Source organism: Caulobacter sp. ALps2 (assembly GCF_058681635.1).
This window is the reverse complement of sequence record NZ_CM178743.1, coordinates 4146816-4259506: the sequence shown is the minus strand read 5'-3', so window position 1 is coordinate 4259506 and position 112691 is coordinate 4146816. Positions and strand designations below refer to the sequence as shown.

Below are 112691 nucleotides of genomic sequence, written 5' to 3'. Positions count from 1 at the left end.
GCGCCGGTGCAGTCCAAGCCGCTGGCGGAGGAGGAGATCGTCCTGGCCGTGGCTCGCGACGCTCCGGCGCCGGAAGACCTGGACGCCTTGGCGACCACGCCTTTCGTCACCTACGACGAATACGAGTTCGTCTTCGGCCACTGGTTCGAGACGGTGTTTGGTCGCCAGCCCGACAGCTTGCGCCGCCTGGACCACACCGGCGAGATCGAAGAGGCGATGGAGAGCTGCGCCGCCGGGCGCGGGGCGATCATCGCGCCGCTGGACCTGGTGGAGGCCCCGGCCTGGCGGGATCGGGTGCGGGTCGTGCGGCCGGCTGGCTTGCCGGTTTGCGTCAACACCCTGCATCTTCTGGGACTGGGCGCGGCGCTCGTCTCGGCTGATGCTGACACCATCCGGTCCGCCTTGGCGGTAGGAGCATGACCATGACCCAGATCATCCGACGCGACGCGCTGGCCGGCGGCCTCGCCGTCGCCGCGCTCGCTACCACCGCCAACGCCCAGGAGAAGACGCCCATGTACGGACTGATCGGACAGATGCTGGCCGCGCCGGGCAAGCGCGACGAGCTTCTGGCTATCCTGGGCGCGAGCACCGGGGACATGCCCGGCTGCCTCAGCTATGTGATCGCCAAGGATCCGGCCAATGCCGACGCCCTGTGGATCACGGAGGTCTGGACCGACAAGGAGGCTCACGCCGCATCGCTGAAGCTGCCGGCCGTGCAGGCGGCGATCGCCAAGGCCCGGCCGATCATCGCCGGCTTCCCGCAGCACTTCGAGACCATACCGGTCAGCGGCCACGGCCTGAAGTAGCTATCGCCAAAAGAAAAGGCCGCGGATCTTTCCGCGGCCTTTCCAGTCTCAAGACCCGAAGGTCCTAGAAGCGAGCGTCGACCGAGACGCCGATCACGCGCGGTTCGTTGACGAACGCGGTGAGGTTGTTGAAGTCGATCGCGCCTTTGATGTTGCTCTCGTTGGTGATGTTGCGGGCGAACGCCGCCACTTCCCAACCGCCGACCTTGTTGGCGTAGCCGAGCTTCAGGCCGCCCTCGAAGTCACCCTTCGAGTAGAACTCCTTCGACTGGTACAGGAACAGGTTGGTGTAGCCCTGGACCTTCCAGTCGGTGAAGGCGAACAGCTCGCCCGAGGCGACCGGAACCGAATAGCGGGCCGTGACGTCGAAGGTGTACTTCGGCGCGTTGGGGAACGGGTTGCCGTTCACCAGGGCCAGACCGGCGGCAGTCAGCTGATCGGTGACGGTGCAGGCGGCGCACGGGGCGACGGCGAGGGTGCTGTCCTTGATCTTGGTGTGGGCGTAGCTGTAGCCGGCCGTGACGACGAAGTTCGGGGTGACCACGAACTCGCTGTCCAGTTCCAGGCCGTAGGCCTCGCCCTTCTTGGCGTTGATAAGGCGGTTGGAGTTCGAACCACCGCCGACGGCGCTGAACTGCGGGTCGTCGATCGTGTAGGCGAAGACCGCGCCGTTCAGGCGCACGCGGCGCTCGAACAGTTCGCTCTTCAGACCCAGCTCGTAGGACATGATCGTTTCGGACTTGGCGGCCGAGGCCGGCGAGCCGAAGGCGATGTCGCGGCCCTGGATCGACGGACCGCGGAAGCCCGAGGCGACCTTGGCGTAGACGCTGACGTCCTCGTCGATCTTATAGAAGGCCGACAGATCCCAGGTGACCTTCGAGTCGGACACGGCGACCGACGGCGCCGGGTTCGGGCCGGAGACGACGTTCATGTCCTTGTCGTCGTCGGTGTAGCGCAGGCCGCCCGTCAGGGTCAGTTGGTCGTTGACCTTGTACGAAGCCTGACCGAACGCCGCCCAGGCCTTGTTCTTCTGGCGCAGCGTGGTGGCCGGCATGAAGAACGGGTCGGTGCGGATGTCGTACTTGGTGTCGAAGTAGAAGCCGCCGACCTGCCAGCTCAGCGGGCCGTCGGTGTCGCTGGCCAGGCGGACTTCTTGCGTCCACTGGAACAGGTTCTTGATGCCGTCCTGGGTGTCCGACTGGAACGGGATGAAGCCCGGACCGCCCGGATTGCCGCCGTCGATGTCGCCAAGGCTGTAGCCGTGGGTGTTCTCATAGGCGGTGATCGAGGTCAGCTTGGCGCCGTCGAAGTCGTACTCGATCTTGGCCGAAGCGCCGGCGCCCTTGTAGGTCTGCGGGTTATTGGCCGGGTTGTTATAGGCGACCTCGTCGCGTTCATAGTTGCTGTTGAGCTTGTTCGAGCCCTTGGTCAGCACGTTGGCGCGGAATACGGCGGCGGTGCCGTCCAGATCGCGCATGTGGACGTTGAACAGGGCCGACAGTTTCTCGGTCGGGGTGAACAGCAGCTGCAGGCGGGCAGCCTTTTCGTTGAAGCCGCCTAGCGTGTTGGGCTTCTTGGTGAAGGTGTTGTCGATCCAGTCGTCGCGGCGCTGGAACAGCACCGAGGCGCGGGCCGCGACCTTGCCGGGGACGACGGCCCAGCCGAGGCCGCCGTCGAAGGTGAAGGTGTTGAAGCTGCCGTACGAGGCCGTGGCGCGGCCCTTGGTTTCTTCCGACGGCTTGATGGTGTCGAACTTGACGATGCCGGCCGTGGTGTTGCGGCCAAACAGCGTGCCTTGCGGGCCGCGCAGGACTTCGACGTGGTCGAGGTCGTAGAGCGGCGAGCTCTTCAGGACGACATTCTCGAGGACGACGTCGTCCTGGATGATCGACACCGGCTGCGAGGCGGCCAGGTCGAAGTCGGCGTTGCCCAGGCCGCGGATATAGAAGCGCGGCGCGACGCGGCCGTTCGAGGACTCGGCGTACAGGCCCGGGGCCTTGCCCGACAGGGTCAGGATGTCGTCGCCGGCGGCGAAGACCGCCTGCAGGCGCTCACCGCCGATGGCGGCGACCGAGACCGGGACGTCCTGCAGGTTTTCACTGCGCTTCTGGGCGGTGACGACGACTTCGCCGACCGTCACGTCCTGGGCGAAGGCGGCCGAGCCGGCGGCCAGGGAAGCGACGAGGGCGGTCAGGCCGCAAGACACCGTCAGGGTGCGGCGAAGAGAACGATTGGGGCGCATGGAGACATCCTGTGCTGATGAGGCCGTCCGCCGACTCTGACCGGGGCGTTAACGGCGCTGCTATTGCGCTGCGATAAGCGAAACAGCGGCGCTTCGGATATCGCGCTTTGTTCGAAAACGGCCGTTTGGGCCCGATTACGTCGGTTCTGTTGCGAAGTTGCGACAATTTTGTTCAGGCGGCGCCCAGTAAGTAATAAATTATTCTACTTTCTGGTCGTGTTGACCTTGCGGCGCGCACGAAAAAGGGCCGGAGATCGCTCTCCGGCCCTCGTCTAGTCCTATTCGCTTACGCGATTAGCACTTGTAGTACATCTCGAATTCGACCGGGTGCGGGTGCAGTTGCAGGCGCATCACTTCTTCCATCTTCAGCTCGATGTAGCTGTCGATGAAGTCGTCATCCATGACGCCGCCGGCCTTCAGGAAGGCGCGATCCTTGTCCAGGCTTTCCAGGGCTTCGCGCAGGGAGCCGCAGACTTCCGGGATCTTCTTCTGCTCGCGGGGCGGCAGGTCGTAGAGGTTCTTGTCGGCCGGAGCGCCCGGATCGATCTTGTTGATGATGCCGTCCAGGCCGGCCATCAGCAAGGCGACGAAGGTCAGGTACGGGTTGCCCATCGGGTCGGGGAAGCGGGCTTCCAGGCGCTTGGCCTTCGGCGAGTCGACGTGCGGGATGCGGATCGAGGCCGAACGGTTGCGCGAGCTGTAGGCCAGCTTCACGGGGGCCTCGTAGCCGGGCACCAGGCGCTTGTAAGAGTTCGTCGTCGAGTTCGAGAACGCGTTGATGGCCTTGGCGTGCTTGATGATGCCGCCGATGTACCACAGGCATTCCTGCGACAGGCCGGCGTACTTGTCACCGGCGAACAGCGGCTTGCCATTTTCCCAGATCGACTGGTGAACGTGCATGCCCGAGCCGTTGTCGGCGAACATCGGCTTGGCCATGAAGGTGGCCGTCTTGCCGTAGGCGGCGGCGACGTTGTGGATGACGTACTTGTAGAGCTGCATCCGGTCGGCCATGACGACCATGGTGTCGAACTTCAGGCCCAGTTCGTGCTGGGCCGGGGCCACCTCGTGGTGGTGCTTTTCCGGCTTCATGCCCAGCTCGCCCATGACGGCGAGCATTTCGCCGCGCAGGTCCTGGCAGCTGTCGACCGGGTTCACCGGGAAGTAGCCGCCCTTCGGGCCCGGGCGATGGCCCATGTTGCCTTCCGGATATTCCTTGGCCGAGTTCACCGGCAGTTCGCTCGAGTCGTACGAGTAGCCGGTGTTGTTCGGCGCGGTCGACCAGCGCACGTCGTCGAAGATGAAGAACTCGGCTTCCGGACCGAAATAGACGGTGTCGCCGATGCCGGCCGACTTGACGAAGTTTAGCGCGGCCTTGGCGATCGAGCGCGGGTCGCGGTTGTAGGGGGTGCCCGTGTCGGGGTTCACGACGTCGCAGAACAGCGCCAGCGTGGTCTGTTGATAGAACGGGTCGATGATCGCGCTATCCAGGTCGGGGCGCAGCTTCATGTCCGACTCGTTGATGGCCTTCCAGCCGGCGATCGACGAACCGTCGAACATCGTGCCGTCGTTCAGGAAGTCATCGTCGACCAGGTCGATGTCGAACGTGACATGCTGCAGCTTGCCGCGCACGTCGGTAAAGCGGACGTCGACGTACTTGACGTCCTTTTCCTTGATCAGGTTCAGGATATCCTTGGCGGTGGTCATTCCGTATCCCCTTTGTAGAGTCTTTAAGCGTTAGACGATCCGGCCTCTAGACGGCGGCCGGGCCGCTTTCTCCGGTTCGGATGCGGATGACTTCCGCGATCTCCGAGACGAAAATCTTGCCGTCGCCGATGCGGCCCGTGCGGGCGGCGCGGGTGATGGCTTCCAGCGCGGGTTCCAGCTGGCTGTCCTCGACGACCACCTCCACCTTGATCTTGGGGAGAAAGTCCACGACGTACTCGGCGCCGCGATAGAGTTCCGTATGGCCCTTCTGACGGCCATAGCCCTTGGCTTCGAGCACGGTCATGCCCTGGACGCCCATGTCCTGCAGGGCCTCCTTCACCTCATCCAGCTTGAACGGCTTGATGACGGCTTCGATCTTCTTCATCGGTTCCACTCGGTCCCGTCGGCGGCGAACCGCCTTCACTGAGCGCGCAACCATCACGCCACCCGGAGCGTCGCAAGCGAGGGGCCGCGACAAACCTGACCGAACGGTTGACTTCCAGGCATGTGATTAATTCGCGGGCGCCTGGCGCCGTGGAAATATGCATTTTCGGAATGGCCGCCAAATGCCCTTGCGACATGCGGTTTCGCGCCTACGATCCCGCCCAACGATCGTTTGAATGGGGGTGAACGTGCGCGACGACACACCGGTTTTGATTGGCGCGGGCCAATTCACGTATCGAGGCAAGGCCGAAAATTCACCATCTCCGCTGGAATTGCTGAAAACTGCGGCGGAAAAGGCGGTGCTCGACGCCGGACTGGAAGGGTCGGTTATTGCCGATCTCGACGCTTTGGCGGTCGTTGCGTTCAGCATCGATGCGCCCGGAGGGTTGTCGAAGCTGCCGTTGCCGCGTCTGGCGGACCCGCCGGCCTCGCTGGCTAGAGCGTTCGGGGCCGCGCCGGCGTGGAGCGTCTATACCGAGACCGGCGGCAACAGTCCTCAGCAAGTGGTCAACATCATCTGTGAGCGGATTGCCCAAGGAGAGTCGGATCTGGCCTTGGTCGCTGGGGCCGAGTTCCTGGGTTCGCTGATGAAGCGGATGAAGGGCGGCCTAGGCTTCGAGGGCTGGGGCGACGACATCACCAGCACGCCCCAGCGCGTCGGCGATCCGCGTCCAGGTGTCACCAATCACGAGGGCGCGCACGGCCTGGGCTATCCGGTGAACACCTATCCGCTATTCGAAAACGCGCTGCGGGCGCGGGACGGGCGCTCGCTGGCGGAGCACCAGAAGCAGCTGGGCGAGTTCTTCGCGCCCTTCACCAAGGTGGCGGCGGCCAATCCCCATGCCTGGTTTCCGATCGAACGCTCCGCCGAGGAGCTGGTGACGGTGACCGACCGCAACCGGATGGTCGGCTATCCGTACCCGAAGTACCTCAACGCCATCATGGAGGTGGACCAGTCGGCCGCCGTCCTGATCGCCAGCGTCCGCAAGGCGCGCGAGCTGGGCGTGCCGAAGGATCGCTGGGTGTTCCTGCACGGCTGCGCCGACGCCTCGGATCTCTGGTATCCGCTGGAGCGGCAGAATTATCACTCTAGTCCGGCCATGCGCCTGACCGGCGAGCGGGCGCTGGAGATGGCCGGCATCGGGCTCGAGGACCTCGACCTCATCGACCTTTATTCGTGCTTCCCGTCGGCGGTGCGCGTCGGGGCCGAGGAGATCGGTCTGGCGCTGGACGACCCACGCGGCCTGACGATCACCGGCGGCCTGCCATACTTCGGCGGACCGGGGAACAACTACGCCCTGCACGCCATCGCCGAGATGGTGACGCGGCTGCGTGAGCGGCCCGGCGCCTATGGCCTATCGACCGCCAACGGCTGGTTCCTGACAAAGCAGTCGGTCGGCGTCTATTCGACCAGGCCCGTCGAAGGGAAGTGGCGGCGTCAGTCGCCGTCGGTGATCCAGGCCAAGATCGACCTCCTGCCGCATCCGAAGATCATCGAGAAGCCGCAAGGACCGGCGACCATCGAGACCTACACCATCGTCCATGGCCGCGAGGGCGCGCGCATGGGCATCATCATCGGTCGCGACGCGGAAGGCCGCCGCTTTGTCGCCCAGACGCCGGACGATCCCGCGGTTCTGCGCGACTTGGAGAGCCGCGAAGGCGTTGGCCGGACCGGCGTGGTCGGCCCGCATCCTGACGGCGTCCGCAACCTCTTCGTCCCGGATTGAACGCCATGAATAGAGTGCATGTCATCCGCCACGGCCGCCCGGCCGCGACCTGGGGCGGCGAAGACGGGGACCCTGGCCTCGACGGCACGGGCCTGCTGCAGGCCCTGGCCATCGCCAAGGAGGTGCTGGCCTTGCCGCGAGGCCAGCGACCGACGAGGGTGGTGGCCTCGCCCTTGCGCCGCTGTCGCGAGACGGCCGAGCCGCTGGCCGATGCTCTTGGCGTGGAGATCGTCATTGACCCGCGCGTCGGCGAAATTCCAACCCCGGCGGGGCTGAGCCACGAAGAGCGGCCAGCTTGGCTGCGACAGGCGTTCGGCGGGCGCTGGGACGAAATCTTGGGCGACCTTGACTATGTCGCGTGGACGCAGAGTGTCGCGGCGGCCCTGCGCGAACACGCGGGCGCGGCGGTGTTCAGTCACTTCGTGGCCCTGAACGCGGCGGTCGGGGTGGCCACGGGCCAGGCCCAGGTCATGGCGTTCCGGCCGGACCACTGCTCCCGCACGGTGTTCGACGTCGACGGCGACCGCTTGATCCTGGTCGAGAAAGGGCGCGAAGCTCAGAGTCAGGTGCTTTGAAGGAGTCGGTGTGGCGCGAGAGATTCTGTCCGTCGCCGAGATGGCCGCGGTCGACCGCGCCGCCGTCGAGCGCGGCACGCCGACGCCGGTCTTGATGGAGCGGGCCGGGGAGGCGGTGGCCCAGGCTGTCCGCGCCCGCTACGCCCGTCGTCCCGTGGTGATCTGGTGCGGCCCGGGCGATAACGGTGGTGACGGTTATGTCGCCGCCCGCCACCTGCGCCGGCGCGGCTGGCAGGTCTTGGTCGAAGCCGCCTATCCGCCGTCCACCGACGCCTGCCGTTGGGCCGCCTTACGCTGGAAGGGCGAGACGCGGCCGCTGTCGACCGAGCTCTCCCCGGGAACGCTCTATATAGACGCGCTGTTCGGCGCCGGCCTGTCGCGGCCGCTGGAGGGCGAGGTCGCCAAGCTGGCGCGGGCGTCCACCGAGCAGCCTTTGACCCTCGTCGCGGTCGACACGCCGTCGGGTCTGCATGGCGACACCGGCCGGCCGCTGGGCGAGACGGCCTTCCGCGCCGACCTGACCGTGACTTTCCACCGCCGCAAGCGCGCCCATGTACTGGTCGAGGGCCGCGAGGCCTGCGGCGAGATCGTCGTCGCCGACATCGACCTGTGGCCCGGCGCTGCGTCGGACCTGTTCGAGAATGAGCCGGACCTGTGGGGCAAGCGCTTCCCGTGGCCCTCACTGGACGCTCACAAGCACACGCGCGGCCGACTCAAGGTGGTCAGCGGCGAGATGTGGAGTACGGGCGCGGCGCGGCTGTCAGCGCGTGGGGCCCTGCGGATCGGCGCCGGCGCGGTGACCGTGCTGTCGCCGCCGGGCGCCCTGGCGGTCAATGCCGCCCATCTTGAGGCGGTCATGCTGGCGCCGTTCGGAGCGGAGGCTGATCTGGCCGTCGCCGCCGAGGAAGCCGACGTGGTGATCATCGGCCCGGCGGCCGGGGTGGGAGAGGCGACCGCCCGCAACCTGCAGGCCCTAGCCAGCACCGGCGCCGCCCTGGTGGTCGACGCCGACGCCCTGACCAGCTTCCGGCATGACCCCAGCGAGCTTTTCGCCTGCCTGGACCGCGACGACGTCCTGACCCCGCATCCTGGCGAGTTCGAGCGGATCTTCCCCGGCCTTCTGGCCCGGTCGCCCGAGCGCATCGCCGCGACCCGCGAGGCGGCCAAGCGGGCAGGGGCCGTCGTGCTGCTCAAGGGGGCCGACACTGTCGTCGCCGCGCCAGACGGCCGCGCGGCTGTCTCGCTCAACGGAACGCCGTGGCTGGCCACGGCCGGTTCGGGCGACGTTCTGGCTGGCTTCATCGGCGGCCTGATCGCCCAGGGCATGGAAAGTTTCGAGGCCGCCTGCGCCGGCGCCTGGATCCACGCTGAGTGCGGCGCCCGTCATGGCCCCGGCCTGATCGCCGAGGACCTGCCGGGCCTGGCGCCCGCCGTGCTGACCGAGCTTTACGCGCGGCGCTGAGCGGGGCTTGCGCGGCGGGGTTTAAGTCCGTAATCCCCGTCACGCGCGGATGTGGCGAAACTGGTAGACGCACTAGATTTAGGTTCTAGCGCCGAGAGGCGTGGAGGTTCGAGTCCTCTCATCCGCACCACACGCCTCGTGACAGCTGGCCCAAAGACGGGGCGGTCTGTCACGAGTTTTACTTATCGCGCTCTTGGATGCTCACGCACGTCGTGACATAAGGGCGCTCTTTCGCCGCCCCGGCCTCGCGGGCGGCGTCGATCTTTTGGACCCCAGGGCGGAGCTCGGGCGCTCGGCGCCTCGGACCCGAGAATTAAAGAATGTCGATGCAGATCGTTGAAAAGTCGGGCGAAGGCCTCAGCCGCGTTTTTGGCGTCACGGTGCCCGCGAGTGAACTGGCCACGCGCCTGGAAGCGCGGATCGCCGAAGTCGCGCCGCAGATGAACGTGAAGGGTTTCCGTCCTGGCAAGGTGCCGACGGCCCACGTTCGCCGTCTGTACGGCAAGGGCCTGATGGGCGAAGTCGTCGAACAAGCTCTGAACGAGACGACCAGCAAGGTCCTGGAAGAGAACAAGCTGCGTCCGGCCGGCCAGCCCGAGCTGAATCCGACCTCGGACATGGACAAGGTCATCGCCGGCGGTGAAGACTTGGTCTTCGATCTGGCCGTCGAAGTGATGCCGGAATTCGAACCGATCGACCCGGCGTCTATCGAGCTGACCAAGCCAGTCTACAAGGTCGGCGACGAGGAAGTTCAAGAAGCTCTCGACGAGCTGGCCAAGCAGGCTCGCACCTATGAGCCGCGCACCGGCAAAAGCCTAAAGGCCAAGGACGGCGACCAACTGCTGATCGACTTCGTCGGCACGATCGACGGCGTCGAGTTCGCCGGCGGCAAGGCCGAAGGCGCCGAGCTGGTCCTGGGTTCGGGCCAGTTCATCCCGGGCTTCGAAGAGCAACTGACCGGCGCCAAGCCGGGCGACGACGTCGTCGTGAAGGTGAAGTTCCCGGAAGACTATCAAGCCGCCGATCTGGCCGGTAAGGACGCCGAGTTCGCCACCAAGGTCCACGAAGTCCGCGCGCCGGTCGACGGCAAGGCCGACGACGAGCTGGCCAAGCGCCTGGGTCTGTCGGACCTGGCCGCCCTGACCGACCTGCTGCGCTCGAACCTGGGCAGCCGCTACGAGAACAGCTCGCGCTTCAAGCTGAAGCGCGCCCTGCTGGACGTCCTGGACACCAAGCACGACTTCGCCCTGCCGCCGCGCATGGTCGACGCCGAGTTCGCCGGCATCTGGCAACAGGTCGAGGCCGACAAGGCCCGTGGCGGCCTGCCGCCGGAAGACGCCGAGAAGTCGGAAGACACCCTGAAGGACGAGTACCGCAAGATCGCCGAGCGCCGCGTGCGCCTGGGTCTGGTGCTGGCCGAGATCGGTCGCAAGAACGACGTCGTCGTCACCGACCAGGAACTGACCGATGCGATCATGCGCGAAGCCCGCCAGTACGGCGCTCAGGCTCAGCAAGTGTTCGACATGTACCGCCAGCGCGCCGACCTGCAGGCGGCCCTGCGCGCCCCGATCTACGAAGACAAGGTCGTCGACCTGATCTTCGGCAAGGCCAAGATCGAGGAAAAGGAAGTCTCCAAGGACGAGCTCCTGGAAGAAGACGACCTGCCGGAAGGCTACGGCGGCTAAGGCTCGCCGAGGCTGAAACAAACGAGGCGCGGCTCGCGAGGGCCGCGCCTTTTTCGTACCGCCCTGAAACCGCCGGCTCCTTGCAACCTGTTAAGCGCCACGCGATATGCGATAGCGACGGCGCGCGGGGGCTGATTCGTTTTCGCACCGCCCAGACACATAAAGAGGGTGATCCCCATGATGTACGATCCGATGGCGACGGCCATGAACCTGGTTCCGATGGTGGTCGAGCAGACCAGCCGCGGCGAGCGCGCCTTCGACATCTTCTCGCGCCTGCTGAAGGAGCGGATCATCTTCCTGACCGGTCCGGTCGAGGACGGCATGGCCAGCCTGATCTGCGCGCAGCTTCTCTTCCTGGAGTCCGAGAACCCCAAGAAAGAGATCGCCATGTACATCAACTCGCCGGGTGGCGTGGTGACGTCGGGCCTCGCGATTTACGACACCATGCAATACATCAAGAGCCCGGTCTCGACGGTGTGCATGGGCATGGCCGCTTCGATGGGTTCGCTGCTGCTGCAAGCCGGCGCGCCGGGCCAGCGCATCGCGCTGCCGAACGCCCGCATCATGGTGCACCAACCGTCGGGCGGTTTCCGCGGCCAGGCCTCGGACATCGAGCGCCACGCCGAGGACATCATCAAGACCAAGCGTCGCCTGAACGAAATCTACGTCAAGCACTGCGGCCGCACCTATGAGGAAGTCGAAAAGACCCTCGATCGCGACCACTTCATGAGCGCGGACGAGGCCAAGGCCTGGGGCCTGGTCGACCACGTCTACGACACCCGCGACGCGGCCGAGGCCGGCGCCGAATAGGCGCGAAGCTTCCCAAGAAACTTAGCTGAAACGAGAAAGCCGCTGACCTTCGGGTCGGCGGCTTTTTCTTTGTCTGGTCGGCTGCGGCAAATCCGCTCAGGTCGCGGGCCTACCCCGGAAGACGCGGTAGCCCTTTTCGTCGGCGATCGCGAGCATCTCGGTATCGCCCGAGGTGTCCCCATAGGCCGCCGTGAGGTGCACGTCGGGCCCGAAGACCTCACGCAGGCGCAACACCTTTTCCTTGGCCCGGCAGTTGTTCCCGTCCAGCCCGCCCAGGATGCGGCCGTCCTCGTTGATCATCAGCCGCGTACCGATCAGCATGTCCGCGCCCAGGCCTCGCGCGAACGGCGCGACCGTGATTTCGGGGGAGGCGGTGACAATGACCATCTTCGCCCCCTTGGCCCGCCAGGACCGCCACACGGCCAGGGCGTCGGGGCGTAGAAGGGACGCAGCGTGGGTCTCGGCGAAGGCTCGCGCATCGTTCTCGATCTGGGTGACCGTCGCGCCCTTCATGAACTCCCGAACCGCGGCGGCCTTGAGTTTCGCGCGGTTCCTGTCGAACACGTAGGCGATCAGGGATGGGGTCAGGCGGATGACGCCACGCGTCCATTTACGGCCCGCGCGCCACTTCAGGAAGGCGTTGAAGCTGTCCTTCACGGTCAGGGTGCCGTCGAAGTCGAAAGCCACCAGGGCGGGCTCATCGCCCATATCGCCGGTCATCGGGCGCGACGCGCTCAACCCCTTGGCCATCAACGAACGCTTCGCCATAGACCTTCCATCGCCAGCGCGCCCACCGCGCGCCGTTCCATACGATTCCAGTGTGCGTCATACGGTCTTCCGCGGCTCGCGGTAAGGCCCAAGACGACCAACGCTTGCGCCCGAGCGCCAATCGCCCAATTTAGATGACTGGGTCATGACACGATCCGGCGGGTTCGAGCGTTTCAGGCGGAAAGCCCGCCGCCAAGGCTTGTGAACCGAGCCCGGATCGGGGATTGTCAAGGATTAGACAACTCCCGGCGTATATCCTGCTTGCTTCGGTGGCGGCGAATACGCTCGGAGGGGCGTCGCGGCGTAAGCCGTAAGTCGCCATAGTGTGAGAAGCGATCATGACGAAAGCCGCGAGCGGCGACACCAAGAGCACTCTGTATTGTTCTTTCTGCGGAAAGAGCCAGCACGAGGTGCGCAAGCTCATCGCGGGTCCGACAGTGTTCATTTGTGATGAATGCGTCGAGCTCTGCATGGATATCATTCGCGAAGAGCACAAGATCGCTTTCGTGAAGTCTAAGGACGGCGTCCCGACGCCGCGCGAAATCTGCGAAGTTCTGGACGACTACGTGATCGGACAAGGTCACGCCAAGAAGGTCCTCGCGGTTGCGGTCCACAACCACTACAAGCGCCTGAACCACGCCTCGAAGAACAACGACGTCGAGCTGGCCAAGTCGAACATCCTGCTGGTCGGTCCGACCGGTACGGGTAAGACGCTGCTGGCCCAGACGCTGGCCCGAATCATCGACGTGCCCTTCACGATGGCCGACGCCACGACGCTGACCGAAGCCGGTTACGTCGGCGAAGACGTCGAGAACATCGTGCTGAAACTGCTGCAAGCCGCCGACTACAATGTCGAGCGCGCCCAGCGCGGCATCGTCTACATCGACGAAATCGACAAGATCAGCCGCAAGTCCGACAACCCGTCGATCACCCGCGACGTGTCGGGCGAAGGCGTGCAGCAGGCTCTGCTGAAGATCATGGAAGGCACCGTCGCCTCCGTGCCGCCTCAGGGCGGGCGCAAGCATCCGCAGCAGGAGTTCCTGCAGGTCGACACCACGAACATCCTGTTCATCTGCGGTGGCGCCTTCGCCGGCCTCGAGAAGATCATCTCGGCGCGCGGCGCGGCCAAGTCGATCGGCTTCGGCGCGAAAGTGACCGATCCGGAAGAGCGACGCACGGGCGAGATCCTGCGGAACGTCGAGCCTGACGACCTGCAGCGCTTCGGCCTGATCCCGGAATTCATCGGCCGTCTGCCGGTGGTCGCGACCCTGGAGGATCTCGACGAGACCGCCCTGGTCAAGATCCTGACCGAGCCGAAGAACGCTTTCGTCAAGCAGTACCAGCGCCTGTTCGAGATGGAGAACATCGGCCTGACCTTCACCGATGACGCTCTGCACGGCGTCGCCAAGAAGGCCATTCTGCGCAAGACCGGCGCCCGCGGCCTGCGTTCCATCATGGAAGGCATTCTGCTGGAGACCATGTTCGAGCTGCCCAACTACGAGGGCGTCGAGGAAGTGGTGGTCAATGCCGAGGTCGTCGAAGGCCGCGCTCAGCCGCTGCTGATCTACGCCGAGAAGAAGGGCGGGGCGGCTTCGGCCTAAACTGGAGCTTCGCCGCGAATATCAGGGCGCGTCTTCCACAGGGAGGCGCGCCTTTTTCGTGGATAAAGCCGCTTCGTAAACCTGTTGGACGACCACTGAGGCTTTCTCGTCACGGTCAGCTGGAGCGAGCGAAAGTCACGTAAATCCCGGGATTTGGGCGAATTTTCCCTCAATGAGCGGGCAGGGGGCATGACCACCCCAGCTTTGCCTGGTCGGCGCGACCTGTCGCCGCTGTGAGGCGAGTACGCTTGAACCCTGTTGTAAAACGTCCACATAAATAACGACCATTCGCCCAGTCACGGGCGGACGGGCCGTTCGACTCAGGCGCATCGTCTGATGTTACGGCGGCCCGCAGGGCCAAGGCGTCTAGGGGCGCTGAAGGCCGGGAGTATTGAGCACATGTCCGAACTACGTACGCTTCCTGTCTTGCCGCTGCGGGATATCGTTGTGTTCCCGCACATGGTCGTGCCGCTCTTCGTGGGCCGCGACAAATCCGTGCGCGCCCTCGAGGAAGTGATGCGCGGCGACAAGCAGATCCTGCTCGTCACCCAGAAAAACTCGGCGGATGATGATCCGTCGCCGGGCGACATCTTCGACGTCGGCGTTCTGGCCACCGTCCTGCAGCTGCTGAAGCTGCCCGACGGCACCGTGAAGGTGCTGGTCGAAGGCAAGGGCCGCGCGGCCGTCGTGAAGTTCACCGACCAGGAGTCCTTCTACGAGGCCCAGATCGGCGAAGTCAGCGAGGACGAAGGCGCCGGCCCCGAGGCCGAGGCCCTGTCGCGCGCGGTCGTCGAGCAATTCGAAAACTACGTCAAACTGAACAAGAAGGTGCCGCCGGAGGCCCTGGCGTCGATCCCGCAGATCGCCGAACCGGGCAAGCTGGCCGACAGCATCGCCGCCCACCTGTCGGTGAAGATCGGCGACAAGCAACACCTGCTTGAAATCTTCGACGTCGTGAAACGCCTGGAGAAGGTCTTCGCCCTCATGGAGGGCGAGATCTCGGTGCTGCAGGTCGAGAAGAAGATCCGCTCGCGCGTGAAGCGCCAGATGGAGAAGACCCAGCGCGAGTACTATCTGAACGAACAGATGAAGGCGATCCAGCGCGAGCTGGGCGACCCGGACGATTCGCGCGACGAGCTGATCGATCTCGAGAAACGCATCAAGAAGACCAAGCTTTCCAAGGAAGCCCGCACCAAGGCCGAGAGCGAGCTTAAGAAGCTGCGCAACATGAGCCCGATGTCGGCCGAGAGCACCGTCGTCCGCAACTATCTGGACTGGCTGCTGTCGATCCCGTGGGGCAAGGCCAAGACCAAGAAGATTGACCTGCCCGAAGCCGAAGGCATCCTCGACGAGGACCACTACGGCCTGGAGAAGGTCAAGGAACGGATCCTCGAGTACCTGGCCGTCCAGGCCCGGACCAACTCGCTGAAGGGCCCGATCCTGTGCCTCGTCGGTCCTCCCGGTGTCGGTAAGACCTCGCTGGGCAAGTCGCTGGCCAAGGCCACGGGCCGCGAGTTCGTGCGCATGAGCCTCGGCGGCGTGCGGGACGAGGCCGAGATCCGCGGTCACCGTCGCACCTACATCGGCTCGATGCCCGGCAAGGTCGTCCAGTCGATGAAGAAGGCCAAGACCACGAACGCCTTCGTCCTGTTGGACGAGATCGACAAGATGGGCAGCGACTATCGCGGGGATCCCGCCTCGGCGCTGCTGGAAGTGCTCGATCCGTCACAGAACTCGACCTTCGGCGACCACTATCTGGAGGTCGACTACGACCTGAGCCAGGTGATGTTCGTCACGACGGCCAACAGCCTGAACATGCCCCAGCCGCTGCTGGACCGCATGGAGATCATCCGCATCCCCGGCTACACCGAGGATGAGAAGCTGGAAATCGCCAAGCGCCACATCCTGCCGAAGCTGAGCAAGGACCACGGCCTGAAGCCGGCCGAGTTCATCGTTCCGGACAAGGCGATCCGCGACCTGATCCGCTACTACACCCGGGAAGCCGGCGTGCGGTCGCTGGAGCGGGAACTGGGCGCCCTGGCGCGCAAGACCGTGCGTGATCTGGCCCGCGAAAAGCTGACCACGATCACCATCGACGATGAGCGCCTGGCCAAGTATGCGGGCGTCAAGAAGTACCGCTACGGCGAGACCGACGAGGTCGACCAGGTCGGCATCGTCACCGGTCTGGCCTGGACGGAGTTCGGCGGCGACATCCTGACCATCGAAGCCGTGAAGATGCCGGGCAAGGGTCGCATGCAGATCACCGGCAACCTCAAGGACGTGATGAAGGAGTCGATCTCGGCGGCCAACAGCTACGTCCGCTCGCGGGCGACGCAGTTCGGCATCAAGCCGCCGATCTTCGAAAAGACCGACGTGCACATCCACGTGCCGGACGGGGCCACGCCCAAGGACGGCCCGTCCGCCGGCGCCGCCATGGGTCTGGCCATCGTCTCGGTGCTGACCGGCATCCCGATCCGCAAGGACATCGCCATGACCGGCGAGATCACCTTGCGTGGCCGGGTCACCGCCATCGGCGGCCTGAAGGAAAAGCTGCTGGCGGCTCTGCGCTCTGGCGTGAAGACCGTGCTGATCCCGCAGGAGAACGAGAAGGACCTCGTGGACGTGCCCCAGAGCGTCAAGGATGGTCTGGAAATCATTCCGGTCTCGACCATGGACGAGGTGCTTAAGCACGGCCTTACGGGCCCGCTGACGCCGGTCGAATGGAACGAGGCGGATGAGCCGATTGCTGCGGGTGCGAAGAAGGATGACCCCGACGGGGACGCCGTTCTGACCCACTAAAACAAAGTAATCGTTGATAACTTAGGCGGCGCGGGAGTTTCCCGCGCCGCTCGCGTTTGACGGGGCATTTTATGCCGCCATAATCCCCTGCTGAGCCAAGCGCCGTAAGGAATAAGCGGCGCCGCTCAGGCTGGGAGAAAAACATGACCACAAAAGCCGAACTCGTTACGGCGATCGCCGAGAAGGCGGGCATCAACAAGAACCAGGCCAAGGACGCGCTGGAAGCCTTTATCGACGCCGTCACCGACTCGCTGAAATCGGGTCAGGACGTTCGCTTGGTCGGTTTCGGCACCTTCAAGGCCGTGAGCCGCGCCGCTGGCACCGCCCGCAACCCGCGCACCGGCGAGACGGTCAACCGTCCCGCGTCCAAGACCGCGCGTTTTCAGGTCGGCGAAGGCTTGAAGTCCTCGCTGAACAGCTAATCCAGTTTCCGCTTAAGAGGGGCGGGACGTCATCCTGGGGGGCTGACGTTCCGCCTTTTCGTTTTCGCGCTATGCGCGGCGGCCGGGTGCGGATAGAAGCGCCGGCCGGAGAGGGCAGTTAGCTCAGCGGTAGAGCGTCTCGTTTACACCGAGAGGGTCGGGGGTTCGATCCCCTCACTGCCCACCATTTCCCTTGCAGCACGGTCCTGGAGAACCTCGCGCGAAGCCGCGCGGAGCGCGGTCCTACGGCGCCGCTTTTTTCTGGATAACGCCGATCAAAGTGATATCACTTTGATCGCACCGCTGGAGGAGCGCCATGTCCGAGACCCACACCATCAATCCGACCGTCGAGCGGCCGCACGGCGGCATGGGCGGCGGCCTGCCGTTGCTGGCGCTGCCGTTCCTGCTGGGCGGCGGGATCTTCGCTTTCTCGCAGGCGATGCCGATCATCGGCGTCGCCCTGGTCCTGCTGTTCCTGCTGGTGGCGTGCGGTTTCTATTCGCTGCAGCCGAACGAGGGCTACGCCATCACCCTGTTCGGCTCCTACGTGGGCACCGATCGCAAGACCGGCCTGCGCTGGATCTTTTTCTGGTACGGTCGCAAGAAGATCAGCCTGCGAGTGCGCAACGTCACGAGCGAGATGCTGAAGGTCAATGACAAGCGCGGCAACCCGATCGAGATCGCCGCCAACATCGTCTGGCGCGTGAAGGATTCGGCCCAGGCGCTTTATGACGTCGACGACTACGTCGCCTTCGTGAACATCCAGATCGAGACCGGCCTGCGCGAGGTGGCCTCGCACTATGCCTATGACCACGCGGAGGAGGGCGAGCCGACGCTGCGCGCCCATGCCGAGGAAGTTGGCGATCGCTTGCGGAAAGACCTGCAGTTGCGCACCGCCGTGGCGGGCGTCGCCATTGACGAGGCGCACCTGATGCACCTGGCCTACGCGCCCGAGATCGCCGGCTCGATGCTGAAGCGCCAGCAGGCGGAAGCCGTGCTGGCGGCCCGTCGCACCATCGTGGCTGGGGCCGTCGACATGGTCGAGAGCGCGCTGAGCCAACTGGCCGAGCGGGGCGTCGTTCAGTTAGACGACGAGCGCCGCGCGGCGATGGTCTCCAACCTGCTGGTGGTGCTGTGCGCCGACCGCGAGGCTCAGCCCGTGGTCAACACTGGCACCCTGTACGGCTGACGTGGCCGGCGATCCGAATGAGACCAAAGGCGGGCGGCGCGCATTCCTGATGCGCGTCCGTCCCGAGGTGCTGGCCGCCGTCGAACGGCTAGCCGATGCGGAGTTGCGCAGCGTGAATGCTCAGGTAGAGATGTTACTGCGCGAGGCCCTCGGACGGCGCGGCGTCGCTCTAAAATCGTCCGGGAACGGCGAGGAACCGTGAATGTCGCAAAAGCTTTATCGATCCAGGGCCGTATGGGGGGCCTGGAGTAACGATGAGGAATCGGCGTGACGGATACGAGATCGACCCGGTCGCCCGGCCTGCGCGGTTTTTCCTCCGATATCGCTCCGTCAGCTGACGGATCCGTACGACTCGTCGACACCACCATGCTCTATGCGCCGCGCAGTGGCGGCGTGCGCCGTTATCTGGCGTCCAAGCGCGCGTGGCTGGCGGGCAACCGTCCGGAGGTCCGCCATACCCTGGTGGTGCCGGGCGCGCGCGATTCCTACGATGGCCAAGGACGGGTCTCGATCTATGCCGCGCCTTTGCCGTTCGGGGCCGGCTATCGCTGGCCCGTGGTCAAGGCCGCCTGGATGGAGCGCCTGATCCGTCAGCGGCCCGACATCATCGAGGCCGGCGATCCCTACACCCCGGGCCTGGCGGCGTTGAGAGCAGGGGACGCCTTGGGCATCCCGGTCGTCGGCTTCTGCCACACTGATCTGGGCAAGCTGGCGGCGCTGCACATCGGCGAATGGGCCGAAAAGCCAGTTCAGAAGCGCTGGGCGGCGATCTATCGTCAGTTCGACCAGGCCGTGGCTCCTAGCCGGTTCATCGCCGGCCGCCTGATCGAGGCCGGCGTGCACAACGCCATCGGCCTGCCGCTGGGCGTCGACACCGATCTTTTCCATCCCGCGCGCGCGGACCGTGACGCCCTGCGCCGCCGCCTTGGCGTCTCGCCCGAAGAGCGCCTGCTGGTCTTCGCCGGCCGTCCGGCCCGGGAAAAGAAGCTGGACGTACTGGTCAGCGCGGTCGAGCGCCTGGGCGCGCCCTACAAGCTGTTGTTCGTTGGCGCTGGCGGCGGGGCCCCGGTCAGCGACCGCGCCCTGTGCCTCGACTATGTCCGCGATCCGGCGACCCTGGCCGGGGTGCTGGCCAGCTGCGACGCCTTCGTCCACGCCAACGATAACGAGCCGTTTGGCCTGATCGTGCTGGAGGCCATGGCCTGCGGCCTGCCCGTTGTGGGCGTCGCCGCCGGCGGCGTGGCCGAGTCGGTCGACGAGGAGGTTGGCCAGCTGGCTTCGATGTCCGAGCCCGCCGCCTTCGCCGAGGCGATCGAGGCCCTGTTCGCGCGCGATGTCGCCGCTATCGGCGCCGCCGCCCGTCTACGCGCGGTCGAGCGGCATGGCTGGGACGCGGTGTTCCGCCAGCTGTGCGGCATCTATGGGGGGCTGACCGGCCGCCGGGCGTTCGGCGACCGGATCCAGCTGCGCGATCACTAGCCCCTGAGCGAGGCCAGGATCTCGTAGCTGTGCTTGCGCGCGGCGTGATCATAGATCTGCGAGGCGAACATCAGTTCGTCGGCCTCGGTCAGCTTCAGCACGTGGTCGATCTTGCGCTTCACGGTCTCGGGCGAGCCGATCGCCGAGTACTGGAAGGTGTGATCCAAGCCCGCCAGCTCGGCTTCCGAGGCGTGCTCACGGATGTCGTCGACCGGCGGCGGCAGCAGGCCCGGGCGCCCGCGTCGCAGGGCCAGGAACTGCTGCTGGGTCGAAGTCGCCAGGCGAGTCGCCTCGGCGTCGGTGTCGGCCGCGCACACGCCGATGCAGACCATGGCGTAGGGCTTGTCCAGCACCTCCGACGGCTTGAAGTGCCGGCGATACAGCAGCAGGGCGTCCAGCAGCGAGTCGGGCGCGAAGTGGGCGGCGAAGGCGAATGGCAGGCCCAAGGCCGCCGCCAACTGCGCGCCCCAGGTCGAGGAGCCCAGCAGCCAGATCGGCACATACTGGCCTTCGCCCGGGACGGCGCGGATGCTCTGGTCGGGATCGGCCGGCTTGAACCAGTGTTGCAGCTCGACGACGTCCTGCGCGAACGAATCGACTGCCCCGGCATAACGACGCAAAGCCCGCATGGTGGCTTGATCAGTGCCTGGCGCACGGCCCAGGCCGAGATCGATACGGCCGGGATAGAGCGCGGCCAGGGTGCCGAACTGTTCGGCGACCATCAGAGGGGCGTGGTTGGGCAGCATGACGCCACCCGAGCCGACCCGAATCGTCTTCGTCCCACCAGCCACGTGGCCGATGACCACGGCCGTCGCGGCCGAAGCGATTCCCGGCATGTTGTGGTGCTCGGCCAGCCAGTAGCGATGGAAGCCGAGGGATTCGGCGTGCTGGGCCAGATCGAGACTGTTGTGGAGAGCCTTGCCGACGGGCGTGCCTTGCGGAACAGGCGCCAGGTCGAGGACGGAGAACGGCGGGTAAGCGGAGGTCATGTCCGCTACATGGCGTGCGCAAACCGCAACTCAAGCCCCAGGAAACAGGGGGCGAAAATCATTCTCGATGTAAGGGGAAAGCCACTGGACGGTGGCGCGAATGACGGGACTCGAACCCGCGACCTCCGGCGTGACAGGCCGGCGCTCTAACCAACTGAGCTACATCCGCATCGTTGCGCCTGAGCGCGACGGTCGTCCGTAAACCGAGGGGAGGGCGCCTTCCGAACCCCTATTCAAAGGGGTGGCGCGAATGACGGGACTCGAACCCGCGACCTCCGGCGTGACAGGCCGGCGCTCTAACCAACTGAGCTACATCCGCATATCCCTTCGCCGAGGCGAAAGTGCGACCCGCCCTGCGGCGAGGGGCGTCTGATATGTCGCTCGAAGACTCGTGTCAACGGGCATATCGAAGAAGCGACAAATCGCTGCTGTCGGCCCCCGGATTTCATATGGACGACATTCCAGAGCACAGCCCAGGGCTGAAGGCGCGAGCCCTTGTTTTTCCCAGACCGGCGTTAGGGAAAGCAGGTCTAGTTGCGATCGTTTCTCAATGTGGTTCGGACGTTTGAAGCGTTGACGACAGTGGGCTACAACCCGCTCGATTCAAGCCAAGGGCTGTCATGACCGCCTTCCTTCTCCAGTACCTGCCGATCGTGATCTTCCTAGGGATCGCGGCGGCCATCGGCATCCTCTTCATCCTCGCGGCCGCCGTGCTCGCGCCGAAGGCGCCCGACCCGGAAAAGCTGTCCGCGTACGAATGCGGCTTCAACGCCTTCGATGACGCGCGCATGAAGTTCGACGTCCGGTTCTATCTGGTGTCGATCCTCTTCATCATCTTCGACCTGGAAGTGGCGTTCCTGTTCCCCTGGGCGGTCACGCTGATGAAGCTGCCGCACGACGTGGCCCAGTTCGCCTTCTGGTCGATGATGACCTTCCTCGGCGTCCTGACCGTCGGCTTTATCTATGAATGGAAGAAGGGCGCCCTCGAATGGGAGTGATCGTTCCCGCCACCACCGTTCCGGCGCTCTCGGGCGGCCGCTCGACGGTCGAGGGTTATGACCCCAAGCTGCACGACCCGTTTTTCGACGGAGTCTCGCAGCAGCTGGCCGACAAGGGCTTTATCACGGCCGCCGCCGACGACCTGATCACGTGGGCCCGTACCGGTTCGCTGATGTGGATGACGTTCGGCCTGGCGTGCTGCGCCGTCGAGATGATGCACTCGGCCATGCCGCGCTATGACCTGGAGCGCTACGGCTTCGCGCCGCGCGCCAGCCCGCGCCAATCGGACGTGATGATCGTCGCCGGCACGCTGACCAACAAGATGGCTCCGGCCCTGCGCAAGGTCTACGACCAGATGCCGGAGCCGCGCTACGTCATCTCGATGGGCAGCTGCGCCAATGGCGGCGGCTACTACTACTACAGCTACAGCGTCGTGCGCGGCTGCGATCGCGTCGTGCCGATCGACATCTACGTGCCGGGCTGCCCGCCCACGGCCGAAGCTCTGGTCTACGGCGTGCTGCAGCTCCAGAAGAAGATCCGTCGCATGGGTACGATCGAGCGATGAGCCAAGATCTCGAAACCCTGGGCCAGGACATCGTCGCCCGCGCGCCCGGCGTGCTGGGCCATTCGGTGGCGTTCGGCGAACTGACGATCGTGGCCAAGGCCGAGGGCGTCGTCGACACCCTGACCTTCCTGCGTGACGACGCGGCCTTCCGTTTCCACCAACTGGTGGATCTGACGGCGGTCGACTACCCCGAGCGCGCCGCGCGATTCGACGTGGTCTACCACCTGCTGTCGATGGTGAAGAACACCCGCGTCCGCCTGAAGGTGATGACCGACGAGGACACCCCGGTGCCCAGCGTCACGCCGGTCTTCCCGGTCGCCGACTGGTTCGAGCGCGAGGCGTTCGACATGTACGGCGTGTTCTTCGATGGCCATCCGGACCTGCGCCGGATCCTGACCGACTACGGCTTCCACGGCCATCCGCTGCGGAAAGACTTCCCCATGACGGGTTATGTGGAAGTCCGCTACGACGACGAGCTGAAGCGCGTCGTGTACGAACCCGTCAAGATTACCGAGTTCCGGGCTTTCGACTTCTTGTCTCCGTGGGAAGGCGCCAAGTACGCCCTGCCAGGCGACGAGAAGGCCGAGAAGCGGGCAGGGGACGCTTAAGTCATGACCGGCACGAACTCGCCCGCCGCGGCGACCGACTTCTTCCGTGACGAACCGACGGCTCCGGCCATCCCGGAAACGCCGGTTCGCAAGTTCAACATTAACTTTGGCCCGCAGCACCCGGCCGCGCACGGTGTGCTGCGCCTGGTTCTGGAGCTGGACGGCGAAATCGTCGAACGCGTCGATCCGCACATCGGCCTGCTGCACCGCGGCACCGAGAAGCTGATGGAAGCGCGCACCTACCTGCAGAACATCCCGTACTTCGACCGCCTCGACTACGTGGCGCCGATGAACCAGGAGCATGCGTTCTGTCTGGCCATCGAGAAGCTGCTGGGCGTGGAAGTGCCCAAGCGCGGCCAGATCGTGCGCGTGCTGTTCTGCGAGATCGGCCGGATCCTCAATCACCTGCTGAACGTGACGACCCAGGCCATGGACGTCGGCGCCCTGACGCCGCCGCTCTGGGGCTTCGAGGAACGCGAGAAGCTGATGATCTTCTACGAGCGCGCTTGCGGCGCTCGTCTGCACGCCAACTATTTCCGTCCAGGCGGCGTTCACCAGGACCTGACGCCCGAGCTGATCGACGACATCGAGACCTGGGCGAAGGCTTTCCCCAAGATCTGCGACGACATCGAAGGCCTGATCACCGACAACCGCATCTTCAAACAGCGCAACGTCGACATCGGCGTGGTGACCAAGGAAGACGCCTGGGCCTGGGGCTTCTCGGGCGTGATGGTGCGCGGTTCGGGCATCGCCTGGGACCTGCGTCGCAACCAGCCCTACGAGAACTACAACGAGTTCGAGTTCGACATCCCGCTGGGCAAGAACGGCGACTGCTACGATCGCTATCTGTGCCGCATGCAGGAGATGCGTGAGTCCACCAAGATCATCCTGCAAGCCGTCGCCATGCTGCGCGGCACGCCGGGCCCGGTGCTGACCGAGGACAACAAGGTCAGCCCGCCCCGTCGCGCCGAGATGAAGCGCTCGATGGAAGCTCTCATCCACCACTTCAAGCTCTACACCGAGGGCTTCCGAACGCCGGAAGGCGAGGTCTACGCGGCCGTCGAAGCGCCCAAGGGCGAGTTCGGCGTCTACGTCGTCAGCAACGGCACCAACAAGCCGTACCGCTGCAAGATCAAGGCTCCGGGCTTCTCGCACCTGGCCGCGATGGACTGGATGAATCGCGGCCACCAGCTGGCCGACGTGTCGGCCATTCTGGGCTCGCTCGACATCGTGTTCGGCGAGGTCGATCGGTGAGCCTCGAAGCTATCGCCCAAGCTCAACTGGACGCCTATAACGCCCAGGACCTGGACGCCCACTGCGCCCACTTCGCCGACGATGTCGTCGTTGCGGGCCTGAACGGCGACGTGGCGCGCACGGGCCTCGACGCCTATCGCGCCTTCTACGCCAAGACCTTCGCCGAGTTCCCCAAGAACCAGGCGAAGCTGCTGAACCGCATCGTGGTCGGTTCGAACGTGATCGACCACGAGCACGTCGACCGCGGCAACGGCGACGCGCCGTTCCAGGTCGCCGCCATCTACACCTTCAAGGGCGACAAGATCGTCCGCGTGGATTTCGCCCGATGAGTGTTCGTCGCCTCGCCAAGGAACAGCCGGCCAGCTTCGCCTTCTCCAAGGACAGCCAGGTCAAGGCCGATTGGTGGAAAGCCAAGTATCCCGCCGCCCGCAAGCAGTCGGCGGTGATCCCGATGCTCTGGCTGGCCCAGAAGCAGGAGGGCTGGATTTCCGAGCCGGCGATCCAGGAGATCGCCAAGCAGCTCGAGATGCCGGTCATCCGCGTGCTGGAAGTAGCCACCTTCTACGTGATGTTCCAGCTGCAGCCGGTCGGCAAGGTCGCCTTCGTGCAGCTGTGCGGCACCACGCCGTGCCAGCTGCGCGGCGCGCTGGACCTGAAGGCCGTGCTGAAGGCCAAGATCGGCGACGCCAACCACGTCTCGGCCGACGGCAAGTTCAGCTGGGAAGAGGTCGAGTGCCTGGGCGCGTGCTGCAACGCCCCGATGGCCGCTATCAACGACTACTATTACGAGGACCTGACGCCGGAGAGCCTGGCCCAGATCCTCGACGACTTCGCCGCCGGCAAGGATCCGAAGCCGGGCAGCTATGACGGCCGGGTGTCGTCGGAGCCGAAGGGCGCCATCCACACCCTGACCGACCCGAAGCTGTACGACGGCTCGTACGCCAAGAAGATCAAGATTCCGAACCTGCCCGAGAAGCCGAAGGCGACAAAGGCTAAACCGGAGCCGACCGCCTAACATGACCGCCGACGCCACCCTCCAGAAGAAGCGCCTGACCGTGATGCTCGTCATCACCGTGGTCTGCTTCGTGCTGGCCGGCGTCTCGATCTATGGCGCGGTGTCGCTGGGTCTGGGATGGGCAAAACCCGTCTTCATCCTGGCCATCGTCGCGGGGCTTGGCGCGCAGATCTGGTTCATCCTGGGCTGGATGCGCGCGACCAAGCGGGAAGGGGTGTCGTCATGATCGACGACAGCGCCCTCAACACCCGCCGCGCGGCCTATGCCGATACCATCCGAGCCTTGGGCCGCCGCGAACGCGGCATGGGGTTCGTGGCGTGCCTCGCTGGCGCGATCCTGCTGATCTGGGGTCGCACCGTCGAAGGAGCGCCGTTCTGGGCGGTTGTCGCCGGCCTCGTCACGATCGGCGCGGGCTGGCTGCTTTTCGCCTATGTCATCATTCGTCGGACGCGCTATGTGCGCGCCCATCCATTCGATCCGCAAAGCTGAGTCATGGTCGGTATCCTCGAAGACAAGGACCGCATCTTCACGAACCTCTACGGTCTCCAGGATTGGGGCCTCGAGGGCGCGAAGAAGCGCGGCTGCTGGAATGGCACCAAGGACATCCTGGACGCCGGGCGCGACTGGATCATCGACAACATGAAGAACTCCGGCCTGCGCGGCCGGGGCGGCGCCGGTTTCTCGACTGGCCTGAAGTGGTCGTTCATGCCCAAGGAAGTGAAGGACGGTCGTCCTCACTACCTCGTCGTCAACGCCGACGAATCCGAGCCGGGCACCTGCAAGGACCGGGAGATCATGCGGCATGACCCGCACCTCCTGATCGAGGGCTGCCTGATCGCCTCGCGCGCCATGCTGGCCCACGCCTGCTACATCTACATCCGCGGCGAGTACGTGTTCGAGCGCGAGCGCCTGGAAGCGGCGATCAAGCAGGCATACGAAGCCAACCTCGTGGGCAAGAACAACGTCCACGGCTGGGACTTCGACATCTACGTTCACCACGGCGCCGGCGCCTATATCTGCGGCGAAGAGACGGCCCTGCTGGAAAGCCTGGAAGGCAAGAAGGGCCAGCCGCGCCTGAAGCCGCCGTTCCCGGCCGGCGCGGGCCTTTACGGCATGCCGACCACGGTCAACAACGTCGAGAGCATCGCCGTCGCCGGGACCATCCTGCGTCGCGGCGCGGCCTGGTTCGCGGGCTTTGGCCGTCCCAACAATGCCGGCACCAAGCTGTTCTGCGTCTCGGGCCACGTGAACCTGCCCTGCAATGTCGAAGAAGCCATGAGCATCCCCTTCCGTCAGCTGATGGAAGACCACTGCGGCGGCATCCGCGGCGGCTGGGGCAACCTGAAGGCCGTCATCCCGGGCGGCTCGTCCGTGCCGATGATCCCGGCCGAGCAATGCGAAGACCTGCCGATGGATTTCGACGCCCTGCGCAACCTGCGCTCGGGCCTGGGCACCGCGGCCGTCATCGTCATGGACAAGTCCACCGACCTGGTTCGCGCCATCGCCCGCCTGTCGTACTTCTACAAGCACGAGAGCTGCGGCCAGTGCACGCCGTGCCGCGAAGGCACCGGCTGGATGTGGCGGGTCATGGAACGCATGGCGACCGGCGAGGCCGATCCGAAAGAGATCGACACCCTGCTGGACGTCACGACCCAGGTCGAGGGTCACACCATCTGCGCCTTGGGCGACGCGGCCGCCTGGCCGATCCAAGGTCTGTTCCGCCACTTCCGCCACGAGGTGGAGGAGCGGATCGCTTCCTATCGTAGCGGTCGCCTGCACGTGCAGGGCGCCAAGCTGATCGCGGCGGAGTAACGATTATGGCTATCGCCAAGGTCAACGGCGTCGAGGTCGAGTTCGAGCCCGGCATGACGGTTCTGCAGGTCGCGGAACTGGCTGGGGAAGAGATCCCCCGCTTCTGCTATCACGAACGCCTCTCCATCGCCGGCAACTGCCGGATGTGTCTGGTCGAGGTAAAGCCCGGCCCGCCGAAGCCGCAGGCGTCGTGCGCCCTGCCGGCCGCCGAGGGCCAGGAGATCTTCACCAAGACTCCGATGGTCAAGAAGGCCCGCGAAGGGGTGATGGAGTTCCTGCTCATCAACCACCCGCTGGACTGCCCGATCTGCGACCAGGGCGGCGAGTGCGACCTGCAGGACCAGGCGGTCGGTTACGGCCGTGACGACAGCCGCTACGACGAGAACAAGCGCGCGGTCGAAGAGAAGGCCATGGGCCCGCTCATCAAGACCGTGATGACGCGCTGCATCCAGTGCACCCGCTGTGTCCGCTTCATCACCGAAGTCGCCGGCTCGCCGGAGATCGGCCTGATCTCGCGCGGTGAAGACGTTGAAATCACGACCTATCTGGGCGCGGCGGTGACGTCGGAACTCAGCGCCAACGTGATTGACCTGTGCCCGGTCGGCGCCCTGACCTCCAAGCCCTACGCCTTCGAAGCCCGTCCGTGGGAACTGAAGAAGACCGAGAGCGTCGACGTCATGGACGCCCTGGGTTCGTCGATCCGCGTCGACGCCCGCGGCTCGGCCGTGCTGCGCGTGCTGCCGCGCATCAACGAGGACGTCAACGAAGAGTGGATCTCGGACAAGACGCGCTACGCCGTCGACGGCCTTGGCCGTCAACGCCTGGACCGCCCGTACGTCCGCACGGCCGCTGGTCAGCTGAAGCCGGCCACCTGGGCCGAGGCCTTCGCCGCCGTCGCCGGCAAGATCAAGGCGACCTCGCCGGACCGTATCGGCGTCATCGCCGGCGACCTGCAGGACGCCGAAAGCCTGAAGGCGACCAAGGACCTCTTCACCGCCCTGGGCGTGAAGAACCTGGACAGCCGTCAGGATGGTTCGGCCCTTGGCGTTGGCCCGCGTGAAGGCTGGCTGTTCAACTCGACCCTGGCCGGCATCGAGAACGCCGACGTCGTTCTGTTCATCGGCGCGAACCCGCGCCTCGAGGCCCCGGTCCTGAACACGCGCTTCCGCAAGCAGTGGATCGCCGGCAAGACCCGCTTCGGCGTCATCGGCGAGCAGGCCGACCTGACGTTCGACTACGACTACCTCGGCGCCGGCGCCCAGACCCTGTCGGGCCTGGCCAAGAGCAAGAACGACTTCGTCGCCGCCCTGAAGGCCGCCGAGCGTCCCGCGATCATCATCGGCCAGGGCGCACTGTCGCGCGCCGACGGCGGCGCGATCCTCAAGGCCGCCGCCGGCCTCGCCAAGGCCGTCAAGGTCGTGCGTGAGGGCTGGAACGGCTGGAACGTCCTGCACACCGCCGCCGCGCGTGTCGCCGGCCTCGACATGGGCTTCGTCCCGGCCGAGGGCGGTCTGGCCGCCGCTGACATGCTGAAGCCGGGCGCTGTCGACGTCCTGTTCCTGCTGGGCGCCGATGAGTGCGAGGCCTCGGCCTCGGGCGCGTTCAAGATCTATCTCGGCACGCACGGCGACGCCGGCGCGCACAAGGCCGACGTGATCCTGCCGGGCGCCGCCTACACCGAGAAGAACGGCCTCTATGTGAACACCGAAGGCCGTGTCCAACAGGGCAAGCGCGCGGTGTTCCCGAAGGGCGAGGCCAAGGAAGACTGGTCGATCCTGCGCGCTCTGTCGGAAGTGCTGGGCCACAAGCTGCCTTACGACAGCCTGGACCAACTGCGCGCCAAGCTGTTCGCCGACCACCCGACCTTCGGCCAGATCGACTACGCGCCCGGTTCGGTCGCTTCGTCGTTCGATGTTGGCGCCCTGGGCGCCGACGGCGAGGCTTCGGACGCGCCGTTCGAAAGTCCGATCAAGGCTTTCCACCTGACCAACCCCATCGCGCGCGCCAGCGTGACCATGGCCGAATGCGCGGCCGTGGCTTCCGGCGCCGCCAAGATCGCGGCGGAGTAGACCGTGGGCCCGACGAATCCGCTTCTCTGGTTTGGTCTCACGACGGGCGGCATCCTGCTGGTCGTGATCTGGGTTCTGCTGAGCCTGGCCTTCCTGCTGCTCGCCGACCGCAAGATCTGGGCCGGCGTCCAGATGCGCAAGGGTCCCAACGTCGTTGGTCCCTTCGGCCTGCTGCAGTCCTTCGCCGACTTCTTCAAGTTCGTGCTGAAGGAAATCGTCATTCCGGCGGGCGCCGACAAGGCGATCTTCCTGCTGGCCCCGCTGGTCAGCCTGATCCTGGGTTTCGTGGGCTGGGCCGTGGTGCCGTTCGCGCCGGGTTGGGTCGTGTCGAACCTCAATGTCGGCATCCTGTACCTGCTGGCGATGAGTTCGCTGGGCGTCTACGGGATCATCATGGGCGGCTGGGCTTCGAACTCGAAGTATCCGTTTCTGGGCGCCCTGCGTTCGGCGGCTCAGATGGTGTCGTACGAAGTCTCGATCGGCCTGATCATCATCACGGTGATCCTGCTGGCCGGTTCGATGAACCTCTCGACCATCGTCGAGAAGCAGACGGGCTGGTTCTGGAACTGGAACGTCTTCGGCGGCGGCCTGAAGAATATCGTCCTGCTGCCGGTCATGGTCGTCTCGATGGGCATGTTCTACATCTCGGCGCTGGCCGAAACGAACCGCCCGCCCTTCGATCTGCCGGAAGCCGAATCCGAACTCGTGGCCGGTTACCAGGTCGAGTACAGCTCGACCCCGTACCTGCTGTTCATGGTGGCCGAGTATTCGAACATCGTCCTGATGTGCGCCATGATCAGCGTACTGTTCTTCGGCGGTTGGAACCCAGGCTTCCCGATCGACTTCACGGCCGGCTGGCCGCCGTTCCTGGTCAACTTCCTGTTGGCCTTGGTGTTCTACGCCAAGATCGTCTTCTGGTTCTTCATGTTCGCCATGGCGAAGGCCATCGTGCCTCGCTACCGCTACGACCAACTGATGCGACTGGGCTGGAAGGTGTTCCTGCCGACGTCGCTGGTGCTGGTGGCCGCGGTCGCCGCCTGGCGCGTGTTCGGTCCGGGGGCCTGATGCGCAACGCCCTCGTCCTTGCCCCAATTCTCGTGGGGGGTCTTTCCGGCCTCGCCCTGACCGCCTGTGCGGGCGTCGCGGCGACGGAGCGATCCTATTCGCTAGGCGATGGGGTCGTCAGCTACGACGACCTCCGTCGCGAAGGCGACAAATGCAAGGCGTCCGGCGGGATCATCCGGGCCAAGCAGGACGGGGGAGATCCCGCCCAGCTGTCGAACTACACCTGCGTCATTCCCAAGGCCGGGAAATGAAGCGGGTTGTCCTCGGGATCGTGATGGCGGGCCTTCTGGCCGGCTGTTCGACCTGGGGACGCGGTATTCAGCGACCGCCGCAGCGGACGCACGATGAGCAGGTCGAGGCGCGACGAGATCGCGACGCCAAGACCAACAAATGCGTCATCGAGCAGCAGATGCGGCGGCAGCAGAAAGAGCAGGGCAGGGACGTCCGTCCTTTCCCCAAGGAAAAGTGTTAGGAGAGCTCTGGTGTTCCAGCGCATCACTCAAGCGGCCAAGGGCGCGGCCCTTCTGGACTTCGCCGGCGCCTTCGGCCTGGCCATGAAGTACCTGGTCGCGCCGAAGAAGACGGTGATCTACCCGAACGAGCGCGGCCCGCAGTCGCCCCGTTTCCGTGGTGAGCACGCCCTGCGTCGCTATCCGTCGGGTGAGGAGCGCTGCATCGCGTGCAAGCTGTGCGAAGCCATCTGCCCCGCCCAGGCCATCACGATCGAGGCCGAACCGCGCGAGGACGGCAGCCGCCGCACGACCCGCTACGACATCGACATGGTCAAGTGCATCTACTGCGGCCTGTGCCAGGAGGCCTGCCCGGTGGACGCCATCGTGGAAGGTCCGAACATCGAGTTCGCGACCGAGACCCGCGAAGAACTCTACTACGACAAGGAACGCCTTCTCGATAACGGCGACCGCTGGGAGCGCCTGATCGCGAAGAATCTGGAGTTGGACGCGCCCTACCGTTAAAGGGACGGGCGAATCCAGGAGCGTGATAGCCGAAAGTGTTCGCGGTTTCGGCGGCGATCACGCTCCCGCTAAGAGTTTAGAGCTTGTCCTCGGACAAGCTCTAGGGAGGCGGCGCGCCGTTCGGCTGCGTCGTCATTGGACTTAAGTTTTCAGGGGAGCACCTGGGCCAATGGCCTTGCAGGCGATCGCTTTCTATCTGCTGGCATTCGCGACCATCGCGGCGGGTCTTCTCGTCGTGTCGGCGCGCAATCCCGTGCACTCGGTGCTCTTCCTGATCACCGCCTTCTTCTCGGCCGCCGGCCTCTTCGTCCTGTTGGGCGCGGAGTTCCTGGCGATGCTGCTGATCGTCGTCTACGTCGGCGCGGTGGCGGTGCTGTTCCTGTTCGTCGTCATGATGCTGGACGTGGACTTCGCGGAACTCCGACAGGGCTTCGTGCAGTACCTGCCGTTCGGCGGCGCGATCGCGCTGGTGATCGCCACCGAGATGGTGATGGTCGTGGCCGCCGTCGCCACGAACGGCGCGGCCTCGCGGAACGCACTGCCGAACGCCTCGCCGGGCGGCGTGCCCAACACCGAGGCGATCGGTCGCGTGCTCTACACCGACTACGTCTTCTTCTTCCAACTGGCGGGCCTGGTGCTGCTGGTCGCCATGATCGGCGCCATCGTCCTGACCCTGCGCCACAAGCCGGGCGTCAAGCGCCAGGACATCGGCAAGCAGGTCGCCCGCACGCCCAAGACCGGCATGGAGCTGGTCCAGATCAAACCGGGTGAGGGGATCTCCGAATGATCGGCCTGCCGCACTATCTCGTCGTCGCCGCGATCCTCTTCACGATCGGCGTCTTCGGCATCTTCGTGAACCGCAAGAACATCATCGTCATCCTGATGTCGATCGAGTTGATCCTGCTGGCGGTGAACATCAATCTCGTGGCGTTCTCGGCCTTCCTGCACGACGTGGCGGGGCAGATCTTCGCCATGTTCGTCCTGACCGTCGCCGCCGCCGAAGCGGCCGTGGGTCTGGCCATCCTTGTGACCTTCTTCCGAAACCGCGGCGATATCGCGGTTGACGACGCCAGCATGATGAAGGGCTAAGCGACGTCATGCAGATGCTTGTCACTATTCTCGTTTTCGCGCCGATCATCGCCGCGGCCATCGCCGGCCTGTTCGGCCGCCGCATCGGCAACGTGGCCTCGCAATCGGTCACGACCGGCGCGCTGATCCTGGCGTGCGGCCTGTCCTGGTACACGTTTAGCCAGTGGACCTGGGGGCACATGGAGGCCTTCACGGTCAATCTGCTGCCATTCATCCACATCGGCGATTTCGTCGCCAACTGGTCGATCCGCATCGACGCCCTGTCGGCGACCATGCTGATCGTGGTCACGACCGTCTCGATGCTCGTGCACATCTACTCCTGGGGCTACATGGCCGAGGACGACAGCAAGCCGCGTTTCTTCGCGTACCTGTCGCTGTTCACCTTCGCCATGCTGTCGCTGGTCACCGCCGCCGACTTCATGCAGCTGTTCTTCGGCTGGGAAGGCGTGGGCCTGGCCTCGTACCTGCTGATCGGCTTCTGGTTCAAAAAGCCCTCGGCCAGCGCCGCGGCCATCAAGGCCTTCGTGGTCAATCGGGTCGGCGACTTTGGTTTCGCCCTGGGCATCATGACCACCTACTGGGCGTTCGGCACGATCCAGTTCGCTGAACTCTTCCCGCAGATCGCCGCCAACGCTGGTCGCACCTGGGAGTTCGCGGGCCACATGTTCCCGCTGATGGATATCGCCTGCTTCCTGCTGTTCATCGGCGCGATGGGCAAGTCGGCGCAGTTCTTCCTGCACACCTGGCTGCCGGACGCCATGGAAGGCCCGACCCCCGTGTCGGCGCTGATCCACGCGGCCACCATGGTCACCGCCGGCGTCTACATGCTGTGCCTGCTTTCGCCGATGTTCGAATACGCGCCCGTCGCCAAGAACATCGTCACGGTGATCGGCGCGGTGACGGCTCTGTTCGCCGCGACGGTCGGCCTGACCCAGAACGACATCAAGCGCGTGATCGCCTACTCGACCTGTTCGCAGCTGGGCTACATGTTCTTCGCGGCCGGCGTCGGCGCCTACCAGGCGGCCATGTTCCACCTGTTCACCCACGCCTTCTTCAAGGCCCTGCTGTTCCTGGGCGCCGGTTCGGTGATCCACGGCATGCACCACGAGCAGGACATGCGGAAGTACGGCAATCTGGCCAAGCTGCTGCCGGTGACCTTCATCGCCATGACGATCGGCACGATCGCCATCACGGGCCTCGGCTTCCCGCCGCTGCACCTTGGCTTCGCCGGTTTCTACTCGAAGGACACCATCATCGAAGCGGCCTTCGCCGCCGGCGGACACAACGCGACCGCCATGTTCGCCTGGGTGATCGGCGTGCTGGTGGCGGGCCTGACCTCGTTCTACTCGTGGCGCCTGGCCTTCTTCACCTTCAACGGCAAGGCCCGCTGGGGTCATGACGACCATGCTCACGACAATCACGCGCACGACGCCCACCACGGCGCCGCGCACGAGACGCACGACGAGCCGCTGGCCGATGACCACGCTCACGACGATCACGGCCATGGTCACGACCACAAGCCACACGAGAGCCCGTGGGTGATGCTGTTCCCGCTGGTCGCCCTGTCGATCGGCGCGGTCGCCGCCGGCTTCGTGTTCGTCGACTACTTCGTTGGCCACCACCAGGAAGAGTTCTGGCGCGGCGCCATCTACACCGCCCCGACCAACCACGTGCTGCACCAGGCGCACGAAGTGGCCGAGTGGGTGAAGTGGAGCCCGCTGATCGCCTCGCTGATCGGCCTGGTCATCGCGGTGTATGTCTATCTGCTGAAGGGCAATGAGCGCCTGGGCCTGAAACTGGCCGAGCGTAAGGGCCCGCTGTACGTCTTCTTCTACAACAAGTGGTTCTTCGACGAACTCTACGCGGCCACCTTCGTGCGCTTCGCCAAGTTCCTGGGCGACCTGTTCTGGAAGGGCGGCGACCAGAAGATCATCGACGGCCTGGGCCCTGATGGCGTCTCCAACCTCTCGTATGAGGTGGGCAGGCGCACCGGCAAGCTGCAGACCGGCTATCTCTACCACTACGCGTTTGTCATGCTGCTCGGCGTCGCCGGTCTGCTGACCTTCGCCCTGTACGCCTTCCGTTGAGGGGGACGGAGCTAATGAGCGGCCTTCTCAGCCTTACGACCTTCGCGCCGATCGTCGGCGTCGCGGTGATCCTCGCCGCGCGCGCCCTGCACGGCGCGGGGGAAAAGACCGACACGCTGGCCAAGTGGATCGCGCTCGTGACCACGCTGGTCACGTTCGGCCTGTCGATCATCCTGACCGTCCAGTTCGATCCCAAGAACCCGGGCTTCCAGTTCGTGGAAGACATCGCCTGGTTCGCCGGCATCCACTACCGCATGGGCATCGACGGCATCTCGGTGCTGTTCGTCCTGCTGACGGCGTTCCTGCTGCCCATCTGCATCGTGGCCAGCTGGAAGTCGGTCGAGAAGCGTGTCGTCGAGTACCTGATCGCCTTCCTGGTCCTGGAGACCCTGGTGATCGGCGTGTTCTGCGCGCTTGACCTGGTGCTCTTCTACCTGTTCTTCGAGTTCGGCCTGGTCCCGATGTTCCTGATCATCGGCATCTGGGGCGGCAAGCGCCGGGTATACGCGGCCTACAAGTTCTTCCTCTACACGCTGCTTGGCTCGGTGCTGATGCTGGCCGCCATCCTGGCGATGATCAGCATCGCCGGCACCTCGTCGATCCCGGCGCTGATGACGTTCAAGTTCGCGCCTTGGCTCCAGACTTGGCTGTGGCTGGCCTTCTTCGCCTCGTTCGCGGTGAAGATGCCGATGTGGCCGGTGCACACCTGGCTGCCCGACGCCCACGTCGAAGCCCCGACGGCCGGCTCGGTTATCCTGGCGGGTATCCTGCTGAAGATGGGCGGCTACGGCTTCATGCGCTTCAGCCTGCCGATGTTCCCCAACGCCTCGGAGATGTTCCAGCCGCTGGTGTTCGCGATGTCGGCCATCGCCATCGTCTACACCTCGCTGGTCGCCTTCCGTCAGACCGACATCAAGAAGCTGATCGCCTACTCGTCGGTCGCCCACATGGGCTTCGTGACCATGGGGATCTTCTCGGGCAACGCGGCGGGCGAGCAGGGCGCTCTGTTCCAGATGCTGAGCCACGGGGTGATCTCCGGCGCCCTCTTCCTCTGCGTCGGCGTCGTCTACGACCGCATGCACACCCGTGAGATCGCCTTCTATGGCGGCCTGACCAATCGCATGCCGCACTACGCCTTCGTGTTCCTGCTGTTCACGATGGGCAATGTCGGCCTGCCGGGCACCTCGGGCTTTGTCGGTGAAATCCTGACGATGACCGGCGTCTACAAGGCCTCGACCTGGACGGCGATCGTGTCGGCTACCGGCGTGATCCTGTCGGCCATGTACGCCCTGACGCTGTACCGTCGGGTGATGTTCGGCGAGATCACCAATCCCGAGCTGAAGACCATCACCGATCTGGACGCGCGCGAGATCCTGCTGTTCGTGCCGCTGATCGCGATGACCCTGCTGCTGGGCGTCTATCCCAATCTCGTGTTCAACCTGACCGCGACGTCCGTCGACGCGCTCGTCGGCGCCTGGCGCGCCGCCGTGGGCGGGTGAGGAGCCAATGACCTTTTCCGCCAACTTCTCGCTCGTCCTGCCTGAGATCGTCCTGGCGATCGCCGCGCTGGTTCTGCTGGTCGCCGGCGCCTTCCGAGGCAAGGTCGGGGCCATCTTCACCCTGGCCGCCGTCGCCTCGCTGGTCGCGGCCGCCGCCACGGCGGTCCTCGGCCCGCACGGCGTCGCCTTCGGCGGCGTCTATGCGGCCGACGCCGCCGCGACCTACGCCAAGGTCGCCATCTACCTCTCGAGCGCCATCGCCGTGGTGCTGGGCGACCGCTGGCTGGCCCAGCGCGCCGACCAGAAGTTCGAATACGCCGTCCTGGTGATCCTGGCCGCTCTGGGCATGGGCGTCACCGCCTCGGCCGGCGACCTGATCAGCCTGTATGTCGGCGTCGAGCTGCAGTCGCTGGCTCTGTACGTCCTGGCCGCCATGCGCCGCGACGACGCCAAGTCGTCGGAAGCGGGCCTGAAGTACTTCGTGCTGGGCGCGCTGTCGTCGGGTCTGCTGCTGTACGGCAGCTCGCTGATCTACGGCTTCACCGGCTCGACCCACTTCAGCCAGATCGCCCTGGCCGCCGCCCATGGCGGAAGCCACGGCGTGGGCCTGCTGTTCGGCCTGGTGTTCCTGATCTGCGGCCTGGCGTTCAAGGTCTCGGCCGCGCCGTTCCACATGTGGACCCCGGACGTCTATGAAGGCGCCCCGACCCCGGTCGTCGGCTTCTTCGCCGCCGCGCCGAAACTGGCCGCCATGATGATGTTCGCCCGCGTGCTGGGCGACGCCTTCCCGGGCTCGGTCGACCAATGGCGCCAGATCCTAGTGATCGCGGCCCTGCTGTCGGTCTTCGTCGGCGCCTTCGCGGGCCTGGCCCAGACCAACCTCAAGCGGCTGTGGGCCTATTCCTCGATCGCCAATGTCGGCTACGCCCTGCTGGGCGTCGCGACGGGCGGCGAGGTCGGCCTGCACTCGATGCTGGTCTTCATGGTCCTCTACATGGTCGACGTCACTGGCTTCTTCGCTTGCCTGCAGGCGCTGAACCGGGGCGGCAAGCCGATGGAGACGATCGAGGACATGGCCGGCCTGATCAAGGAACGTCCGGGCATCGCCCTGGCCATGACCGCGTTCTCGCTGTCGGCCCTGGGCCTGCCGCCGTTCTCGGGCTTCTGGTCGAAGTACTATGTCTTCAAGGCCGCTCTGGGCACGGGCGACGTGGTCATGCAATGGGCCGCCGTGCTGGGCCTCGTCGGCTCGGTCGTCGCGGCGTTCTATTACCTGCGCCTGATCAAATCGATCTGGTTCGACGCCTCGACGGGTTCGGTCGACGCTCCGTCGCCCTCGGCTCGCGCCGTCGGCTACGCGGCCGCGTTCTTCTCGTTCCCGATCGTGCTCGTGGCCCTGGTCTGGCTGGATCCCGCCGCCAAGGCCGCCGCGGCCGCCTTTGGTCACGCGTGACGTGACGGGCGTCCCGCCCGTTGTCGTCCCCCCGATCGTCGTGCTCGACGAGATCGACTCCACCAACGCCGAAGCCCGTCGCCGGGCCGAGGCGGGCGAGGCCGGCCCCGTGTGGCTGGTCGGCCTCCGCCAGACCTCGGGCCGCGGCCGTCGCGGCCGGGCCTGGGAGACGGGCGAGGGCAACCTCGCCGCCACATTGCTCTTCCGCACCGACAAGCCGCCGGCCGAGGCCGCCCAGGTCTCGTTCGTCGCCGCCCTGGCCGTGGCCGACATGCTGGCCCAGTACGTGCCGGCTTCCCTGGTCAGCCTGAAATGGCCCAATGACCCGCTGCTGGGAGGCCTCAAGGTCAGCGGCATCCTGATCGAGTCCGGCGCCTCACCGCGGGGCGGGCTGTGGATCGCCGCCGGCGTCGGCGTGAACCTGGCCCGTAAGCCGATCGACTCCGAGCGTCCCGCCACCTCGATCGCCACCTATCGCGAGATCCCGCCGCCGCGTCCGACCGAGGCCATCGAGGCCCTGGCCGGCGCGTTCGAGCGCTGGTTCCGGACCTGGGGCGCCTTGGGCTTCCCCGCTATCGCCGACGCCTGGACCGCCCGCGCCCACGGCCTGGGCGAGGCCTGCGTCGCCCGCCTCGGCAACGAAACCGTCGAGGGCATCGCCGAGGGGCTGGACGGCGACGGCGCGCTGCGTCTTCGTCTGGACGACGGCCAGGTCCGCCGGATCACCGCCGGTGACGTCTTCTTTGGAGCCGCCTGATGCTGCTGGCCATTGAACAGGGCAACACCAACACCATGTTCGCCATTCACGACGGTTCGTCGTGGGTGGCCCAGTGGCGTTCAGCGACCGAGAGCACCCGCACCGCCGACGAGTACGTGGTCTGGCTGTCGCAGCTTCTGTCGATGCAGGGCCTGGGGTTCCGGGCCATCGACGCGGTGATCATCTCCAGCGTCGTGCCGCAGTCGATCTTCAACCTCCGTAATCTCAGCCGGCGTTATTTCAACGTCGAGCCGATCGTGATCGGCGAGAACGCCAAGCTTGGCATCGACGTACGGATCGAGAAGCCTTCCGAGGCCGGCGCCGACCGCCTGGTCAACGCGATCGGGGCAGGGATGGTCTATAGCGGGCCGCTGATCGTGATCGACAGCGGCACGGCCACGACCTTCGACATCGTGGCGGCCGATGGCGCCTTCGAAGGCGGCATTATCTCGCCGGGCATCAACCTGTCCATGCAGGCGCTGCACGAAGCGGCGGCCAAGCTGCCCCGGATCGCCATCCAGCGGCCGGCCGGTAACAGGATCGTGGGGACGGACACCGTCTCCGCCATGCAGTCCGGCGTCTTCTGGGGGTATATATCTCTGATCGAGGGCCTCGTTTCGCGCATCAAGGCTGAGCGCGGCGAGCCCATGACCGTCATCGCCACCGGCGGCGTCGCCTCGTTGTTCGAGGGCGCCACCGACAGCATCGACCACTTCGACTCCGACCTGACGATACGGGGTCTTCTCGAAATCTATCGTCGAAACACCATTTCCGAGACCTGATGAAAAAATCCAAGAGCGACGAGCTCGTCTTCCTGCCGCTAGGCGGGTCGAACGAGATCGGCATGAATTTCAATCTGTATGGCTTCGGGCCGGCGCACGATCGCAAGTGGATCGTCGTCGACCTGGGCGTGACCTTCGGGGACCAGACGACGCCGGGCGTCGAGATCATCCTGCCGGATCCCAGCTATATCGAGCCCTATGCCAAGGACATCGTCGGCATCGTCCTGACCCACGCGCACGAAGACCACCTCGGCGCGGTGCACTGGCTGTGGCCGCGCCTGAAGGCGCCGGTATACGCCACGCCGTTCACCGCCTTCCTGCTGCGCGAGAAGCTGCGTGACGCCGACCTGCTGGACGAGGTGTCGATCACCGAGGTGCCGCTGGGCGGCAAGTTCTCGCTGGGTCCGTTCGACCTGGAACTGATCACCCTGACCCACTCGATCCCCGAGCCGAACGGCCTGGCGATCAAGACGCCGCTGGGCACGATCCTGCACACCGGCGACTGGAAGATCGATCCCGAGCCCCAGTTGGGCGCGCCGACCGACGAGGCCGCCATCCGCCGCCTGGGCGACGAGGGGGTGCTGGCCATGGTCTGCGACAGCACCAACGTCTTCGTCGAAGGCGAGGCTGGTTCGGAGGCCGACGTCCGCAAGGCGCTAGGCGACCTGATCAAGAGCCTGTCGGGCAAGATCGCCGTGGCCTGCTTCGCCTCGAACGTGGCGCGCATGGACACCGTGATCCGCGCGGCCCAGGCCTGCGGCCGTAAGGTTTGCTTGGCCGGCCGCTCGATGCACCGCATGGCCGCCGCCGCCCGGTCGGTCGGACTGCTGCAAGGGCTCGAGCCCTTCATCACCGACGACCAGGCCAAGCACATGGGCGAGAACGAGATTCTCTTCCTGTGCACCGGCAGCCAGGGCGAGGCCCGCGCGGCCCTGTCGCGCATCGCCGACGGCAGCCATCCCCACGTGAAGCTGGGGTCTGGCGACCACGTGATCTTCAGCTCGCGGGTCATCCCGGGCAACGAAATCCCGATCCGCAACCTACAGAACAAGCTGGCCGACCGCGGCGTGCGCCTGCACACCGAACGCGATACGCCCGGCATCCACGTCTCGGGCCACCCGTGTCGCGGCGAGCTGAAACAGATGTATCAGTGGGTGCGCCCGCAGATCGCCGTGCCGACCCACGGCGAGCGTCGCCACCTGATCGAGCACGCCGCCTTCGCCAAGGACCTGCAGGTCCCGCACGCGGTGTCGCCGCGCAACGGCGACATGGTGCGCCTGGCCCCGGGCATGCCCGAGATCATCGACGAAGTGCCGGCTGGCCGTCTGTATGTCGACGGCGGCGTGGTCACGCCCGAGAACGGCGACGCCCTGCGCGAGCGGCGCCACGCGGCGTTCAACGGCATGCTGGCCGTGTCGATCGTCCTGGACGGTCGCAACAAGATCGTCTCGGGCCCGCAGGTCCGGGGCATCGGCCTGACCGGCGACGAGGAATACAGCCTCGACGACGCCCTGGATGACCTCGCCGAGGAAGCCGAGGGCGCCTACAAGAAGCTCCAGGGGGACACTCGCGAGCTCGACGAAGCGATCGAGAGCGCCATCTCCCGCGCCGTGAAGAAGGCCGCGTTCCGCATCTGGGAACGCAAGCCGGTCGTCGAGACGACGGTCCTGCGAATCTGACGTGACGGACGAGAGCCCGAGCGCCAGCGTCCTGGCGACCGTCGCCGACGGTCGACGCAGGCCGATCTGGCGCTCGGGCTTCTCGATCCTGTGGAAGCAGGCCTGGCCGGTGGCGGCGCTGCTGGTCGTGCTGTGGGCCGTGTTCGCCGGACAGACCCTGGCCGACCTGACGGGCCGGGGCGAGCAGGTGCTGACGCTGGGCGCGCTGTATCCGCCGGCCGTCCGGGCGGGCGTCTGGTGGTCGCTGCTGACCCACATGTTCCTGCACGGCGGGATCCTGCACATCGCCATGAACTCCAGCGCGCTGGGCGCCTTCGGGCCGGCGGTATCGCAGCGGCTGGGCCGCGACGCGGTCGGCGCCCTGCTGTTTCTGGCCTTCTTCGTCCTGTGCGGCCTGGCCGGCGGGGCGCTGTATCTGGCGCTGCACTGGAATGGCCACATGCCGATGCTGGGGGCCTCCGGCGCGATCTGCGGCCTGTGGGGCGCCGTGGCCCGGATGACCGAGACGACGGACCTCGCGCCGATCTGGTCGCGGCCCGTGGGGCGGCAGGCCCGGTCGTTCCTGGTCATGAACCTGATCCTGGTCGCCATCGGCGGCGCGCTGGGCCTGGCGTCCGGCGTTGGCGGCGTACTGGTGGCGTGGGAGGCCCATGTGGGCGGCTTCGTCGCCGGGCTTTTCCTGGTCCGCCTCTTTCCCGCCCGCTTCTGGTGGCTTTCGGAGGCCCAAGCGCCGCTTTGAACGTCGCCCTTCTCGCGCCGAGGCTGGGGTGTTAGGGCAGTCGTCAATCAAAACGCGCGCGGGAGCAGGGACATGATCGGCAGGCTCAACCACGTCGGCGTCGCCACGCCGTCGATCGACGACTCGGTGAAGATGTACCGCGACCTCTTGGGCGCGACCTCGGTCACCGAGAAGTGGGCGATGCCCGAGCAGGGGGTATGGGTCTGCTTCGTCAATTTGCCCAATAGCCAGATCGAACTGATCGAGCCCTATGGTGAGACCTCGCCGATCCATGGCTTCCTGGCCAAGAACCCCAAGGGCGGCCAGCACCACATCTGTTTCGAGGTCGAGAACATCTACGAAGCCCGCGATGACCTGGTGGCCAAGGGCGCGACCGTGCTGGGCGAGCCCCGCATCGGCGCCCACGGCACGATGATCATCTTCGTTCACCCCAAGGACATGGGCGGCCTGCTGGTCGAGCTCATGGAAACCCCCAAAGAAGCGCATCACTGATATGAGCCCGATCACCTGGTTCGCGATCTACCTGACCATCTGGTGGACGGTGCTGTTCGCCGTGCTGCCGCTGGGTTCGCGCAGCTTCCACGAGGCGGGGATCAAGCCGCCGCCCGGCGCGGATCCGGGCGCGCCAGTCAATCCTAACCTGAAGCGCAAGTTCATCACCACGACCTGGGTCTCGGCCGTCGTGTTCGTGTTGTTTTTCCTCATCGTGCATTTCCACCTGGTGACTCTGCCCGACCTGCCGGCCGCCATCTGACGGTGCGGATGCACAAGCCTTGGGCGCGATGCGGTCGATTTGCCCGCAATCGCCCAAGCCTTGGGCGAACCGCCTCATTGTTAGCGCTTCCCATGGATGGCCGTGCCCCAACACGTGTTCGGTCGATAAGGTAACTTCAGGAGATCGGCCTTGCCGGTCTCGCTCTGTGGCGTCTTCCCCGACGATGACTTGAAAGGCCGCGCGGCGATCCGCGCGGCCTCTCTTTTATTCGCCGTTGGAGCCTTACTTTAGTCACGCGCGTTGCCAAGCTGTCGGGGGAGGGGCTATCTCAGGCCCTTCTCGAATTCCCGGAGTTTCCACGCGCATGCGCTTGTCGCGCTATTTCCTGCCGGTGCTGAAGGAAGCACCGTCCGACGCCCAGATCGTTTCGCACCAGCTGATGCTTCGCGCCGGCATGATCCGCCAAGAGGCCGCGGGCATCTATGCCTGGCTGCCGCTGGGCCTGCGCGTGCTCAAGAAGGTCGAGCAGATCGTCCGCGAGGAAATGGATCGCGCCGGCGCCATCGAGCTGTTGATGCCGACCATCCAGCTGGCCGACCTGTGGCGCGAAAGCGGTCGTTATGACGACTACGGCGACGAGATGCTGCGCATCACCGACCGCCACAAGCGCGACCTGCTGTTCGGCCCCACGGCCGAGGAAGTGGTCACCGACATCTTCCGCGGCTACGTGCGCAGCTACAAGGATCTGCCCAAGAACCTCTACAATATCCAGTGGAAGTTCCGGGATGAGCGCCGTCCGCGTTTCGGCGTGATGCGCGGCCGTGAGTTCCTGATGAAGGACGCCTACAGCTTCGACCTGGACGCGGAGGGCGCGCGCAAGGCCTACAACCGCATGTTCGTGGCCTATCTGAACCTGTTCTCGCGCATGGGCCTGAAGGCCGTGCCGATGCGCGCCGACACCGGTCCGATCGGCGGCGACCTCAGTCATGAGTTCATCGTGCTGGCCGAGACCGGCGAAAGCGCTGTCTTCTGCCACAAGGACTTGGTCGAGATGCCGGCTCCCGGTCCGGACGTCGACTGGCTCGGTGACCTGCAGCCGCTGGTGAATCAGCGTACGGCGCTCTACGCCGCGACCGAGGAAATGCACGACGAAGCCGCCTTCGCCGCCCTGCCGGAAGGCGATCGCCTGTCGGCGCGCGGCATCGAGGTCGGCCACATCTTCTCGTTCGGCACGAAGTACTCAGAGCCGATGAAGGCCACGGTCACCGGTCCGGACGGCAAGGACGTGCCGGTGCAGATGGGGAGCTACGGCGTCGGCGTTTCGCGCCTGCTGGGCGCGATCATCGAGGCCAGCCACGACGAAGCCGGGATCATCTGGCCCGAAGGCGTCGCGCCGTTCGACGTCGGCATCGTCAACATGCGCCAGGGCGACGCCGCCTGCGACGCGGCCTGCGAGACCGCCTACAACGCGCTCACGGCCGCCGGCCGCGACGTGCTCTACGACGACACCGACGCCCGTGGCGGCGCCAAGTTCGCGACCATGGACCTGATCGGTCTGCCCTGGCAGTTGGTTGTTGGCCCGAAGGGCATCGCCGAGGGCGTGGTCGAGATCAAGAACCGCAAGACCGGCGAACGCCACACCGCGTCGCTGGACTCCGTCCTCGACGGCCTGACCAAGAGCAAGTCCGCCTGATGCCAGACGCCCGCGCCGCCGGTCCCTTCAGTCGCTGGGAGCGCTCTGTCGCTCGCCGGTATCTGTTCGCCAAGCGCAAGAACGGCGGCGTGGCGCTCATCTCGATCATCTCGTTCAGCGCGGTGATGCTGGCGGTCTTCGCCCTCATCACCGTGATGAGCGTCATGAACGGCTTCCGGGCCGAGCTGCTGGGCCGGATCCTCGGCTTTAACGGCCACCTCTACGCCCAGTCGCCAATGATCAACGGCCCAGACCGCGACACCGTGATCCGCCGGATCCGGGCCGCGCCGGGCGTGATCCAGGCCGCGCCGATGGTCGAGGCCCAGGCCATGGTGCTGGGCCCGACCCAGGTGACCGGGGCCATCGTGCGCGGGGTCACGACCTCGGACCTGCGGCACATGTCGCTGATCGCGGGCAACATCAAGAAGGGCTCGCTGGAGGGCTTCGGGGTCGGCGAATACGGCGGCGACGTCGTGCTGATCGGCGACCGCATGGCCCAAAGCCTGGGCGTGCAGCCTGGCGACGCCATCAGCCTAATCTCGCCCTCGGGTCCCTCCACGGCGTTCGGCAGCTCGACCCAGGAGAAGAACTACATCGTCGGCGGGGTCTTCAGCGTCGGCATGAGCCAGTTCGACGAGGCCTTCGTCTATATGCCTCTGGAGCAGGCCCAGCTGTTCTTCGGTCGCGACACCTCGGTCGACTATGTCGAGATCAAGCTCAGCGACCCCGACAAGGCCAAGGACCTGAAGCACGATGTCGAGGTCGCCAGCGGCCCCGGGGCCGTGGTCAGCGACTGGCAGGACAAGAACCACAGCTATTTCACCGCCCTCCAGGTCGAGCGGAAGGTGATGCGCCTGATCCTGGGCTGTATCGTCGCCATCGCCACCCTGAACATCATCTCCAGCCTGGTCATGCTGGTGAAGAACAAGGGCAAGGACATCGCCATCCTGCGCACCATGGGCGCGGGGCAGGGGGCGATCCTGCGCATCTTCCTGATGGCCGGCGCATCGATCGGCGTGGCCGGAACCCTGTGCGGCCTGGCCCTGGGCGCGGTCTTCTGCACCTACATCACGCCGATCCAGAACTTCGTGGAGTGGGCCACCGGCACGGCCGTGTTCAGCGCCGACGTCTACATGCTCTCGCACATCCCGGCGAAGATCGACTGGACCGAGGTCGCCGGCATCGTCTCGCTCTCGGCCCTGTTCAGCGTGCTGGCGACCCTGCCGCCGGCCTGGCGCGCCTCGCTTCTCGATCCGGTGGAGGCGCTGCGTTATGAGTGATCCCATCCTGGCCCTGCGCGGGGTAGAGCGCGTCTACAAGACCGAGGCCGGTCCGCTGCCGGTGCTGCGCGGCGTCGATATCGACGTGTATCCGGGCGAGGTCGTGGGCCTGATCGGCCCCTCGGGCTCGGGCAAGTCGTCGCTGCTGCATTCGGCCGGGTTGCTGGAACGTCCCGACGCCGGTCTCGTGGCCTTGGAAGGCCGCGACTGCTCCAAGCTGTCCGAGCGCGTTCGCACGCGCATCCGCCTGGGCACGGTTGGCTTCGTCTACCAGTTCCACCATCTGTTGCCCGAGTTCTCGGCCCTCGAGAACGTGGCCATGCCGTTGACCATCGCCGGCAAGAGCCGCAAGGACGCCGAGGCGCGCGCCAAGGAGCTGCTGGAAAGCCTTGGCCTTGGTCATCGCCTGACCCACCAGCCCGCCCAGATGTCGGGCGGCGAGCAGCAACGCGTCGCCATCGCGCGCGCCCTGGCCAATCATCCCAAGCTGCTGCTGGCCGACGAACCGACCGGCAACCTGGACCCGGCCACTTCAGCGGCGGTGTTCCAGGCGCTGTACGAGGTCTGCCGCCAGCAGGGCGTCGCGGCGGTGATCGCCACGCACAACATGGAACTGGCGCGGTACATGGACCGGGTGTTCGCCCTGAAGGACGGACACCTGGTAGCCCAGGGCTTCAGCTAGAACTGGTGGCGGAAGGCGGTCTGCACGACCGTCTGTTTCTGCCGCGCCTCCAGCGCGAACCGCTCGCGGTCCCGGCGGAAGCTGTCGATATGCAGCGCCTCGAACACGATCTGCGCATTGGGCCGGACGTCCCAGCGATAGGCCGCCAACCCGGCCCAGCCATGTTCGGCGTTGTTGTCCGTGGCCTTGTTGGTGCGGTCCGTCGTCGAAAAGTGGTCGTAGCGCAAGGTCGCCGAGCCCGGTCCCAGCGCCTTGCTGGCCGAGACATAGGCCGCCTCGAAGCCGACATCGACCCAGATCCCGTTGGCGTTCGAATAGCCCATCAGGGTCTCGCCGGTCATGACCTGGGCCTTCACGGCGACAGCGTCGAGCTCGAGCCGCATCCCCAGGTTCCAGAACCGCGTCTCCCACGACCATTCGCGGTTGGTGTCGACGCTGGTCCGGTCGCCTTCGTTCTCATAGCCGAACAGGTCGAAGGCCAACACCGAAGACGGCCGCCACTCGACCCGGCCGTAATAACCAATCCGCCCGTCGATTTCGGCCAGGGGCGTGGTCGAGGGCGCCTGGCGCGAGGCCATGCGGCCGGCTAGCGGCGGCAGCGGGAAGCGACCGAACACCGGCGACTTGATGTCGTGCAGCGCCCAGCCCCGGAAGGTCAGCTCGGTCCCCGAGGTGTCGCCATTCTTGAAGCCGCCCGCCGTCAGGCTGAAGGTCTGGCCAGCCAAGGTGCGCCGGATCGTGGCCTCGACCCCGACGACCTTGGTCTCCTCGGCCACCCAGCTGTTGATCGCCGACGGCGTGATGGTGTCGGGCACGGTCCAGTCCAGGCCGTCGTGCTCCAGCGAGATCGGCGGATAGAAGACGCCGGCCCGGGCCGACAGGCGCAGGGCCGCGCCGGGCCGCGAGCGATAGGCCAGGTAGCCTTCGCCCAGGTCGACCAGATGCCGCTGGCCGTCCTGGCTTTCGGCCACGACCACGGCCGACACGGTGTCGGTGAAGCGCGGGTTCCAGACCAGGGCGGCCTCGCCCAGGCGCGGACCCTGATGGTCGTCGCCGAAGCGAGCCTTGCCCAGGCCGCCGTCGATCCAGGCGGTCTCGCCATTGGCCACCGCGAGGCGCAGATCGATAAGGCCGGAGAATGTGTTACGAGAGAAAAGGTTGGTCTGCGCCTTCGCCGAACCGGCGATCGCCAAGACCAGGGCCGTCCCCACAACGGTCGAAGTCAGTCTCCCCATGACGGGAGATTGCGCGAAGACCGCTGCGAATAAGTTAAAGCAGCGCCTGTTTCATGGCTGCGAAGAAGCCGGCCTGATCGATCTTCTTGATCACCCTTGCGTTGGGTAGTCGACGCTTCAGGGCTGGGTCGGCGATCTCGATATCAGGCAGGATCGAGTGCGAGACGGACAGATACCCGCGGGTCAGCTCGCCCAGGGTCTCGACATCGATCACGCAGTCCTCGGCCTCCAGGATCAGGCGCTCGTCCAGGGCGATGGCGCAGGTGAGGGCGTCCGGATGCAGGCTGCCGTCCAGCCCCTCGGTCTCGCGGGCGAAGGCCAGGGAGGCGCGGTTCACGTCGGTGAAGAACTTCGCCTTGCCGGTGCTCAGGGCCTCCAGCGCGGCCAGCTGCGCCGTACGCCACAGACCGTCCCGCAGGGTAAGGGTCCAGGTGGCGATCGAAAGGTTGAAGCCGGCGTTGACGACGATCTTGGCCGCCTCCGGATCGACATAGAAATTGTACTCGGCCGCCGGCGTGACATTGCCGACGCCGTTGTCGGTTCCGCCCATCACCCACAGGTGCTTCAACGCCTTGGCGATGCGCGGCTCGCGCAGGTAAGCCAGGGCGATATTGGTCAGCGGGGCCTGGGCGATCAGGGTGATCTCGCCCGGCGCGCCCATGATCCGCCGCACCAGTTCGTCGACCGCATGACCGTCAGCGGGGCGCTGGGCGGTCCTGGGGAAACCGCTGTCGCTCATGCCGTCATGACCGAAGACATAGGCCGCGTCCAAGGGCGCGCGAGTGAACGGCGTCTGGGCGCCCAGATAAACCGGGATTCCGGCCTTGCCGCAGGTCTCCAACGTCAGCAGGGCGTTCTCGGCGTGCTGCACGAAGCCGACATTGCCGTGGGCGATCGTGATGGCCTCGACGGTCACGCCAGGGCGGGTAAGGGCCAGCATCAGCGAGAAGACGTCGTCGCCGGCGGTGTCGGTATCGATGATCAGGCGCATGGCGTCGATCTGAACCGATCCGGCGGCCTTGACCATATCGAAGGTCGATGCCGAGGGCGGCCTAGCTGTCGAAGCTATGAAGGTTGTTCACCCGGGGTCGGGCTGAGAAGCTGGGGTTGCGACGCTCCAACCTCCAAGCCGGGAGACCCCGGATGAACATGCACAAGAATGCTCGGCTGACGCCTGTTGGTCGAGCCCTGATGATTTTCCGCATCGAACACCAGGGCTGGTCGGTGGCGCGGGCCGCCGAGGCCTCGGGTGTTTCCCGGCGCACGGCCAGCAAGTGGCTGCAGCGGCATCGGCGGGGCGGCGAGCGAAGGCATCACGACCGCAGCTCGGCGCCGCGCCGATGTCCGCGCAAGACGCCGGCCGGGGTGGTCGAGCAGATCGGGGTGCTGCGCCGCCAGCGGATGACTGGTCCGGCCATCGCCCAGGCCCTGGGCCTGGCCCGCTCGACGGTAGGCTTGATCCTGCGGCGACTGGGCCTGGGCAAGCTGACGGCCCTGGATCCGAAGGTCCCGATCGTCCGCTACGAACGCGCCGCGCCCGGCGAGATGATCCACCTGGACATCAAGAAGCTGGGCAAGTTCAACACCCAGGGCCACCGCGTCACCGGCGACCCTCGCCTGGGCCGCTCGCGCAAGGCCGGCTGGGACTTCCTGCACGTCTGCGTCGATGACGCCTCGCGCCTGGCCTATACCGAGGTCCTGCCGTCCGAAGGCCAGCACGATACGACCGCCTTCCTCCAACGCGCCCTGGCCTGGCTCGCCCGCCACGGCGTCACCGTCCAGCGGGTGATGACCGACAACGGCTCGGCCTATCGCTCCAAGCTGTTCGCCAAGGCCCTCCAGGCCGCCGGCGCCAGGCACGTGCGAACCCGGCCCTACACCCCTCGCACCAACGGCAAGGCCGAGCGCTTCATCCAAACCAGCCTGCGCGAGTGGGCCTATGGCCGGCCCTACGCCTGCTCGGACGACCGCGCCAAGGCCATCAAGCCCTGGACGGACGCCTACAACCTCAAGCGTCCACACGCCGGCATCAAAGGCCTCACCCCCTGGCAGCGTGTGAACAACCTTCTTGGAAACGACAGCTAGCGCGTGACTCGGGCGAAGAAAATGCGGTGGAACGTCGCGGAACATCTTGTGAACAGAACAAAACCGGAATATGGAACAAAACAAGAAATCTGTGGAGGCTCCTATGATCCGTATCGCGCGTGAGTCTTTGGCCCTTGTGTCGGTCGCCAGCTTCGTCTGGATGATGTGTACGGTCGCCCAGTTGGTGGCCTGAGTCGTGTAGAGCGGAGATCGGCCATGGCGGACGCGGAAGGACAAGGGTTCGTCCACCTGCGGGTCCGCTCGGCCTATTCGCTGCTGGAAGGCGCTATCAAGGCCGACCAGATCGGCAAGCTGGCCGCCGCGGCGGGCATGCCGGCGGCGGCGATCGCCGATCGCGCCAACCTGTTCGGGGCCCTAGAGTACTCGTCCTACGCCAAGGACGCCGGGGTCCAGCCGATCATCGGCTGCGCCATCCCCGTCGTCGGCATCGGCGGCGGCCCGACGGAGCGCTGGGCCCGCGCCCCGACGATCATGCTGCTGGCGCAGAATGAGCTGGGCTATCTGAACCTCTCGGAACTGTCGTCGATCGCCTATCTCGACAGCGCCGAACTGCCCGAGCCCGTCGTGCCCTGGGCCAAGGTCGCGGAGCATAGCGAGGGGCTGATCCTGCTGTCGGGCGGCACGGACGGTCCGGTCGACGCTCTGCTCGCCGCCGGCAAGACCGCCGAGGCCTCGGCGGCCCTGGCCGAGATGCACCGAGTGTTCGGTGACCGCTTCTATGTCGAGCTGCAACGGCACGGCCTGCCCAAGCAGGCGGCGGCCGAGCCGGGCCTGGTTAATTGGGCCTACGAGAATGACGTTCCGCTGGTAGCGACCAATGACGTCTATTTCGCCAAGGAAAGCTTCTACGACGCGCACGACGCGCTGCTGTGCATTTCCGACGGCGCGTTCGTCGGACAGGACGAGCGTCGCCGCGTTACGCCCGAGCACTGGTTCAAGCCGGCCGCGGACATGCGCAAGCTGTTCTCCGATCTGCCGGAAGCCTGCGACAACACGCTAGATATCGCCCGCCGCTGCGCCTTCATGGTGCATAAGCGCGACCCCATCCTGCCTAGTTTCCCGACCGGCGACGGCCGCAACGAGGCCGAGGAGCTGGAGCACCAGGCGCGGGAAGGTCTGAAGGCGCGCTTCGTGGGCCTGACCCTGTCCGCTCCCGAAGAGGACTACTGGAAGCGGCTGGAGTTCGAGCTCGACATCATCAAGAAGATGGGCTTCCCCGGCTACTTCCTGATCGTGTCGGACTTCATCAAGTGGGGGAAGACCCACGGCATTCCGGTCGGTCCGGGGCGGGGTTCGGGCGCCGGTTCGCTGGTCGCCTGGGTGTTGACCATCACCGACCTCGACCCGCTGCGTTTTGGCCTGCTGTTCGAACGTTTCCTCAATCCCGAACGGGTTTCGATGCCCGACTTCGACGTCGACTTCTGCCAGGAGCGGCGCGAAGAGGTGATCTCCTACGTGCAAGAGAAGTACGGCCGCGACCGCGTGGCCCAGATCATCACCTTCGGTTCCTTGCAGGCTCGCGCCGTGCTGCGCGACGTCGGACGCGTGATGCAGCTGCCGCTGGGCCTGGTCGACCGTCTCTGCAAGATGGTGCCCAACAACCCGGCCGCGCCGGTGACCCTGGCCCAGGCCATCGACCTGGAGCCGCGCCTAAAGCAGGCCAAGAAGGAAGACGCCAACGTCTCGGCCTGTCTGGATGTGGCTCTGCAGCTGGAAGGCCTGTTCCGTAACGCCTCGACCCACGCCGCCGGCGTGGTGATTGGCGATCGGCCACTCACCCAGCTGACCCCGCTCTATAAGGATCCGCGCTCGGACCTGCCGGCCACCCAGTTCAATATGAAATGGGTCGAGAGCGCGGGCCTGGTGAAGTTCGACTTCCTGGGCCTGAAGACCCTGACGGTGCTGGACCGCGCGGTGAAACACTTGAAGAAGCGCGGCTTCGAGATCGACCTCGGCAAGCTGCCCTTCGACGACACCACGACCTACGAGCTGCTCGCCTCGGGCCAGACGGTCGGCGTGTTCCAGTTGGAAAGCCAGGGCATGCGCGACACGCTGCGCAAGATGCGCTGCGGCTCGATCGAGGAGATCACGGCGCTGATCTCGCTCTATCGCCCGGGTCCGATGGATAATATCGACACCTTCGTCGACTGTAAGTTCGGCCGAAAGCCCGTCGATACCCTGCATCCGTCGCTGGAGACGGTGCTGAAGGAGACCTACGGCGTCATCGTCTATCAGGAACAGGTGATGCAAATCGCCCAAATCCTGGCGGGCTACAGCCTGGGCGAAGCCGACCTTCTGCGTCGCGCCATGGGTAAGAAGAAGAAGGAGGAGATGGATCTCCAGAAGATCCGTTTCGTCTCCGGCGCCAAGGAAAAGAACGTCCCCGAAGAGCAGTCTGGCTCGATTTTCGAACTGGTGGCCAAGTTCGCCGGCTACGGCTTCAACAAGTCGCACGCCGCCGCCTACGCCTTCATTTCGTACCAGACGGCCTGGCTGAAGGCGAACACGCCGGTCGAGTTCTTCGCCGCCTCGATGAGCCTGGACTTGTCGAACACCGACAAGCTGGCGGTCTTCCACCAGGACGCCCGCAAGTTCGACATCACGGTCCGGGCGCCGGACGTCAATGTCTCGGGCGCCGACTTCGAGGTCGAGAACGGCGAGGTGCTGTACGCCCTGGGCGCCATCCGCAACGTCGGCCTCGAGGCCATGAAGCATCTGGTCGCCATCCGCGAGGAAGGCGGGCCGTTCCGCGACATCTTCGACTTCGTCGAACGGATCGACCCCAAGCAGGTCAACAAGCGCGCCATCGAAAACCTGGCCCGGGCCGGGGCATTCGACCAGATCCACAAGAACCGCGCCCAGATCGTGGCCTCGGCCGACGTGCTGATCGCCCACGCCCAGAGTTGCCACGCTGACCGCCAGGGCGGGCAGGGCGGCCTGTTCGGCTCGGATCCGGGCGCTGGGCGTCCGCGCCTGGCCAAGACCGAGAACTGGAACCAGGTCGACCTGCTGGACGAGGAGCTGTCGGCCGTCGGCTTCTACCTGACTGGTCACCCGTTGGAGGACGTGGTCGGCATGCTGCGCCGTCGTCGGACGGTGATGCTGACCGAGGCCATGGCCCAAGCCGAGGCCGGCATGGAGGCCTTGCGCATGTGCGGTGTCGTGCGTCGCCGCCAGGAGCGCGCCTCGCAGAGCGGTGAGAAGTTCGCCTTCGTCTCGCTGTCGGATCCGACCGGCGAATACGAGGTGCTGTTCCCGCCGGAAAGCCTACGCAAATGCCGGGACGTGCTGGAGCCGGGCAAGGCCGTGGTCATCAAGGTCCGCGCCAAGGCCCGCGACGGCGAAGTCCGCTTCTTCGGCGACGACGCCGAGCCGATCGAAAAGGCGATCGAGAATGTCGTGGCCGGTCTGCGCGTGCACCTGTCGCCCTCGGCGACCGAGATCGAGGCCCTCAAGCGCCGCCTGGAGCCTGCCCAGGGCCAGAAAGGCGGGGAGGTCACCTTCGTCGCCGCGATCGGCGGCGGCCGCGAGATCGAGCTTCGCCTGCCGGGTCGTTATACGCTGGACGCGGCATTGCGCGGCGCGCTGAAGACCGCGCCGGGCGTGGCGCTACTGGAAGATGTGTAGGAAATTTTTCCTATTCCGGTCGGGCAAGAGATCTGACGCGGCGCTTGGAGAGAGGGCTTATGGCCAGGCATGAAGGCGGATGTCAGTGTGGGCGCGTGCGTTATGAAGTCGAGGTCGGGCTCGAGGATCTGATCAGCTGCAACTGCTCGCGGTGCGGCAAGTCCGGCGCGATCATGGCCTTCGCGGGCGCCGACGCCTTCGCGCTGAAAAGCGGCGAGGACGCCCTGACCGAATACAGGTTCAACACCCAAAAGATCGCGCACCTGTTCTGCGAGACCTGCGGCATCCAGTCGTTCGGGCGCGGGACCGCGCCGAACGGCCAGGAGATGGTGGCGATCAATGTCCGCTGCCTGGACGGCGTCGACGTGTTCGCGGTGAAGCCGCAGCCGGTGGACGGGAAGTCTTTCTGAAGGCCTGAGCGGCCGCCGAACGCCAACATCGGGCCGGCGGCGAAGGCGGCTAACGCGGCGGCCTCGTGAGGGCGTAACAGTCGCTCGGACCCGCCGTTTCCCCGAGTTGAGGGCGCGCCTCCCAGTTGGCCAGCGTGGCTTCATGACTCAGGCCGGCCTTGCGAAGAACGGCGGCTGAGGCGGCGTTGTCGGGATGGCAGGTGGCCCATACGCGAGAGATGGTGGGCTGGGCGATCGCCCAGGCCACGACGGTCAATGCGGCTTCGGTGGCGAAGCCGCGCCCCCAGAAAGGCGCTCCCAGGATGTAGCCGAAATCGGCCTTCGGCGGCGATAGTCGCAGTTCGATGACGCCCATGAAGCGTCCGGACGCCTTTTCGATTATGGCCCAGGGGAAGGCCGAGCCGGACGCCCAGCAATCTTCGCAGCGCTTGGCGAAAGCCGCGCTGTCCTCCACGTCACGGTGGCGGGCGAAGGGCATGAAACGCGTCGGCGCGGCCTCGCCGGCATAGGTTCGAAAGATCGCCGCGGCGTCCGGGTGTTCGACCGGGCGGAGCCGCAATCGGTCGGTCTGGAACTCTTCCGGCGCCCGCATCGACCGAGAATGCGTTCGTGAGCCGATGTCCGCAACGGGCGTTGGCGTCTTCGGGCGCGCCCCTCGTCCTACCACGCCGCCGCCCGGCCATTGGCGACCCCTGCCCGGAACAGTCGACGCTCCGCCGCCTCGCCGCCCTTGACGATCACCGGCCGTTCGGCGCCACGCAGCAGCGGCAGGTCGTCGAGACTGTCGGTATAGGCGTATGCCCAATGCTCGCCGTGGCCGGCCTCGGCCAGGGCCTGGCACTTACGTTGGTTGCGGCAGTGGATGTCGGCGACCCAGCCGCCGCCGCGCCGCTTCAACGACGTGCCGAGCACCTCGATCGGGTGACCCAGCGGGCCGATCAGGGCCTTGGCCAGGATGGCTGGCGCGGCGGTGACCACCACGACGCGGTCGCCGGCCTGGAGGTGTTCGCATAGCGCCGCCATGCCGCCGGCGCGCCAGGCGAGGGGGGCGCGACCGGCTCGGAACGTCTCGCCGAAACTGGCGCAGGACTGTCGGAGACCCTGCTCGCACAGCCCGGCCGTGGCGATCCACAATAGGATCGAGGCCCCGGCGCGGCGGGTGGCGGGCAGGGCGACCATGGGGCCGGCCAACGGCAGGATCGCCATGGCGGCCAAGGCGCGCAGCGGCGAGCGGCGAACGCGGTCCCAGAGCCAGAGGGCCGTGGAGTCACCGTCCAGCAGGGTTCCGTCCAGATCAAAGACCGCGAGCATGGGCCGTTCTCCGGCGCCTCCGGCGGGCGGGGCGCATCAATTGCGTCACGGCTCTGTGTCGGAACGACGACGATTTGACGGAAGGACTGTGGAGGACAGGTGGATGGGCGCGGTTTTTCGGGGATGATCATGCAATCCGGCGGCATGGAGCGGCATTTCGGATGCGTCCAAGGCTCCGGAAACGGACGGAAAATGCGTTCGGGGCTTGCCTTTTGCGCCATGAGAGCCTATCTGCGCCGCCATTCCACACGTGGACGTTCGGTTGCTTCGGGGAGACATCCCGTCGCCGCCGTTCCGGTCCCGCTCCAGAATGGTCTGGAACGGGGGTGTCCGCGGAGGTTCAACCGGAAAAAGGATCAAGGCCCGATGGCTCTTCCCGAATTCTCCATGCGTCAGCTCCTGGAAGCCGGCGCCCACTTCGGCCACCAGACGCACCGCTGGAACCCGAAGATGGACCGCTACATCTTCGGTTCGCGCTCGAACATCCACATCATCGATCTGTCGCAGTCGATCCCGCTGCTGCACCAAGCCCTGGTGAAGGTCCGTGAAGTCGCGGCCGCCGGCGGCCGCGTGCTGTTCGTCGGCACCAAGCGTCAGGCCAGCGACCCGGTCGCCACGGCCGCCAAGCGCTGCGCCCAGTACTATGTGAACCACCGCTGGCTCGGCGGCACCCTGACCAACTGGCGCACCGTCTCGGGCTCGATCGCGCGTCTGCGCGAGCTGGAAGGCGTTCTGTCGGGTGAAGGCCAAGGCCGTTCCAAGAAGGAACTGCTGCAGCTGACCCGCGAGCGCGACAAGCTGGAACTGTCGCTGGGCGGCATCAAGGACATGGGCGGCATCCCCGACATCATGTTCGTGATCGACACCAACAAGGAAGCGATCGCGATCCTGGAAGCCCGCAAGCTGAACATCCCGGTCGTCGCCATCCTCGACACCAACTGCGATCCGGACGGCATCACCTATCCGATCCCGGGCAACGACGACGCCGCCCGCGCCCTGCAGCTGTACTGCGACCTGATCGCTGACGCGGTTCTCGACGGTCTGGCCGCTGGCCAAGCCGGTTCGGGCGTCGATCTGGGCGCCGCCGTGAACCCGACCGAGCCGGCCCTGGCTCGCGCTCTGGCTCCGGAACCGACCCCGGAAGTCGCTGTCGAAGCTACTCCGGCTGTTGAAGCCGCTCCGGAAGCGCCGGCTGAAGCCGCCGCCGAAGCTGCTCCGGAATCGGCCGAAGGCTGACTTCCCACGCGCCTCCCGCCTGGCTTGGCCGGGGTAGGGAGGCCGTCGCGACCCTGACATGCGACCGGGCTAAAAGCCCGGTCGCTCCTCGTTATGAACCTGGCGGGCTACAAGCCCGGTCGCTAACCATTTGAATATGGAGATTTTCCATGGCTGAGATCACGGCTGCGCTGGTCAAAGAACTGCGCGAAAAGTCCGGCGTCGGCATGATGGACTGCAAGAAGGCGCTGTCGGAAAACAACGGCGACATCGAAGCGTCCATCGACTGGCTGCGCGCCAAGGGCCTGTCCAAGGCCGCCAAGAAGGCCGACCGCGCCGCCGCCGAAGGTCTGGTGGCCGTCGCCACCGCCGACCAAGGCGCGGGTGAAACCGCCACGGCCGTCGAAGTGAACGCCGAAACCGACTTCGTGTCGCGCAACGACATGTTCCAAGGCGCTGCTCGCCAGATCGCCGGCGCCGCTCTGGGCACCGACGGTTCGATCGACGCCATCACCGCGGCCAAGCTGGCCGGCGGCGAGAGCGTGCAGGACCACCTGACGAACCTGATCGCCACGATCGGCGAGAACATGATGGTTCGTCGCGCGGCCAAGCACACCGTCGAGAACGGCGTCGTCGCCTCGTACATCCACAACGCCACCGCGCCGGACCTCGGTCGCATCGGCGTGCTGGTGGCCGTGGAGTCGACCGGCGACAAGGCCGCCCTGCGCGAGCTGGGCCGCAAGATCGCCATGCACGTCGCCGCGACCGCCCCGCTTTCGCTGTCGCCGGACGATCTGGACCCGGCCGCCATCGAGCGTGAAAAGGCCGTGTTCACCGAGCAGGCTCTGGAGTCGGGCAAGCCGCCGGCGGTCGTCGAAAAGATGATCGAAGGCCGCATCCGCAAGTTCCTGGAAGAAGTCGTGCTGCTGAAGCAAGCCTTCGTCATGAACCCGGATCAGACCGTCGAGCAGCTGGTCGCCGAGACCGGCAAGACGCTGGGCGCGCCGATCACCATCAAGGGCTTCACCCGTCTGGCCCTGGGCGAAGGCGTGGAAAAGAAGCAAGACGACTTCGCCGCCGAAGTCGCTTCGATGACCGGCCAGGCCTAAGGCTTGACCGCTGAGGCCTTAAGGGCCCGGCGAACATCCAGGGCGCGGCGCGCGCAGACGCGCGCCGCGCCCTTTTTGCGCCTGCCGTTCGACATCCCCGCCAGAGGGCGAGGACGGTTGGCAAAACCCACCCCACTTCTGTAGAACGCACGTAATGTGCGTGCCGACGACTCAGGAATAGCGGTCCCATGTCCGATACCAGCGCGCCCCAGAAATATCGCCGCATCCTGCTGAAGGTGTCTGGCGAGGTCCTGATGGGCGACACGCCCTACGGTATCGACACCAACACCGTCCAATCCGTCGCGCAGGACGTCGCCGAAATCGTCAAGTCGGGCGTCGAGCTGTGCCTGGTGATCGGCGGCGGCAACATCTTCCGCGGCATGGCCGGCGCGGCCAAGGGCATGGAGCGGTCCAGCGCCGACTACATGGGCATGCTGGCCACCGTCATGAACGCCCTGGCCATGCAGGACGCGCTGGAGCGCATCGGCGTCCAGACGCGCGTGCAGTCGGCCATTCCGATGGCCACCGTCTGCGAGCCCTACATCCGCCGCCGCGCCCAGCGCCACCTGGAGAAGGGCCGCGTCGTGATCTTCGCCGCCGGCACCGGCAACCCGTTCTTCACCACCGACACCGCCGCGGCCCTGCGCGCGGCCGAGATGCAGTGCGACGCCCTGTTCAAGGGCACCAGCGTCGACGGCGTCTACACGGCCGACCCCAAGAAGGACCCGACGGCCGAGCGCTACGACCACCTGACCTATATGGACGTCCTGGCCAAGGACCTGCGGGTCATGGACGCCTCGGCCGTGGCGTTGATGCGCGACAGCAACATTCCGATCATCGTCTTCTCGATCAAGGGACGCGGCAACCTGCTGACCGTCCTGCGAGGCGAGGGGACCCACACCGTGGTCTCCGACCGCGCCGCTTAAGTCTCGAGAAAAGCGAGGAGAGCCCTATGGCCGCCGCCGAGAAACCCGTCCTGGCCCGCTACCGCGATCGCATGGACAAAGCCGTCGCCGCTCTGAAGGAAGAGTTCGGCAGCCTTCGCACCGGTCGCGCGTCGGCCAGCCTGCTGGATCAGGTGATGGTCGAAGCCTATGGCTCGACCACGCCGCTGAACGCGGTGGCTTCGGTCAGCGTGCCCGAGCCGCGTCAGATCAATGTCAGCGTCTGGGACCGAGGCGTTGTCGTCTCGGTCGAGAAGGCGATCCGCGCGTCGGGCCTGGGCCTGAACCCGGTCGTCGAAGGTCAGAATCTGCGCATTCCGATCCCGCCGCTGACCGAGGAGCGCCGCAAGGATCTCTCCAAGATCGCCGGCAAATACGCCGAGCAACAGAAGATCGCCGTCCGTAACGTCCGCCGTGACGCCAATGACGATCTGAAGAAGGCCGAGAAGGACGGCGCGATCGCCGAGGACGAGCGCAAGAAGATGGAAACCGAGGTCCAGAAGATGACCGACGAAGCCATCAAGCGCGTCGACGAGGCCTTGAAAACCAAAGAACAAGAGATCATGCAGGTCTAATCGCCCTCCCTGGGAGTTAGTGGGGGACGACGAGGGAAGGTTGAAGAGAATGCCGGCGACCACCGGTCTGCAGAACGTTTCGGAGCGCGCCGACGGCGCCGCCGGTCATCGTCTGCACGTGGCCATTATCATGGATGGCAACGGCCGCTGGGCGAAGCAGCGGGGCATGCCGCGCGTCCTCGGCCATCGCGCCGGGGTCAACGCCCTGAAGCGCACCGTCGAGGGCGCCCAGAGCCAGAATGTCGGCGTGCTGACGGTCTTCGGCTTCTCGACCGAAAACTGGCGCCGGCCGGCCCACGAGGTCTCCGAGCTGATGAACCTGCTCAAGGCCTATGTCGAATCGGACCTGGAGCGGCTTGCCAAGGCGGGCGTGCGCGTCCGCATCATCGGCCGTCGCACGGGCCTGTCGGCCGACATCGCCGAGGTGATCGAGCGAGCGGAACGCCGGACCGAAGGCAATAGCGATTTCACGCTGCAGGTGGCCTTCAACTATGGCGGCCAAGCCGACATCGCCGACGCCGCTCGCGCTTTCGCCGAAAAGGTCGAGCGGGGCGAGGCCAAGGCTTCGGACCTGACCGAAGAGACGTTCGAGCGGTTCCTGTCGACCGCCTCGGCGCCGGCCCCGGACTTGATCGTGCGCACCAGCGGCGAGCGCCGCATCTCGAACTTCCTGCTGTGGGATTGCGCCTACGCCGAGCTCGTTTTCCAGGACGTGCTCTGGCCCGACTATGGCCCCGAGGCCCTGGCGGCCGCCATCGCCGACTATCGCCGTCGGGATCGACGTTATGGAGGGATCGCGGCCGATGACGTCGCCGTCGCCGGCTAAGCGCTTCAACTGGAGCAATCTGAAGACGCGTGTGGTTTCGGCCACCGTGCTCGTGCCTATGGTCGTGGCCGCGGTCTGGCTGGGGAACTTCTGGTTCCTGGCTCTTGCCTTGGTCTGCACGGGTCTGCTGGCCCGTGAGTGGGGCAAGATCAGCGCGCCCAAGTCGCCCAACGCCGTCGGCGCCGTGGTCGGCCTGTTCTGCGCGATCGCGGTCATCGCCGCCTACCTGCACAGCTTCTTTATCGCCTGGTCGGTCGTGCTGGCCGGCGCATTTCTCGCGGGCCTGATCGCGCGCGGCGCGGTCGAACGCCGGGCCGACGCGGCTTATGGCGTGGTCTATATCGCTCCAGCCGTCATCGCCCTGGTCTGGGTTCGCTCGCTGCCGGATGGCCTATGGTGGACGCTTCTGCTGTTCGTGGTGACCTGGTTCGCTGACATCTTCGCCTATCTGGTCGGCAGTCTGTTCAAGGGGCCGAAGCTCTGGCCCCAGATCTCGCCGAACAAGACCTGGTCGGGCTTTATCGGGGGGCTGGTGGCCGCGACGATCGGGGCGGTCCTGGTGGCCCATTTCGCCCATCTGAAGCTGGTCTGGCCGGCGGCGGCCCTGATTGGCTTGCTGGGCGGCCTCGCGACCATGGCTGGCGACCTTTGGGAATCGATCCTCAAGCGCCGGTTCGGCGTGAAGGACAGCGGCGACATCATCCCGGGCCATGGCGGCCTGCTGGATCGTGTCGACGGCCTGATGTTCGCGGCGATCGTCGTCGCCGCCGTCCGCTTGGTCGACCACGTGAAGTGGGGCCATTGACCTTGACCCGTAAGGTGGTGGTGCTGGGCTCGACGGGATCGATCGGCGTTTCGACCCTGAGTCTGTTCGAGGAATCGGGGGCGCCGGTCGAGATCCTGGCCTTGACGGCCGGGCGCAATGTCGAACGCCTGATCCAGCAGGCGTTGCGCTGGAAGCCTCACGTCGCGGTGATCGAGGACGAGACCAAGCTCCAGCAACTGAGGGACGGCTTGGTCGGGACCGGCGTGCGCGCCGCCGCTGGCGCGGCCGCGGTCAGCGAGGCCGCCGCCATGGGCGCGGACTGGGTGATGTCGGCGATCGTCGGCGCGGCGGGCCTGGCGCCCACCGTGGCCGCCGCCCGCACCGGCGCGGTCATCGCCTTGGCCAACAAGGAAAGCCTCGTCTGCGCCGGGCCGGCGCTGCTGGCCATCGCCAAGGCGGCCGGCGGCTCGGTGATACCGGTCGATTCCGAACATTCCGCAATATTCCAGGTGCTCCAGCCAGAGTGCGCTCACCGCGTGGCCCGCCTGATTCTGACCGCCTCGGGCGGTCCATTCCGCACCTGGGACAAGGCCGCCATGGCCGCCGCGACCCCGGAACAGGCCATCGCCCATCCCAACTGGTCAATGGGCGCCAAGATTTCGGTCGATTCCGCGACGATGATGAACAAGGGGCTCGAGATGATCGAGGCTTCCTACCTGTTCGGAACTCCGGAAGATCGTGTCGACGTCGTGGTGCATCCTCAGTCCGTGATCCATAGCCTGGTGGAGTATGTCGACGGCTCGACCCTGGCCCAGCTGGGCGCGCCGGACATGCGCAGCCCGATCGCCTGCGCCTTCTCCTGGCCGGACCGTCTGCCGTGGCCCGCGCCGCGCCTGGATCTGGCCGGCTACGGGCAGCTGACCTTCGAATCGCCGGACCTGGATCGCTTCCCGTCGATCGAGATCGCCCGCGAGGCGTTGCGTCTGGCGGGGGCCGCGCCGGCCGCTATGAATGCGGCCAATGAGGTCGCCGTGGCGGCCTTCCTTGACCGGCGTATCGGGTTTCTCGATATTGCCGCCTCGGTGGCGGGGACCCTCGAGCGTATGAACAGTCTTGGTAGTCTCTCCGTCACTGATAATGACGCGGTCGATAACGCGATGATGATCGACGCCAGCGCTCGCCGCATTGCGGCCGAGGTTGTCGCGCAAAAGCATCGCGGGCGCTGACCCGGGGGACCCGGCCATCTCATGACCGACGTTTTGATCTTCATCCTGTCCACGGTCTTCGTGCTGTCCGTCGTGGTGACCATCCACGAGCTGGGGCACTACTGGGCCGCGCGCGCTTGCGGCGTCGCGATCGACTGCTTCTCGCTGGGTTTTGGCCCGCCGCTGGTCTCTTGGCGTGACAAGCACGGCGTCGAGTGGCGGATCGCCTCCATCCCGCTGGGCGGCTATGTGCGCTTCTCCGGCGACGAGAACGCCGCCAGCGTGCCCGACCAGGACAACCTGGACGCCATGCGCGAGTCGATCGTGCGGCGGGAAGGGGAGGCGGGCGTCGCCAAGTACTTCCATTTCAAGCCGGTTTGGCAGCGGGCGATCATCGCCGCGGCCGGCCCGATCTCGAACTTTGTCCTGGCCATCCTGATCATGGCCGTCTTCCTGGTCATGGTGGGCACGCCCCAGCGCGCGGCCAGCGTCAACGGCGTCGTTCCCGGCGGCGCGGCCGAAGCGGCCGGCTTCAAGAAGGGTGACGTGATCGTCGCCGCCGACGGCCGCAAGATCGGCACTTTCCAGGACCTGCAGGGCTACGTCTCGCTGCGCGCCAATCTGCCGATCCACTTCACGGTCACGCGCGGCCAGCAGCAGGTCGAACTGACCGCCACGCCGCGACTGGTCGAGATCAACGACAAGATCACCGGCCGCATGAAAACCGGTCAGCTAGGCATCGAAAACGCCGGGATCACCCAGTTCAAGCGCTCCAGCGTGCTGTCGGCCATTCCCGACGCCACGGCCGAGGTCTGGAACATGATCAAGACGATCGGCTTCTATCTGGGCCGTCTCGTCACGGGTCAGCTGCCCGCCGACCAGATCAGCGGCCTGATCGGCATCGGCCACACCGCCGGCGCGGTGACCAAGGCCAGCGCCGCGGGCGCACCCGATGTCGCCACGATGGCGCTGCGAGTCTTCATTTCGTCGATGCTGCTGATCGCCAGCCTGTCGGTCAGCATCGGCTTCATGAACCTTCTGCCGATCCCCGTCCTCGATGGCGGTCATCTCCTGATGTACGCCTACGAAGCCATCGCCAAACGTCCTCTGCGGGCGGATTTCCAAGCCGCCGGTTTCCGCGCGGGGCTTGCCTTGATCCTGGGTTTCATGCTGTTCGCGGCGTGGAACGACCTCAACCGCTACGACGTGTTCAAATTCATCGGCGGACTGTTCACGTGAACAGCGCCCGCCCTCCGTCCATGATTGGTCACATGAACAAACTTCGCGCCCAAAGCGCCGCGTTCGCCACGGGTATGGCGCTGCTCCTCGGCTCGACGGCCCTGGTGGCTCCGCAGCAGGCCTTCGCGCAGTCCGCTCAAACCGGAGTGGTCCAGCGCATCGTCGTTCAGGGCAATGAACGCATCGAGCAGGGCACGGTTCTGTCGTATCTGCCGATTCAGCCTGGCGACACGGTCGACTCCCAGCGCCTCGACCTGGCGCTGAAGACCCTGGCCCGCACGGACCTGTTCGCCGACGTGAAGATCGAGATGCAGGGCGGCGACCTGATCGTGAAGGTGGTCGAGAACCCGATCATCAACCAGGTGGTCTTCGAAGGGAATTCGTCCCTGAAGGAAGACAAGCTGAAGGACGAAGTGCAGATCCGCCCGCGCGGTATCTTCACCCGCGCCAAGGTCCAGGCCGACGTCCAGCGCATCATCGAACTGTATCGTCGTTCGGGCCGCATCTCGGCGACGGTGACGCCCAAGGTGGTCGAGCTGCCGCAGAAGCGCGTCGACCTGGTCTTTGAAATCGCCGAAGGCCCCAAGAGCGGCGTGCTCGGGATCAACTTCCTGGGCAACAGCGAGTACTCGGACAACGACCTGCGTGACGTGGTCGTGACCAAGGAAAGCCGCTGGTACAAGATCCTGACCAGCAACGACAACTACGACCCCGACCGGATCGAGTACGACCGCGAGCAACTGCGCAAGCACTACCGCAACCGGGGCTTCTTCGATTTCCGCGTCGTCTCATCGGTGGCCGAACTGGCGCCGGACAAGAACGGCTTCGCCGTCACCTACACCCTGGACGAGGGCCCGAAGTACAAATTCGGCAAGGTGACCGTCGAGACCGAATTGAAAAAGCTGGACGGAAATCTGCTGGCTCAGATTCTGCCGATCCGCGCCGGTCAGCTGTACGAAGACGAGAAGATCGAGCAGGCCACGGACGCCCTGACCTTCGCGGCGGGCGCCGCCGGCTTCGCCTTCGTGGACGTGCGTCCGCGCTACGTGCCCAACCGCGAGACCAAGACCGTCGACGTGGTCTTCCAGGTCCGTGAAGGCCCACGCGTCTATGTCGACCGCATCGACATCGTCGGCAACACCCGCACGCTGGACTACGTCCTGCGTCGCGAACTGGAAGTGGCCGAGGGCGACGCCTACAACCGCGTCCTGGTCGACCGCTCCAAGAACAACATCCGCCGTCTGGGCTTCTTCAAGGAAGTCGAGATCGAGGACGCGCCAGGCTCGGCCCCGGACCGCACCAGCCTGCGGGTCAAGGTCGAGGAGCAGCCCACGGGCGAACTGTCGTTCAGCGCCGGCTACAGCTCTATCGACAAGCTGGTCCTGGACGTAGGCATCACCGAGCGGAACTTCCGTGGTCGCGGCCAGAACCTGCGGGCTCGCGCCTCGGTCGGCTCGCTGCGCCAGCAGATCGACTTCGGCTTCTCCGAGCCGCGCTTCCTGGGCCGCAATCTGGTCGCCGGCGTGAACCTGTATACGTTCCGCTACGACCTGTCGGACTACGCGGCCTACGACACCAAGTCGGTCGGCGGCGACGTTCGCTTCGGCTTCCCGCTGACCAACGATGCGTCGATGAGCCTGCGCTACACGATCCGTCAGGACAACGTGGACGTGGCCGACAGCCTCTGCACCAGCGGTTCGGTTTCGCAGATCCTCTGCCTGCAGCGCGGCGCCTACATCACCTCGCTGGTCGGTTACGGCCTGCGCATCGACAAGCGCAACGACCCGATCAACCCGACCCGCGGCTGGTTCGCCGACCTGAACCAGGACCTGGCCGGCATCGGCGGCGATGTGAAATACCTCAAGACCGAAGCCGACGCCGGCTGGTACTGGGGCTTCACCAAGGACCTGATCTTCAGCGCCACCGGCTCGTTCGGCTATATCGAGGGCTGGGGCGGCGACAACGTCCGCATCAACGACCGCTTCTATCGCGGTGGCACCTCGTTCCGCGGCTTCGAGATCGCCGGTATCGGTCCGCGCGACATTTCGAGCACGAACAACTCGATGGGCGCCAAGCTTTACGCCATCAGCACTTTCGAGCTGACCGTCCCGACCTTCCTGCCCGAGCAGTATGGCATCAAGGCCGCGCTGTTCAGCGACGTGGGCACGGCCGGTCTGCTGGATGACGTGGATCGCCAGAGGTCACCCGGCGTCTTCGATCCCAACATCAAGGATAACCTTGGCCTGCGCGCCACGGCCGGCATCTCGATCGACTGGAAGTCCCCCATGGGTCCCATTCGATTCGATATCAGCCGTATTTTGGCCAAGGAAAGCTACGACCGAACCGAAACGTTCCGGTTCTCCACCTCCACAAGGTTCCAATAAACATGTCCAAGTTCCTGTCCGCGGCCGCCACCAGTGTCGTCGCTCTCGCTATCGCGACCACCGCTTCGGCCCAGACGGCGCCGGCCGCCGCGCCGGCGGCTCCGGCCGTGACGCACGGTCCGGCCCTGGCCGGCGTGTGCATCTTCTCGAGCCAACGCGCCGTGGGTCAGTCGCAGGTCGGCAAGGCCGTCGCCGCGCGTCTGCAGACCATCACCCAGCAGGTCAACGCCGAGCTGAGCGGTGAGCGCACGGCCCTGGAAAACGAAGGCAAGGCCCTGGACGCCAAGAAGGCGACCACCGCCCAGGACGCCCTGGAGCAGCAGGCCGCCGCCCTGCAGGTCAAGGCCAACGCCTGGCAGCGCAAGGGCCAGCTGCGCCAGCGTGAAGTCGAAGCGACCGAACAGAAGGCGCTCTCGCGCGTCTATCAAGAGATGGATACGCCCATCCGTCAGGTCTACCAGGCCCAGAAGTGCAGCATCCTGTTCGATCGTGAATCCGTGATGCTGGCGAATCCGGCCATGGACATCACCGACGGCGTGGTGACCGCCCTGGACGCCCGCATCAAGACGCTGACCTTCGATCGTGAACGCCTGGACCAGCAGCTCCCGGGCGCCGCGGCGCTGCAGCCGACCAATAAGTAAGCGAATCGTCTCCTCAAGGTTTACCTTGGGGAACGTTTCTGCCGTGAGGAACCATGCCGGACCCGCGTTTCTTCGATAGCCCGGGTCCGGCGTCGCTTTCCGAGTTGGCCCGGGTCGGCGCCGCCGAACTGGCGGACGCCGCCTGGAGCGACCGCTTGATCATCCGCGCCGCGCCGTTGGACGCAGCCGATGGCCAGGCGATCGCCTTTTTCTCCGACGCCAAACGCAAGGACGCCGCCGGGACCACCCAGGCCGGCGCCTGTTTCGTGCGTCCGGAGCACAAGGATTTCTTGCCCGCGTCCTGCGCCGCGCTTGTCACCAAACATCCGCAAGCCGCCTGGGCCGCCGCGGCTAATCGCCTGCACACGCCTCGCCGTCACGAGACGGGCGCCGCCGCTATCCATCCCGAGGCCGAGCTTGAGGACGGCGTGCTGCTGTCGCCGAACGTGGCGATCGGGCAGGGCGCCCGCATCGGGCGCGGCACGCGCATCGGTCCCGGGGCCGTGATCGGTCCGGGCGTGCTGGTCGGCCGTGGTTGTGTCATCGGCGCCAACGCGGTGATCGGTTTCGCCTTGCTGGGCGACCGGGTGTCGATCTCGGCAGGCGCGGTTCTCGGCGAGGCGGGCTTCGGCGCCGCCGCCGGGCCGAGCGGCATGGTCGACATGCCGCAGCTGGGTCGGGTGGTGATCCAGGATAACGTCACGATCGGCGCCAACAGCTGCGTCGACCGCGGCGCCTTCGCTGACACGACGGTGGGCGAGAACACCAAGATCGACAACCTGGTGCATGTCGCGCACAACGTCCGTGTAGGACGCAATTGCGTGCTGGCGGCCTATACCGGGCTGTCGGGCAGTACGATCGTCGGCGACGGTGTCGCCTTCGGCGGCAAGGCCGGCGTCGCCGACCATTTGAATATCGGCTCGGGCGCGAGCATCGGGGCGGCCGCCTCGGTGTTCAAGGACGTGCCGGCAGGTGAAACTTGGACGGGCTTTCCGGCGCGACCGCTCAAGCGGTGGCTTCGGGAGACCGCATGGCTCTCGCGCATGGCGGGCGGCCGAGGCACGAGGGGCTAAAGTTCAATGACCCAGAACACCGAGGAAACGGTGCGGACGGATATCGACATCGCCGAGATCCTGGCGCGGATTCCGCACCGCTATCCGTTCCTGCTGGTCGATCGCGCCGAGGACTACCAGGCCCACAAGTCGATCGTCGGCATCAAGTGCGTGACGGTCAACGAACCGTTCTTCCAGGGCCACTTCCCCGGCAATCCGGTGATGCCCGGCGTGCTGATCATCGAGGCCCTGGCCCAGACGGGCGCTGTGCTGATGAGCAAGTCCCTGGAAGTCGACACCGAGGGCAAGACCATCTTCTTCATGTCGGTCGACAACGCCCGCTTCCGCACGCCCGTGCGTCCCGGCGACGTGATCCGCATGGAAGTCGAGGTGCTGCGCGCCCGCTCGTCGATCTTCAAGTTCAAGGGTGTGGCCAAGGTCGGCGACAAGGTGGCCGCCGAGGTCGAGTTCGCCGCCATGGTGGTCGAGACGGGGCCCAAGGCATGACGATCCACCCCACCGCCATCGTTGCGCCGGAAGCCAAGATCGCCTCGGACGTCGAGATCGGTCCCTACAGCATCGTCGGCCCCGACGTGACCCTGGAAGCCGGCGTGCGCCTGCTGTCACACGTGGTGGTGGAAGGCGCGACGACGCTGGGCGAAGGCTGCGTCGTCCATTCGTTCGCCAATCTGGGCGGCCCGCCGCAGCACCTGGGACACAAGGGCGAGCGAACCGAACTCCTGATCGGTCCGCGCAACATCATCCGAGAGCACGTGACCATGCACACCGGCACGGCCTCGGGCCGCGGCGTGACCACGATCGGCTCGGACGGCCTCTACATGGTCGGCTCGCACGTCGCCCACGACTGCATCGTCGGCGACTTCGTGGTGCTGGCCAAGGGCGCGACCCTGGGCGGCCACGTGTCGATCGGCGACTATGTTTTCATGGGCGGCCTGGCCGCCGCGCACCAGTTCTCGCGCATCGGCCGCTACAGCTTCATCGGCGGCCTGGCCGCGGTGACCAAGGACGTCATTCCCTACGGCTCGGTGTGGGGCAATCATGCCCACCTCGAAGGCCTCAATCTGGTCGGCCTCAAGCGCCGGGGCTTCTCGCGCGAGACGATCAACGCCCTGCGCGCGGCCTATCGCCTGATGTTCGCCGACGAGGGCACGTTCCAGGAGCGCCTGGACGACGTGGCCGAGATCCATGCCGGGAATCCCGAAGTCATGGAGATCGTCGATTTCATTCGCGCCGACGCCAACCGCCCGCTCTGCCTGCCCGAGCGGGAAGTTTAGGATAGAGTTATGCGCAAGCTGGGTCTGATCGCCGGCGGCGGGTCGCTTCCCGTCGAGCTGGCGGCCCATTGCGAGGCCGCCGGGCGCGCCTTCGCGGTCATGCGCCTGCGCGGGTTCGCCGAGCCGGGCCTGGCCCGCTACGCCGGCGCGGAAGTGGGCATCGGCGAGTTCGGCAAGGCGTTCAAGGCGCTGAAGGCCGAGGGCTGCGAGGTCGTCTGCTTCGCGGGCGATGTCAGCCGCCCCGACTTCTCCAAGCTTATGCCCGACGGCCGGGGCGTGAAGGTTCTGCCCAGCCTGATCGTCGCCGCGCGCAAGGGCGACGACGCCCTGCTGCGCCGCGTGCTGGACGAGTTCGAGAAGGAAGGCTTCGAGATCGAGGGCGCCCATGAGGTAATGGGCGAGATGACCCTGCCGCGCGGCCGCCTTGGCAAGCATACGCCTCAGCCCGAGCAGATGGCCGACATCGACAAGGCCCTGCACGTAGCCCGCGAGATCGGTCGACTGGACGTGGGGCAGGGCGCCGTGGTCTGCGAGGGCTTGGTGCTGGCCGTCGAGGCCCAGGAAGGCACCGACGCCATGCTGCGTCGCGTCGAGCAGCTCCCCAAGGCCATCCGGGGCTCCGCCGAGCGTCCCCGCGGCGTGCTGGCCAAGGCTCCCAAGCCGATCCAGGAGACCAAGGTGGACCTGCCAACCATCGGCGTCGCCACGATCCAGCGCGCGGCGCGTGCGGGCCTGGCCGGCGTGGTCGGCGAGACCGGCCGCCTGCTGGTGGTCGACCGCGACGCGGTGATCGCCTGCGCCGACGATCTCGGCCTCTTCGTGCTGGGGGTCGATCCGCAGGGCCGGCCCTGATGGCCCTGCCCAAGAAGCCTCTCAAAGTGATGCTGGTCGCCGCCGAGGCCTCGGGCGACGCCCTCGGCGCCAGCCTGGCCAAGGCGCTGCGGGCGCGGCTGGGTGAGCAGGTGACCTTCGTCGGCATTGGCGGGGCCAAGATGGCCGAGCAGGGGGTCGATAGCCCCTTCGACATCGCCCAGCTGTCGATCCTGGGCATCTGGGAGGGCCTGAAGGCTTATCCGACGGTCAAGGCCCGCCTGGACGACTCCGTGGCCCTGGCGGCCCGGGAAAAGCCCGATGTGGCGATCCTGATCGACAGCTGGGGCTTCAACATCCGCCTGGCGCACGCGCTGCGGAAACTGGACCCCGGGCTGCCGCTGGTGAAGTACGTCGCGCCGCAGGTCTGGGCCTATCGCCAGGGCCGCGCCAAGGGACTGGCCAAGGCTGTCGACCTGCTGCTGTCGATCCAGCCCATGGACAAGCCGTATTTCGACGCCGCCGGGCTCGAAAACGTCTTCGTGGGCAACTCGGCCCTGGCCAAGCGTTTCGACCACGCCGATGGCGCACGCTTGCGTGAAGCGGTCAGGGCCTCGGCGACCGACCGGATCCTGCTGGTGCTGCCCGGCAGCCGTCCATCCGAGATCGAGCGTGTCATGCCGGCCTTCGAGGACGCCGTGCGCCGCCTGAAAGCCGACCGGCCCGAACTGGTGGTCGTGATCCCCGCCGCCTACACCGTCGCCGAGGCCGTGAAGGCTCGCGTCGCCGGCTGGCCGTTCCGCGCCCACGTGATCGAGGACGACCAGCTCAAGGACGACGCCTTCGTCGCCGGTGATGTCGCCCTGGCCTGCAGCGGCACCGTGACGACCGAACTGGCCCTGGCCGGCGCGCCGATGGTGGTCGGCTACAAGACCGGCGCGATCACCTACGCCATCCTCAAGCGGCTGATGAAGCCGAAGTGGGTGACGCTGTTCAACATCGCGGCCGGCAAGGCCGTCGCGCCGGAGCTGTTGCAGGACGCCTGCGACGGCGAAGCCTTGGCGCGCGAAGTCGGCCGACTGCTGGACGATCCCGCCCTGCGCGCCCGTCAGGCGGCCGAGCAGAGCGCCGCCCTGGACAAGATGGGGCGCGGCATGCCTGACCCGTCCGAGGCCGCCGCCGACGCCTTGCTGGCCTTTCTGTGGGGCCGCGCCCACGGCGAAGGTTAACCAAGGCTTTACGCTCGACTCATAGTGTGGGGACAACTGTCGCCGTGGAGCCGTCGTCGTGGCCATCGACCCGACCACGCCCGTGACCCCCATCCTTCCATCCCATCCGGTTGGAACCCCTCCGGATTCGGTCGCGGTTCTGCAGGCCATGGCGCGTCAGGCCCTGACGAACATGACCGCCGAGCTGGGCCAGATCGTCGGCCGTCCAGCCGCGCCCCAGGCGCCCAAAACCGGGGCGCCGGTGGAGCAGGTCGGCCAGACCTCCACGCAGGACGCCGGTCACGCCGCGGACGCCGCCGGCACGCCCAAGGGCGCGCCGCAGGTCCCGCAGGCCCTCGCGCCTAGGATCGCGCCCGAGAGCCGCATGGCCCGCGCCGTGCGCACCGCCGCCGCCGAGGCCGTGCCGCGCCAGGCCGGGATCGCGCCGCTGATGGCCAATGTCCGCGCTGTCGTCGACCGTCCCGACATGCCGTCCGAGGTGCGTGAAGCGGGCAGGGCGCTGCTGGCCAAGCCACCCCAGGCCGCCGAGTTGGCCACGCCCCAGGGCCTGCGCCAGGCCGTCGAGCGTTCCGGCGTCTTCCTGGAAGCCAGTATGGCCCGCGCCGCCGCGCCGCCCGTCGTCGGGGATCCCGCGCCCGCGCCGCCGCAGGCCAATGACATGAAGGCCGCGCTGCTGGTCTTCCGCGGCGCGCTGTCGGCCTGGCTGGCCCGCGCCGCGCCTCAGGTGGCGACCGAACCGCTCGCGGAGCCTTCGGCGAGTCCCACGGCCGAAGCCGAGACACCCGCTAGCCTGTCTCCCGCTGGCCCTCGACCTGCTCCGGGGCCCGCGCAAGCGACTATGCAGCCGATCTCGCAGCCGGCTTCGACGCCAGTCCAGGCTCAGCCCGCTCAGCCGGCTCAGCCGGGCGTCACCCGCGCTTTCGAGCTCGGCCCGGCCCTGGCGACCGCGCCTACGCCTCCGTCGCCGGAAACGGCGGGGAGCGAAGACGCCACCCCGCCGCTCAAACCCGGCATGCTCGCGGCGCGCTTTGGTTCGTTGGTGGCGCCGATCAAAACCGCGCCGCGGCCCGCGCCCGCCGCGCGTTCCGCGCTGTCACCCTTGATCCAGGCCGGCCTGATGGCCGAGGACGCGGTGACCGAGGAGCCGCCGTCCAACTCGCAGGCCGAGGCCCGGAACGCCGTCTCGCGCGGCTATGGCGCTCCGGCCGCCGAGATCGCGCGCTCCAAGGTGCCGCCGCCGCCCTATGCTGGCGGACCGATGGCCGGCCAGAAGCCGACGCCGCCGACCCCGTCGATGGGCCAGCCGACCATCGACGTGGTGCGCGGCCTGCTGAAGGGCGCGAGCGGAGCGCTGGCCCGCCAGGACCTGATGCAGATCGCCTCCCTGCCCGAGGCCCAGCACCACGAGCTCGAGAGCCCCGAGGTGCGCCAGCCGGGCGCGCGCCTGAACCTCGACCTGCCGTTCGTGACGCCACAGGGCGTAGCCGTCGCGCAATTCGAGATCAGCCACGACGGCGGCGGCTCCGGCGGCGGCGCGATCGGACCGGCCGAACGCACCTACAAGGCCAGGTTTTCGATCGATATCGAGCCGCTGGGTCCCGTCCACGCGATGGTGACCCTGACGGGGGCTCGAACCCGCGTTTCCCTATGGGCCGAGCGCGCCGAGACCATCGCCCGTTTCCGCGCCGGCGAGGAAAGCCTGGCCGCGGCCCTGCGCGAGGCCGAGCTGTCGCCCGAGGTCGCGGTCCATTCCGGCGCTCCGCCCAGCCCAGGCGGCGTCAGCCCGCTGGGCCATTTCGTGGACCAGGCCTCATGAACGGCGTCACTGGACCCTCCGCGCGTCCGCGCATCGCCGTGGCCCTGCTTTACGAAGAGCCCAACGCCCCCAAGGTGGTCGCGTCCGGCCAGGGCTGGGTGGGCGAGAAGATCATCGAGACGGCCCGCGAGCACGGCGTGCCGATCGAGGAAGACCCGGTGCTGGCCCAGGCCCTGTCGACCATCGAGATCGACGAAGAGATTCCCGAGGCGCTCTATCGCGCCGTGGCGGAGGTCCTCGGCTTCCTGCTGAAGCGCTAAACGAAAAAGGCCCCGCCGAAGCAGGGCCTGATCCGTTGTCCTGGAGAGGAAGCCTAGCGCTTTTCAACAGGAACGTAGTCGCGCTGCGTGGCGCCCGTGTAGAGCTGACGCGGACGCCCGATCTTGCGGGTGGGGTCCTCGAACATTTCCTTCCACTGGCTGATCCAGCCGACGGTGCGGGCCAGGGCGAACAGCACGGTGAACATGTTGGTCGGGAAGCCCATCGCGCGCAGGGTGATGCCCGAATAGAAGTCGATGTTCGGGTACAGCTTGCGGTCGATGAAGTACGGATCGCTCAGGGCGACCTTTTCCAATTCCTGGGCGACCTGCAGCAGCGGGTCGTTGTTGTGGCCCAGTTCCGCCAGCACTTCGTGGGCGGTCTTCTGCATCACTTTCGCGCGCGGGTCGAAGTTCTTGTACACGCGGTGGCCGAAGCCCATCAGCTTGTACTTGCGGTCCTTCACGCCCTGGACGTAGTCCGGGATGTTCTCGACCGAACCGATCGTCTCCAGCATCTCCAGGGCTTCCTGGTTGGCGCCGCCGTGCGACGGGCCCCACAGGCAGGCGATGCCGGCGGCGATGCAGGCGAACGGGTGCGCGCCCGACGAGCCGGCCAGACGGACGGTCGAGGTCGAGGCGTTCTGCTCATGGTCGGCGTGCAGGATGAAGATCCGGTCCATGGCGCGGGTCAGCACCGGGTTCGGCTTCCAGTCCTCGGCAGGCACGGCGAAGCACATGCGCAGAAAGTTTTCCGAGTACGACAGGTCGTTGCGCGGCGACACGAACGGCTGGCCGACCGTGTACTTGTAGGCGCGGGCGGCGATCGTCGGCATCTTGGCGATCAGGCGATGAGCGCTGATCTCGCGCTCACGGGCGTCGTCGACATTGATGCTGTCGGCGTAGAAGGCCGACAGGGCGCCGACGGCGCCGGTCATGACGGCCATCGGGTGGGCGTCGCGGCGGAAGCCCTCGAAGAAGCGGTCGAACTGAGCATGCAACATCGTGTGGTAGGTGATGTTGTTCTCGAACTTGGCGAATTCCTCGGCCGTCGGCAGTTCGCCGTTCAGCAGCAGGTGGCAGACCTCGAGGAACGAGGACTTCTCGGCCAGTTGGTCGATCGGATAGCCGCGGTGCAGCAAGACGCCCGCGTCGCCATCGATATAGGTGATCTTGCTCTCGCACGACGCGGTCGACGTGAAGCCCGGATCGAAGGTGAAGTGGTCGCTTTCGGCATAGACCTTCCGGATGTCGAGGACGTCCGGACCCGTGCTGCCCTTGAGGATCGGCAGGTCGTAGCTCTTGTCGCCGATCGTCAGCGTGGCTTTATCGGTCATACTTAGACCCCTTCATAAATTGGAACGAGCAGTCCAACTTTCGTTTTCGCACGTGCGTTATAGCGCCTCATGCGCGCGACGCCAGGGCGTCGTCAAGGCGCCCCAGGCTCTCTTCTCGGGAGAGCGCGGCCATGGTCTTGTTCAGGTCCGGCGCCGGCGCGCCGCCGGTCAGGATCCCGCGCAGGGCAGGGCCGAATTTGCCGAAGCCGACACCCTCGGATTCCGCGAACGTTTTCAACGCGGTTTCCAAGGAGGCGGCGTCGAAGGTCGCTACCGAAGCCAGTTGCTCCCGAAGGCGCGTCAGGCGCTCGACGGTTTCTTCGGTCAGCTGCTTTTGGGTTTTCTCTTCCAGCGCCAGCGGCCGCACCTTCAGTGCGAACGCACAGTGATCCACCAGCTCCAGGATGGTCTTGGCGCCTTCCTTCACTTCGGGAACGGTGCGGGCGATGCGCTCGCGGGCGTCGGCCGGCAGGGCCTCGCCGCGCTTCTCGGCGGCCGTCAGGGCCAGCGCGGTCAGGCGCGTATCGTCGGCCTTGCGCAGGTGCTGGGCGTTGATGTGGTTCAGCTTGGCCCAGTCCAGGCGCGCCGGCGCCTTGACCACGTCGGCCACGTCGAACCAGCTGATCGCCTGTTCATCGTTGAACACCTCGTCGTCGCCATGGCCCCAGCCCAGGCGCGCCAGGTAGTTGCGCATGCCTTCGGGGATGTAGCCCAGGTCGGCGAACTCGCCGACGGCCTGCGCGCCGTGACGCTTGCTGAGCTTGGCGCCGTCGGGCCCATGGATCAGCGGGATGTGGGCGAAGGCCGGCACGGTCCAGCCCAGCGCCTTGTAGATCAGGCTCTGGCGGGCGGCGTTGTTCAGGTGGTCGTCGCCACGGATGACGTGGGTGACGCCCATGTCGTGGTCGTCGACGACCACGGCCAGGTTGTAGGTCGGGGCGCCGTCAGCCCGCAGCAGGACCAGGTCGTCCAGCTCGATATTGCGGAAGGTCACCGGGCCCTTGACCATGTCGTCGACCACGGTCACGCCGTCCAGCGGACCCTTGAAGCGGATCACGTGCGGCGCCGACAGGTCGCCCTCGGGCGCATCGCGCCAGGGCGAGCGGATGGCGCGGCCTTCGGCGCGGGCCTTCTCGCGGGCGACTTCCAGTTCCTCGACGGTCATCCAGCAGCGATAGGCGCGGCCGGCGGCCAGCATCTCCTGCACGGCCTCGACGTGACGCGGGGCGCGGGTGTGCTGGAAGACGACCTCATCGTCCGATTCCAGACCCAGCCAGTTCAGACCCTCGAAGATGGCCGCGACGGCCGCCTCGGTCGAGCGCTCGCGATCGGTGTCCTCGACGCGAACAAGGAACTTCCCTCCCGTGTGGCGTGCATATAACCAGTTGAACAGCGCAGTGCGGGCGCCGCCGATATGCAGGAAACCGGTGGGCGAGGGCGCGAAGCGCGTGACAACGCCCGTCGTGGAGGGGCCGGTAGGAGTGGGGTTCGACATGGACTTCAGGGCTGCAAGGCTGGACGCCGCGTCGGCGTCGAAAAGCGCCGGCCGCAACGCGGCTTGGGCGGGGCGTCTTAGCATGCCGCTTCCTGCCCGGACTAGCGCTTTTCCGCATCGCGGCGAACTTGGCTTAATCGTCAAAAATACAGTGGTTTCCGAGTGTTAGGCGCGGAAATCGCCGATACTGCGCCGCCGGCGGCCGTAACGCGGGCTTCGTGGCGAGGCCTGTTGGCGCTGATTGGAGCCGAACTACGAGTCAACGAAGCCCGCGCCTTCCCGTGGACGCCCGTGGCGTTCGGCTTGGGCGCCGCGGGCTACCTGGAGGCGGCGCGCGAGCCGTCTCCTTGGTTGCTCGGCGGCGTGGCGCTGGTCCTGACGATCGTCTGGCAGGTGGCGCGAAGGCGCGGTGCGGCGACACTGCTGGTGGTTCTGACCAGCCTGGTGGCCTGTGGGGCAGGGGGAGGCTTCGCCGCCAAGCTCCGCAGCGACCGGGTGGCCGCGCCGGTCATGGCTGGCGAGCGGGTCGTGCGGCGCGTGGAGGGCTTCGTCGTCGACGTTGTCAGTCCCGGCGCGGGCGGGCCGCGCCTGCTGATCGCGCCGGTCGCGGTGTCGGGCCTGGCGCCGGAGCGGACGCCGCGTCGGATCCGGGTGACGATCGGTGAGAACGAGACGCCCGCGCCGGGGCGGAAGGTGCGCCTGCGGGCGATGCTGGGTCCGCCGCCGCCGCCGGCCGCGCCTGGGTCGTACGACTTCGCTCGCGACGCCTGGTTCGATTCGATCGGCGGCGTCGGGTTCATGATTGGCGACTGGGACGCCGCGCGACTGGACCCGCCGCCCCTACGTCTGCGCGTGTCCATGGCGGTCAACGCCTTCCGCTGGAGTCTGGCCCAACGGATCCTGGCGCGGATGGGCCCGAGCAGCGGCGGCATCGGAGCGGCCATGGTCACCGGCCACGAGGCCTGGATCACCGAGGACCAGACCGAGGCCATGCGCGCCTCGGGCTTGGCGCATATCCTCTCCATCTCCGGCCTGCACATGGCCATCGTCGGCGGCTTCGTGTTCGGCGTGGTGCGGCTGGGCGTCGCCGCCTGGCCGTGGCTGGCCTTGCGGGCGCCGGGCAAGAAGATCGCCGCCATCGCTGGCCTGGCCGCCGTGCTGGGCTATCTGGTCATCTCCGGCGCGCCGCCGCCGGCCGAGCGGGCGGCGATCACGGCCAGCGTGGCCTTCCTGGCCATCCTGTTCGACCGGCGGGCCATCACCCTGCACGGCCTGGCCGTCGCGGCCCTGCTGATCCTGGCCCTGAAGCCGGAGACGGCCGGCGAGCCGGGCTTCCAGATGTCGTTCGCCGCCACCGCCGCCCTGGTCGCGCTGGCCGAGGCCTGGCCCCGACCGGTCAAGGAGATCTCGACGCCCTGGTGGATCCGCTGGCCGCAGGCGGGGATCGTCTGGCTGGCCGCCTCGGTGGCGGCCAGCCTGGTGGCGGGCCTGGCCACGGCGCCGTTCGCCATGCAGCACTTCAACCGCGTCGCCGTCTGGGGCCTGCCGGCCAATCTGGCGGTCGCGCCACTGTCGTCGTTCGTGATCATGCCGTTCCTGGCGATCGGCACCTTGCTGGAGCCATTCGGCCTGGGCGCGCCGTTCCTGGCCGTGGCCGGCTGGGGCATCGACGGCATGGTCGGGATCGCCAATGGCTTCGCCGACGCTCATGGCGCGCAGAGGATCGTGGCCAGCGCGCCGCCCCAGGTGTTGGTGGTCGCCTTCCTTGGCCTGATGATCCTGTGCCTGTGGAGAGGCGCCCTGCGCTGGATCGGCGCGCCGCTGGCCCTGGCCGTCGCCCTGTGGCCTCGGCCGGAGGCGCCGGACGCCTGGATCGCCGCCGATGGGGCCACGGCCGCCGTGCGCTCGGGCGACGCGGCGGTGTTGCTGCGCACCGACGCCAAGCGGTTCGGGGCCGAGCTATGGGCCAGGCGGCGCGGCCTGGAGCCGGCGACCTGGAGCCTCTATGCCTGCGACAAGCGGGTCTGCGCCCCGGCCCTGGGCGCGCCGGTGCGGTTGTCCCTAGCCTGGAGCCGGAAGACACCGGACGCCGAGACCCTGTCTGGCATGTGCGTGGCCAGCGAGGTCGTGGTCATCCGAGGTCCCGCGCCGCCGCGCGTGCCGCCGCTGTGCGCCGACGCGGTGCTGCTGGCGGCCGAGGATTTCGCGCGCGGCGGGGCGGCCGAACTCTATCGCCGGCCCGACGGCTGGCGCATCGTCTGGGCTCAGCCCTTGCGGGGCGAGCGGCCCTGGAGCCGTCGCCTGCTGACACCTGATGTCACGAGCGGCGGCTAGGTCTTGCTCCGTCTTCTGGAGAATCCGTGATGTCGAACCCGTTCGCCGCCCGCCGCGCCGCTTTCCGCGCCCTGCATGCCGAGGGCTGTTTCGCCCTGCCCAATCCCTGGGACGCCGGCAGCGCCAAACGCCTGCGGAATCTGGGCTTCAAGGCCCTGGCCTCGACCAGCGCCGGCGCGGCCTGGGCCCTGGGCAAGGACGACGGCCAGATCACCCGTGACGAGGTCATCGACCACCTGCGAATGCTGTGCGCGGCCACCGACCTGCCGGTGAACGCCGACTTCGAAGCCGGCTTCGCCGACACGCCCGAGGGCGTCGGTGAGAGCGTCACCCTGGCCATCCAGGCCGGCGTCGCGGGCCTGTCGATCGAGGACTGGTCCGGCTCGGCGCTCTACGACCCGCCGGTCGCCGTCGCGCGCCTCAAGGCCGCCCGCGCCGCCATCGACGCCTCGGGGCAGGACGTGATCCTGGTCGGCCGCACCGAGGGGTATCTGCGCGGCGTTCGTGACCTGGCCCCGACCGTGGAGCGTCTGAAGGCCTATGCCGAGGCTGGCGCCGATTGCCTGTACGCCCCGGCGGTCACCGCTCCCGAGGAGATCCGGGCCATCGTTCAGGCCGTGGCGCCCAAGCCGGTCAACGTCCTGTTCTGGGGCCCGGACATGTCGGTCGAGAGCCTCGGCGCGTTGGGCGTTCGCCGGGTCAGCACCGGCGCCTCGTTGGCGGCGGCGGCCTGGGCCGGTTTCGACAAGGCGGCCAAGCGGCTGGCGGAGGAGGGGCGGCTGTAGCCTTCCAACTCACCATCCGTCATTCCGGCCCTGAAATGAGGGGATATACCGTTACCGACAAAGCCGGACGCCGGCGCCGGAAGCGGACCTTCCGATCTTCTGTTCGGGGCGGGAATGAAGGCGCTAGATACGAAAAGACCCCGAACCTCGTCTGAGGTCGGGGCCAATTCCAGATGTCGTCTGGGTCCCGGCTTTCGCCGGGGATAAACTCAGTGATATCGGCGGATCAAACCCACCAGCTTGCCCTGCACCTCGACCTGGTCGGGGCCGAAGATGCGGGTCTCGTACTTGGGGTTGGCCGCTTCCAGGGCGATCGAGCCGCCTTTCTTGCGCAGGCGCTTGAGGGTGGCTTCCTCGCCGACCAGAGCGACGACGATCTCGCCCGAGGTGGCGGTGTCGCCCTTCTTGATGATGACGTAGTCGCCGTCGAGGATGCCGGCCTCGATCATCGAGTCGCCCTGCACCTCAAGGACATAGTGCTCGCCATTGCCCAGCATGGCTTCCGGCACCGGCAGGCGCTCGCGTTCGTGCTGGATGGCGTCGATCGGGGTGCCGGCGGCGATCTTGCCCAGGATCGGCAGTTCGCGGCTGTCATTGGCGGGCGCGGCGGACGCGGCCGGAGCGGGCGGGGGCGAGCCGCCGCCTTCGAACACCTGCGGCCGGAAGGCGCCCCGGCCCTTGGGCGGCGCGGCGGTCGTGGCCTGTTGCGGCAGCTTCACCACCTCCAGCGCCCGGGCCCGGTGGGCCAGGCGGCGGATGAAGCCGCGCTCTTCCAGGGCCGTGATCAGCCGGTGAATGCCCGACTTCGAAGCCAGGTCCAGGGCCTCCTTCATCTCGTCGAAGGACGGGGAGACGCCGGTCTCCTTGATCCGCTCGTGGATGAACATCAGCAGTTCGTGCTGCTTGCGGGTGAGCATGTGAACCTCGGCTGGAGCGCGGAACAAACCGCAAACCTTTTGAATGTTCTCTAGGCGTTCCGCGTTAAAGTCAAGTCGAGCGTCGTTCGCCGGAGAAAGGCGAGGAAAATCAATAGCTAGCTTGGCCGGTAGGGTAAATGTCGGCCAGAATCAAAAGCTTAACGAAAGCTTTCAGGCGCGCTTGCGGGCCAGGACGATGTCCTGGTCCTGGATCGGCTGGCGGCGCCACACCCCGAGGGCCTGGTTGATCACGTCCATGCCCAGAGCGTCGTACTGGGCCAGGGCGGTCTCGATGTCGTAGCCGATCACCGCCTCGGGCAGGTCCGGCGTCGCCGTCCAGCAGCCGTCCAGAGGGTGGATGAAGTCGAAGACGATCTGGCTGTTGCCGGTGTTCCCGCGCGATTCCTCGTCCAGCAGGTACCAGGAGACGATGCTGATGCCGCCGGGCTTGAGCACGCGGACGATCTCGCGGGCGAACTGGGCCTGGTCGGCGGCCAGCAGGTGGGTGAAGACCGACCCCAGAAACACGTAGTCGAAGCTGGCGTCAGGATACGGGAAGACGAATGCGCTGGCGGGCTGCGACCCGGCCGGATTGTACCGGTCGCTGTGCATGTCTGCGTGGGTGAACGTGAAGCGCGGGTCGCCGACGGCCAGGTTGGCTTGGCACCAGGCGATGGCCTGGGCCATCACGTCGAAGCCGGCGTAGCGGCCGTTCTCGTCCAGATAGTCGACCAACGGGGCGGCGGCGCGACCGATGCCGCAGCCGACGTCGAGGATAGCGTGATGGGGCCGCAGACCGGCCTCGAGGAACAGCTGCTTGAACTGCTGGCCCACGCGCACGTAGTCGGCGTCGGCGGCGCCGACCAGATGCCACATCTCTTGAGGCGCGGCGACGGCGTCCGGGCCGCCCGTCAGGGCGCGGCGAACGCGGCCCAGGACCGGACGCAGCGACGCTGGCGTCACCTTGCGTAGCGTCGTCAGGAGGGCCTGCATCCGATTCCCCGTCAATCCGAAGTGGCGCGGACCCTAGCGGGGGTTGTGAGATCAGCCAACCTTGGGCGCCGGGAGGGCCTTAAGGGTGCGGTCCAGGCGCAGGCCGTGGCCGTTCCACGAGAACAGCACCCGCTCGGCGCGGCCGACCAGGTTTTCGGCCGGGATGAAGCCCATGCCCAGCTCCGGCGGCAGGTCGGCGTCGCGGGCGACGTCCCAGGCGCAGGAAGCGTAGCCCTTTGGCGTTGAACCGGGATTGAAGCGGCTGTCCAGCGAGTTGTCGCGATTGTCGCCCATCACGAAATAGCAGCCGGCCGGCACGGTGTAGACGCCGGTATTGGCGGCCAGGGTCTCGGCGCCGAAGCTGTTGGTGGCGTAGGTGCGACCGTTGGGCAGGGTCTCGCGCAGGTGGCGTACCGGGATCGGCCAGGCGCGGGGCGAGCCCTCGGCGTCGACGCTGGTGAGGGTCTGGGTAACAGCCGCGCCGTTGATGCGCACCACGCCGCCGCTCATCTGGATGCGGTCGCCGGGCAGGCCGATGACGCGTTTGATCACGTCGGTGCGGCCGTCACTGGGCTTCTTGAAAACCACGATGTCGCCGCGCACGGGCGCCTGGCCCATCAGACGGCCATGGCCGACCGGCGGGCTGAGCGGGATCGAGTGACGGCTGATCCCGTACGGATACTTGGAGACCAGGATGTAGTCGCCAACCAGCAGGGTGGGCTGCATTGACTCGGACGGGATCGTGAACGGTTGGCAGAAGACCGTCCGTGGGACCAGGAACACCACCAGGACGATGGCGGCCGTCTTGGCGGCTTCTATCAGACCTTCAGTCCACTTGCGCATCGCCGTCCCCATGCTTGGCTCAAGCTAAGGTTAGGACGCCGAGCTTGGCTAAATCGTGGCGCGCTAGAGAATAGTCTTCAGGTCCGGATGCTTGGGCGTGACGGGCGCGTAGAACGCCGCCAGGACCGCCAGGTCCTTCTCGTAGTCGCCGCTGGGCGTCATCGCCGGGCCCAGGCCCACGACCTTGCGCTTGTAGTCCATGAAGCCGGGCACCATCGGCACGCCGGCCTTCAGGGCGATGTTGTAGAAGCCGGTCTTCCAGCCGCCCGCCTTGCCGCGCGTGCCCTCGGGCGCGATCGTCAGCATGAATTCGTCGCGCCGGGCGAACTCGTCGGCCATGGCCTGGACCGTGTCGCGCGACTGGGAGCGGTCGATCGGCACGCCGCCCAGGTCCTTCATCAGCCTCGCGAATGGCCAGCGGAACAGCGAGGCCTTGCCCATGAAGCTGAGCTTCAGGTTCAGCGCGTCGGCCGCGCCCAGGAAGTAGACGAAATCCCAGTTGCTGGTGTGCGGCGCGGCGATGATCACGAACTTGCGGGTCGTCGTCGACGCCGAGCCCTCGATCGTCCAGCCCTCGCGCTTGAAGAAGGCGACGAGGGACCAATTCACCACGCGGGCGACCCAATGCATGCGCGCTTCCTCGCGTGGCGTCGCCGGCGTCGTGGCGCGGCGGCTTTCTTGTTGAGCGGACTGTGAGCGGGCGAGGCGGAAAACGCCAGATGGCGCGTACCCGATCCGTTAGCCGAGCAAGGCTTTGGTCGCCGCCGTCACATCGGCCTGGCGCATCAGGCTTTCGCCGACCAGCATGGCCTTGGCGCCGGTGGCTTCCATCCGCACCACGTCGTCATGGGTGAAGATTCCGCTTTCGGTGACCAGCAGGGCGTCCTTGGGGGCCTGGGCCTGGAGACGCTCGGTGACGGCCAGGTCGACCACGAAGCTCTTTAGGTCGCGGTTGTTGACGCCCACGAGATCCGAGCCCAAGGCGCCGGCGCGTTCCATCTCGGCCTCGTCGTGAACTTCCACGAGGGCGTCCATGCCCAGGCGCTTGGCTTCGCTAATCAGCTCGGCGGCCAGGACGTCGTCGATCATGGCCAGGATGACCAGAATGGCGTCGGCGCCCAGGGCGCGACTCTCGGCCACCTGCCAGGGATCCACGAGAAAGTCCTTGCGGATGCAGGGCAGGCTGACCGCCGCGCGGGCGTCGATCAGATAGGCGTCGGCGCCCTGGAAGCTGGGGCCGTCGGTCAGCACCGACAGACAGGCCGCGCCGCCGGCCTCATAGTTGCGCGCCAGGGCCGGAGGATCGAAGTCGGCGCGGATCAGGCCCTTGGATGGCGAGGCCTTCTTGATCTCGGCGATCAGCGACAGCTTGCCCGGCGCGTGGCCGGCGATCAGGGCCTGCTTGAAGCCCCGCGGCGACGAGGCGTTGCGGGCGGCGGACTCGAGCGCGCCCTGGGTGCGCCGGCGCTTGCGGTCAACGACCTCCTCGAGCTTGTAGGCGGCGATCTTGGCGAGAATATCGGTCACGCGGGACTTTCCGAAGTGTTCTTGGCCGTATTGGTGGCGGCCACCAGGCCGGCCAGGGCGGCCTTGGCGCGGCCTTCGTCGATGACGTCGGCGGCCAGTTCGATGCCCTCGACCAGGGTCTCGACCTTGTCGGCCACCAGGAAGGCGGCGGCGGCGTTCAGCAGCACGATGTCGCGATAGGCGCCCTTTTCGCCGTCGAACAGGCGGGTGAGGGCGGCGGCGTTGAAGTCGGGATCACCGCCGGTGATGTCCGACAGCGAGGCGCGCGGCAGGCCGACGGCTTCCGGCGTGATCTTGAACAGATGGATGCGGCCGTCGCGCCATTCGGCGACCTCGGTCTCGCCCGTGGTGGTCAGCTCGTCCATGCCAGAACCGTGAACCGACCAGGCGCGCTCGGCGCCCAGCGCGCCCAGGGCCTTGGCGATCGGCTCGACGAAGCGCGGGGCCGAGACGCCGACGACTTGCCGCTTGGCGCCGGCCGGATTGGTCAGCGGGCCCAGCAGGTTGAAGATCGTGCGAAAGCCCAGCTGTTGGCGGATCGGCGAGACGTGCTTCATCGCGCCATGATGGGCCTGGGCGAACAGGAAGCAGATACCGGCCTCGTCCAGGGCCCTGCGCTGCTGCTCGCAGGTGGCGTCGATATTGACGCCGAGGGCGGTCAGGACATCGGCGGTGCCGGACTTGGAGGTGATGGCGCGGTTGCCGTGCTTGGCGACCTTCAGCCCGCCCCCAGCGGCCACGAAGCCCACGGCGGTGGAGATGTTCAGCGTGTGCAGACCATCGCCGCCGGTGCCACAGACGTCGATGACGTCGTAGGGATGCTCCAGCTGCACCGCCGCGCGGCGCATGGCGCGGGCGCAGGCGGCGATCTCGCCCACCGTCTCGCCGCGCAGGCGCATGGCGGTGACGGCGGCGGCCACTTGGGCTGGCGTCGGTTCGCCGCGCAGGCAGGCGGCGAAGAAGATCTCGGCGTCGGCGTCGTCCAGGGTCTGGCCATCGGCCAGCTTGGCCAGCAACGGCTTGAAAGCGTCGGACATGATGGCCGCCCTAGACCCAGACCGCCGCGTCGCGCTTGACGCCGGCCAGGTCGATGAAGTTTGCCAGCATCTGGTGGCCGCCCTCGGTGGCGATCGATTCCGGATGGAACTGGACGCCGAACACGGGCCGGGTCTTGTGCTGCACGCCCATGATCTCGCCGTCGTCGGTCCAGGCGGTGACCTCCAGGTCGGCGGGCAGGTCCTCGCGGCGGACGGCCAGGCTGTGATAGCGCGTGGCGGTGAAAGGGTTGGGCAGGCCTTTGAAGATGCCCTTGTCGTTATGGCGAACCTTGCTGACCTTGCCATGCATGACGGCCTTGGCGCGGATCACCTCGCCGCCATAGGCCTGGCCGATGGCTTGGTGGCCCAGGCACACGCCCAGGATCGGCAGGTCGGCCGGCGCGCTGGTAAGCAGGGGCAGGCAGATGCCGGCCTGGTCCGGAGCCTTGGGGCCGGGTGACAGCAGGACGGCGGCGGGCGCCAGGCCAAGGGCCTCCTGAACCGTAAGGGCGTCGTTGCGGTAGACGACCGTCTCGGCCCCCAGCTCGTTCAGATAGTGGACGAGGTTGTAGGTGAAGCTGTCGTAGTTATCGATGACGAGGATCATGACGCCGCCTTTCGGAGGTCGGTTCTAGCGCGGGCGCGGCCATTGTGTAGCGGCATTTTCGCGCGCGCCTTTCAGTTACGGTTACAGCGGTCGCGGTCTCAAGCATCATATGGGGATGGACCCGCGTGATTCCGCCCTGGACCCGATCGCCGTCGCCTATGTCCGCGCTCTGCTGCGGAAGAAGACGCGCGCCCAGAAGATGGCGCCGGTGCTGGCCGCCGCGGCCTTCGCCGCGTTCTGTGCGATCAGCTTCGCCACGGTGATGGTGCTGGCGCCGCCGGCGGTCACTCAGCACCTCCCGGACGATCGCCTGGGCGACTGATCCAGTCGGAAGAAGCAGCCCTAAGGCTCAGCTGAATCGCCAAGCTTCCTCGGCCGCGCGCTTGAGGGCGCGGGACTTATGCAGCGTCTCGTCATATTCGGCGTCCGGATCGCTGTCGGCGACGATGCCGCCGCCGGCCTGCACGTACATCATGCCGTCCTTGACCAGCGCCGTGCGCAGCACGATGCAGGTGTCGACCGAGCCGTCGGCGCCGAAATAGCCGACCGCGCCGGCATAGCCGATGCCGCGTTTCTCGACTTCCAGTTCGTCGATGATCTCCATGGCCCGCACCTTGGGCGCGCCCGACAGGGTGCCGGCGGGCAGGGCGGCCATCAGCACGTCGACCGGATCGACGCCGTCGGGCGCCGTGCCCTCGACGTTCGAGACGATGTGCATGACGTGGCTGTAGCGCTCGATCTTGAAGCTCTCGGTCACGCGGACGTTCGGGCCTTTCGGACGCTCAGCCGGGGCGTTGCGGCCTTGATGGTTGAGCATGGCCACGCGACCAACGTCGTTGCGGCCCAGGTCCAGCAGCATGAGGTGCTCGGCGCGTTCCTTGGGATCGGCCAGCAGCTCGGCTTCCAGCGCCGCGTCCTCTTCGGGGGTAGCGCCGCGGGGACGGGTGCCGGCGATCGGCCGGATGGTGATCTTGTTGTCGCGCAGGCGGACCAGGATCTCGGGGCTGGAGCCGACCAGGTTGAAGCCGTCCAGGTTCAGGAAGAACAGGAACGGCGACGGATTGGTCCGGCGCAGCGAGCGATACAGAGCGAACGGCGGCAGGTCGAAGGGCGCGCGGAAGCGGTGGCTGGCCACGACCTGGAAGATGTCGCCGGCGGCGATGTAGTCCTTGGCCTTGGCGACCACGTCGGCGTAGTCGGCGCGGCTGACCGGCGTCGTGAAGTCCATCGGACCCCGCGGCGCGCGGGGCGCGTCGTGGGCCAGCGGACGGTGCAGATCGGCCATCACCGTCTCGATCCGCGCACGGGCGGCGGCGTAGGCGTCCTTGGCCGAGACGCCGGCCTTGGGCCGCACGGTCGTCGTCAGGATGATCTCCTGGGCGATGGCGTCGAAGATCGCCACGATCTGCGGGCGGGTCATGATCCCGTCCGGCAGGCCCAGCGTGTCCTCGTTGATGTCGGGCAGGCGCTCGACCAGGCGCACCAGGTCATAGCCCAGCGCGCCGAACACGCCGGCGGCCATGGGCGGCAGGCCCTTGGGGAGTTCCATCCGGGCCTGGGCCACGAGGTCACGAAGGCTGTCCAGCGCGCCGCCCGGCTGGGACGCGTAGCGGCCGGCGGCGATGTCGTCGCCCTCGGCGATCTCGGCCTGGTCGCCACGGCAGCGCCACACCAGGTCCGGGTTCATCGTGACGATCGAATAACGACCGCGCCAGGTGCCGCCTTCGACGCTCTCGAACAGGAAGCTGTAGGGACGCGTCTGGGCGATCTTTAGATAGGCCGAGACCGGGGTCTCGAGATCGTCGATCAGACGGGTCCAGACGACCTGCTGCCGTCCGGAATCATAGGCTTCCGAAAAGGCGTCGAACGCGGGTTCCAGACTCATTAGTCGGCTTTCTTTCCGGCCTTGGCGCCTTCGGCCTTGGCCAGGGCGTCCGTGTCGACGCCAATGGCCTGGCGCGCCAGGGTCAGGTTGCTCTTGGTCTTCAGCTGGGCCTTGGCGGCGTTGCGCGAAGCTTCGCCCAGGTCACGCATCAGGCCGCTGGCGGTCTGCTGCTGGGTGAAGGCGGCGATCTGGGCCACCTGGCCGCTCGGGGCGGCCTTGACGCCTTCCAGCTTGGCGACCACGAAGGCCTCGCCCTGCTGGCCGGCGCGGGCCACGAAGGTCTCGCCCGACTTGGCCTGGAAGGCCGCGCCCAGGAGCTCGCGCCCCAGGGCCGCATGCTGTTGGGCATTCTGGCGCGTCAGGCCGGGGACCTTCTGGACCTTCGACTGGGCCGAGGCGGCCACGGCGTCCAGGCTTTCGCCCTTCTTGACACGGGCGGCCAGCGCGTCGGCCTTGGCCTTCAGGCGCTTGCCCATTTCCTGATTGAGCCAGACGGCGGTCAGTTGCGGCTTGATCTCGGCCAGCGGCGGCATGGCGGCCGGGACGACCTTCTCGACCTTAACGGCGTAGTATTCGCCCTTGCCCAGCTCGACCAGTTCGCTCTCGCCGCCTTGCGACAGGCCGAAGGCGGTCTTGACGATGTCCGGGGTCAGGCCGGGAATGGGCTTGCCCATCTGGTCCGTACCCTGGGCGGTGATCGGCGCGGTCGTGACGGCCATCGCGCCGGCCTTGCTGGCGGCGGCGATCAGATCGGCGCCGGCGTCGTGGGCGTCCTGATAGGCCTGGGTCTGGTCATAGGCCTTGCCCTGCGCGGTCTGGGCGCGGACTTCGGCCTCGATCTGCGGGCGGACGCTCTCCAGCGTGGCCACGACGCCCGGGGTGACCTTGGTGACCTTGATCACCGAAGCGCCGAGTTCGCCGGCGATAGGGCCGCTGACCTGACCCGCGGCCAGGGTGAAGGCGGCCTCGGCGACCTTGCGGTCCGGCACGGCGCTCTTGGGCTTGTCGGTCAGGACCAGCGGGGTCTTGCCATAGGCCTTGGCGACGGCGACCGGGTCCTCGCCCTTCTTCAGGCGGTCGGAGATCACGGCGGCGGCCTTGGCGTCCGGGGCGGCGATCTGGATCAGCGAGCGGGTTTCCGGCTTGGCCAGGCTGTCCTTGCGGAAGTCGAAGGCCTTCTGCACGGCGGCCGGATCAACCGTAACGGTCGGCTCCAGGGCCTTGGCGCTGACGCGCATGATCGACAGCACGCGGGTTTCCGGACGCGTCAGGCGCTCGGCGTTCTCCTTCATGAAGGCGGTCAGTTGGGCGTCGGTCGGCGGGGCAGGGCGCTCGACCGAGGCCGGGTTCACGGCGAAGGCGGCGACGTCGCGGGCTTCCAGCAGATAGGCGCCTTGCAGGGCGGCATAGATGCGCGGGGCCTTCATGCCGTCGGCAACGGCGGAGAAGAAATGAGCGTTGGCGATCTCGTCGCGCAGCGAGGCCTCGTAAGCCTGCGGGGTCAGGTTGTTCTGGGCCAGGAGGGCGGCATAGGCTTGTTGGTCGAACTTACCGGTGATCGGGCTGAACGGGCGCTGGCCGGGCGGCAGCTGGCTCATCTGCTGGTGGACGATGTCGCCGACCAGCTTATCCGACGGGTTCACGCCCATCTTCTGGATCGCGGCGGCGATCGATTCCTGCAGGGTCAGTTCCTGGACGATCTGGCGATCGATTCCGCGCTCGACGGCCAGGTCGGGGGTGATGGCTTCACCGCCGCGCTGTTCCATCGCCTTGCGATAGTTGTCGAAGCGCAGCTTGAATTCCTGCGCCGACAGGGTGCGCGGGCCGGCGCTGATCACGCCCGAGCCTTGCGGGCCCTTGAAGACGTCGCTGATGCCGAAGATGGCGAAGCTGACGATCAGCAGGCCGAACAGCAGCACCGCGAAGGGCGATTTGGCGAAGGAGCGGAAACCGGCGAGCATCGATCGAAAACCTTCCAGGGGACCGCCAAGCGAACAGGCAAGGTGGTCGAGAGCAGCGGGTATAGTAGAGCCGTGGGTGGCCGGGCAAGCGGCGTGGGCTTGACTTCCCAGGCGAGCGTGACGCCAAGAAGGCGTCCATGACCCTTTCGAGCACGACTCCCCGGCCGCTGATCGCCGGAAACTGGAAGATGAACGGTCTTTCGGCCGCCCTCGACGAGGCCCGCGCCGTCGCGGCCGGCCTGGATCGCCAGCCGGCGGCCGCCCGCGTCGCCATCTTCCCGCCCGCCACCCTGCTGCATCGCCTGGCGCAGACCCTGGAGGGCTCGTTCGTCCTGACGGGCGGCCAGGACTGCCACGGCAAGGCCAGCGGCGCCCATACCGGCGACACCTCGGCCGAAATGATCGCCGACGCCGGCGGGACACTGGTCATCGTCGGTCACTCCGAGCGCCGCACCGACCACGGCGAGACCTGCCAGCAGGTCGCCGCCAAGGCGCAGGCCGCCATCGCCGCGGGCCTGGAGCCGATCGTCTGCGTCGGCGAGAGCCTCGCGCAACGGGAGGCGGGCGACGCGGTCAGCTTCGTCATCGGCCAGCTGCACAATTCGCTGCCGGCCAGCCTCAAGGGCCAGGCGTTCAACGTCGCCTACGAGCCGCTGTGGGCCATCGGCACCGGCCACGTGGCCTCGGTCGAAAACATCGTCGAGATGCACGCGGCCATCCGCGCCGAGCTGATCAGCCTGTTCGGCGGTCAGGGCGGCGTCACGCCGATCCTTTACGGCGGCTCGGTCAAGCCCGACAACGCCCGCGAGATCCTGGCCGCGCCGGAAGTCGGCGGGGCGCTGGTTGGCGGCGCGTCGCTCAAGGCCACGGATTTCCTGGCCATCATTGAAGCGGCATGAGAGCCCAGAATCCTTGACATCAGGGCGCCCACGTGCGCCTTACCGCGCCTTGCAAATCACCGCGTATTCAAGACTTTCATGACCTCCATGCACGCCTATCGCACCCACAACTGCGGCGCTCTGCGCGCTTCCGACACCGGTTCCTCGGTGCGCCTGTCGGGCTGGATCCATCGCAAGCGCGATCACGGCGGTCTGGTCTTCATCGACCTACGCGACCACCACGGCCTGACGCAGTTGGTCCTGCACCCGGAGACCCCGGGCTTCGCGATCGTCGAGCGCCTGCGCGCCGAAAGCGTGATCCGCGTCGACGGCGAAGTGATCGCTCGCGACGCCAGTGTGGTGAACGCCAACCTGCCTACCGGCGAGATCGAGATCCGCGTCTCGGCCGTTGAAGTGCTGTCGGAAGCCGCCGAACTGCCGCTGCCGGTATTCGGCGAGCCCGACTATCCGGAAGAGATCCGCCTCAAGCACCGCTATCTCGACCTGCGTCGCGAGACCCTGCACAAGAACATTGTCCTGCGCTCGCGCGTGATCCAGTCGATCCGCAACCGCATGTTCGCCCAGGGCTTCAATGAGTTCCAGACGCCGATCCTGACCGCCAGCTCGCCGGAAGGCGCGCGCGACTTCCTGGTGCCGTCGCGTCTGCACCCCGAGAAGTTCTACGCCCTGCCGCAGGCGCCCCAGCAGTTCAAGCAGCTGCTGATGGTCTCGGGCTTCGACCGTTACTTCCAGATCGCCCCGTGCTTCCGCGACGAAGACCTGCGCGCCGACCGTTCGCTGGAATTCTACCAGCTCGACGTCGAGATGAGCTTCGTCACCCAGGAAGACGTGTTCGCGGCCATCGAGCCGGTGATGCACGGCGTGTTCGAGGAGTTCTCGAGCGGCAAGCCGGTCTCGCCGATCTCGGGCGCGCACACCTTCACCAACGACCTGGGTGAATCGTTCGAGCACAAGGGCTTCGAGCGCCTGACCTACCTGCAGTCGATGGCCTGGTATGGCAGCGACAAGCCGGACCTGCGCAACCCGATCAAGATGCAGAACGTCTCGGAGCACTTCCGTGACGGCGGCTTTGGCCTGTTCGCCAAGATTCTGGGCGCGGACGCCAAGAACCAGATCTGGGCGATCCCGGCCCCGACCGGCGGCTCGCGCGCCTTCTGCGACCGCATGAACAGCTGGGCCCAAGGCGAAGGCCAGCCGGGCCTGGGATACGTCTTCTGGTCGGAAGACCAGGGTGGCTGGGGCGGCCCGATCGCCAAGAACCTGGGCGAGCCGACGCAAGCCCTGATGGAATCGCTGGGCCTGGGCGCCGGCGACGCCGCCTTCTTCGTGGCCGGCGATCCCTCCGTGTTCGCCAAGTTCGCGGGCCTGGCCCGCACGCGGGTCGGCACGGAGCTGAAGCTGGTCGACGAGAACCAGTTCAAGTTCTGCTGGATCGTCGACTTCCCGATGTTCGAGTGGAACGAGGAAGAGAAGAAGGTCGACTTCTCGCATAACCCGTTCTCGATGCCGCAAGGCGGTCTGGAGGCCCTGGAAACCCAGGATCCGCTGACCATCCGCGCCTACCAGTATGACATCGTCTGCAACGGCTACGAGCTATGCTCGGGCGCGATCCGGAACCACAAGCCCGAGATCATGCTCAAGGCCTTCGCCACCGCCGGCTACGGTCCCGAAGTGGTCGAGGAGCAGTTCGGCGGCATGCTGAACGCCTTCCGTTACGGCGCGCCGCCGCACGGTGGTCTGGCCCCCGGCATCGACCGCATCGTCATGCTGCTGGCCGACCAGGTCGCCATCCGCGAAGTCATCGCCTTCCCGCTGAACCAGCAGGGGCAAGACCTGCTGATGAATGCGCCTGCCAACGTACTCGACAAGCAGCTCAAGGAGCTGCACATCCGCACCGCGCCGCCGATCAAGGTTTAAGGCGCGGCGAGAGCCCTCAAGCAAAAAGCCCTCCGGTCTCGCGATCGGAGGGCTTTTTCTTGGTCTCTATCCGAAGATCAGTATTTCGGAGGTTTCGGCGGCTTGGGCGGAGCCGGAGGCGCGGGCGGCGCCTTGGGCATCTCGCGCAGCAGCATGAAGCGCGCGTTCCTCATGCCGTTGCAGGGGCGCACCGAGAGGCCCGAGGGCAGGCGCACGCCGTCGGCGCAGGCTTCGTCCAGTTGGTCCTGGTCCAGGCCCCTGGCGCCCGTGAAATCCGCTCCGGTCAGCACCGCGGCGCTGAGGTCGGCGTTGCGGAAGTCCGCGCCGGTCAGGATCGCGCCGCGCAGGTTGACGGCCGTCAGGTCGGCATTGCGGAAGTTGGCGCCCTCGAACCGGCCGCCGGTCATGTTGGCGTGGGTCATGTCCGAGTTCGAGAAGTCGGCGTCGCGGGCGTTGACGCCTTGCATGTTCGAGCCGTTCAGTTCCGCGTTCGACAGCCTGGCGCGCTGCATATTGGCGCCGACCAACTGCGCGCCGTGCAGTTCTGACGAGGACAGGTCGACGCGGACCATGATCGCCGATTGCAGGTTGATGCCGCTGCTCTCGACGCCCGACATCTTGGCGTCGGTGAAGTTGGCGGCCACGAAATTGGCGCCGCGCATCTCGGCGCCACGCAGGTCGGCGCGGGTCAGATCCGCATTGGCGAAGTTGCTGCCGTAGAACATGGCGCCGCGCAGGTCGGCGCCGATCAGCACGGACTTGACGAAGTTGGCGCCGGCGAACTTGGCGTTCATCAGCTTGCGGCCAGCCAGGTCACAGTTGGCGCACATCCCGCCGAAGGACGTCAGCTTGGCGACATCCTTGTCTTCGATCGAAGCATGAGCCGGACCCGTGAGGGCCAGCAGGCTCAGCGTCAAGGCGGCGATTGAAACGCCCAAGCGGGACATCGACTTCTCCGTGCCAGTCCAACGATACGCGACTGTGTGAGTTACGGTTTGAACCGTCGGAGGGTACGAGGCCACTTAAATCGCGGTAATGACGGGAGTTTAACGGCAGCGTGGGATGGAGAAACCGCGGGGCAACAACGTGGAGTCGTCGCCGCAGGCGCCGTTCAACTGGCCTTGGCTGAGGCCCACGGCGCGGTTCATCTCGGCGCCCGAGAAATTGACGCCCGACAGCCGGGCGCCGGAAAAGTTCGCGCCTTGCAGATAGGCGCCGACGAAGCTGGCGTTGGTCAGGTCGGCGCGGGCGAAGCTGGCGCCGGTCATCACGGCGCCATAGGCGTTGACGTCGCGCAGGTCGCCGCCGGCGAAGCTGGTGCGGTTCATGATCGCCGCCGAGAAGTCCGCCTGGCGCAGGCGCGCGCCCGCCAGGTTCTTGTTCTTCAACTCCAGGTTCGACAGGTCGGCCTGGAACAGATTGCAGCGCGGGCAGTTGGCGCCGTTGCGCACGGCCGAAATCTGGCCGGCGTTCTGGGCGCTGGCGCTCGAGGCGACGGTCAGCGCCGCAAGAGCGGCGAGCAGGGCAAACGGTTTCATTCTGGCGCAGATCCTACGCGAAAAGGGCTTTCGCACCTTGCCGCAGCAAGCTTAACGCCAACCGAACGATCTTACGACGAGGCGACGGGCCCCGGACGGTCCGACTGCGCCCCGCACGTGTCGCAGACGGTCAGGGCGCCGCGACGGTTCAGCGAGAGGTCGCCGCAGGCCGGGCACATCTCGCCCTCGGCGCCGGGCCGGTCGGCGCCCTCGACGCGTTTGCGGCCGAACGAGGCGAAGACCAGGTTGTCGGGAGCCACGCCGCGCGAGAAGCCCTTCGAGATGAACTTGCTGGCCAGCACGGGATCTAGGCCGACGTCGTCGATCTCGTCGTCGGTCAGCCGCTTGCCCCAGCCCAGGCCGTCGGCGTTGAACTCGTCGCTGTCGCCATTGGCCAGGTCGTCGCGGCCCAGATACGACACGCCCAGCTCGCGGAAGATGTAGTCCAGGATCGAGGTGGCCGACTTGATCGAGTCATTGCCCGAGACAGGACCAGCCGGCTCGAACTTGGTGTAGACGAAGGCGTCGACGAACTCGTGCAGCGGCACGCCGTGCTGCAGGCCCAGCGATACGGCGATGGCGAAGTTGTTCATCAGGCTGCGAAACGCCGCGCCTTCCTTGTGCATGTCGATGAACAGCTCGCCCAGCTCGCCGTCCTCGTACTCGCCGGTGTGCAGATAGACCTTGTGGCCGCCGACGGCCGCCTTCTGGATATAGCCCTTGCGACGGTCGGGCAGACGGCGGCGGGCGCGGTCGCGCTCGACGATCTTCTCCACCACGCGCTCGGTGACGACCGGTTCACGCACGGGCGCGGCGGCGCGCGGCGCTTCGGCGACGGGCTCCTCGGGCAGATCCAGCTTGAAATCGGCCGGGGCGGTGGCGCGTTGCAGGCGCAGGGTCCGAACACCCGCGCGGGCCGCGGCGGCCTGGGCGCGGAGCGCGTCGGAAGGACGGCTGTCGAAGGCCACCGGCACGGTGACGGGCGAGGGCAGGCAGGTGAAGCTCTCGACGGCGACCAGCATGGCCAGGCGCTCGGCGAAGGCCGGGGCCTCGATCGAGCGGAAGGCCTCGCGCAGCTCCGGGTTCAGGGCGTCGCAGTCGCCCAGCGTGCCCGCGCCCAGGGCGTGGCGCTCGGCGACGGCGATCTCGGTCGGGGAGAAGTCGGCGAACGCCAGGGTGTCGAAGTCGCGGCGGGCCACGTCCTCGGCCGAGGCGCCCAGCACGTCGCGCAGGAAGCCCGCGCCGACGATGGCCGGCGCGAAGGCCGCGCGCAGGCCGTGGTGCTCGCGCAGGGCGTTCTCGGCCTTCTCGATCTCGTGGGCGGTGAAGCCGCGCGCCTGCAGCATCATGTGGTCTATGGCTGGGCTGTCCAGCAGTGAGCCGTGACCCAGGGCGTGGCGGCGAGCGGCGTCCAGGTCGACCCCCTCGGTCGACAGGGCCTCGAAGGCGGCGGGGCTGAAGGCGGGCAGCAGCCAGCCGTCGGCGGTCTGGGTGACCGAGACCGGCGACACCGCGCCGGCTGGGCCGACAGGGGCTCCGCCCAGGCGCAGGGAGGCCTCGACGTCTTCGAACGGACCGACCAGGGCGGCCGAGCGCAGGCCGTGCTTGCGGGCCAGGGCGTGGGCGGTGGCCAGGGCGGCCGCCGCTTCGGTGGCCAGGGCCGAGCGCAGGGCGGCGGCGCGCACACGACGTTCGGCGACGCCCTTGAGGATGCTTTGCTTGTCCTGCGCGAAAGCCTCGTCCGGACCGAGCACGGCGGCAGCCTCGGCGCTGGCCGACAGGGCCGCGCCGACGGCCAGGGCCCAAAGCACGGCGGCGCCGTCGCGGCCCTCGATGCTGGTCTGGGCCCAGCCCTGTGTCAGCAGGCAGTCGCCGACGCCGGCCAGTCCAAGGCGGGCAGGGCGGTCGCCGCGCTCCAGCTCCAGGGCCGTGCCCCACAGGTGGCAGACATAGGTGAAGCGCTCGACGTCGAAGCCGTCGTCATCGAGGAAGGCGCTGGCGTCGATGGCGGCGCTGACGCCCGCGCCGCGCGAGACCAGCTCGGCGTCGGTCGGCGACAGGGCCAGGGTAAGGGCGCTGGTCTCCCAGCCGACCTGAGCGGCGAGGGCCGAGGCTTCATCGCCAGCGGCGACGGCCTGGCGCGAGGCCGAGGCGACCATCGAGAGGTCGCGCTCGAGCGTCTGCTCCGCCAGGGCCGGGCGCGCGGTGTCGGCGGTGGCGATGGCGTCGAGGATGGTGCGGTCGTCGGCGCCCAGTTCGCGGGCCTTGCGGGCGGCGCGGGCCAGGGCCGGGTTCTTGCGCACGTCGCCGCAGGCGCGGGGATCCCCCGAGCACCGACGAACGGCGTCGGTGACCTGGGCCAGGGCGGCGTCCAGGCGCGCGGCGGCCTGGGCGGCCAGCGAGCGGCCGCGGCGCTGAGCCAACGTGGTCTTCACAGCGCTCTGGAATTCGAATTCGCCGATGTCGGGCAGCAGGTCCAGGCCGGTCGCGCCGATCGCCGGCGTGGCGACGCCCGACAGCATGGTGGCCAGCAGGGCTTCACGGAAGGCGTTGGCGTCGGCCTTGTCGCCGAACAGGCCGCGCGCCAGGCCCGTCTGGGCGATACGCTCGGCGTAGCGGGCCGGCCCGCCGCCCAGCGGGGCCTTGGGCTCGACCTGACCGGCCCAGTCCAGCCAGGCCTCGACGCGGGCGTCGCTCCAGGTCGACGGGGCGGACACCACCACGATCTCGTCGGCGCGCTCGAGGTCCCGCCACTCCATGGCGGGGACAAGTCCGGCGGCTTTGGCGGGCGTGCGCATGGGCGAGTTCCGGTCCGGGCGGCGGTCGTGATATCTTACCAAATCCCTAACGACTGATTCCGTGCCGCTGGGATGCGCGTAAGGTCGCACCCCAAGCTAGAACCTCGATCGCCGAGCCTCAATAGATGTCGTGGGTCATGGGGCTCTAATCCACAAGATGTTGAAGTTGGTCCGGGCGGAGCGGCGCTGGACGCTGGGAGCGCGGGGCGCTATGTTCCGGCCGCTTCACCGCGCGTCTCGCGGTGGATCAAAGCCTTGCAAATTCAGGTGCGAACGTAGTGCTGAAAGCGATCTTCACGTGGTGGAACGGCGCGACCCTGGGTCAGCGTTTCCATATCGGCCGCCGCGGCGTGTTCATCGGCCAGGACGAGCAGGGCAACCGCTATTTCGAAGCCCGCGATAACAGCGACAGCTACGACCAGCGCAAGCGCCGCTGGGTGATCTATAACGGCTATGCCGAGGCCTCGAAGGTCCCGCCGGACTGGAGCGGCTGGCTGCACTACACCTTCGACGAGCCGCCGACCCAGGTTCCGCTGCCGCGTCGTGAGTGGGAAAAGGATCACCTGCCCAACCTGACTGGCACCGTCCACGCCTGGCGTCCCAAGGGTTCGCTGACCCGTGGCGGCGAGCGCGCGGCCGCCACCAGCGACTACGAAGCCTGGAAGCCGGAATAAGCCGCATGGCCCGTCGGGCGTCCCTGGTCGCCGTCTCTATTCTCTCGATTGGGGCCGTCCTGTCCGGTCTGACCGTGGCGGGCGCGGCGCTGGCGCGCCAGAACTCGACCTTCCAGCCCCCGGCCGCGCCGCTGGCCCCGCAGGCCCAGCCCGCGCCGACGGCGCCCGTCGCGCCCGGGGATGCGCGCCCGGCCCAGCCGACCCAGGTGGCGCCGGCTATCGCTAATCCCAATCCGCCGGCCTCGCCCAAGCCCGCGGCGCCCAAACCCGCCGCGACGGTCAAGCCGCCAGAGCCGACCAAGCGCGGCCGTTATTCGGTGGCCATCCTCCAGGCCCTGGACAAGGTCACGACCGAGACCATGCGGTTCGAGGTCCCAATCGGCCAGCCGATCCGCTACAAGACCTTGATCTTCACCGTGCGCGCCTGCGAGACGGCCGCGTCGGACGAGATCGCGCCGGAAACCTCGGCCTATGTCGTCATCGACACTCAGCCCAAGGCCCAGGCCGGTCGCGCCGCCCCACCGGGACGTCAGGTCTACAAGGGTTGGATGTACGCCAGCACGCCGGGCCTGCACCCGCTGGAGCACCCGGTCTATGACGCCTGGCTGATCGCCTGCAAGCAGTCGCTGCCGGACGCCCCGCCCGCCAAGCCGTAGAAGTCGCCCGGGATCATCAGGGCCTTGGCCAGTCTCCGGCGATAGTCCGCGCGGCTGATCTCGATCGTGCCGAACTGCGTCAGGTGATCGGTCAGGAACTGGGTGTCCAGCAGCTGATAGCCGCCGGCCAGCAGCCGCGCGACCAGGTGGACCAGCGCGACCTTACTGGCGTCGCGCGCCGTCGAGAACATGCTCTCGCCGAAGAACGCCCCGCCCAGCGCCACGCCGTATAGGCCACCCACCAGCCGCTCGCCCTCCCAGGCCTCGACGCTGTGGGCCAGGCCACGCGCGTAGAGCTGGCCATAGAGGCGCTGGATGGGGTGGTTGATCCAGGTGTCGACCCGACCGGGCTTCGAGGCCGCGCAGCCCTCGATCACCGCCTCGAAGGCGGTGTCGATCTTGACCTCGTACGGACCGTTGCGAACCGTGCGGGCCAGGCGCTTGGGGATGTGAAAGTCCCCGAGCGGCAAGACGCCCCGTCGCTCGGGATCGATCAGGAACAGGCTTTCGTCCTCGCGGGCGTCCGCCATGGGGAAGACGCCGCGCGCGTAGCAGGCGATCAGATCATCGACCGTGAAGGCGTCTTCCATCGCCCGCCTCGGGTCAGGCTTCCTGGGCTTTGATCCAGCGTTCCAGCCAGTGGATGTCGTAGTCGCCGGCCAGGATGTCGGGTTGAACCAGCAGGTCCTGGAACAGCGGGATCGTGGTCTCGATACCGCCGACGACCATCTCGCCCAGGCAGCGCTTCAGGCGAGCGATGCACTCGGCGCGGTCGCGGCCGTGCACGATCAGCTTGCCGATCAGGCTGTCGTAATAGGGCGGGATCGCATAGCCGGTGTAGATCGCCGAATCCAGGCGAACACCCAGGCCGCCGGGTGCGTGGAAGTCGGTGATCGTGCCGGGCGACGGCGTGAAGGTCCGTGCATTCTCGGCGTTGATCCGGCACTCGATGGCGTGACCCTCGAAGACGACCTCTTCCTGAGTGAACGACAGCGGCAGGCCGGCGGCGATGCGGATCTGTTCGCGCACCAGGTCGATGCCGGTGATGGCTTCGGTGACCGGGTGCTCGACCTGCAGGCGGGTGTTCATCTCGATGAAGAAGAACTCGCCGTTTTCCCACAGGAACTCGATGGTGCCGACGCCGAGATAGCCGATGGCCTTGACCGCATCGACGACGATCTTGCCGATCTTGGCGCGGTCGGCCGCACCGAGGGCGGGAGAGGGGGCTTCTTCCAGCACCTTCTGGTGGCGGCGCTGCAGCGAGCAGTCGCGTTCGCCCAGGTGCACCACGTTGCCATGGCTGTCGGCGATCACCTGCAGCTCGATGTGGCGCGGCTTCTGGAGATAGCGCTCCATATAGACCGTGTCGTCGCCAAACGCGGCGCGGGCCTCGGCGCGGGCCGTCGAGACGGCTTCGGCCAGGTCTTCACGCGTCTGGGCGACCTTCATGCCGCGACCGCCGCCGCCGGAGGCGGCCTTGATCAACACCGGGAAGCCGATCTTCTCGGCGGCCTCGAAGGCCTCTTCCTCGGTCGAGACGCCGCCGTCCGAGCCGGGGACGACCGGGATGCCGGCGTCCTTCACGGCCTGCTTGGCGGTGATCTTGTCGCCCATCATCCGGATGTGTTCCGGCTTCGGGCCGATGAAAGTGAAGCCGTGCGCGCCGACGATCTCGGCGAAGCGGGCGTTCTCCGACAGGAAGCCGTAGCCCGGGTGGATGCCCTGGGCGCCGGTGATCTCGGCCGCCGCGATGATCGACGGGATGTTCAGGTAGCTCTTGGCGGCGGGGGCGGGGCCGATGCAGACGCTCTCGTCCGCCAGGCGCACCCACATGGAATTACGGTCGGCCTCGGAGTGGACCGCCACGGTGGCGATGCCCATTTCCTTGCAGGCGCGGTGAACCCGGAGCGCGATCTCGCCCCGGTTCGCGATGAGGATCTTGTCGAACATGAGCGTTACTCGATGACGACGAGCGGCTCGCCGAACTCGACGGGCTGGGCGTCGGCGACCAGGATCTCGACGACCTTGCCGGCCTTCGGAGCCGCGATCGGGTTCATGGTCTTCATGGCCTCGACGATCAGCAGGGTCTGGCCGGCCGCCACGGTGTCACCGACCTTGATGAAGGCGTCGGCGCCCGGCTGGGGCGACAGATAGGCGGTGCCGACCATCGGCGACTTCACGGCGTCGCCACGGACGGCGGCCGGGGCCGGAGCGGCTTCAACGACGGCGGGCGCGGCGGCGGCAGCCGGAGCGGCGACCGGAGCCGGGGCGTAGGCGGGCGCGGCGGCCTGGACGTAGTTGACCGGAGCCGCGGTCAGTTCGCGGGCGACGCGGATCTTCAGGCCGGCGTGCTCGACTTCGATCTCGGACAGGCCCGTGTCCTTCAGGATGTCCGCCAGCTTGCGGACCAGACGGGCGTCGATGGCCGGAGCTTCGACCGGGTCGGCGGGGGCCTTGGGGTTCGACATGGAAGCTTACCTTGTTTCTTCTGAGCGCCCAGGCGGCGGAAAACGCCCGGCGTTATCGTTGCTAAACGCGGATCAGGCCGAAAGCGGCCTCGATCGCCAGTTCATAACTCGCCGCGCCGAACCCGGAGACGATCCCCGTAGCGGCCAGCGACACATAGGTGTGGCGGCGGAATTCCTCCCGCGCCGCCGGGTTGGACAAATGACACTCGATCACCGGGATACTCAAGGTCTTGAGCGCATCCAGAAGCGCGATCGAGGTGTGGCCGTAGCCAGCCGGATTGAGGATCAGCGCCGAGGCCGACTCACGCGCCTCGTGCACCCAATCGATCAGCACACCCTCATGGTTGGACTGGCGGAAGACCACCGAAACGCCACGCGTGGCCGCCCGCGCCTCACAGCGCGCACGGACATCGTCTAGCGTGTCCTTGCCATAAATCTCGGGCTCGCGGGTCCCCAACAGATTGAGATTGGGCCCGCTCAGCACGTGGATCGGTTTTACCATGCGGCTCCGCCGTCGATTCCGGGAGGTCTTGTATAGCCGGTTCCGCCGGGTCACAAGCACGGCTCGCTTCGGAGGTGAGATGAGGCTTTTGCTGAACGGGGAAGAGCGGGACGTGGCCGACGTGGTCACGATCGCCGATCTGGTGGCCGCTCTGGGTCTGGACGCCCGCAAGGTGGCGGTCGAGCGCAACCTCGAGATCGCCCCACGCTCGACCTACGCGGAGACGGCGCTGGCGGACGGCGACCGTATCGAGATCGTCACTTTTATCGGTGGCGGCTGATCCTGCGTATTTGAAACACCGGCTGACGGGGCGTAAACCAGCCGCATGAACGCGCACGTTTCCCCCGACTCCGTCTCGGCTGATAGCGACGAAACCTGGACCGTCGCCGGCCGCACCTTCCGCTCGCGACTGATCGTCGGCACGGGCAAGTACAAGGACTACGCGACCAACGCCGCCGCCGCCCGCGCGGCCGGGGCCGAGATCGTCACCGTGGCCGTGCGCCGGGTGAACCTGACCGACCCGACCCAGCCGCTGCTGGTCGACTACATCAAGCCGACCGAATTCACCTATCTGCCCAACACGGCCGGCTGCTTCACCGGCGAGGACGCCGTGCGCACCTTGCGCCTGGCCCGCGAGGCCGGCGGCTGGGACCTGGTCAAGCTGGAGGTTCTCAGCGACCCCAAGACCCTGTTCCCGGACATGGAAGAGACCTTGCGCTCACTGAAGCTGCTGGTCGCCGAGGGCTTCCAGGTGATGGTCTACTGCTCGGACGACCCGGTCTATGCCCGCAAGCTGGAAGAGGCCGGCGCGGTGGCGATCATGCCGTTGGGCGCGCCGATCGGCTCGGGGCTAGGCATCCAGAACCGCGTCAACCTGCGGATCATCGTCGAAAACGCCAAGGTCCCGGTGCTGGTCGACGCCGGCGTCGGCACGGCCTCGGACGCGGCGATCGGCATGGAACTGGGCTGTGACGCCATCCTGATGAACACCGCCATCGCCGAGGCCAAGGACCCGATCCGCATGGCCAAGGCCATGAAACACGCGGTCATCGCTGGCCGCGAGGCGTACCTCGCGGGCCGGATGCAGAAGCGGCTCTACGCCGATCCAAGCTCGCCGCTGGCGGGGCTGATCTAGGTCAGCTCGCCTTCGCCTTGCTCGCGCGCGTCTGCTCGATCGCCAGCTTGAGCGCATTGATGTCAGCGCCCGGGATGAGGGTGTCGCCGACGATGAAGGCCGGCGTGCCTGAGAGGGCCAGGGTCTTGGCCAGGGCTTCGGTGTCGGCCAGGTGCTGGGTGACGGCCTGGCTTTCGCCGGCGGCCTTGGCCTTGGCCATGTCGATACCCATGCCCTGGGCGATCCGCAGGGCGCCGGCGGCGTCGAGAGCGTTCTCGGCCATCAGGGCCTTGTAGAGTTCCAGGCTCTTGCCCTGGTCCTTGGCGCCCAGCATCAGGCGGGCGGCCGCCTCGCTGTCGTTGCCAAAGATCACGAAGTCCTTCATCACCAGGCGGATGTCGGGGTTCTTCCGCACCAGCTCGACGATCTCGGGCGCGGCGTGACGGCAGTAGCCGCAGCGATAGTCGAAGAATTCCGTGACCGTGATCGAACCGTTCGGATTGATGACGACGTCGCGCGGGTCGCGCTCGATGGCCTGGCGGTACTGGCCGATGGCCTTCTGGGCCGAGACGGCCTGCTGGGCGGCCTGTTTCTCCTGCAGCTTCTGGCTGGCCTCCATCAGCACCTCGGGGTGCTCGAGCAGGTACGCGCGGACCTTTTCGCCGAACGCCTTGTCGGGTTTGGCCTGGTTGCAGCCGGCGAGGGTCAGGCCGGCGATGGCCAGCGGAACGGCGAGGGTCGCGGCGCGACGGAGAAAGGTCATCTAGATCTCGGATAGAGGAGGGACGGCTTCAGCGCCCCAGGTTGGATGGCAGGGCGCTGTCCTTGGCCAGGTCCTTCAGGTCCTGGTTGGACGGGCGGGACGCCAGGATGATGTCGGTGGCCCGGCGCCAGTCCGGCGTGTTCTTGGTCAGCAATTCACGAGCCCGCATGGCGAAGACCTTGGCCTCGCGCACGGCGCCCAGCGAGTAGTATTGCTCGGCGGTGGCCAGACGCGCCTCGCCGTCCTTCTTCTGCGTGTCGTAAGCCTGGGCCAGCAGGCGCCAGGTGACGGCGTTGTCCGGATCGTTCAGCAGGCTGCGCTTCAGCTCCTGGACGCCTTCCTCGATCTTCTTGGGATCGTTCAGGCTGATCAGGGTCTGGCCCAGGTTGATGCGCAGCAGGGCTGCGTCTGGCTTCAGCTGCACCGACTTGCGCTGCGGCTCCTCGGCCAGGACGACGCGGTTGAATTCGAACAGGATCTGGCCCTTTAGCTCCCACAGATAGGGGTTGTCGGGATGCTGCTGGATCAGCGTTTCCAGCAGGTCCAGCGCCCGATCCGGATCCTTCATCTGGTAGTAGGCGATGGCGCGCGCGTAGCGGGCCGGAAAGCCCGTGTCGGTCTCCTTGTACTTCATCAAGGCGACTTGCGGGTTCAGGAACCCTTCCAGCTTGGCCTTCATGACCTCGTGCTGGGCCAGATCCTCGGGCGTGTCGACGGCCGTGTAGTGCGGCTGGCGCTCGACGCGGCTGCGCAGCACCTCGATCCGTTCGGACGACAGGGGGTGGCTGCGGAAATAGGCGAAGCGGCGGGCTTGGTCGAAGACTTCCTGATAGCGGAAGTTGTCGAAGAACTCGACGAGACCCCGGCCCGACTGGTTGGTGGCCTCCAGGAAGCCGGCGCCGGCCTGGTCGGCGCGTGATTCCTGTTCGCGGCTGTAGCCCAGGGCGCCCAGCGCTCCGGCATACTGCGCGTTGCCGAGCAGGACGGCGGCGCCGTCGGCGGATCCGGCCAGGGCCGCCAGGATGCCCAGACCCATGGTCAGGATCATCGGCTTGAGGCCAGCCTTCATCATCTCGTCGGAGCGGATCGGGTGGCCGCCGGCCAGGTGCCCGGTTTCGTGGGCGATGACGCCGCGCAGTTGATTGGGGTTCTCGGTCTGCAGGATCAGGCCGGTGTTCAGGCCCATCTGCAGGCCCTGGGTGGCGAAGGCGTTCAGGGACTTGTCGCCGATGATCAGGATGCGAACGTTCCGTGCATCCAGCCCCGCCGCCGTGAAGATCGGGTCGGCGTCGTGATGAAGGATCTCTTCGATTTCGGTGTCGCGGATCAGGGAAGGACCGCTGTCCTGGGCCAGGGCGACCTGAGGAACTCCGGACGCGAGAATGGCCAGCGCGGACAACGCCACGCCCAGCTGTTTCCCGGCACGCCCGCTACGCGAGGTCATCGAATGATCTCCAGATCGCGCCCCCGCGAACCCTGACCAGTCTAACTTGGAAGTTCGACGGGAGGGAACAAGGGTTTCCGGGTCCCGCCTAAACGATTCTGGGCCCAACAACGATTTCGGCCCGCGCGTCGGTCAGGACACGCGGGCCGTCATCAGGTCAGCCTACCGGCGCCACCAGCCGCGGCGCGGCTTTTCGGGCGGGGTGGTGATCTCGTTCGGGTCCGGCTCGGCCGTAGCGGCGGATTCGGCTTCGGTGACAGACTCGGGAGCCGGTTCCGGAGCGGCCTCAACCACCGGCTGGGCGATGGGCTCGATGACCGGCTCTGGCGGAACCACCGCGACGCTTTCGGTCACGGCTTCAGCCACGGCCTCGGCTTCAGCCACGGGAGCTTCCAGCGCGGCTTCGGCCTCGGCGGCTTCGGCGATCGCCTTCTTGCTCCGGGCGCGGGTGCGCTTGGGCTTCTTCGGAGCCTCCTCGGCCTCGGGCAGTTCGACCCAGACGTCGGCCGGCGGGCCGGCGATCACCGGCGGGGCCAGGATCGGGGCTTCGAACGGCTCGACCGGTTCGGCGGGGCTCACGACCTCGACGGCGACGGCCGTTTCGGCGACCGCCGTTTCGCCCACCGGGGCCTCGTCGCGGTTGCGACGGCCACGATCACGGCCGCGGCGGCCGCGTTCGCGAGCGGGACGCTCCTCGCGCTCGGGACGCTCGGCGCGTTCCGGACGTTCGACAGCCTCCGAGGCTTCGACGCGGGCTTCCGGCGCCGGGCGGCGCGGCTCGCCGTTGCCGCCGACCAGAGCGGCCGGGTCGTGCCAGGTGAAGACGTTCTCGCCGAACGGGACGCGCGGGCGGATCCAGACGAAGGCGTCGGCCGGACGATCGCCGTCCTCGCGACCACCACGACGGCCGCCACGGCGACCGCGACGGCGGCGACGGCGGCTGCCGTCATCGTCATCGCCGAACTCGGCGCGGTCGTCTGCTTCGCCTTCGAGCTCTTCTTCGTCGCCCTCGACTTCGGCCGGGGCCTCGCCTTCGGTTTCGCGCTCGTCGCGACGACCACGGCCGCGGCTACGATCACGACGGCCACGGCGGCCCTTGCGGTCGCCGCGATCGTCGTCGCGAGCCTGCTTGCGGGCCGAGGCGTCGTCGTCATCGGTGTCTTCGCGCTCGAGGCCTTCCTCGTCCTCGTCGTCGATGATCTCTTCGTCTTCTTCCTCGTCCTCGAAGGCCGTCGGATCGAAGTCGTCGTCTTCCTCGACATAGGGCGGCGGCGCCACGGCGATACGTTCGCCCAGCTCGGTGCGCTCGATCTCCTGGTCGCCGGCGTGCAGGCTGTCGTCGACCACGACCGTCACGTGCAGGCCGTGCGTCTGCAGCAGGCGCTGCAGATAGACGCGCTTTTCGTTGAGGATGTAGAGGCCGACCGAACGGGCGACCTTCAGGATCACCGCGCCGGAGCCCTTCAGGGCCTCGACCTCGACCGCGCGGAGGGCGGCGAGAGCGCTGGATTCGACCGAGCGGACGCGGCCGGTGCCTTCGCAGTGTTCGCAGACGTGGGTGGTGCCTTCCAGGACGCCGGTGCGGCGACGCTGGCGGCTGATCTCCATCAGGCCGAAGCCCGAGATCTTGCCCATCTGGATGCGGGCGCGGTCGTCCTTGAGGGCGTCCTTGAGGACCTTCTCGACCGTGCGATTGTTCTTGGCTTCATCCATGTCGATGAAGTCGATGACGATCAGGCCGGCTAGGTCGCGCAGGCGCAGCTGGCGGGCGGCTTCTTCAGCCGCTTCGACGTTGGTCTTGAGGGCCGTGGCCTCGATGTTGCGCTCGCGCGTGGCCTTGCCCGAGTTGACGTCGATGGCGACCAGGGCCTCGGTCTGGTTGATGACCAGGTAGCCGCCCGAACGCAGCGGCACGACCGGCGAATAGATCTGGGCCAGATGGTCCTCGATCTTGTTCTTGACGAACAGCGGGGTCGGGTCGCGGTAGTTGAAGACCTTCTTGGACTGGCTCGGCATCAGCATGCGCATGAAGTCGCGCGCTTCCTTGTAGCCGGCGTCGCCCTCGACCCAGATGCCCTCGAGGTCCTTGTCGTACATGTCGCGGATGGCGCGTTTGACGAGGTCTTCTTCCTCGTAGATCAGCGCCGGGGCGATCGAGTGCAGCGTATTCTCGCGGATGTTTTCCCACAGACGCAGCAGATATTCGTAGTCGCGCTTGACCTCGGCCTTGGTGCGCTTGGCGCCGGCGGTGCGGACGATCAGGCCCATGCCCTGTGGCACGTCCAGGCTGTTGACGACGCTCTTGAGGCGACGACGGTCGGCCACGGCCGTGATCTTGCGGCTGATGCCGCCGCCACGGGCGGTGTTGGGCATCAGGACGCCGTAGCGGCCGGCCAGCGACAGGTAGGTGGTCAGGGCCGCGCCCTTGTTGCCACGCTCTTCCTTGACGACCTGGACCAGCATGATCTGCCGGCGGCGGATCACTTCCTGGATCTTGTACTTGCGCATCAGCCGGCGCTTGCGGCGCGCCAGCTCTTCTTCGACGTCATCATCGTCGTCGTCGACCGCGTGATCGGCGCCGTTGTCGTCTTCGTCGTCGCCGCCGGAGGCGCGACGCGAGATCGGGGTGTCGTCCTCGTCGTCGCCCGAGTCGTCGCGCATCAGCGCTTCACGATCGGCGACCGGGATCTGGTAGTAATCCGGGTGGATCTCGTTGAATGCCAGGAAGCCATGGCGATTGCCGCCGTACTCGATGAACGCAGCCTGCAGGCTGGGTTCGACGCGCGTCACCTTGGCGAGATAGATGTTACCGCGAAGCTGTTTGCGGGTCTGGCTCTCGAAGTCGAACTCTTCAACCCGGGTTCCGTCCACGACGACCACACGCGTCTCTTCGGCGTGTGCTGCGTCGATCAGCATCTTCTTCGACATTAAGGAAGTCTCCACGGCGCGCGGCGGGCGCGAGGCCCGGTCGCCGTTCTGAATGAAGGGCGCGCGCGTCGCCGACCGTCGCACCGTCAGCGCGGTTGCGAAGGGTCAGGTGCCAAAGGCGGTCGGGTGCGGCGCAGCCCATTGAGGTTTCGTTTGTCCCTACCGCGCCAGGCGCGGGATTGGATGGCGCGTCGTCGCCGGGAAGGCGTTTGAGCCCGACGCGGGCCCCGTGGCGCGGCGTTTCGGCAGGCGTCTTGCCCGTCAGATCGGCTGCGTCTCGAACTATCTAGTCTGCCGTCTCCGCTTCGGAAGAGGTTCAGGACCACTTTCGAGGCAAAGCCGGCCCGCATGGAGTCGTGACGATCACGGACTTCGCGCGCGGCGGGACTGTAGCCACATCAGCGAGCAAAAGAAAAGCTTTCGCCGGACGATCTGGACTTAACCCTTTGGCTACCGCCTGTCGGCGATATTGACGTTCGGTTCACCAGTTCCGGATACCGCGGGCGGGTATGCGTAAGGTTCTTATCAGTTTGGCCCGCATGGGCTGGGTTCGGGCGGTGCTGATTATCGGCGGCCTGACCACGGCTGGCGTCGCGGTGGCGACCGCTCAAGGCCCGGCCGCGCCCGCTGGCGTGCAGAAGGTCCGCTTCGGCGGCGACCGCGGCGAAACCCGCGTCGTCATCGACCTGGACCGCGCCGCGGCCGGCAAGCTGATTTCCGACGGCATGAGCGACCAGCGCCTGGTGATGGCGCTTCCCAATGTTCTGGTGTCGGGCGACCTTCAGGGCACGGGTCAGGGCCTGGTCAAACGCTGGGTCATCGACGAGGCCGCCGGCGGCGCCCGTCTGCGCCTGGACCTGACCGGCAAGGCCGAGGTTCGCCGCCGCTTCCTGCTGCCGCCTGGCGACGGCGCCAGCGCCTATCGTTATGTCATCGACTTGAAGGCCGTGGATGGCGCGAGCGTGGGTCCCGCCGCGCCGCGCCTGACCATCGCCAGCACGCCGGTCAAGGCCGCGCCGCTGCGCATGAAGAAGGTCATCGTCATCGACGCCGGTCACGGCGGCAAGGATCCCGGCTCGCTGGGCGCCAATACCTACGAGAAAGACGTGACCCTGGCCGCCGCCAAGGCGCTGAAGGCGCGCCTGGAACGCACAGGGCGCTACCAGGTCGTTCTGACCCGCGAGACCGACACCTTCATCCCGCTGGAAGCGCGCGTGCAGATCGCCCGTCGCGCCGACGCGGATCTCTTCATCTCCATGCACGCCGACTCGGGACCTGACAGCAGCACGCGCGGGGCGTCGGTCTATACCCTGTCGGACAAGGGGACCGATCGGGTCGGCCTGGTCCTGGAGAAGGATGATTGGCTGATGAAGGCCAATGCGCCGGGCCGCGACCGCGCGGTCAGCCAGATCCTGCTAGACCTGTCGCAACGCGCGACCAAGAACCGTTCGGCCGCCTTCGCTCAACTGCTGCTGGCCAATGTCGGCGAGGAGACGACCCTGCTGCGTCGCAGCCACCGCGACGCCGGTTTCATCGTGCTGCTGGCCCCGGATGTGCCGGCCGTGCTGCTGGAAATGGGTTTCATCACCAATCCGGAAGACGAGGCTTTCCTGACCACCAAGAACAGCCGAGCCCGTCTGGTCAACGCCGTGGGTGACTCGATCGAAGCCTATTTCTCGGCGGGTCTGCGCAAGTCGTGACGATCCGAGGGGCGGATAAGCTTCCCCTTTTCACCATCGCGCTCTAATCACAGGGTGATCGTTCGTGCTTCGCTTGGCGAAGGCGCGACCGCAAAACCGCTTACGGTTCGGCGACAAGCGATCTAGTGAAGGGTGTGTGGCAGGCGAGGGGGTCTGCCCGACGGAGGTCGCGTGGATCTGAAACCCACCGAACGATGGATGGCCATCGCGGGCGTGGCGGTGCTTTCGGCTATCGCCGTCGCGGGATTCGCGATCGCGATCTACGCCGCCTGGCTGTTCCACGACATGCCCGACGCCGGTGAGCTGCAGGACTATCGCCCGCCGACGGCCACGCGCGTCTATGCCTGGGACGGCACCTTGATCGGCGAGTACTCCAAAGAGCGCCGGATCTTCATTCCTTACGACCAGATCCCGCCGCAGCTGGCCCAGGCCTTCCTGGCCGCCGAGGATCGCAACTTCTTCCAGCACGGGGGCGTCGACGTGGGCGGCCTGTCGCGCGCCATGCTCAAGAACGTCGGCAACGCCATGCGCGGCCGGCGCCTGGAAGGCGGCTCGACGATCACCCAGCAGGTCGCCAAGAACGTCCTGCTGACGAGCGACGCCACGGTCGGCCGCAAGTTCAAGGAAGCGATCCTGGCCCACCGCCTGGAACAGTCGCTGACCAAGCAGCAGATCCTCGAGCTGTATCTGAATGAAATCTGGCTGGGCTATCGCTCGTTCGGCGTTGGCGCGGCCGCCTACAACTATTTCGGCAAGTCGTTGCCGGACCTGACCCTGGCCCAGTGCGCCTACCTCGCCTCGCTGCCCAAGGGGCCGGACAACTACCATCCGATCCGCAACAAGGCCAAGGCTCTGGTCCGCCGCAATTGGGTGCTGGGCCAGATGGCCGAGCAGGGCTGGGTCTCCAAGGAAGACGCCCGCAAGGCGATGGCCGAGGATCTGGTCGTGCAAACCGCGCCCCGACGCGCCGCCTATCGCGACGCTGACTACTTCGTCGAGGAAGTGCGCCAGCGCGGTATGGCGACCCTGGGTCCCCGCCTCAACGAAGGCGGCTACTACATGCGCACGACGCTGGATCCGCGGCTGCAAACCGCCGCCCGGGTCGCGCTGATGGACGGTCTGGAGAAGTACGACCGCCGTCACGGTTGGCGCGGCGCCTGGGGTCATGTCGAGTCGACGGATCTGGCGTGGGAAAAGACCGCTTTGGCCAAGTCGATTCCGTCGGAACGGAACATGTGGCGTCCGGCCCTGGTCGTCTCCAATGACGGGCGCGTACGCCTGGTCAAGAAGGAGGGCGAGGGGCAAATCGTCGGCGAGGACATGGCCTGGGCCAAGAACGGCAAGGGTCTGAAGGCCGGCGACCTGGTGTTCGTCGAGAAAACCGACGCCGGCTATCGGCTGCGCCAGGTTCCCGCGGTGAACGGCGCCATGGTGGCAATGGAGCCCTACACGGGCCGCATCGTCGCTTTGGTGGGCGGCTATTCCTATTCGCTGTCGAACTTCAACCGCGCCACCCAGGCGATGCGCCAGCCAGGCTCGTCGTTCAAGCCGTTCGTCTACGCCACGGCTCTGGAGAATGGCTACACGCCGTCCAGCGTCGTCGTCGACAGCGCCATCACCTTCAAGGGCGCGAACGGCGAGGATTGGAGCCCAGAGAACTACCACAAGGAGTTCTACGGGGCCCAACCGCTGCGCAAGGGCCTGGAGCAGTCGATCAACGCCATGACCGTGCGCCTGGCCCAGGGGGTCGGCATGAAGAAGGTCGTCGACATGGCCAAGCGCGCCGGCGTGGTGCGCGACATGGCCCCGGTGCTGGCCATGGCCTTGGGCGCGGGCGAGACCACGCCATTCAAACTGACCGCCGCCTATGCCGCCTTCGTCAACGGTGGCCGCCGTGTCGACCCGCACCTGATCGAACTGGTCCAGGACCGCGAAGGCAAGGTCATCTTCCGCGCCGACAAGCGGGATTGCGAGCGCTGCGAGGCCGGCTTCAACGGCGATGAGAGCCCCAGGTTCGCCGCGCCGGGCGAGCAGATCATGGATCCGGTCACCGCCTACCAGATCACGTCGATGCTGCAGGGCGTGGTGCAGCGCGGCACCGCCGCCGCCGTCAGCTCGCTGGGCCGTCCGCTCGCGGGCAAGACGGGCACGACCAATGAGTATCGCAGCGCCTGGTTCGTCGGCTATTCGCCCAACCTGGTGGTCGGCGTCTTCGTCGGCTTCGACGACAACCGCTCGCTGGGCGAGGGCGAGACCGGCGCCACCGACGCCGTGCCGGTGTTCACCGACTTCATGAAGGTGGCGCTGGAGGGCCAGCCGATCGTCGACTTCAAGCCGCCGAAGACGGCCAAGTTCGCCATGGTGCGCGGTGTCCGCGAAGCCTTCCGTCCGGGCACCGAGCCGCGGGTCGAGGTCGCGCCGACGGGTCCGATTCCCTACAATGAGCTGCCGCAAGGGCTTCCACCCGTACCGCAGCCCGCGCCGCAACCCGGCAAGCCGCCGCCGCCGAAAGCCGATCCGCTCAGCGGTCTCTATTAGAGGGCGGATTGTACTGACGTCATTGCGCGGGAGAGCGACGCGCGTTATCTCCCGCGCCCTTCAACACTGTCACGGAGTAACGTGATGCGACCGGATGTCGAGGCCGCCGCGGCCGACATCGAGCAGTCCGTGGGACTGCTCAGGAGGCGTCTTTGACTGGGATGTCTCCCTCCGAAAGCTCGATGAGCTGAACGCCCGGGTCGAAGACCCGACCCTTTGGGACCGCCCGTCGGAAGCCCAAGCCGTCTCGCGCGAACGCGCCGCCCTGGCCGCCAAGGTCGAGGCCGTGCGGTCGATCGAGCGCGACGTGAAAGACGCGCTCGAATATGCCGAGCTGGCCGACATGGAGTCCGACGAGGACTCCCTGAACGATGCTCGCGCCCAGCTGAAGGCCATCCGGGAACGCGCGGGTCGCGCCGAACTGGAGGCCCTGCTGTCGGGCGAGGCCGATGGCAACGACGCCTATGTCGAAATCAACTCCGGGGCCGGTGGCACCGAGTCGTGCGACTGGGCCGGCATTCTGCTGCGGATGTACACGCGCTGGGCCAACGCCCACGGCATGACGACCGAGCTGATCGAAGAGACCGACGGCGACCAGGCCGGCATCAAGTCCGCGACCTTGCTGGTCAAGGGCCCGAATGCCTATGGCTGGCTGAAGACCGAGGCCGGGGTGCACCGTCTGGTGCGCATCAGCCCGTACGACAGCAGCGCCCGTCGTCACACCTCGTTCGCGTCGGCCTGGGTCTATCCCGTGATCGACGACACGATCGAGATCGAGATCAACCCGTCCGACGTGCGGACCGACACCTATCGCGCGTCCGGCGCCGGCGGTCAGCACATCAACAAGACGGACTCCGCCGTGCGTCTGACGCACATCCCGACCGGCATCGCGGTGGCCTGCCAGGCCGGCCGCTCGCAGCACCAGAACCGCGAGGAAGCCTGGAAGATGCTGCGCGCGCGCCTCTACGAAGCCGAGCTGCAGAAGCGGGAAGCCGCCCAGCAGGCGCTGGAAGACACCAAGACCGACATCGGCTGGGGTCACCAGATCCGCAGCTACGTCCTGCAGCCCTACCAGATGGTCAAGGACCTGCGGACCAACGTCGAGACCTCCGACACCCAAGGGGTGCTGGACGGCGACCTCGACGCCTTCATGGGCGCCTCCCTGGCCCAGCGCGTGGGTCACACGCGCGACGGTGGCGAGGCTTAGGTCTCGATTAGTCCCGCTGGCGTCTCCAGGGCGTCAGCGGGATATAGGTCGCCGCTTCGGTCGGCCCCTGGCGGCTGACCTCGACCAATCCCCTGCGTTTCAAGTTCTCGACGGCGTTCTGTACGGTGCGTCGCGACTGGCCCGTGCGTTCGGCCAGCTCCGCGTGGCTGAAGCTGGCGCGGCCTTCAACATGCGCCGCCGTGATCGCCAGATAGACCAGGAAGGAAGACGGCCTGTGGTCGTGACCCACGAGGTCGGCCATCAGGGTGTCGAGCACATAGCGGTCGATGGCGTAGGTCTGCGCAGTCATTGCTATAGCATTGCCTGCACGGCTTCACCCGCGCAAGCCGGCCGCGCTACGCCTCGGGCCTAGCAGGAAAGGGGAGCGCCATGAGCGTGATCAGCAAACTCAAGTTCGTCGGCATCCCGGTCAGCGACCAGGATCGGGCCCTGGCCTTCTGGACCGAGAAGGTGGGCCTGCGCGTCGCCACCGACCAGCCGATGGGCAAGCAACGCTGGATCGAGCTCAGCATCCCCGGCGCGGAGACGGGCCTGGTGTTGTTCACGCCCGAGGGCCACGAGGACCGCGTCGGCAGCTTCTTCAACGGCTCGCTGGCCTGCGACGACGTCGAGCACGCCTATCGCAAGCTGACCGAGAAGGGCGTCGAATTCGAGGGACCGCCCGAGAAGCAGCCGTGGGGAACCTTCGCCAAGTTCAAGGATCCGGACGGCAACACCTTCGTGTTGAGCAGCCGCTGATCCGCGGGAATCGAGAGAAACGAAAAACGCCCCGGATCGCTCCAAAGCGTTTTTGTATCGGAAGGTCCGAAGGCCTTAGCCGGCGGCCGGCTTGGCCAGGGCCAGTTGCTCCGGATGCGGCGCTTGCGCAGGGGCCGGTTGGGCGGCCGGGGCGGGGCGCTGGAACTTCAGGCTGCGGCCCTGGAAGAAGGCGCCGGTTTCCATGGCCAGTTGCTCATGAGTGATGTCGCCATCGATGTAGGAGGTGCCGTAGAGGCGGACCTGCTTGGAAGTGATGGCGCCGACCACGCGGCCGCGCACTTCGACGGCCTCGGCGTAGATGCTGCCTTCGATGTGGCCGGTCTCGCCGACGGTCAGGCGGCCGACGCGGACATCGCCCTTGACCACGCCGTCGATCTGCAGCTCGCCCTCGCCGGTGACGCTGCCTTCGATGGTCAGGTCGGCCGACAGCAAGGAGGCCACCTTTGGAGGAGAGCGCCGGGCCTGCTCGACCGGGGCGGCCGCCATCGGGGTGGGTAGGGGCTCGATACGCGCGGGGGACTTGCCGCCCGACTTAGCTTGCTTGCTGAACATACTCACCAGCCTTCAAGAAACGATTGGGGTTCTGGGCCTTGCCGTTGACCCAGACTTCGTAGTGCAGGTGCGGGCCGGTCGAGCGGCCGGTCGAGCCCATGGCCGCGATGCGCGTGCCGATGGTCACCCGTTGGCCGACGCGGACGCCGATGGTGGCCAGGTGGGCGTAACGGGTCTTGAAGCCGCCGCCGTGGTCGATCTCGACCGTATTGCCATAGCCCGAACGCACGCCCGTGAACGAGATGACGCCCGGCGCGGTGGCCATGATCGGGGTGTAGAAGGCGCCCGGGAAGTCCAGGCCCGAATGGAAGGCCGGACGGCGCGTGAACGGGTCGAAACGGACGCCGTAGCTGGACGAGAGGGCCGGATTGCTGGTCGGACGGTAGAACGGCAGCTTCTTGCTGGCCGCGCCCAGGGCCCGCATGTCCGACATGTCGTTGGCCGCGTGCTGGATTCGGCTGGCGAAGTCCTCGTCGACGTCGAGGACGGCGGCCAGGGCGCGCGGATCCTTGGCCTCGATCAGCGGGCCACCCAGCGACACGCCGCGACCGGTGAAGTTGGAGGCGTCCAGCCCCGCCATGCGCATGGCCAGGCGCAGGCGCTCGGCCCGGCTCTTGGCGAAGCCCTCGGCTGCGTCGATCAGGCGTTCCTGATCCATGCGGGTGGCCTGGATGCGCTGAACCGGGCTGGCGGCCAGCAGACGCGGCTTGGCGACCTTCAGGGCGTCGGCGGCGCCGGGTACGCCCTTGAAATCGGAGACGAGCAGGGCGAGGGCGGCGTGGCGTTTCTCGACCGAGGTGGCCAGGTCGTCCAGATTGCCGTTGGTGGCCGACAACTGGGCCACGGCGCTGTTCAGGCGCGCTTGCCGGTCGGCGTTCAGGCGCTCGTAATAGGCTTTCTGCTTGATCACCTGCTGGTCGGT

The 112691-nt window shown here is 66.9% G+C and carries 109 protein-coding genes and 4 tRNA genes (2 of these 113 cut by a window edge); 77 read left to right on the top strand and 36 right to left on the bottom strand.

The window, feature by feature from the left end:
* Both ACW173_RS20140 and ACW173_RS20135 read left to right on the top strand, forming a co-directional pair.
* A protein-coding gene (locus tag ACW173_RS20140; protein ID WP_492081846.1) for a LysR family transcriptional regulator crosses the window boundary here: on the top strand, positions 1-420 show its 3' portion. Its footprint begins 456 nt before the window's first position; 420 of the gene's 876 nt are visible here — the last part of the coding sequence; its start codon lies beyond the left edge, outside the window; it ends in the stop codon at positions 418-420.
* Positions 421-422: 2 nt separating this feature from the next.
* Positions 423-806, top strand: coding sequence for a putative quinol monooxygenase (locus tag ACW173_RS20135; protein ID WP_492081845.1), 384 nt, complete (start codon positions 423-425; stop codon positions 804-806).
* Between the two features lie 64 nt (positions 807-870).
* On the opposite strand, the gene ACW173_RS20130 is transcribed toward ACW173_RS20135, so the two are convergent.
* The 3 genes from ACW173_RS20130 to ACW173_RS20120 form a co-directional block, all read right to left on the bottom strand.
* Positions 871-3048 (bottom strand): TonB-dependent receptor, encoded by a 2178-nt coding sequence (locus ACW173_RS20130; protein ID WP_492081844.1) that lies wholly within the window; start codon positions 3046-3048, stop codon positions 871-873.
* A 294-nt stretch (positions 3049-3342) separates the two neighbouring features.
* Entirely contained in the window at positions 3343-4752 is a 1410-nt protein-coding gene (glnA, locus tag ACW173_RS20125; protein ID WP_492081843.1) for a type I glutamate--ammonia ligase, read from the bottom strand.
* A 46-nt stretch (positions 4753-4798) separates the two neighbouring features.
* A complete protein-coding gene (locus tag ACW173_RS20120; protein ID WP_099577548.1) occupies positions 4799-5137 on the bottom strand; it encodes a P-II family nitrogen regulator in 339 nt (112 codons plus the stop codon).
* A gap of 235 nt (positions 5138-5372) precedes the next feature.
* Between ACW173_RS20120 and ACW173_RS20115 the strand changes: the two genes are divergently transcribed.
* The 6 genes from ACW173_RS20115 (at position 5373) to ACW173_RS20090 (ending at position 11455) form a co-directional block, all read left to right on the top strand.
* Complete coding sequence (locus ACW173_RS20115; protein ID WP_492081842.1) at positions 5373-6923, top strand: acetyl-CoA acetyltransferase; 1551 nt, start codon at positions 5373-5375, stop codon at positions 6921-6923.
* Between the two features lie 5 nt (positions 6924-6928).
* A complete protein-coding gene (locus ACW173_RS20110) occupies positions 6929-7498 on the top strand; it encodes a histidine phosphatase family protein (protein WP_492081841.1) in 570 nt (189 codons plus the stop codon).
* A gap of 10 nt (positions 7499-7508) precedes the next feature.
* Positions 7509-8960, top strand: coding sequence for an NAD(P)H-hydrate dehydratase (locus tag ACW173_RS20105; protein ID WP_492081840.1), 1452 nt, complete (start codon positions 7509-7511; stop codon positions 8958-8960).
* A gap of 45 nt (positions 8961-9005) precedes the next feature.
* Positions 9006-9090, top strand: a tRNA-Leu gene (locus ACW173_RS20100).
* Between the two features lie 196 nt (positions 9091-9286).
* A complete protein-coding gene (tig, locus tag ACW173_RS20095) occupies positions 9287-10645 on the top strand; it encodes a trigger factor (RefSeq protein WP_492081839.1) in 1359 nt (452 codons plus the stop codon).
* A gap of 168 nt (positions 10646-10813) precedes the next feature.
* Positions 10814-11455, top strand: coding sequence for an ATP-dependent Clp protease proteolytic subunit (locus tag ACW173_RS20090; protein ID WP_492081838.1), 642 nt, complete (start codon positions 10814-10816; stop codon positions 11453-11455).
* Between the two features lie 96 nt (positions 11456-11551).
* On the opposite strand, the gene ACW173_RS20085 is transcribed toward ACW173_RS20090, so the two are convergent.
* The gene (locus ACW173_RS20085) at positions 11552-12223 is read right to left on the bottom strand and encodes an HAD-IB family hydrolase (RefSeq protein WP_492081837.1); all 672 of its coding nucleotides are present in this window, start codon (positions 12221-12223) and stop codon (positions 11552-11554) included.
* Positions 12224-12561: 338 nt separating this feature from the next.
* Here ACW173_RS20085 and clpX point away from each other — a divergent pair, with 338 nt between their 5' ends.
* The 7 genes from clpX (at position 12562) to ACW173_RS20050 (ending at position 19713) form a co-directional block, all read left to right on the top strand.
* Positions 12562-13824, top strand: coding sequence for an ATP-dependent Clp protease ATP-binding subunit ClpX (gene clpX / locus ACW173_RS20080; RefSeq protein WP_492081836.1), 1263 nt, complete (start codon positions 12562-12564; stop codon positions 13822-13824).
* Positions 13825-14223: 399 nt separating this feature from the next.
* Positions 14224-16623, top strand: a complete 2400-nt coding sequence (gene lon / locus ACW173_RS20075) for an endopeptidase La (RefSeq protein WP_492081835.1) — start codon at positions 14224-14226, stop codon at positions 16621-16623.
* A gap of 143 nt (positions 16624-16766) precedes the next feature.
* Positions 16767-17045, top strand: coding sequence for an HU family DNA-binding protein (locus ACW173_RS20070; protein WP_492081834.1), 279 nt, complete (start codon positions 16767-16769; stop codon positions 17043-17045).
* Positions 17046-17157: 112 nt separating this feature from the next.
* Positions 17158-17232: transfer RNA gene (locus ACW173_RS20065), tRNA-Val, on the top strand.
* Positions 17233-17361: 129 nt separating this feature from the next.
* Entirely contained in the window at positions 17362-18234 is an 873-nt protein-coding gene (locus ACW173_RS20060) for an SPFH domain-containing protein (RefSeq protein ID WP_492081833.1), read from the top strand.
* A gap of 1 nt (position 18235) precedes the next feature.
* On the top strand, positions 18236-18436 hold the full coding sequence (locus ACW173_RS20055) for a type II toxin-antitoxin system antitoxin (RefSeq protein ID WP_492081832.1): 201 nt from the start codon (positions 18236-18238) through the stop codon (positions 18434-18436).
* A gap of 65 nt (positions 18437-18501) precedes the next feature.
* Positions 18502-19713 (top strand): glycosyltransferase family 4 protein, encoded by a 1212-nt coding sequence (locus tag ACW173_RS20050; RefSeq protein ID WP_492081831.1) that lies wholly within the window; start codon positions 18502-18504, stop codon positions 19711-19713.
* Here ACW173_RS20050 and ACW173_RS20045 read toward each other — a convergent pair.
* The 3 genes from ACW173_RS20045 to ACW173_RS20035 all read right to left on the bottom strand — a co-directional run bounded on the left by ACW173_RS20045 (position 19710) and on the right by ACW173_RS20035 (position 21021).
* The gene (locus ACW173_RS20045) at positions 19710-20702 is read right to left on the bottom strand and encodes an LLM class flavin-dependent oxidoreductase (RefSeq protein ID WP_492081830.1); all 993 of its coding nucleotides are present in this window, start codon (positions 20700-20702) and stop codon (positions 19710-19712) included. The genes ACW173_RS20050 and ACW173_RS20045 overlap by 4 nt on opposite strands.
* Before the next feature lie 92 nt (positions 20703-20794).
* Positions 20795-20871, bottom strand: a tRNA-Asp gene (locus tag ACW173_RS20040).
* 73 nt (positions 20872-20944) lie between these two features.
* Positions 20945-21021, bottom strand: a tRNA-Asp gene (locus ACW173_RS20035).
* A gap of 301 nt (positions 21022-21322) precedes the next feature.
* On the opposite strand from ACW173_RS20035, the gene ACW173_RS20030 reads away from it, so the two are divergent.
* From ACW173_RS20030 to ACW173_RS19895, 28 genes are all read left to right on the top strand, one after another.
* Positions 21323-21700, top strand: coding sequence for an NADH-quinone oxidoreductase subunit A (locus ACW173_RS20030; protein WP_492081829.1), 378 nt, complete (start codon positions 21323-21325; stop codon positions 21698-21700).
* Complete coding sequence (locus ACW173_RS20025) at positions 21670-22266, top strand: NuoB/complex I 20 kDa subunit family protein (protein WP_492081828.1); 597 nt, start codon at positions 21670-21672, stop codon at positions 22264-22266. Before ACW173_RS20030 ends, ACW173_RS20025 begins: the two co-directional genes overlap by 31 nt.
* Entirely contained in the window at positions 22263-22874 is a 612-nt protein-coding gene (locus ACW173_RS20020; protein WP_492081827.1) for an NADH-quinone oxidoreductase subunit C, read from the top strand. Before ACW173_RS20025 ends, ACW173_RS20020 begins: the two co-directional genes overlap by 4 nt.
* 3 nt (positions 22875-22877) lie before the next feature.
* A complete protein-coding gene (locus ACW173_RS20015; protein ID WP_492081826.1) occupies positions 22878-24128 on the top strand; it encodes an NADH-quinone oxidoreductase subunit D in 1251 nt (416 codons plus the stop codon).
* The gene (locus ACW173_RS20010; RefSeq protein WP_492081825.1) at positions 24125-24457 is read left to right on the top strand and encodes a nuclear transport factor 2 family protein; all 333 of its coding nucleotides are present in this window, start codon (positions 24125-24127) and stop codon (positions 24455-24457) included. The genes ACW173_RS20015 and ACW173_RS20010 overlap by 4 nt, the downstream gene beginning before the upstream one ends.
* Positions 24454-25143 (top strand): NADH-quinone oxidoreductase subunit NuoE, encoded by a 690-nt coding sequence (nuoE, locus tag ACW173_RS20005; RefSeq protein ID WP_492081824.1) that lies wholly within the window; start codon positions 24454-24456, stop codon positions 25141-25143. Before ACW173_RS20010 ends, nuoE begins: the two co-directional genes overlap by 4 nt.
* 1 nt (position 25144) lies before the next feature.
* Positions 25145-25369, top strand: a complete 225-nt coding sequence (locus tag ACW173_RS20000) for a hypothetical protein (RefSeq protein WP_492081823.1) — start codon at positions 25145-25147, stop codon at positions 25367-25369.
* Positions 25366-25632, top strand: a complete 267-nt coding sequence (locus tag ACW173_RS19995; protein ID WP_492081822.1) for a hypothetical protein — start codon at positions 25366-25368, stop codon at positions 25630-25632. The genes ACW173_RS20000 and ACW173_RS19995 overlap by 4 nt, the downstream gene beginning before the upstream one ends.
* A gap of 3 nt (positions 25633-25635) precedes the next feature.
* Positions 25636-26955: an NADH-quinone oxidoreductase subunit NuoF gene (nuoF, locus tag ACW173_RS19990; protein ID WP_492081821.1), complete on the top strand. Its 1320-nt coding sequence runs from the start codon at positions 25636-25638 to the stop codon at positions 26953-26955.
* 5 nt (positions 26956-26960) lie between these two features.
* Positions 26961-29024 carry an NADH-quinone oxidoreductase subunit NuoG gene (gene nuoG / locus ACW173_RS19985; RefSeq protein ID WP_492081820.1) on the top strand — a complete coding sequence of 688 codons (2064 nt, stop codon included), beginning with the start codon at positions 26961-26963 and terminating at the stop codon, positions 29022-29024.
* Positions 29025-29027: 3 nt separating this feature from the next.
* Positions 29028-30089, top strand: coding sequence for an NADH-quinone oxidoreductase subunit NuoH (gene nuoH / locus ACW173_RS19980; RefSeq protein WP_492081819.1), 1062 nt, complete (start codon positions 29028-29030; stop codon positions 30087-30089).
* Positions 30089-30340: a hypothetical protein gene (locus ACW173_RS19975; protein ID WP_492081818.1), complete on the top strand. Its 252-nt coding sequence runs from the start codon at positions 30089-30091 to the stop codon at positions 30338-30340. Before nuoH ends, ACW173_RS19975 begins: the two co-directional genes overlap by 1 nt.
* On the top strand, positions 30337-30561 hold the full coding sequence (locus ACW173_RS19970; protein ID WP_492081817.1) for a hypothetical protein: 225 nt from the start codon (positions 30337-30339) through the stop codon (positions 30559-30561). The genes ACW173_RS19975 and ACW173_RS19970 overlap by 4 nt, the downstream gene beginning before the upstream one ends.
* Before the next feature lie 10 nt (positions 30562-30571).
* The gene (gene nuoI / locus ACW173_RS19965) at positions 30572-31063 is read left to right on the top strand and encodes an NADH-quinone oxidoreductase subunit NuoI (protein ID WP_184719347.1); all 492 of its coding nucleotides are present in this window, start codon (positions 30572-30574) and stop codon (positions 31061-31063) included.
* A 169-nt stretch (positions 31064-31232) separates the two neighbouring features.
* Positions 31233-31850, top strand: coding sequence for an NADH-quinone oxidoreductase subunit J (locus ACW173_RS19960; protein ID WP_492081816.1), 618 nt, complete (start codon positions 31233-31235; stop codon positions 31848-31850).
* Positions 31847-32152, top strand: a complete 306-nt coding sequence (nuoK, locus tag ACW173_RS19955; RefSeq protein ID WP_172271469.1) for an NADH-quinone oxidoreductase subunit NuoK — start codon at positions 31847-31849, stop codon at positions 32150-32152. The genes ACW173_RS19960 and nuoK overlap by 4 nt, the downstream gene beginning before the upstream one ends.
* Positions 32153-32160: 8 nt before the next feature.
* Positions 32161-34239, top strand: a complete 2079-nt coding sequence (gene nuoL / locus ACW173_RS19950; protein ID WP_492081815.1) for an NADH-quinone oxidoreductase subunit L — start codon at positions 32161-32163, stop codon at positions 34237-34239.
* Positions 34236-35738 (top strand): NADH-quinone oxidoreductase subunit M, encoded by a 1503-nt coding sequence (locus ACW173_RS19945; RefSeq protein ID WP_492081814.1) that lies wholly within the window; start codon positions 34236-34238, stop codon positions 35736-35738. The genes nuoL and ACW173_RS19945 overlap by 4 nt, the downstream gene beginning before the upstream one ends.
* Positions 35739-35745: 7 nt before the next feature.
* Complete coding sequence (nuoN, locus tag ACW173_RS19940; RefSeq protein ID WP_492081813.1) at positions 35746-37191, top strand: NADH-quinone oxidoreductase subunit NuoN; 1446 nt, start codon at positions 35746-35748, stop codon at positions 37189-37191.
* 1 nt (position 37192) lies between these two features.
* Positions 37193-37948: a biotin--[acetyl-CoA-carboxylase] ligase gene (locus tag ACW173_RS19935; RefSeq protein ID WP_492086025.1), complete on the top strand. Its 756-nt coding sequence runs from the start codon at positions 37193-37195 to the stop codon at positions 37946-37948.
* Complete coding sequence (locus ACW173_RS19930) at positions 37945-38730, top strand: type III pantothenate kinase (protein ID WP_492086024.1); 786 nt, start codon at positions 37945-37947, stop codon at positions 38728-38730. Before ACW173_RS19935 ends, ACW173_RS19930 begins: the two co-directional genes overlap by 4 nt.
* On the top strand, positions 38730-40409 hold the full coding sequence (locus ACW173_RS19925; protein ID WP_492081812.1) for a ribonuclease J: 1680 nt from the start codon (positions 38730-38732) through the stop codon (positions 40407-40409). Before ACW173_RS19930 ends, ACW173_RS19925 begins: the two co-directional genes overlap by 1 nt.
* A gap of 1 nt (position 40410) precedes the next feature.
* On the top strand, positions 40411-41148 hold the full coding sequence (locus ACW173_RS19920) for a rhomboid family intramembrane serine protease (protein ID WP_492081811.1): 738 nt from the start codon (positions 40411-40413) through the stop codon (positions 41146-41148).
* A 72-nt stretch (positions 41149-41220) separates the two neighbouring features.
* Positions 41221-41640, top strand: coding sequence for a methylmalonyl-CoA epimerase (gene mce / locus ACW173_RS19915; RefSeq protein ID WP_492081810.1), 420 nt, complete (start codon positions 41221-41223; stop codon positions 41638-41640).
* Between the two features lies 1 nt (position 41641).
* Entirely contained in the window at positions 41642-41902 is a 261-nt protein-coding gene (locus ACW173_RS19910) for a DUF1467 family protein (RefSeq protein ID WP_492081809.1), read from the top strand.
* 325 nt (positions 41903-42227) lie between these two features.
* Positions 42228-43556 (top strand): proline--tRNA ligase, encoded by a 1329-nt coding sequence (gene proS / locus ACW173_RS19905; protein ID WP_492081808.1) that lies wholly within the window; start codon positions 42228-42230, stop codon positions 43554-43556.
* Positions 43556-44836, top strand: coding sequence for a lipoprotein-releasing ABC transporter permease subunit (locus tag ACW173_RS19900; RefSeq protein ID WP_492081807.1), 1281 nt, complete (start codon positions 43556-43558; stop codon positions 44834-44836). Before proS ends, ACW173_RS19900 begins: the two co-directional genes overlap by 1 nt.
* Positions 44829-45518: an ABC transporter ATP-binding protein gene (locus ACW173_RS19895; RefSeq protein ID WP_492081806.1), complete on the top strand. Its 690-nt coding sequence runs from the start codon at positions 44829-44831 to the stop codon at positions 45516-45518. The genes ACW173_RS19900 and ACW173_RS19895 overlap by 8 nt, the downstream gene beginning before the upstream one ends.
* Here the strand turns inward: ACW173_RS19895 and ACW173_RS19890 are convergent.
* Together ACW173_RS19890 and ACW173_RS19885 are read right to left on the bottom strand one after the other, a co-directional pair.
* Complete coding sequence (locus ACW173_RS19890; RefSeq protein ID WP_492081805.1) at positions 45515-46753, bottom strand: hypothetical protein; 1239 nt, start codon at positions 46751-46753, stop codon at positions 45515-45517. The genes ACW173_RS19895 and ACW173_RS19890 overlap by 4 nt on opposite strands.
* Before the next feature lie 34 nt (positions 46754-46787).
* On the bottom strand, positions 46788-47744 hold the full coding sequence (locus tag ACW173_RS19885; protein ID WP_492086023.1) for a nucleoside hydrolase: 957 nt from the start codon (positions 47742-47744) through the stop codon (positions 46788-46790).
* Between the two features lie 152 nt (positions 47745-47896).
* On the opposite strand from ACW173_RS19885, the gene ACW173_RS19880 reads away from it, so the two are divergent.
* The 4 genes from ACW173_RS19880 to ACW173_RS19865 all read left to right on the top strand — a co-directional run bounded on the left by ACW173_RS19880 (position 47897) and on the right by ACW173_RS19865 (position 52896).
* Complete coding sequence (locus ACW173_RS19880; protein ID WP_492081804.1) at positions 47897-48838, top strand: IS481 family transposase; 942 nt, start codon at positions 47897-47899, stop codon at positions 48836-48838.
* Between the two features lie 103 nt (positions 48839-48941).
* Complete coding sequence (gene sidA / locus ACW173_RS19875; RefSeq protein ID WP_156136740.1) at positions 48942-49031, top strand: cell division inhibitor SidA; 90 nt, start codon at positions 48942-48944, stop codon at positions 49029-49031.
* A 23-nt stretch (positions 49032-49054) separates the two neighbouring features.
* The gene (gene dnaE / locus ACW173_RS19870) at positions 49055-52486 is read left to right on the top strand and encodes a DNA polymerase III subunit alpha (protein WP_492081803.1); all 3432 of its coding nucleotides are present in this window, start codon (positions 49055-49057) and stop codon (positions 52484-52486) included.
* 59 nt (positions 52487-52545) lie between these two features.
* Complete coding sequence (locus ACW173_RS19865; protein WP_492081802.1) at positions 52546-52896, top strand: GFA family protein; 351 nt, start codon at positions 52546-52548, stop codon at positions 52894-52896.
* A 49-nt stretch (positions 52897-52945) separates the two neighbouring features.
* Here ACW173_RS19865 and ACW173_RS19860 read toward each other — a convergent pair whose 3' ends face one another.
* Positions 52946-53488, bottom strand: a complete 543-nt coding sequence (locus ACW173_RS19860) for a GNAT family N-acetyltransferase (protein ID WP_492081801.1) — start codon at positions 53486-53488, stop codon at positions 52946-52948.
* 68 nt (positions 53489-53556) lie between these two features.
* Complete coding sequence (locus ACW173_RS19855; protein ID WP_492081800.1) at positions 53557-54207, bottom strand: haloacid dehalogenase-like hydrolase; 651 nt, start codon at positions 54205-54207, stop codon at positions 53557-53559.
* 366 nt (positions 54208-54573) lie between these two features.
* On the opposite strand from ACW173_RS19855, the gene rpsB reads away from it, so the two are divergent.
* The 17 genes from rpsB to ACW173_RS19770 all read left to right on the top strand — a co-directional run bounded on the left by rpsB (position 54574) and on the right by ACW173_RS19770 (position 71573).
* Positions 54574-55443, top strand: coding sequence for a 30S ribosomal protein S2 (gene rpsB, locus ACW173_RS19850; RefSeq protein ID WP_492081799.1), 870 nt, complete (start codon positions 54574-54576; stop codon positions 55441-55443).
* A 149-nt stretch (positions 55444-55592) separates the two neighbouring features.
* Positions 55593-56531 (top strand): translation elongation factor Ts, encoded by a 939-nt coding sequence (gene tsf / locus ACW173_RS19845; RefSeq protein WP_492081798.1) that lies wholly within the window; start codon positions 55593-55595, stop codon positions 56529-56531.
* 188 nt (positions 56532-56719) lie between these two features.
* Complete coding sequence (gene pyrH / locus ACW173_RS19840; protein WP_492081797.1) at positions 56720-57457, top strand: UMP kinase; 738 nt, start codon at positions 56720-56722, stop codon at positions 57455-57457.
* Positions 57458-57483: 26 nt separating this feature from the next.
* Positions 57484-58050, top strand: coding sequence for a ribosome recycling factor (gene frr, locus ACW173_RS19835; RefSeq protein ID WP_492081796.1), 567 nt, complete (start codon positions 57484-57486; stop codon positions 58048-58050).
* 49 nt (positions 58051-58099) lie between these two features.
* Positions 58100-58876 carry a polyprenyl diphosphate synthase gene (uppS, locus tag ACW173_RS19830; protein ID WP_492081795.1) on the top strand — a complete coding sequence of 259 codons (777 nt, stop codon included), beginning with the start codon at positions 58100-58102 and terminating at the stop codon, positions 58874-58876.
* Positions 58836-59681: a phosphatidate cytidylyltransferase gene (locus ACW173_RS19825; protein ID WP_492081794.1), complete on the top strand. Its 846-nt coding sequence runs from the start codon at positions 58836-58838 to the stop codon at positions 59679-59681. The genes uppS and ACW173_RS19825 overlap by 41 nt, the downstream gene beginning before the upstream one ends.
* Positions 59669-60868, top strand: coding sequence for a 1-deoxy-D-xylulose-5-phosphate reductoisomerase (gene dxr / locus ACW173_RS19820; protein ID WP_492081793.1), 1200 nt, complete (start codon positions 59669-59671; stop codon positions 60866-60868). Before ACW173_RS19825 ends, dxr begins: the two co-directional genes overlap by 13 nt.
* A 21-nt stretch (positions 60869-60889) precedes the next feature.
* Positions 60890-62086: a M50 family metallopeptidase gene (locus ACW173_RS19815; protein ID WP_492081792.1), complete on the top strand. Its 1197-nt coding sequence runs from the start codon at positions 60890-60892 to the stop codon at positions 62084-62086.
* A gap of 20 nt (positions 62087-62106) precedes the next feature.
* Positions 62107-64470 carry an outer membrane protein assembly factor BamA gene (gene bamA, locus ACW173_RS19810; RefSeq protein ID WP_492086022.1) on the top strand — a complete coding sequence of 788 codons (2364 nt, stop codon included), beginning with the start codon at positions 62107-62109 and terminating at the stop codon, positions 64468-64470.
* Between the two features lie 2 nt (positions 64471-64472).
* Positions 64473-65111 (top strand): OmpH family outer membrane protein, encoded by a 639-nt coding sequence (locus ACW173_RS19805; RefSeq protein ID WP_492081791.1) that lies wholly within the window; start codon positions 64473-64475, stop codon positions 65109-65111.
* Between the two features lie 53 nt (positions 65112-65164).
* Positions 65165-66184 carry a UDP-3-O-(3-hydroxymyristoyl)glucosamine N-acyltransferase gene (gene lpxD, locus ACW173_RS19800; RefSeq protein ID WP_492081790.1) on the top strand — a complete coding sequence of 340 codons (1020 nt, stop codon included), beginning with the start codon at positions 65165-65167 and terminating at the stop codon, positions 66182-66184.
* 6 nt (positions 66185-66190) lie between these two features.
* Positions 66191-66670 carry a 3-hydroxyacyl-ACP dehydratase FabZ gene (fabZ, locus tag ACW173_RS19795; RefSeq protein ID WP_492081789.1) on the top strand — a complete coding sequence of 160 codons (480 nt, stop codon included), beginning with the start codon at positions 66191-66193 and terminating at the stop codon, positions 66668-66670.
* Positions 66667-67458, top strand: coding sequence for an acyl-ACP--UDP-N-acetylglucosamine O-acyltransferase (gene lpxA, locus ACW173_RS19790; RefSeq protein WP_492081788.1), 792 nt, complete (start codon positions 66667-66669; stop codon positions 67456-67458). The genes fabZ and lpxA overlap by 4 nt, the downstream gene beginning before the upstream one ends.
* 9 nt (positions 67459-67467) lie before the next feature.
* The gene (lpxI, locus tag ACW173_RS19785) at positions 67468-68310 is read left to right on the top strand and encodes a UDP-2,3-diacylglucosamine diphosphatase (protein WP_492081787.1); all 843 of its coding nucleotides are present in this window, start codon (positions 67468-67470) and stop codon (positions 68308-68310) included.
* Positions 68310-69497 (top strand): lipid-A-disaccharide synthase, encoded by a 1188-nt coding sequence (gene lpxB, locus ACW173_RS19780; protein WP_492081786.1) that lies wholly within the window; start codon positions 68310-68312, stop codon positions 69495-69497. The genes lpxI and lpxB overlap by 1 nt, the downstream gene beginning before the upstream one ends.
* A 58-nt stretch (positions 69498-69555) precedes the next feature.
* The gene (gene fliK / locus ACW173_RS19775; RefSeq protein ID WP_492081785.1) at positions 69556-71313 is read left to right on the top strand and encodes a flagellar hook-length control protein FliK; all 1758 of its coding nucleotides are present in this window, start codon (positions 69556-69558) and stop codon (positions 71311-71313) included.
* The gene (locus ACW173_RS19770; protein WP_492081784.1) at positions 71310-71573 is read left to right on the top strand and encodes an EscU/YscU/HrcU family type III secretion system export apparatus switch protein; all 264 of its coding nucleotides are present in this window, start codon (positions 71310-71312) and stop codon (positions 71571-71573) included. The genes fliK and ACW173_RS19770 overlap by 4 nt, the downstream gene beginning before the upstream one ends.
* 53 nt (positions 71574-71626) lie before the next feature.
* On the opposite strand, the gene gltA is transcribed toward ACW173_RS19770, so the two are convergent.
* Together gltA and gltX are read right to left on the bottom strand one after the other, a co-directional pair.
* On the bottom strand, positions 71627-72907 hold the full coding sequence (gltA, locus tag ACW173_RS19765) for a citrate synthase (RefSeq protein ID WP_492081783.1): 1281 nt from the start codon (positions 72905-72907) through the stop codon (positions 71627-71629).
* A 67-nt stretch (positions 72908-72974) separates the two neighbouring features.
* On the bottom strand, positions 72975-74402 hold the full coding sequence (gene gltX / locus ACW173_RS19760; RefSeq protein ID WP_492086021.1) for a glutamate--tRNA ligase: 1428 nt from the start codon (positions 74400-74402) through the stop codon (positions 72975-72977).
* A 228-nt stretch (positions 74403-74630) separates the two neighbouring features.
* On the opposite strand from gltX, the gene ACW173_RS19755 reads away from it, so the two are divergent.
* Complete coding sequence (locus ACW173_RS19755) at positions 74631-76736, top strand: ComEC/Rec2 family competence protein (protein ID WP_492086020.1); 2106 nt, start codon at positions 74631-74633, stop codon at positions 76734-76736.
* 29 nt (positions 76737-76765) lie between these two features.
* Positions 76766-77521 (top strand): isocitrate lyase/PEP mutase family protein, encoded by a 756-nt coding sequence (locus ACW173_RS19750; RefSeq protein WP_492081782.1) that lies wholly within the window; start codon positions 76766-76768, stop codon positions 77519-77521.
* Positions 77522-77730: 209 nt separating this feature from the next.
* Here ACW173_RS19750 and lexA read toward each other — a convergent pair whose 3' ends face one another.
* The 7 genes from lexA to ACW173_RS19715 all read right to left on the bottom strand — a co-directional run bounded on the left by lexA (position 77731) and on the right by ACW173_RS19715 (position 83445).
* Positions 77731-78438: a transcriptional repressor LexA gene (gene lexA / locus ACW173_RS19745; RefSeq protein ID WP_291878222.1), complete on the bottom strand. Its 708-nt coding sequence runs from the start codon at positions 78436-78438 to the stop codon at positions 77731-77733.
* Between the two features lie 171 nt (positions 78439-78609).
* Positions 78610-79431 carry a class I SAM-dependent methyltransferase gene (locus tag ACW173_RS19740; RefSeq protein WP_492081781.1) on the bottom strand — a complete coding sequence of 274 codons (822 nt, stop codon included), beginning with the start codon at positions 79429-79431 and terminating at the stop codon, positions 78610-78612.
* A gap of 51 nt (positions 79432-79482) precedes the next feature.
* Positions 79483-80274, bottom strand: a complete 792-nt coding sequence (gene lepB, locus ACW173_RS19735) for a signal peptidase I (RefSeq protein ID WP_492081780.1) — start codon at positions 80272-80274, stop codon at positions 79483-79485.
* Between the two features lie 63 nt (positions 80275-80337).
* Positions 80338-80904 carry a lysophospholipid acyltransferase family protein gene (locus ACW173_RS19730; protein ID WP_492081779.1) on the bottom strand — a complete coding sequence of 189 codons (567 nt, stop codon included), beginning with the start codon at positions 80902-80904 and terminating at the stop codon, positions 80338-80340.
* 108 nt (positions 80905-81012) lie between these two features.
* Positions 81013-81801 carry an indole-3-glycerol phosphate synthase TrpC gene (trpC, locus tag ACW173_RS19725; RefSeq protein WP_492081778.1) on the bottom strand — a complete coding sequence of 263 codons (789 nt, stop codon included), beginning with the start codon at positions 81799-81801 and terminating at the stop codon, positions 81013-81015.
* Positions 81798-82838, bottom strand: a complete 1041-nt coding sequence (gene trpD / locus ACW173_RS19720) for an anthranilate phosphoribosyltransferase (RefSeq protein ID WP_492081777.1) — start codon at positions 82836-82838, stop codon at positions 81798-81800. Before trpD ends, trpC begins: the two co-directional genes overlap by 4 nt.
* Before the next feature lie 10 nt (positions 82839-82848).
* Positions 82849-83445 (bottom strand): anthranilate synthase component II, encoded by a 597-nt coding sequence (locus ACW173_RS19715; protein WP_492081776.1) that lies wholly within the window; start codon positions 83443-83445, stop codon positions 82849-82851.
* Between the two features lie 115 nt (positions 83446-83560).
* Between ACW173_RS19715 and ACW173_RS19710 the strand changes: the two genes are divergently transcribed.
* Positions 83561-83767 (top strand): hypothetical protein, encoded by a 207-nt coding sequence (locus ACW173_RS19710; protein WP_492086019.1) that lies wholly within the window; start codon positions 83561-83563, stop codon positions 83765-83767.
* Positions 83768-83794: 27 nt separating this feature from the next.
* Here ACW173_RS19710 and trpE read toward each other — a convergent pair whose 3' ends face one another.
* Together trpE and ACW173_RS19700 are read right to left on the bottom strand one after the other, a co-directional pair.
* Positions 83795-85330, bottom strand: a complete 1536-nt coding sequence (trpE, locus tag ACW173_RS19705; protein ID WP_492081775.1) for an anthranilate synthase component I — start codon at positions 85328-85330, stop codon at positions 83795-83797.
* Positions 85330-87291 carry a peptidylprolyl isomerase gene (locus tag ACW173_RS19700; protein ID WP_492081774.1) on the bottom strand — a complete coding sequence of 654 codons (1962 nt, stop codon included), beginning with the start codon at positions 87289-87291 and terminating at the stop codon, positions 85330-85332. Before ACW173_RS19700 ends, trpE begins: the two co-directional genes overlap by 1 nt.
* Positions 87292-87428: 137 nt before the next feature.
* Here ACW173_RS19700 and tpiA point away from each other — a divergent pair, with 137 nt between their 5' ends.
* Positions 87429-88190, top strand: coding sequence for a triose-phosphate isomerase (gene tpiA, locus ACW173_RS19695; protein WP_492081773.1), 762 nt, complete (start codon positions 87429-87431; stop codon positions 88188-88190).
* A gap of 78 nt (positions 88191-88268) precedes the next feature.
* Positions 88269-90107, top strand: coding sequence for an aspartate--tRNA ligase (gene aspS, locus ACW173_RS19690; protein ID WP_492081772.1), 1839 nt, complete (start codon positions 88269-88271; stop codon positions 90105-90107).
* Positions 90108-90184: 77 nt separating this feature from the next.
* Here the strand turns inward: aspS and ACW173_RS19685 are convergent, their stop codons facing one another.
* The 3 genes from ACW173_RS19685 to ACW173_RS19675 all read right to left on the bottom strand — a co-directional run bounded on the left by ACW173_RS19685 (position 90185) and on the right by ACW173_RS19675 (position 94443).
* Entirely contained in the window at positions 90185-91054 is an 870-nt protein-coding gene (locus ACW173_RS19685; protein ID WP_492081771.1) for a pentapeptide repeat-containing protein, read from the bottom strand.
* Positions 91055-91153: 99 nt separating this feature from the next.
* A complete protein-coding gene (locus ACW173_RS19680; protein ID WP_492081770.1) occupies positions 91154-91645 on the bottom strand; it encodes a pentapeptide repeat-containing protein in 492 nt (163 codons plus the stop codon).
* Between the two features lie 71 nt (positions 91646-91716).
* The gene (locus ACW173_RS19675; RefSeq protein ID WP_492081769.1) at positions 91717-94443 is read right to left on the bottom strand and encodes a TSCPD domain-containing protein; all 2727 of its coding nucleotides are present in this window, start codon (positions 94441-94443) and stop codon (positions 91717-91719) included.
* A gap of 278 nt (positions 94444-94721) precedes the next feature.
* On the opposite strand from ACW173_RS19675, the gene ACW173_RS19670 reads away from it, so the two are divergent.
* Positions 94722-95117, top strand: coding sequence for an NADH:ubiquinone oxidoreductase subunit NDUFA12 (locus ACW173_RS19670; protein ID WP_492081768.1), 396 nt, complete (start codon positions 94722-94724; stop codon positions 95115-95117).
* Between the two features lie 5 nt (positions 95118-95122).
* Complete coding sequence (locus ACW173_RS19665; protein ID WP_492081767.1) at positions 95123-95773, top strand: DUF2155 domain-containing protein; 651 nt, start codon at positions 95123-95125, stop codon at positions 95771-95773.
* On the opposite strand, the gene aat is transcribed toward ACW173_RS19665, so the two are convergent.
* The 4 genes from aat to aroQ form a co-directional block, all read right to left on the bottom strand.
* Complete coding sequence (aat, locus tag ACW173_RS19660) at positions 95710-96363, bottom strand: leucyl/phenylalanyl-tRNA--protein transferase (protein ID WP_492081766.1); 654 nt, start codon at positions 96361-96363, stop codon at positions 95710-95712. The two genes, ACW173_RS19665 and aat, sit on opposite strands and share 64 nt — an antisense overlap.
* A 13-nt stretch (positions 96364-96376) precedes the next feature.
* A complete protein-coding gene (gene accC, locus ACW173_RS19655) occupies positions 96377-97723 on the bottom strand; it encodes an acetyl-CoA carboxylase biotin carboxylase subunit (RefSeq protein ID WP_492081765.1) in 1347 nt (448 codons plus the stop codon).
* A gap of 5 nt (positions 97724-97728) precedes the next feature.
* On the bottom strand, positions 97729-98241 hold the full coding sequence (gene accB / locus ACW173_RS19650; protein WP_492081764.1) for an acetyl-CoA carboxylase biotin carboxyl carrier protein: 513 nt from the start codon (positions 98239-98241) through the stop codon (positions 97729-97731).
* 61 nt (positions 98242-98302) lie between these two features.
* Positions 98303-98743: a type II 3-dehydroquinate dehydratase gene (gene aroQ, locus ACW173_RS19645; RefSeq protein ID WP_492081763.1), complete on the bottom strand. Its 441-nt coding sequence runs from the start codon at positions 98741-98743 to the stop codon at positions 98303-98305.
* 79 nt (positions 98744-98822) lie between these two features.
* On the opposite strand from aroQ, the gene thiS reads away from it, so the two are divergent.
* Complete coding sequence (gene thiS, locus ACW173_RS19640) at positions 98823-99023, top strand: sulfur carrier protein ThiS (protein ID WP_492081762.1); 201 nt, start codon at positions 98823-98825, stop codon at positions 99021-99023.
* Between the two features lie 45 nt (positions 99024-99068).
* Positions 99069-99878, top strand: a complete 810-nt coding sequence (locus ACW173_RS19635; protein WP_492081761.1) for a thiazole synthase — start codon at positions 99069-99071, stop codon at positions 99876-99878.
* Between the two features lies 1 nt (position 99879).
* On the opposite strand, the gene ACW173_RS19630 is transcribed toward ACW173_RS19635, so the two are convergent.
* The 4 genes from ACW173_RS19630 to ACW173_RS19615 form a co-directional block, all read right to left on the bottom strand.
* The gene (locus tag ACW173_RS19630) at positions 99880-100620 is read right to left on the bottom strand and encodes a DsbA family protein (protein WP_492081760.1); all 741 of its coding nucleotides are present in this window, start codon (positions 100618-100620) and stop codon (positions 99880-99882) included.
* Positions 100621-100648: 28 nt separating this feature from the next.
* A complete protein-coding gene (locus tag ACW173_RS19625; protein WP_492081759.1) occupies positions 100649-102064 on the bottom strand; it encodes a M48 family metalloprotease in 1416 nt (471 codons plus the stop codon).
* A gap of 162 nt (positions 102065-102226) precedes the next feature.
* The gene (locus ACW173_RS19620; RefSeq protein ID WP_492081758.1) at positions 102227-104992 is read right to left on the bottom strand and encodes an Rne/Rng family ribonuclease; all 2766 of its coding nucleotides are present in this window, start codon (positions 104990-104992) and stop codon (positions 102227-102229) included.
* Complete coding sequence (locus tag ACW173_RS19615; RefSeq protein ID WP_492081757.1) at positions 104916-105134, bottom strand: hypothetical protein; 219 nt, start codon at positions 105132-105134, stop codon at positions 104916-104918. The genes ACW173_RS19620 and ACW173_RS19615 overlap by 77 nt, the downstream gene beginning before the upstream one ends.
* Before the next feature lie 367 nt (positions 105135-105501).
* Between ACW173_RS19615 and ACW173_RS19610 the strand changes: the two genes are divergently transcribed.
* The 3 genes from ACW173_RS19610 (at position 105502) to prfB (ending at position 110437) form a co-directional block, all read left to right on the top strand.
* Positions 105502-106692 carry an N-acetylmuramoyl-L-alanine amidase family protein gene (locus ACW173_RS19610; protein WP_492081756.1) on the top strand — a complete coding sequence of 397 codons (1191 nt, stop codon included), beginning with the start codon at positions 105502-105504 and terminating at the stop codon, positions 106690-106692.
* A gap of 171 nt (positions 106693-106863) precedes the next feature.
* Entirely contained in the window at positions 106864-109230 is a 2367-nt protein-coding gene (locus ACW173_RS19605) for a penicillin-binding protein 1A (protein WP_492081755.1), read from the top strand.
* Between the two features lie 84 nt (positions 109231-109314).
* Positions 109315-110437, top strand: a protein-coding gene (prfB, locus tag ACW173_RS19600) for a peptide chain release factor 2 (RefSeq protein ID WP_492081754.1) whose coding sequence is annotated in 2 segments (ribosomal slippage) — positions 109315-109383 and positions 109385-110437 — 1122 coding nt in all. Because the reading frame shifts where the segments join, the coding sequence is not laid out codon by codon here.
* A 7-nt stretch (positions 110438-110444) separates the two neighbouring features.
* Here prfB and ACW173_RS19595 read toward each other — a convergent pair.
* On the bottom strand, positions 110445-110747 hold the full coding sequence (locus ACW173_RS19595; RefSeq protein ID WP_492081753.1) for a helix-turn-helix domain-containing protein: 303 nt from the start codon (positions 110745-110747) through the stop codon (positions 110445-110447).
* Between the two features lie 80 nt (positions 110748-110827).
* Here ACW173_RS19595 and ACW173_RS19590 point away from each other — a divergent pair, with 80 nt between their 5' ends.
* A complete protein-coding gene (locus tag ACW173_RS19590; protein WP_492081752.1) occupies positions 110828-111196 on the top strand; it encodes a VOC family protein in 369 nt (122 codons plus the stop codon).
* Between the two features lie 75 nt (positions 111197-111271).
* Here ACW173_RS19590 and ACW173_RS19585 read toward each other — a convergent pair whose 3' ends face one another.
* Both ACW173_RS19585 and ACW173_RS19580 read right to left on the bottom strand, forming a co-directional pair.
* Positions 111272-111769, bottom strand: coding sequence for a bactofilin family protein (locus ACW173_RS19585; RefSeq protein ID WP_492081751.1), 498 nt, complete (start codon positions 111767-111769; stop codon positions 111272-111274).
* Positions 111750-112691 carry the 3' portion of a M23 family metallopeptidase gene (locus tag ACW173_RS19580; RefSeq protein ID WP_492081750.1) on the bottom strand. 210 nt of this gene lie beyond the right edge of the window, so 942 of the gene's 1152 nt are visible here — the last part of the coding sequence; its start codon lies beyond the right edge, outside the window; it ends in the stop codon at positions 111750-111752. The genes ACW173_RS19585 and ACW173_RS19580 overlap by 20 nt, the downstream gene beginning before the upstream one ends.

Coding starts and splice junctions, on each gene's coding strand:
- ACW173_RS20135 (WP_492081845.1), top strand. CDS start 423: ATGACCCAGATCATCCGACGCGACGCGCTGGCCGGCGGCCTCGCCGTC.
- ACW173_RS20130 (WP_492081844.1), bottom strand. CDS start 3,048: ATGCGCCCCAATCGTTCTCTTCGCCGCACCCTGACGGTGTCTTGCGGC.
- glnA (WP_492081843.1), bottom strand. CDS start 4,752: ATGACCACCGCCAAGGATATCCTGAACCTGATCAAGGAAAAGGACGTC.
- ACW173_RS20120 (WP_099577548.1), bottom strand. CDS start 5,137: ATGAAGAAGATCGAAGCCGTCATCAAGCCGTTCAAGCTGGATGAGGTG.
- ACW173_RS20115 (WP_492081842.1), top strand. CDS start 5,373: ATGGGGGTGAACGTGCGCGACGACACACCGGTTTTGATTGGCGCGGGC.
- ACW173_RS20110 (WP_492081841.1), top strand. CDS start 6,929: ATGAATAGAGTGCATGTCATCCGCCACGGCCGCCCGGCCGCGACCTGG.
- tig (WP_492081839.1), top strand. CDS start 9,287: ATGCAGATCGTTGAAAAGTCGGGCGAAGGCCTCAGCCGCGTTTTTGGC.
- ACW173_RS20085 (WP_492081837.1), bottom strand. CDS start 12,223: ATGGCGAAGCGTTCGTTGATGGCCAAGGGGTTGAGCGCGTCGCGCCCG.
- clpX (WP_492081836.1), top strand. CDS start 12,562: ATGACGAAAGCCGCGAGCGGCGACACCAAGAGCACTCTGTATTGTTCT.
- lon (WP_492081835.1), top strand. CDS start 14,224: ATGTCCGAACTACGTACGCTTCCTGTCTTGCCGCTGCGGGATATCGTT.
- ACW173_RS20070 (WP_492081834.1), top strand. CDS start 16,767: ATGACCACAAAAGCCGAACTCGTTACGGCGATCGCCGAGAAGGCGGGC.
- ACW173_RS20060 (WP_492081833.1), top strand. CDS start 17,362: ATGTCCGAGACCCACACCATCAATCCGACCGTCGAGCGGCCGCACGGC.
- ACW173_RS20045 (WP_492081830.1), bottom strand. CDS start 20,702: ATGACCTCCGCTTACCCGCCGTTCTCCGTCCTCGACCTGGCGCCTGTT.
- ACW173_RS20030 (WP_492081829.1), top strand. CDS start 21,323: ATGACCGCCTTCCTTCTCCAGTACCTGCCGATCGTGATCTTCCTAGGG.
- ACW173_RS20025 (WP_492081828.1), top strand. CDS start 21,670: ATGGAAGAAGGGCGCCCTCGAATGGGAGTGATCGTTCCCGCCACCACC.
- ACW173_RS20020 (WP_492081827.1), top strand. CDS start 22,263: ATGAGCCAAGATCTCGAAACCCTGGGCCAGGACATCGTCGCCCGCGCG.
- ACW173_RS20015 (WP_492081826.1), top strand. CDS start 22,878: ATGACCGGCACGAACTCGCCCGCCGCGGCGACCGACTTCTTCCGTGAC.
- nuoE (WP_492081824.1), top strand. CDS start 24,454: ATGAGTGTTCGTCGCCTCGCCAAGGAACAGCCGGCCAGCTTCGCCTTC.
- ACW173_RS20000 (WP_492081823.1), top strand. CDS start 25,145: ATGACCGCCGACGCCACCCTCCAGAAGAAGCGCCTGACCGTGATGCTC.
- ACW173_RS19995 (WP_492081822.1), top strand. CDS start 25,366: ATGATCGACGACAGCGCCCTCAACACCCGCCGCGCGGCCTATGCCGAT.
- nuoF (WP_492081821.1), top strand. CDS start 25,636: ATGGTCGGTATCCTCGAAGACAAGGACCGCATCTTCACGAACCTCTAC.
- nuoG (WP_492081820.1), top strand. CDS start 26,961: ATGGCTATCGCCAAGGTCAACGGCGTCGAGGTCGAGTTCGAGCCCGGC.
- ACW173_RS19975 (WP_492081818.1), top strand. CDS start 30,089: ATGCGCAACGCCCTCGTCCTTGCCCCAATTCTCGTGGGGGGTCTTTCC.
- ACW173_RS19970 (WP_492081817.1), top strand. CDS start 30,337: ATGAAGCGGGTTGTCCTCGGGATCGTGATGGCGGGCCTTCTGGCCGGC.
- ACW173_RS19960 (WP_492081816.1), top strand. CDS start 31,233: ATGGCCTTGCAGGCGATCGCTTTCTATCTGCTGGCATTCGCGACCATC.
- nuoK (WP_172271469.1), top strand. CDS start 31,847: ATGATCGGCCTGCCGCACTATCTCGTCGTCGCCGCGATCCTCTTCACG.
- nuoL (WP_492081815.1), top strand. CDS start 32,161: ATGCAGATGCTTGTCACTATTCTCGTTTTCGCGCCGATCATCGCCGCG.
- nuoN (WP_492081813.1), top strand. CDS start 35,746: ATGACCTTTTCCGCCAACTTCTCGCTCGTCCTGCCTGAGATCGTCCTG.
- ACW173_RS19925 (WP_492081812.1), top strand. CDS start 38,730: ATGAAAAAATCCAAGAGCGACGAGCTCGTCTTCCTGCCGCTAGGCGGG.
- mce (WP_492081810.1), top strand. CDS start 41,221: ATGATCGGCAGGCTCAACCACGTCGGCGTCGCCACGCCGTCGATCGAC.
- ACW173_RS19910 (WP_492081809.1), top strand. CDS start 41,642: ATGAGCCCGATCACCTGGTTCGCGATCTACCTGACCATCTGGTGGACG.
- proS (WP_492081808.1), top strand. CDS start 42,228: ATGCGCTTGTCGCGCTATTTCCTGCCGGTGCTGAAGGAAGCACCGTCC.
- ACW173_RS19900 (WP_492081807.1), top strand. CDS start 43,556: ATGCCAGACGCCCGCGCCGCCGGTCCCTTCAGTCGCTGGGAGCGCTCT.
- ACW173_RS19895 (WP_492081806.1), top strand. CDS start 44,829: ATGAGTGATCCCATCCTGGCCCTGCGCGGGGTAGAGCGCGTCTACAAG.
- ACW173_RS19890 (WP_492081805.1), bottom strand. CDS start 46,753: ATGGGGAGACTGACTTCGACCGTTGTGGGGACGGCCCTGGTCTTGGCG.
- ACW173_RS19885 (WP_492086023.1), bottom strand. CDS start 47,744: ATGCGCCTGATCATCGATACCGACACCGCCGGCGACGACGTCTTCTCG.
- ACW173_RS19880 (WP_492081804.1), top strand. CDS start 47,897: ATGAACATGCACAAGAATGCTCGGCTGACGCCTGTTGGTCGAGCCCTG.
- sidA (WP_156136740.1), top strand. CDS start 48,942: ATGATCCGTATCGCGCGTGAGTCTTTGGCCCTTGTGTCGGTCGCCAGC.
- dnaE (WP_492081803.1), top strand. CDS start 49,055: ATGGCGGACGCGGAAGGACAAGGGTTCGTCCACCTGCGGGTCCGCTCG.
- ACW173_RS19865 (WP_492081802.1), top strand. CDS start 52,546: ATGGCCAGGCATGAAGGCGGATGTCAGTGTGGGCGCGTGCGTTATGAA.
- ACW173_RS19860 (WP_492081801.1), bottom strand. CDS start 53,488: ATGCGGGCGCCGGAAGAGTTCCAGACCGACCGATTGCGGCTCCGCCCG.
- ACW173_RS19855 (WP_492081800.1), bottom strand. CDS start 54,207: ATGCTCGCGGTCTTTGATCTGGACGGAACCCTGCTGGACGGTGACTCC.
- rpsB (WP_492081799.1), top strand. CDS start 54,574: ATGGCTCTTCCCGAATTCTCCATGCGTCAGCTCCTGGAAGCCGGCGCC.
- tsf (WP_492081798.1), top strand. CDS start 55,593: ATGGCTGAGATCACGGCTGCGCTGGTCAAAGAACTGCGCGAAAAGTCC.
- pyrH (WP_492081797.1), top strand. CDS start 56,720: ATGTCCGATACCAGCGCGCCCCAGAAATATCGCCGCATCCTGCTGAAG.
- frr (WP_492081796.1), top strand. CDS start 57,484: ATGGCCGCCGCCGAGAAACCCGTCCTGGCCCGCTACCGCGATCGCATG.
- uppS (WP_492081795.1), top strand. CDS start 58,100: ATGCCGGCGACCACCGGTCTGCAGAACGTTTCGGAGCGCGCCGACGGC.
- ACW173_RS19825 (WP_492081794.1), top strand. CDS start 58,836: ATGGAGGGATCGCGGCCGATGACGTCGCCGTCGCCGGCTAAGCGCTTC.
- ACW173_RS19815 (WP_492081792.1), top strand. CDS start 60,890: ATGACCGACGTTTTGATCTTCATCCTGTCCACGGTCTTCGTGCTGTCC.
- bamA (WP_492086022.1), top strand. CDS start 62,107: ATGATTGGTCACATGAACAAACTTCGCGCCCAAAGCGCCGCGTTCGCC.
- ACW173_RS19805 (WP_492081791.1), top strand. CDS start 64,473: ATGTCCAAGTTCCTGTCCGCGGCCGCCACCAGTGTCGTCGCTCTCGCT.
- lpxD (WP_492081790.1), top strand. CDS start 65,165: ATGCCGGACCCGCGTTTCTTCGATAGCCCGGGTCCGGCGTCGCTTTCC.
- fabZ (WP_492081789.1), top strand. CDS start 66,191: ATGACCCAGAACACCGAGGAAACGGTGCGGACGGATATCGACATCGCC.
- lpxA (WP_492081788.1), top strand. CDS start 66,667: ATGACGATCCACCCCACCGCCATCGTTGCGCCGGAAGCCAAGATCGCC.
- lpxI (WP_492081787.1), top strand. CDS start 67,468: ATGCGCAAGCTGGGTCTGATCGCCGGCGGCGGGTCGCTTCCCGTCGAG.
- lpxB (WP_492081786.1), top strand. CDS start 68,310: ATGGCCCTGCCCAAGAAGCCTCTCAAAGTGATGCTGGTCGCCGCCGAG.
- ACW173_RS19770 (WP_492081784.1), top strand. CDS start 71,310: ATGAACGGCGTCACTGGACCCTCCGCGCGTCCGCGCATCGCCGTGGCC.
- gltA (WP_492081783.1), bottom strand. CDS start 72,907: ATGACCGATAAAGCCACGCTGACGATCGGCGACAAGAGCTACGACCTG.
- gltX (WP_492086021.1), bottom strand. CDS start 74,402: ATGTCGAACCCCACTCCTACCGGCCCCTCCACGACGGGCGTTGTCACG.
- ACW173_RS19750 (WP_492081782.1), top strand. CDS start 76,766: ATGTCGAACCCGTTCGCCGCCCGCCGCGCCGCTTTCCGCGCCCTGCAT.
- lexA (WP_291878222.1), bottom strand. CDS start 78,438: ATGCTCACCCGCAAGCAGCACGAACTGCTGATGTTCATCCACGAGCGG.
- ACW173_RS19740 (WP_492081781.1), bottom strand. CDS start 79,431: ATGCAGGCCCTCCTGACGACGCTACGCAAGGTGACGCCAGCGTCGCTG.
- lepB (WP_492081780.1), bottom strand. CDS start 80,274: ATGCGCAAGTGGACTGAAGGTCTGATAGAAGCCGCCAAGACGGCCGCC.
- ACW173_RS19730 (WP_492081779.1), bottom strand. CDS start 80,904: ATGCATTGGGTCGCCCGCGTGGTGAATTGGTCCCTCGTCGCCTTCTTC.
- trpD (WP_492081777.1), bottom strand. CDS start 82,838: ATGTCCGACGCTTTCAAGCCGTTGCTGGCCAAGCTGGCCGATGGCCAG.
- ACW173_RS19715 (WP_492081776.1), bottom strand. CDS start 83,445: ATGATCCTCGTCATCGATAACTACGACAGCTTCACCTACAACCTCGTC.
- ACW173_RS19710 (WP_492086019.1), top strand. CDS start 83,561: ATGGACCCGCGTGATTCCGCCCTGGACCCGATCGCCGTCGCCTATGTC.
- trpE (WP_492081775.1), bottom strand. CDS start 85,330: ATGAGTCTGGAACCCGCGTTCGACGCCTTTTCGGAAGCCTATGATTCC.
- ACW173_RS19700 (WP_492081774.1), bottom strand. CDS start 87,291: ATGCTCGCCGGTTTCCGCTCCTTCGCCAAATCGCCCTTCGCGGTGCTG.
- tpiA (WP_492081773.1), top strand. CDS start 87,429: ATGACCCTTTCGAGCACGACTCCCCGGCCGCTGATCGCCGGAAACTGG.
- aspS (WP_492081772.1), top strand. CDS start 88,269: ATGACCTCCATGCACGCCTATCGCACCCACAACTGCGGCGCTCTGCGC.
- ACW173_RS19685 (WP_492081771.1), bottom strand. CDS start 91,054: ATGTCCCGCTTGGGCGTTTCAATCGCCGCCTTGACGCTGAGCCTGCTG.
- ACW173_RS19680 (WP_492081770.1), bottom strand. CDS start 91,645: ATGAAACCGTTTGCCCTGCTCGCCGCTCTTGCGGCGCTGACCGTCGCC.
- ACW173_RS19675 (WP_492081769.1), bottom strand. CDS start 94,443: ATGCGCACGCCCGCCAAAGCCGCCGGACTTGTCCCCGCCATGGAGTGG.
- ACW173_RS19665 (WP_492081767.1), top strand. CDS start 95,123: ATGGCCCGTCGGGCGTCCCTGGTCGCCGTCTCTATTCTCTCGATTGGG.
- aat (WP_492081766.1), bottom strand. CDS start 96,363: ATGGAAGACGCCTTCACGGTCGATGATCTGATCGCCTGCTACGCGCGC.
- accC (WP_492081765.1), bottom strand. CDS start 97,723: ATGTTCGACAAGATCCTCATCGCGAACCGGGGCGAGATCGCGCTCCGG.
- accB (WP_492081764.1), bottom strand. CDS start 98,241: ATGTCGAACCCCAAGGCCCCCGCCGACCCGGTCGAAGCTCCGGCCATC.
- aroQ (WP_492081763.1), bottom strand. CDS start 98,743: ATGGTAAAACCGATCCACGTGCTGAGCGGGCCCAATCTCAATCTGTTG.
- thiS (WP_492081762.1), top strand. CDS start 98,823: ATGAGGCTTTTGCTGAACGGGGAAGAGCGGGACGTGGCCGACGTGGTC.
- ACW173_RS19635 (WP_492081761.1), top strand. CDS start 99,069: ATGAACGCGCACGTTTCCCCCGACTCCGTCTCGGCTGATAGCGACGAA.
- ACW173_RS19630 (WP_492081760.1), bottom strand. CDS start 100,620: ATGACCTTTCTCCGTCGCGCCGCGACCCTCGCCGTTCCGCTGGCCATC.
- ACW173_RS19625 (WP_492081759.1), bottom strand. CDS start 102,064: ATGACCTCGCGTAGCGGGCGTGCCGGGAAACAGCTGGGCGTGGCGTTG.
- ACW173_RS19620 (WP_492081758.1), bottom strand. CDS start 104,992: ATGTCGAAGAAGATGCTGATCGACGCAGCACACGCCGAAGAGACGCGT.
- ACW173_RS19615 (WP_492081757.1), bottom strand. CDS start 105,134: ATGGGCTGCGCCGCACCCGACCGCCTTTGGCACCTGACCCTTCGCAAC.
- ACW173_RS19610 (WP_492081756.1), top strand. CDS start 105,502: ATGCGTAAGGTTCTTATCAGTTTGGCCCGCATGGGCTGGGTTCGGGCG.
- ACW173_RS19595 (WP_492081753.1), bottom strand. CDS start 110,747: ATGACTGCGCAGACCTACGCCATCGACCGCTATGTGCTCGACACCCTG.
- ACW173_RS19590 (WP_492081752.1), top strand. CDS start 110,828: ATGAGCGTGATCAGCAAACTCAAGTTCGTCGGCATCCCGGTCAGCGAC.
- ACW173_RS19585 (WP_492081751.1), bottom strand. CDS start 111,769: ATGTTCAGCAAGCAAGCTAAGTCGGGCGGCAAGTCCCCCGCGCGTATC.